The 115,343-nt window shown below is 35.1% G+C and carries 122 protein-coding genes, 2 tRNA genes, 4 pseudogenes and 1 other annotated feature (1 of these 129 only partly in view); of the genes and pseudogenes, 108 read left to right on the top strand and 20 right to left on the bottom strand.

The window, feature by feature from the left end; all coding sequences use genetic code 11:
* Window positions 1-1,309 carry the 3' portion of a glucose-6-phosphate isomerase gene (locus IGJ27_RS08315; RefSeq protein ID WP_010718407.1) on the top strand. The gene continues 38 nt to the left of window position 1, outside the view, so only the last 1,309 of its 1,347 coding nucleotides appear in the window; its start codon lies beyond the left edge, outside the window; it ends in the stop codon at window positions 1,307-1,309.
* A gap of 101 nt (window positions 1,310-1,410) precedes the next feature.
* On the opposite strand, the gene IGJ27_RS08310 is transcribed toward IGJ27_RS08315, so the two are convergent.
* The 4 genes from IGJ27_RS08310 to IGJ27_RS08295 all read right to left on the bottom strand — a co-directional run bounded on the left by IGJ27_RS08310 (window position 1,411) and on the right by IGJ27_RS08295 (window position 4,717).
* Window positions 1,411-2,634, bottom strand: a complete 1,224-nt coding sequence (locus tag IGJ27_RS08310; protein ID WP_178305833.1) for a tyrosine-type recombinase/integrase — start codon at window positions 2,632-2,634, stop codon at window positions 1,411-1,413.
* Between the two features lie 154 nt (window positions 2,635-2,788).
* A complete protein-coding gene (locus tag IGJ27_RS08305; RefSeq protein ID WP_053766638.1) occupies window positions 2,789-3,853 on the bottom strand; it encodes a type I restriction endonuclease in 1,065 nt (354 codons plus the stop codon).
* A gap of 57 nt (window positions 3,854-3,910) precedes the next feature.
* Complete coding sequence (locus IGJ27_RS08300) at window positions 3,911-4,339, bottom strand: ImmA/IrrE family metallo-endopeptidase (RefSeq protein ID WP_010718404.1); 429 nt, start codon at window positions 4,337-4,339, stop codon at window positions 3,911-3,913.
* A 6-nt stretch (window positions 4,340-4,345) separates the two neighbouring features.
* The gene (locus tag IGJ27_RS08295) at window positions 4,346-4,717 is read right to left on the bottom strand and encodes a helix-turn-helix domain-containing protein (protein WP_002320147.1); all 372 of its coding nucleotides are present in this window, start codon (window positions 4,715-4,717) and stop codon (window positions 4,346-4,348) included.
* A gap of 154 nt (window positions 4,718-4,871) precedes the next feature.
* On the opposite strand from IGJ27_RS08295, the gene IGJ27_RS08290 reads away from it, so the two are divergent.
* The 12 genes and pseudogenes from IGJ27_RS08290 to IGJ27_RS08235 form a co-directional block, all read left to right on the top strand.
* Window positions 4,872-5,096, top strand: a complete 225-nt coding sequence (locus tag IGJ27_RS08290; protein WP_164445109.1) for a helix-turn-helix transcriptional regulator — start codon at window positions 4,872-4,874, stop codon at window positions 5,094-5,096.
* A 120-nt stretch (window positions 5,097-5,216) separates the two neighbouring features.
* Window positions 5,217-5,369 carry a hypothetical protein gene (locus IGJ27_RS08285; protein ID WP_164445110.1) on the top strand — a complete coding sequence of 51 codons (153 nt, stop codon included), beginning with the start codon at window positions 5,217-5,219 and terminating at the stop codon, window positions 5,367-5,369.
* A 63-nt stretch (window positions 5,370-5,432) separates the two neighbouring features.
* Complete coding sequence (locus IGJ27_RS08280) at window positions 5,433-5,987, top strand: hypothetical protein (RefSeq protein ID WP_096710163.1); 555 nt, start codon at window positions 5,433-5,435, stop codon at window positions 5,985-5,987.
* Window positions 5,984-6,214 (top strand): DNA-binding protein, encoded by a 231-nt coding sequence (locus tag IGJ27_RS08275; RefSeq protein ID WP_010718399.1) that lies wholly within the window; start codon window positions 5,984-5,986, stop codon window positions 6,212-6,214. The genes IGJ27_RS08280 and IGJ27_RS08275 overlap by 4 nt, the downstream gene beginning before the upstream one ends.
* Window positions 6,215-6,230: 16 nt before the next feature.
* On the top strand, window positions 6,231-6,416 hold the full coding sequence (locus IGJ27_RS08270) for a hypothetical protein (protein WP_010718398.1): 186 nt from the start codon (window positions 6,231-6,233) through the stop codon (window positions 6,414-6,416).
* Between the two features lie 40 nt (window positions 6,417-6,456).
* Window positions 6,457-6,702: a hypothetical protein gene (locus IGJ27_RS08265; protein WP_096710164.1), complete on the top strand. Its 246-nt coding sequence runs from the start codon at window positions 6,457-6,459 to the stop codon at window positions 6,700-6,702.
* Between the two features lie 71 nt (window positions 6,703-6,773).
* Window positions 6,774-7,715, top strand: coding sequence for a YqaJ viral recombinase family protein (locus tag IGJ27_RS08260; RefSeq protein WP_113792905.1), 942 nt, complete (start codon window positions 6,774-6,776; stop codon window positions 7,713-7,715).
* 1 nt (window position 7,716) lies between these two features.
* On the top strand, window positions 7,717-8,652 hold the full coding sequence (locus IGJ27_RS08255) for a recombinase RecT (protein WP_094940409.1): 936 nt from the start codon (window positions 7,717-7,719) through the stop codon (window positions 8,650-8,652).
* A gap of 39 nt (window positions 8,653-8,691) precedes the next feature.
* Window positions 8,692-9,510 carry a Lin1244/Lin1753 domain-containing protein gene (locus IGJ27_RS08250; RefSeq protein WP_178305834.1) on the top strand — a complete coding sequence of 273 codons (819 nt, stop codon included), beginning with the start codon at window positions 8,692-8,694 and terminating at the stop codon, window positions 9,508-9,510.
* A gap of 14 nt (window positions 9,511-9,524) precedes the next feature.
* On the top strand, window positions 9,525-10,376 hold the full coding sequence (locus tag IGJ27_RS08245) for an ATP-binding protein (RefSeq protein ID WP_178305835.1): 852 nt from the start codon (window positions 9,525-9,527) through the stop codon (window positions 10,374-10,376).
* A complete protein-coding gene (locus IGJ27_RS08240) occupies window positions 10,373-10,732 on the top strand; it encodes a DUF1064 domain-containing protein (protein WP_178305836.1) in 360 nt (119 codons plus the stop codon). Before IGJ27_RS08245 ends, IGJ27_RS08240 begins: the two co-directional genes overlap by 4 nt.
* A gap of 151 nt (window positions 10,733-10,883) precedes the next feature.
* Window positions 10,884-11,084, top strand: a pseudogene (locus IGJ27_RS08235) (hypothetical protein); the annotation flags it as partial.
* Between the two features lie 39 nt (window positions 11,085-11,123).
* Here the strand turns inward: IGJ27_RS08235 and IGJ27_RS08230 are convergent.
* Complete coding sequence (locus tag IGJ27_RS08230) at window positions 11,124-11,339, bottom strand: DUF3955 domain-containing protein (protein ID WP_161440382.1); 216 nt, start codon at window positions 11,337-11,339, stop codon at window positions 11,124-11,126.
* A 167-nt stretch (window positions 11,340-11,506) separates the two neighbouring features.
* Here IGJ27_RS08230 and IGJ27_RS08225 point away from each other — a divergent pair, with 167 nt between their 5' ends.
* The 41 genes and pseudogenes from IGJ27_RS08225 (at window position 11,507) to IGJ27_RS08025 (ending at window position 42,271) form a co-directional block, all read left to right on the top strand.
* Window positions 11,507-11,671, top strand: a complete 165-nt coding sequence (locus IGJ27_RS08225) for a hypothetical protein (protein WP_237558387.1) — start codon at window positions 11,507-11,509, stop codon at window positions 11,669-11,671.
* Between the two features lie 70 nt (window positions 11,672-11,741).
* Window positions 11,742-11,882, top strand: a complete 141-nt coding sequence (locus tag IGJ27_RS08220; protein WP_178305837.1) for a hypothetical protein — start codon at window positions 11,742-11,744, stop codon at window positions 11,880-11,882.
* Window positions 11,851-12,546 (top strand): ORF6C domain-containing protein, encoded by a 696-nt coding sequence (locus IGJ27_RS08215; RefSeq protein ID WP_178305838.1) that lies wholly within the window; start codon window positions 11,851-11,853, stop codon window positions 12,544-12,546. The genes IGJ27_RS08220 and IGJ27_RS08215 overlap by 32 nt, the downstream gene beginning before the upstream one ends.
* 103 nt (window positions 12,547-12,649) lie before the next feature.
* The gene (locus IGJ27_RS08210) at window positions 12,650-13,063 is read left to right on the top strand and encodes an ArpU family phage packaging/lysis transcriptional regulator (protein ID WP_178305839.1); all 414 of its coding nucleotides are present in this window, start codon (window positions 12,650-12,652) and stop codon (window positions 13,061-13,063) included.
* Window positions 13,064-13,864: 801 nt separating this feature from the next.
* Complete coding sequence (locus IGJ27_RS08205; protein ID WP_178285945.1) at window positions 13,865-14,191, top strand: hypothetical protein; 327 nt, start codon at window positions 13,865-13,867, stop codon at window positions 14,189-14,191.
* The gene (locus IGJ27_RS08200) at window positions 14,181-14,585 is read left to right on the top strand and encodes an HNH endonuclease (RefSeq protein WP_370566369.1); all 405 of its coding nucleotides are present in this window, start codon (window positions 14,181-14,183) and stop codon (window positions 14,583-14,585) included. The genes IGJ27_RS08205 and IGJ27_RS08200 overlap by 11 nt, the downstream gene beginning before the upstream one ends.
* Window positions 14,586-14,694: 109 nt before the next feature.
* Complete coding sequence (locus tag IGJ27_RS08195) at window positions 14,695-15,054, top strand: P27 family phage terminase small subunit (protein ID WP_002341976.1); 360 nt, start codon at window positions 14,695-14,697, stop codon at window positions 15,052-15,054.
* Window positions 15,055-15,058: 4 nt separating this feature from the next.
* Entirely contained in the window at window positions 15,059-16,846 is a 1,788-nt protein-coding gene (locus IGJ27_RS08190) for a terminase large subunit (RefSeq protein ID WP_178285947.1), read from the top strand.
* 21 nt (window positions 16,847-16,867) lie between these two features.
* A complete protein-coding gene (locus IGJ27_RS08185; RefSeq protein WP_178285949.1) occupies window positions 16,868-18,070 on the top strand; it encodes a phage portal protein in 1,203 nt (400 codons plus the stop codon).
* The gene (locus IGJ27_RS08180; protein ID WP_178285951.1) at window positions 18,067-18,648 is read left to right on the top strand and encodes an HK97 family phage prohead protease; all 582 of its coding nucleotides are present in this window, start codon (window positions 18,067-18,069) and stop codon (window positions 18,646-18,648) included. The genes IGJ27_RS08185 and IGJ27_RS08180 overlap by 4 nt, the downstream gene beginning before the upstream one ends.
* 2 nt (window positions 18,649-18,650) lie before the next feature.
* A complete protein-coding gene (locus IGJ27_RS08175) occupies window positions 18,651-19,919 on the top strand; it encodes a phage major capsid protein (protein ID WP_178285953.1) in 1,269 nt (422 codons plus the stop codon).
* Window positions 19,920-19,921: 2 nt separating this feature from the next.
* Complete coding sequence (locus IGJ27_RS08170) at window positions 19,922-20,116, top strand: HeH/LEM domain-containing protein (RefSeq protein WP_178305840.1); 195 nt, start codon at window positions 19,922-19,924, stop codon at window positions 20,114-20,116.
* Window positions 20,061-20,327, top strand: a complete 267-nt coding sequence (locus IGJ27_RS08165) for a hypothetical protein (protein WP_178285957.1) — start codon at window positions 20,061-20,063, stop codon at window positions 20,325-20,327. Before IGJ27_RS08170 ends, IGJ27_RS08165 begins: the two co-directional genes overlap by 56 nt.
* A gap of 2 nt (window positions 20,328-20,329) precedes the next feature.
* Window positions 20,330-20,650 (top strand): phage head closure protein, encoded by a 321-nt coding sequence (locus IGJ27_RS08160; RefSeq protein WP_178285959.1) that lies wholly within the window; start codon window positions 20,330-20,332, stop codon window positions 20,648-20,650.
* Window positions 20,643-21,023, top strand: a complete 381-nt coding sequence (locus IGJ27_RS08155; protein ID WP_178285961.1) for an HK97 gp10 family phage protein — start codon at window positions 20,643-20,645, stop codon at window positions 21,021-21,023. The genes IGJ27_RS08160 and IGJ27_RS08155 overlap by 8 nt, the downstream gene beginning before the upstream one ends.
* Window positions 21,020-21,343, top strand: coding sequence for a hypothetical protein (locus IGJ27_RS08150; protein ID WP_178285963.1), 324 nt, complete (start codon window positions 21,020-21,022; stop codon window positions 21,341-21,343). The genes IGJ27_RS08155 and IGJ27_RS08150 overlap by 4 nt, the downstream gene beginning before the upstream one ends.
* 16 nt (window positions 21,344-21,359) lie before the next feature.
* Window positions 21,360-21,959, top strand: a complete 600-nt coding sequence (locus tag IGJ27_RS08145; RefSeq protein ID WP_178305841.1) for a major tail protein — start codon at window positions 21,360-21,362, stop codon at window positions 21,957-21,959.
* Window positions 21,960-21,961: 2 nt separating this feature from the next.
* A complete protein-coding gene (locus tag IGJ27_RS08140) occupies window positions 21,962-22,324 on the top strand; it encodes a hypothetical protein (protein ID WP_010720111.1) in 363 nt (120 codons plus the stop codon).
* An 8-nt stretch (window positions 22,325-22,332) separates the two neighbouring features.
* Window positions 22,333-22,536, top strand: coding sequence for a hypothetical protein (locus tag IGJ27_RS08135; RefSeq protein WP_081186458.1), 204 nt, complete (start codon window positions 22,333-22,335; stop codon window positions 22,534-22,536).
* 15 nt (window positions 22,537-22,551) lie between these two features.
* Window positions 22,552-25,074, top strand: coding sequence for a phage tail tape measure protein (locus IGJ27_RS08130; protein WP_178305842.1), 2,523 nt, complete (start codon window positions 22,552-22,554; stop codon window positions 25,072-25,074).
* Window positions 25,075-25,079: 5 nt separating this feature from the next.
* Complete coding sequence (locus IGJ27_RS08125) at window positions 25,080-25,829, top strand: phage tail protein (protein WP_228011826.1); 750 nt, start codon at window positions 25,080-25,082, stop codon at window positions 25,827-25,829.
* Window positions 25,826-28,594 carry a phage tail spike protein gene (locus IGJ27_RS08120; RefSeq protein ID WP_178305843.1) on the top strand — a complete coding sequence of 923 codons (2,769 nt, stop codon included), beginning with the start codon at window positions 25,826-25,828 and terminating at the stop codon, window positions 28,592-28,594. The genes IGJ27_RS08125 and IGJ27_RS08120 overlap by 4 nt, the downstream gene beginning before the upstream one ends.
* A gap of 12 nt (window positions 28,595-28,606) precedes the next feature.
* A pseudogene (locus IGJ27_RS08115) lies at window positions 28,607-29,503 on the top strand (phage baseplate upper protein); the annotation flags it as partial.
* Between the two features lie 15 nt (window positions 29,504-29,518).
* The gene (locus IGJ27_RS08110) at window positions 29,519-29,794 is read left to right on the top strand and encodes an immunoglobulin-like domain-containing protein (protein WP_306453878.1); all 276 of its coding nucleotides are present in this window, start codon (window positions 29,519-29,521) and stop codon (window positions 29,792-29,794) included.
* Window positions 29,781-30,266 (top strand): annotated as a pseudogene (locus IGJ27_RS08105) (hypothetical protein); the annotation flags it as partial. The gene IGJ27_RS08110 and the pseudogene IGJ27_RS08105, both read left to right, overlap by 14 nt.
* A gap of 742 nt (window positions 30,267-31,008) precedes the next feature.
* Window positions 31,009-31,368: a hypothetical protein gene (locus IGJ27_RS08100; RefSeq protein ID WP_178305844.1), complete on the top strand. Its 360-nt coding sequence runs from the start codon at window positions 31,009-31,011 to the stop codon at window positions 31,366-31,368.
* A complete protein-coding gene (locus tag IGJ27_RS08095) occupies window positions 31,368-31,892 on the top strand; it encodes a hypothetical protein (RefSeq protein WP_164907415.1) in 525 nt (174 codons plus the stop codon). The genes IGJ27_RS08100 and IGJ27_RS08095 overlap by 1 nt, the downstream gene beginning before the upstream one ends.
* Window positions 31,893-31,907: 15 nt before the next feature.
* Window positions 31,908-32,297 (top strand): hypothetical protein, encoded by a 390-nt coding sequence (locus IGJ27_RS08090; protein WP_178305845.1) that lies wholly within the window; start codon window positions 31,908-31,910, stop codon window positions 32,295-32,297.
* Window position 32,298: 1 nt separating this feature from the next.
* Window positions 32,299-32,427, top strand: a pseudogene (locus IGJ27_RS08085) (XkdX family protein).
* 46 nt (window positions 32,428-32,473) lie between these two features.
* Window positions 32,474-32,695 (top strand): hypothetical protein, encoded by a 222-nt coding sequence (locus IGJ27_RS08080; RefSeq protein WP_010718827.1) that lies wholly within the window; start codon window positions 32,474-32,476, stop codon window positions 32,693-32,695.
* Window positions 32,695-32,892, top strand: a complete 198-nt coding sequence (locus IGJ27_RS08075; RefSeq protein ID WP_086317049.1) for a phage holin — start codon at window positions 32,695-32,697, stop codon at window positions 32,890-32,892. The genes IGJ27_RS08080 and IGJ27_RS08075 overlap by 1 nt, the downstream gene beginning before the upstream one ends.
* Window positions 32,893-32,902: 10 nt before the next feature.
* A complete protein-coding gene (locus IGJ27_RS08070; protein WP_178305846.1) occupies window positions 32,903-33,922 on the top strand; it encodes a peptidoglycan recognition protein family protein in 1,020 nt (339 codons plus the stop codon).
* A 249-nt stretch (window positions 33,923-34,171) separates the two neighbouring features.
* The gene (locus IGJ27_RS08065) at window positions 34,172-35,062 is read left to right on the top strand and encodes a hypothetical protein (protein ID WP_438791700.1); all 891 of its coding nucleotides are present in this window, start codon (window positions 34,172-34,174) and stop codon (window positions 35,060-35,062) included.
* 158 nt (window positions 35,063-35,220) lie between these two features.
* Window positions 35,221-36,771, top strand: a complete 1,551-nt coding sequence (locus IGJ27_RS08060; RefSeq protein ID WP_178305847.1) for a hypothetical protein — start codon at window positions 35,221-35,223, stop codon at window positions 36,769-36,771.
* 393 nt (window positions 36,772-37,164) lie between these two features.
* Window positions 37,165-37,238, top strand: a tRNA-Ile gene (locus tag IGJ27_RS08055).
* Window positions 37,239-37,271: 33 nt separating this feature from the next.
* Entirely contained in the window at window positions 37,272-37,535 is a 264-nt protein-coding gene (locus IGJ27_RS08050) for a hypothetical protein (RefSeq protein ID WP_100970472.1), read from the top strand.
* A 576-nt stretch (window positions 37,536-38,111) separates the two neighbouring features.
* Window positions 38,112-38,261 carry a hypothetical protein gene (locus tag IGJ27_RS08045; protein WP_178305848.1) on the top strand — a complete coding sequence of 50 codons (150 nt, stop codon included), beginning with the start codon at window positions 38,112-38,114 and terminating at the stop codon, window positions 38,259-38,261.
* Window positions 38,262-38,605: 344 nt separating this feature from the next.
* The gene (locus IGJ27_RS08040; RefSeq protein WP_010718754.1) at window positions 38,606-38,803 is read left to right on the top strand and encodes a cold-shock protein; all 198 of its coding nucleotides are present in this window, start codon (window positions 38,606-38,608) and stop codon (window positions 38,801-38,803) included.
* Window positions 38,804-38,923: 120 nt separating this feature from the next.
* The gene (locus tag IGJ27_RS08035) at window positions 38,924-39,256 is read left to right on the top strand and encodes a putative quinol monooxygenase (RefSeq protein WP_178305849.1); all 333 of its coding nucleotides are present in this window, start codon (window positions 38,924-38,926) and stop codon (window positions 39,254-39,256) included.
* A 416-nt stretch (window positions 39,257-39,672) separates the two neighbouring features.
* Window positions 39,673-40,365, top strand: coding sequence for a DNA-directed RNA polymerase subunit omega (locus IGJ27_RS08030; protein ID WP_096710189.1), 693 nt, complete (start codon window positions 39,673-39,675; stop codon window positions 40,363-40,365).
* A 1,492-nt stretch (window positions 40,366-41,857) separates the two neighbouring features.
* A complete protein-coding gene (locus IGJ27_RS08025; RefSeq protein ID WP_010718761.1) occupies window positions 41,858-42,271 on the top strand; it encodes a DUF4231 domain-containing protein in 414 nt (137 codons plus the stop codon).
* A 213-nt stretch (window positions 42,272-42,484) separates the two neighbouring features.
* On the opposite strand, the gene IGJ27_RS08020 is transcribed toward IGJ27_RS08025, so the two are convergent.
* Window positions 42,485-42,757 carry a hypothetical protein gene (locus IGJ27_RS08020; RefSeq protein WP_010737819.1) on the bottom strand — a complete coding sequence of 91 codons (273 nt, stop codon included), beginning with the start codon at window positions 42,755-42,757 and terminating at the stop codon, window positions 42,485-42,487.
* Between the two features lie 650 nt (window positions 42,758-43,407).
* The gene (locus IGJ27_RS08015) at window positions 43,408-44,259 is read right to left on the bottom strand and encodes a hypothetical protein (RefSeq protein ID WP_178305850.1); all 852 of its coding nucleotides are present in this window, start codon (window positions 44,257-44,259) and stop codon (window positions 43,408-43,410) included.
* A gap of 466 nt (window positions 44,260-44,725) precedes the next feature.
* On the opposite strand from IGJ27_RS08015, the gene IGJ27_RS08010 reads away from it, so the two are divergent.
* Window positions 44,726-46,510, top strand: a complete 1,785-nt coding sequence (locus IGJ27_RS08010) for a glucosyltransferase (RefSeq protein ID WP_178305851.1) — start codon at window positions 44,726-44,728, stop codon at window positions 46,508-46,510.
* Between the two features lie 91 nt (window positions 46,511-46,601).
* On the opposite strand, the gene IGJ27_RS08005 is transcribed toward IGJ27_RS08010, so the two are convergent.
* On the bottom strand, window positions 46,602-46,751 hold the full coding sequence (locus IGJ27_RS08005) for a hypothetical protein (protein WP_010718765.1): 150 nt from the start codon (window positions 46,749-46,751) through the stop codon (window positions 46,602-46,604).
* Between the two features lie 456 nt (window positions 46,752-47,207).
* On the opposite strand from IGJ27_RS08005, the gene IGJ27_RS08000 reads away from it, so the two are divergent.
* Window positions 47,208-47,426 carry a hypothetical protein gene (locus IGJ27_RS08000; protein WP_010737815.1) on the top strand — a complete coding sequence of 73 codons (219 nt, stop codon included), beginning with the start codon at window positions 47,208-47,210 and terminating at the stop codon, window positions 47,424-47,426.
* Between the two features lie 224 nt (window positions 47,427-47,650).
* Here IGJ27_RS08000 and IGJ27_RS07995 read toward each other — a convergent pair whose 3' ends face one another.
* The 4 genes from IGJ27_RS07995 to IGJ27_RS07980 form a co-directional block, all read right to left on the bottom strand.
* Window positions 47,651-49,453 (bottom strand): glycerophosphoryl diester phosphodiesterase membrane domain-containing protein, encoded by a 1,803-nt coding sequence (locus IGJ27_RS07995; protein WP_081127321.1) that lies wholly within the window; start codon window positions 49,451-49,453, stop codon window positions 47,651-47,653.
* Window positions 49,454-49,545: 92 nt separating this feature from the next.
* Window positions 49,546-50,142, bottom strand: coding sequence for a TVP38/TMEM64 family protein (locus IGJ27_RS07990; RefSeq protein WP_178305852.1), 597 nt, complete (start codon window positions 50,140-50,142; stop codon window positions 49,546-49,548).
* 414 nt (window positions 50,143-50,556) lie between these two features.
* Window positions 50,557-50,892, bottom strand: a complete 336-nt coding sequence (locus IGJ27_RS07985; protein ID WP_025480148.1) for a hypothetical protein — start codon at window positions 50,890-50,892, stop codon at window positions 50,557-50,559.
* Entirely contained in the window at window positions 50,861-52,189 is a 1,329-nt protein-coding gene (locus tag IGJ27_RS07980) for a DUF1576 domain-containing protein (RefSeq protein WP_178305853.1), read from the bottom strand. The genes IGJ27_RS07985 and IGJ27_RS07980 overlap by 32 nt, the downstream gene beginning before the upstream one ends.
* A gap of 254 nt (window positions 52,190-52,443) precedes the next feature.
* On the opposite strand from IGJ27_RS07980, the gene IGJ27_RS07975 reads away from it, so the two are divergent.
* The 3 genes from IGJ27_RS07975 (at window position 52,444) to IGJ27_RS07965 (ending at window position 55,271) form a co-directional block, all read left to right on the top strand.
* On the top strand, window positions 52,444-53,010 hold the full coding sequence (locus tag IGJ27_RS07975) for a TetR/AcrR family transcriptional regulator (RefSeq protein ID WP_010737811.1): 567 nt from the start codon (window positions 52,444-52,446) through the stop codon (window positions 53,008-53,010).
* Between the two features lie 196 nt (window positions 53,011-53,206).
* Window positions 53,207-53,294, top strand: a tRNA-Ser gene (locus IGJ27_RS07970).
* A 612-nt stretch (window positions 53,295-53,906) separates the two neighbouring features.
* The gene (locus IGJ27_RS07965) at window positions 53,907-55,271 is read left to right on the top strand and encodes a DUF6056 family protein (RefSeq protein ID WP_178286036.1); all 1,365 of its coding nucleotides are present in this window, start codon (window positions 53,907-53,909) and stop codon (window positions 55,269-55,271) included.
* A gap of 79 nt (window positions 55,272-55,350) precedes the next feature.
* Here IGJ27_RS07965 and IGJ27_RS07960 read toward each other — a convergent pair whose 3' ends face one another.
* Window positions 55,351-56,298, bottom strand: coding sequence for a glycosyltransferase family 2 protein (locus tag IGJ27_RS07960; RefSeq protein ID WP_010718832.1), 948 nt, complete (start codon window positions 56,296-56,298; stop codon window positions 55,351-55,353).
* 589 nt (window positions 56,299-56,887) lie between these two features.
* Here IGJ27_RS07960 and asnB point away from each other — a divergent pair.
* The gene (gene asnB, locus IGJ27_RS07955; protein ID WP_178305854.1) at window positions 56,888-58,783 is read left to right on the top strand and encodes an asparagine synthase (glutamine-hydrolyzing); all 1,896 of its coding nucleotides are present in this window, start codon (window positions 56,888-56,890) and stop codon (window positions 58,781-58,783) included.
* Between the two features lie 108 nt (window positions 58,784-58,891).
* Here the strand turns inward: asnB and IGJ27_RS07950 are convergent, their stop codons facing one another.
* A complete protein-coding gene (locus IGJ27_RS07950) occupies window positions 58,892-59,338 on the bottom strand; it encodes a DUF2188 domain-containing protein (RefSeq protein WP_053766725.1) in 447 nt (148 codons plus the stop codon).
* A gap of 206 nt (window positions 59,339-59,544) precedes the next feature.
* On the opposite strand from IGJ27_RS07950, the gene rpmG reads away from it, so the two are divergent.
* Both rpmG and IGJ27_RS07940 read left to right on the top strand, forming a co-directional pair.
* Window positions 59,545-59,709, top strand: coding sequence for a 50S ribosomal protein L33 (gene rpmG, locus IGJ27_RS07945; protein WP_002320810.1), 165 nt, complete (start codon window positions 59,545-59,547; stop codon window positions 59,707-59,709).
* A gap of 168 nt (window positions 59,710-59,877) precedes the next feature.
* Window positions 59,878-60,381 (top strand): dihydrofolate reductase, encoded by a 504-nt coding sequence (locus IGJ27_RS07940; RefSeq protein WP_010737807.1) that lies wholly within the window; start codon window positions 59,878-59,880, stop codon window positions 60,379-60,381.
* A gap of 78 nt (window positions 60,382-60,459) precedes the next feature.
* Here IGJ27_RS07940 and IGJ27_RS07935 read toward each other — a convergent pair whose 3' ends face one another.
* Entirely contained in the window at window positions 60,460-61,416 is a 957-nt protein-coding gene (locus IGJ27_RS07935) for an ABC transporter substrate-binding protein (RefSeq protein ID WP_178305855.1), read from the bottom strand.
* A 142-nt stretch (window positions 61,417-61,558) separates the two neighbouring features.
* Between IGJ27_RS07935 and IGJ27_RS07930 the strand changes: the two genes are divergently transcribed.
* From IGJ27_RS07930 to IGJ27_RS07880, 11 genes are all read left to right on the top strand, one after another.
* Window positions 61,559-62,392 (top strand): ABC transporter ATP-binding protein, encoded by an 834-nt coding sequence (locus IGJ27_RS07930; RefSeq protein ID WP_178306408.1) that lies wholly within the window; start codon window positions 61,559-61,561, stop codon window positions 62,390-62,392.
* Window positions 62,389-63,378, top strand: a complete 990-nt coding sequence (locus IGJ27_RS07925) for a FecCD family ABC transporter permease (protein WP_014834567.1) — start codon at window positions 62,389-62,391, stop codon at window positions 63,376-63,378. Before IGJ27_RS07930 ends, IGJ27_RS07925 begins: the two co-directional genes overlap by 4 nt.
* Window positions 63,375-64,370 (top strand): FecCD family ABC transporter permease, encoded by a 996-nt coding sequence (locus IGJ27_RS07920; RefSeq protein ID WP_178305856.1) that lies wholly within the window; start codon window positions 63,375-63,377, stop codon window positions 64,368-64,370. The genes IGJ27_RS07925 and IGJ27_RS07920 overlap by 4 nt, the downstream gene beginning before the upstream one ends.
* A 361-nt stretch (window positions 64,371-64,731) precedes the next feature.
* Window positions 64,732-65,277: a 5-formyltetrahydrofolate cyclo-ligase gene (locus IGJ27_RS07915; RefSeq protein WP_010718840.1), complete on the top strand. Its 546-nt coding sequence runs from the start codon at window positions 64,732-64,734 to the stop codon at window positions 65,275-65,277.
* A 13-nt stretch (window positions 65,278-65,290) separates the two neighbouring features.
* Window positions 65,291-65,989: a rhomboid family intramembrane serine protease gene (locus IGJ27_RS07910; protein ID WP_063627259.1), complete on the top strand. Its 699-nt coding sequence runs from the start codon at window positions 65,291-65,293 to the stop codon at window positions 65,987-65,989.
* A 20-nt stretch (window positions 65,990-66,009) separates the two neighbouring features.
* Window positions 66,010-66,222 carry a YqgQ family protein gene (locus tag IGJ27_RS07905; RefSeq protein WP_010718842.1) on the top strand — a complete coding sequence of 71 codons (213 nt, stop codon included), beginning with the start codon at window positions 66,010-66,012 and terminating at the stop codon, window positions 66,220-66,222.
* Window positions 66,222-67,187, top strand: coding sequence for an ROK family glucokinase (locus IGJ27_RS07900; RefSeq protein ID WP_010718843.1), 966 nt, complete (start codon window positions 66,222-66,224; stop codon window positions 67,185-67,187). The genes IGJ27_RS07905 and IGJ27_RS07900 overlap by 1 nt, the downstream gene beginning before the upstream one ends.
* Before the next feature lie 14 nt (window positions 67,188-67,201).
* Window positions 67,202-67,597, top strand: coding sequence for a rhodanese-like domain-containing protein (locus IGJ27_RS07895; RefSeq protein WP_010737800.1), 396 nt, complete (start codon window positions 67,202-67,204; stop codon window positions 67,595-67,597).
* 438 nt (window positions 67,598-68,035) lie between these two features.
* Window positions 68,036-68,746 (top strand): hypothetical protein, encoded by a 711-nt coding sequence (locus IGJ27_RS07890; protein WP_178305857.1) that lies wholly within the window; start codon window positions 68,036-68,038, stop codon window positions 68,744-68,746.
* A gap of 150 nt (window positions 68,747-68,896) precedes the next feature.
* Window positions 68,897-69,262, top strand: a complete 366-nt coding sequence (locus tag IGJ27_RS07885; RefSeq protein ID WP_010737798.1) for a DUF488 domain-containing protein — start codon at window positions 68,897-68,899, stop codon at window positions 69,260-69,262.
* Window positions 69,259-71,076, top strand: coding sequence for an FAD/NAD(P)-binding protein (locus IGJ27_RS07880; protein WP_178305858.1), 1,818 nt, complete (start codon window positions 69,259-69,261; stop codon window positions 71,074-71,076). The genes IGJ27_RS07885 and IGJ27_RS07880 overlap by 4 nt, the downstream gene beginning before the upstream one ends.
* 126 nt (window positions 71,077-71,202) lie before the next feature.
* Here IGJ27_RS07880 and IGJ27_RS07875 read toward each other — a convergent pair whose 3' ends face one another.
* Window positions 71,203-71,370 (bottom strand): DUF3042 family protein, encoded by a 168-nt coding sequence (locus IGJ27_RS07875; RefSeq protein WP_010718848.1) that lies wholly within the window; start codon window positions 71,368-71,370, stop codon window positions 71,203-71,205.
* Between the two features lie 233 nt (window positions 71,371-71,603).
* Here IGJ27_RS07875 and galE point away from each other — a divergent pair, with 233 nt between their 5' ends.
* The 15 genes from galE (at window position 71,604) to IGJ27_RS07800 (ending at window position 86,391) form a co-directional block, all read left to right on the top strand.
* On the top strand, window positions 71,604-72,593 hold the full coding sequence (gene galE, locus IGJ27_RS07870; protein ID WP_010737796.1) for a UDP-glucose 4-epimerase GalE: 990 nt from the start codon (window positions 71,604-71,606) through the stop codon (window positions 72,591-72,593).
* Between the two features lie 7 nt (window positions 72,594-72,600).
* Window positions 72,601-74,085 (top strand): UDP-glucose--hexose-1-phosphate uridylyltransferase, encoded by a 1,485-nt coding sequence (gene galT, locus IGJ27_RS07865; RefSeq protein ID WP_178305859.1) that lies wholly within the window; start codon window positions 72,601-72,603, stop codon window positions 74,083-74,085.
* Window positions 74,086-74,123: 38 nt separating this feature from the next.
* Entirely contained in the window at window positions 74,124-75,104 is a 981-nt protein-coding gene (locus tag IGJ27_RS07860; RefSeq protein WP_010718851.1) for a LacI family DNA-binding transcriptional regulator, read from the top strand.
* 131 nt (window positions 75,105-75,235) lie between these two features.
* Window positions 75,236-75,958, top strand: a complete 723-nt coding sequence (tsaB, locus tag IGJ27_RS07855; RefSeq protein WP_010718852.1) for a tRNA (adenosine(37)-N6)-threonylcarbamoyltransferase complex dimerization subunit type 1 TsaB — start codon at window positions 75,236-75,238, stop codon at window positions 75,956-75,958.
* Entirely contained in the window at window positions 75,942-76,481 is a 540-nt protein-coding gene (gene rimI, locus IGJ27_RS07850; RefSeq protein ID WP_010737793.1) for a ribosomal protein S18-alanine N-acetyltransferase, read from the top strand. Before tsaB ends, rimI (IGJ27_RS07850) begins: the two co-directional genes overlap by 17 nt.
* 9 nt (window positions 76,482-76,490) lie before the next feature.
* The gene (gene rimI / locus IGJ27_RS07845; protein WP_063627253.1) at window positions 76,491-76,958 is read left to right on the top strand and encodes a ribosomal protein S18-alanine N-acetyltransferase; all 468 of its coding nucleotides are present in this window, start codon (window positions 76,491-76,493) and stop codon (window positions 76,956-76,958) included.
* Window positions 76,955-77,983, top strand: coding sequence for a tRNA (adenosine(37)-N6)-threonylcarbamoyltransferase complex transferase subunit TsaD (gene tsaD, locus IGJ27_RS07840; RefSeq protein WP_010718855.1), 1,029 nt, complete (start codon window positions 76,955-76,957; stop codon window positions 77,981-77,983). Before rimI (IGJ27_RS07845) ends, tsaD begins: the two co-directional genes overlap by 4 nt.
* A gap of 493 nt (window positions 77,984-78,476) precedes the next feature.
* The gene (locus tag IGJ27_RS07835; protein WP_010718856.1) at window positions 78,477-79,058 is read left to right on the top strand and encodes a hypothetical protein; all 582 of its coding nucleotides are present in this window, start codon (window positions 78,477-78,479) and stop codon (window positions 79,056-79,058) included.
* Window positions 79,059-79,089: 31 nt separating this feature from the next.
* Window positions 79,090-79,758 (top strand): class D sortase, encoded by a 669-nt coding sequence (locus IGJ27_RS07830; RefSeq protein WP_010718857.1) that lies wholly within the window; start codon window positions 79,090-79,092, stop codon window positions 79,756-79,758.
* Window positions 79,759-79,970: 212 nt separating this feature from the next.
* A complete protein-coding gene (locus IGJ27_RS07825) occupies window positions 79,971-80,825 on the top strand; it encodes a hypothetical protein (RefSeq protein ID WP_178305860.1) in 855 nt (284 codons plus the stop codon).
* 19 nt (window positions 80,826-80,844) lie between these two features.
* The gene (locus tag IGJ27_RS07820) at window positions 80,845-81,642 is read left to right on the top strand and encodes a YveK family protein (RefSeq protein WP_034698350.1); all 798 of its coding nucleotides are present in this window, start codon (window positions 80,845-80,847) and stop codon (window positions 81,640-81,642) included.
* 28 nt (window positions 81,643-81,670) lie between these two features.
* The gene (locus IGJ27_RS07815; RefSeq protein ID WP_025480509.1) at window positions 81,671-82,339 is read left to right on the top strand and encodes a CpsD/CapB family tyrosine-protein kinase; all 669 of its coding nucleotides are present in this window, start codon (window positions 81,671-81,673) and stop codon (window positions 82,337-82,339) included.
* A gap of 81 nt (window positions 82,340-82,420) precedes the next feature.
* Window positions 82,421-84,250, top strand: a complete 1,830-nt coding sequence (locus IGJ27_RS07810) for a polysaccharide biosynthesis protein (RefSeq protein ID WP_096710209.1) — start codon at window positions 82,421-82,423, stop codon at window positions 84,248-84,250.
* 79 nt (window positions 84,251-84,329) lie between these two features.
* On the top strand, window positions 84,330-85,610 hold the full coding sequence (locus tag IGJ27_RS07805) for an O-antigen ligase family protein (protein ID WP_178305861.1): 1,281 nt from the start codon (window positions 84,330-84,332) through the stop codon (window positions 85,608-85,610).
* The gene (locus tag IGJ27_RS07800) at window positions 85,603-86,391 is read left to right on the top strand and encodes a glycosyltransferase family 2 protein (RefSeq protein WP_178305862.1); all 789 of its coding nucleotides are present in this window, start codon (window positions 85,603-85,605) and stop codon (window positions 86,389-86,391) included. Before IGJ27_RS07805 ends, IGJ27_RS07800 begins: the two co-directional genes overlap by 8 nt.
* A 92-nt stretch (window positions 86,392-86,483) precedes the next feature.
* Here IGJ27_RS07800 and IGJ27_RS07795 read toward each other — a convergent pair whose 3' ends face one another.
* Complete coding sequence (locus IGJ27_RS07795; RefSeq protein ID WP_081202126.1) at window positions 86,484-87,185, bottom strand: Crp/Fnr family transcriptional regulator; 702 nt, start codon at window positions 87,183-87,185, stop codon at window positions 86,484-86,486.
* A 474-nt stretch (window positions 87,186-87,659) separates the two neighbouring features.
* Between IGJ27_RS07795 and arcA the strand changes: the two genes are divergently transcribed.
* The 4 genes from arcA (at window position 87,660) to argS (ending at window position 93,172) form a co-directional block, all read left to right on the top strand.
* Complete coding sequence (gene arcA, locus IGJ27_RS07790; RefSeq protein WP_010718865.1) at window positions 87,660-88,889, top strand: arginine deiminase; 1,230 nt, start codon at window positions 87,660-87,662, stop codon at window positions 88,887-88,889.
* An 88-nt stretch (window positions 88,890-88,977) separates the two neighbouring features.
* Window positions 88,978-89,997, top strand: coding sequence for an ornithine carbamoyltransferase (gene argF, locus IGJ27_RS07785; RefSeq protein WP_010718866.1), 1,020 nt, complete (start codon window positions 88,978-88,980; stop codon window positions 89,995-89,997).
* Window positions 89,998-90,113: 116 nt separating this feature from the next.
* The gene (arcC, locus tag IGJ27_RS07780; protein ID WP_010718867.1) at window positions 90,114-91,064 is read left to right on the top strand and encodes a carbamate kinase; all 951 of its coding nucleotides are present in this window, start codon (window positions 90,114-90,116) and stop codon (window positions 91,062-91,064) included.
* A 143-nt stretch (window positions 91,065-91,207) separates the two neighbouring features.
* Window positions 91,208-91,407 (top strand) — a binding site (T-box leader).
* A 73-nt stretch (window positions 91,408-91,480) separates the two neighbouring features.
* Window positions 91,481-93,172: an arginine--tRNA ligase gene (gene argS / locus IGJ27_RS07775; RefSeq protein ID WP_034698338.1), complete on the top strand. Its 1,692-nt coding sequence runs from the start codon at window positions 91,481-91,483 to the stop codon at window positions 93,170-93,172.
* Window positions 93,173-93,322: 150 nt separating this feature from the next.
* On the opposite strand, the gene IGJ27_RS07770 is transcribed toward argS, so the two are convergent.
* Window positions 93,323-93,802, bottom strand: a complete 480-nt coding sequence (locus IGJ27_RS07770) for an arginine repressor (protein WP_010718869.1) — start codon at window positions 93,800-93,802, stop codon at window positions 93,323-93,325.
* A 387-nt stretch (window positions 93,803-94,189) separates the two neighbouring features.
* Between IGJ27_RS07770 and rpsB the strand changes: the two genes are divergently transcribed.
* The 8 genes from rpsB to IGJ27_RS07730 all read left to right on the top strand — a co-directional run bounded on the left by rpsB (window position 94,190) and on the right by IGJ27_RS07730 (window position 102,717).
* Window positions 94,190-94,972 carry a 30S ribosomal protein S2 gene (gene rpsB, locus IGJ27_RS07765; RefSeq protein WP_010718870.1) on the top strand — a complete coding sequence of 261 codons (783 nt, stop codon included), beginning with the start codon at window positions 94,190-94,192 and terminating at the stop codon, window positions 94,970-94,972.
* A gap of 96 nt (window positions 94,973-95,068) precedes the next feature.
* Complete coding sequence (tsf, locus tag IGJ27_RS07760) at window positions 95,069-95,950, top strand: translation elongation factor Ts (protein ID WP_010718871.1); 882 nt, start codon at window positions 95,069-95,071, stop codon at window positions 95,948-95,950.
* A gap of 221 nt (window positions 95,951-96,171) precedes the next feature.
* The gene (pyrH, locus tag IGJ27_RS07755; RefSeq protein ID WP_010718872.1) at window positions 96,172-96,894 is read left to right on the top strand and encodes a UMP kinase; all 723 of its coding nucleotides are present in this window, start codon (window positions 96,172-96,174) and stop codon (window positions 96,892-96,894) included.
* A gap of 3 nt (window positions 96,895-96,897) precedes the next feature.
* Complete coding sequence (gene frr, locus IGJ27_RS07750) at window positions 96,898-97,455, top strand: ribosome recycling factor (protein WP_010718873.1); 558 nt, start codon at window positions 96,898-96,900, stop codon at window positions 97,453-97,455.
* Window positions 97,456-97,684: 229 nt separating this feature from the next.
* A complete protein-coding gene (locus IGJ27_RS07745; protein ID WP_178305863.1) occupies window positions 97,685-98,494 on the top strand; it encodes an isoprenyl transferase in 810 nt (269 codons plus the stop codon).
* Window positions 98,491-99,291: a phosphatidate cytidylyltransferase gene (locus IGJ27_RS07740; protein ID WP_010718875.1), complete on the top strand. Its 801-nt coding sequence runs from the start codon at window positions 98,491-98,493 to the stop codon at window positions 99,289-99,291. Before IGJ27_RS07745 ends, IGJ27_RS07740 begins: the two co-directional genes overlap by 4 nt.
* Window positions 99,292-99,675: 384 nt before the next feature.
* Window positions 99,676-100,944 (top strand): RIP metalloprotease RseP, encoded by a 1,269-nt coding sequence (rseP, locus tag IGJ27_RS07735; protein WP_010718876.1) that lies wholly within the window; start codon window positions 99,676-99,678, stop codon window positions 100,942-100,944.
* A 69-nt stretch (window positions 100,945-101,013) separates the two neighbouring features.
* Entirely contained in the window at window positions 101,014-102,717 is a 1,704-nt protein-coding gene (locus tag IGJ27_RS07730; RefSeq protein ID WP_178305864.1) for a proline--tRNA ligase, read from the top strand.
* 196 nt (window positions 102,718-102,913) lie between these two features.
* Here IGJ27_RS07730 and IGJ27_RS07725 read toward each other — a convergent pair whose 3' ends face one another.
* Complete coding sequence (locus IGJ27_RS07725; RefSeq protein ID WP_053766742.1) at window positions 102,914-103,708, bottom strand: SDR family NAD(P)-dependent oxidoreductase; 795 nt, start codon at window positions 103,706-103,708, stop codon at window positions 102,914-102,916.
* 16 nt (window positions 103,709-103,724) lie between these two features.
* Window positions 103,725-104,567 (bottom strand): aldo/keto reductase, encoded by an 843-nt coding sequence (locus IGJ27_RS07720; protein ID WP_178305865.1) that lies wholly within the window; start codon window positions 104,565-104,567, stop codon window positions 103,725-103,727.
* 131 nt (window positions 104,568-104,698) lie between these two features.
* Between IGJ27_RS07720 and IGJ27_RS07715 the strand changes: the two genes are divergently transcribed.
* The 8 genes from IGJ27_RS07715 (at window position 104,699) to rbfA (ending at window position 114,752) form a co-directional block, all read left to right on the top strand.
* Entirely contained in the window at window positions 104,699-105,064 is a 366-nt protein-coding gene (locus IGJ27_RS07715; RefSeq protein ID WP_178305866.1) for a winged helix-turn-helix transcriptional regulator, read from the top strand.
* Between the two features lie 150 nt (window positions 105,065-105,214).
* Complete coding sequence (locus IGJ27_RS07710) at window positions 105,215-109,567, top strand: PolC-type DNA polymerase III (protein WP_034698557.1); 4,353 nt, start codon at window positions 105,215-105,217, stop codon at window positions 109,565-109,567.
* Between the two features lie 143 nt (window positions 109,568-109,710).
* Window positions 109,711-110,184, top strand: coding sequence for a ribosome maturation factor RimP (gene rimP, locus IGJ27_RS07705; RefSeq protein ID WP_010718882.1), 474 nt, complete (start codon window positions 109,711-109,713; stop codon window positions 110,182-110,184).
* A 21-nt stretch (window positions 110,185-110,205) separates the two neighbouring features.
* A complete protein-coding gene (gene nusA, locus IGJ27_RS07700) occupies window positions 110,206-111,393 on the top strand; it encodes a transcription termination factor NusA (protein WP_010718883.1) in 1,188 nt (395 codons plus the stop codon).
* Window positions 111,394-111,416: 23 nt separating this feature from the next.
* Entirely contained in the window at window positions 111,417-111,710 is a 294-nt protein-coding gene (gene rnpM, locus IGJ27_RS07695; RefSeq protein WP_010718884.1) for an RNase P modulator RnpM, read from the top strand.
* The gene (locus IGJ27_RS07690; protein WP_010718885.1) at window positions 111,707-112,018 is read left to right on the top strand and encodes a YlxQ-related RNA-binding protein; all 312 of its coding nucleotides are present in this window, start codon (window positions 111,707-111,709) and stop codon (window positions 112,016-112,018) included. The genes rnpM and IGJ27_RS07690 overlap by 4 nt, the downstream gene beginning before the upstream one ends.
* A 12-nt stretch (window positions 112,019-112,030) precedes the next feature.
* Window positions 112,031-114,385 carry a translation initiation factor IF-2 gene (gene infB / locus IGJ27_RS07685; RefSeq protein WP_034698328.1) on the top strand — a complete coding sequence of 785 codons (2,355 nt, stop codon included), beginning with the start codon at window positions 112,031-112,033 and terminating at the stop codon, window positions 114,383-114,385.
* A gap of 19 nt (window positions 114,386-114,404) precedes the next feature.
* Window positions 114,405-114,752, top strand: coding sequence for a 30S ribosome-binding factor RbfA (gene rbfA, locus IGJ27_RS07680; protein WP_010718887.1), 348 nt, complete (start codon window positions 114,405-114,407; stop codon window positions 114,750-114,752).
* The last annotated feature ends 591 nt before the right edge of the window (window positions 114,753-115,343 follow it).

Genomic DNA, 115,343 nt, shown 5'->3' with positions numbered 1-115,343 from the left:
ATTTGTTAATGAACATGAGTTAGGTTACATGCAAAGCCAAGTATCAATGGCAGATAAAGTATTACGTGAAGGTACGGGCGCAGGAAGTGATTTCCGTGGTTGGATCGATCTACCTACTAATTACGACAAAGAAGAATTTGCTCGTATCAAAGAAGCAGCGAAAAAAATCCAATCTGATTCTGAAGTTTTAGTAGTTATCGGAATCGGTGGTTCTTACCTAGGCGCTCGTGCAGCAATCGATTTCTTAAACCACACTTTCTTCAATTTATTAGATGGTGAACAACGTAAAGCACCACAAATTTTCTTTGCAGGAAACTCAATCAGCTCAACTTATATCGCTGATTTGATTGAAGTAATCGGAGATCGTGACTTCTCAGTAAACGTGATTTCAAAATCAGGTACAACGACTGAACCAGCTATCGCATTCCGTGTCTTCAAAGAATTACTTGTTAAAAAATATGGTCAAGAAGAAGCGAATAAACGTATTTATGCAACAACTGATAAAGCAAAAGGTGCAGTTAAAGTAGAAGCCGACGCAGAAGGTTGGGAAACATTCGTGATTCCTGATGACATCGGTGGACGTTTCTCTGTCTTAACAGCAGTAGGATTACTACCAATCGCTGTTAGTGGAGCAGATATCGATGCGTTGATGCAAGGAGCTGCAGATGCAAGCAAAGCTTATTCAAGTGATAAACTAGAAGAAAACGAAGCTTATCAATATGCAGCAATGCGTAACATCCTTTACCGTAAAGGGAAAGTAACTGAATTATTGATCAACTATGAACCAGGAATGCAATATTTCTCTGAATGGTGGAAACAATTATACGGTGAATCAGAAGGTAAAGACCAAAAAGGAATCTACCCTTCAAGTGCGAACTTCTCAACTGACTTACATTCACTAGGTCAATATATTCAAGAAGGACGCCGTAACATCTTTGAAACGATCGTTAAAGTTGAAAAACCACGTAAATCAATTACAATTCCAGAACAAGCTGAAGACCTAGATGGTTTAGGATACTTGGAAGGAAAAGAAGTAGATTTCGTCAATACAAAAGCTTTTGAAGGAACTTTATTGGCTCATACAGATGGCGACGTACCAAACTTATTAGTTAAAATTCCAGAAATGGATGCTTACACATTAGGTTATACAATGTACTTCTTTGAAATTGCTGTAGGTATTTCAGGTTACTTAAATGGAATTAACCCATTTGACCAACCTGGTGTTGAAGCATATAAGAAAAACATGTTCGCACTTCTAGGTAAACCAGGCTTTGAAGACCTTGCCAAAGAATTGAACGAACGTTTGTAATATAAGGTTTTTAGTCAGATTTAAAAAAATAGTGATAGAAACATGTTCGCTTGAAAATAAAACTAGTGATAGTTTTAGTGATAGTGAAAGTAAAAAAGCGCTCAATTTGAGTGCTTTTTTATTTGCTCTTCTATATAGTTTTCTAATTGGTTCATTGATCTTTTTTTCACTTCGGGAGAAATATGGGCATAGACTTGTGTAGTAGAAACATCTTTATGTCCTAAAAAATCTTTGATATCTTCTAAAGGTATTCCTGCTTGTCTCGTTCTAGCTGCAAAAGTATGTCTACCATCATGCACAGTTATGTGGGGGAGATTGGCACGTTTTTCAATTCTATGAGAAGCACCGTTAACGGTTCGATCTCTTATTGGAATACCTTTATTTTTACCGTAAGTATTTATAAAAATAAATGCTTCGTGGTCATCTGTTTCAGGTAAAAAACCAAATTCTTTTATTACTTGATTTCTTAAAGTCAATAAGGCTTTCTTTAATCGTTTTGTCATAGGCAATGATCGTGTACCAGATGGGGTTTTTGTGTCATCTGTAATAATTAAACCTTTGTTAGGTCCTTTTTCAGCAGCCCCAAGTCGTTCACGATTGATATTAAGTGTATTCTGAGAAAAATCAATATCAGCCCATTGTAGCCCTAAAGCTTCTGATTTTCGCAATCCTTGATCAAATATAATAAGAAAAAAGGGATACCATATAAATGATTTCTCTTTTTTGGCAAATTCGAGAAATAGTTCAGATTGATCAAAAGTATAATATTTAACTTTCTTTTTATCAGATAGATTTCTTGGAAACTCAACAAAACTAGTAGGGTTATTCTTTATATATCCTAACTGAATAGCTTTTTTGAAAGCATTGCTAAGAGTGGCATTGATACTTTTGGCTGTTGTTACTGAGAGACCTTCCTTAGTTCTACCTAAACCCTTTTTAGTAAGTAACTGATTGATGAATCTTTGATGATCAGCTCTAGTATATTTATCTAGTTTATATTTTCCAATATAAGGATTGATGTACATTTTTATATTTGCCCTATGAACTATTCTTGTTCCTTCTTTAACATTCATTTTATAGTTATTAATCCAATCGTCCATGAATTTTTCTATAGTTAATTTCTTAGGATTATTTTGTATATATTCTTCAGAAGCTATTTGTCCTTCAATGATTTTTGCGAATTTTTCAGCTTCTTCAAAACTTTTAAATCCTTTTTTATGAATTTTTCTTTGTAACTTTGTCCCGGGATCAATCCCATTTGATACATAGACTTCATAACGGTAACCTTTTGATTTTTTTAAATAGTACTTTTTAATGGAGGCCATTAAAATCAATCCTTTCGTAATTCATGCCCAATAGTAAGATATTTCAAGTTGGGTATATTTATTAAAATGTGTATTTAGATAAGATTCGTACTAATAAAAATAAAATATGAACTTATGTTCTTTTGTATCTAAAAAGAAAAGCCCGAAGGCTTTATTATAAAAATTTATTTACAACATCAATAATTTGGTTTGAATAGTTATAGATATCTATTGGTTCTTTTAATTCATAAACTGTATGATTTTCATCATTCAGCTCAATTTTCATTCCGTTTGTATTAAATCGGACACGTAAAATCCATTTTCTTATATTATCATCTAACAAAATATTGAAATAACTTCTATTGTCACGATAGAATAATCGATCCAAAGGAATCGTATCTTTTAAGACTACTTTACAAATAGTATAAGCTTCTAATTCTTCAGGGGTCGTAACAATTTCACTATCTGTTTCATCTGTAGTATTAGATTCTGATTTAGTTTCATTGTCCTCAACAGTGACGGATGTCTTTAAAGCAGCACTCAGTTTATCATTTACTCTTTCAGCAATAAATTGGTTTAGCCCTTTTTTTATAATAGGTTTAAATTTTTCAACGGTTTGTTTAGTTTTCATACCATCATAAATTTCAGTAAGTAAATATTTTACGAAATCTTCAGTTGGATCATTGAGTTCAGAAGAAAGATAATTTTTTAATGAATTTAAATATTTAAGCTCAGCTGCAGAGCTCGTAATTTTATCTACGTCAAAATTATCTTTGTGAAATTTAGCTAATTCTGGGATTTGGCTGTCTTTAATTTTAGTAATATTAACAGTCAAAAATGGTGTAAGATCCATTTTATTTGGTTCATCTAAATCAGTAAAAAATTTATACTCTTCTCCGTTAGTTAATATTCCAAATTTCGATACTGTAGTGCCGAAATATCTGAATAATTGAGAATCATGTTTTGTTAATTGTTCATTAATTGATTTTGCTTCTATAAGTATAGTTGGTTGACCTTCAAGAACAATTGCATAATCAACTTTTTCACCTTTCTTTATTCCAACATCTGCAGTAAATTCTGGTACGAATTCGGTTGGATTAAATAAATCATAGCCTAATGCTGCGAAAAAAGGCATAATTAGAGAAGTTTTAGTAGCTTCCTCGGTTCCGATGCTATCTTTAAGCTCAACAACTCGTTTTCCTAATTGTTTTAATGTATCTTGAAATTTTTCTAACTCCATAGTTTTCCTCCGGTATTTTTTTCACTCCCACTTAGGGCAGGAAGTAGTAGCCACCAATTAAATTAAAAATCTATACACGCTTTCAGGAAGCCCATACAAATTTGTTAATTCCTCGACTTTTCTAGGGTATTTATCGTTGTCTTCTTTATAAAGAGAAACAATGAGATTAGCGGCAAAGCAATTCGCTTCGCTCTCTGATTTACTTCTGGATGTTTTGGTTGATACGTAATAGCTAGATAACCCACGATGAAATATAGCGTGACCAAGTTCGTGAGCGCAAATATAGAACCGTTCTTCAGAATACTTCAGTTCGTGATTTAGAAGAATAATTGAGCGTCCTAATAATTCTTGAAATTGCCCCTTTGGGTTATTCAAAAAGGGAACGTATCTAATTTGAATATCCATTTTTTCACAAATAGTAAAGGGATTAGCAGAATTATATTTTTGTTTTAGTCTACCGACTAGACTAATTACGTCCATCTCCATAGAAAATCACTTCTCTTTACTTTTGTCTTCTTTTCTAAATTCCCAAAATAGACCAGTTAAAACATCTTTTACCCGTTGTTTCTCTTCATCTGTTAATGTTTCACCACCATAAGCCATGTTAACGTTGGAATCGAGCATTTTATCTAACTCAATTAAATCATTTTCATCGGCCCATTTTGGCGTTTTATTTCTTCCTAATAAATAATCAGTAGTAACATCAAAAATATTAGCTAAAGATTGAAGAATAGAAAAGTCAGGCTCTCTCTTTCCACTTTCATAGGCTGTATAAGCAGGGCGAGTAATTCCTAACTTATCAGCAACTTCTTGTTGTGTCATTTTCTTTGAAAGCCTCAATTCTTTGATTTTTTCTGGAAACATTTAGACACCCACTTTCTATATAAAGGGTAACATGCTGTTACGTATAAATGAATCGAAAAACAAGTAACTTTTTGTTACTTATTTCATTGACAAGTAACCATATGTTACTTATAATGTGTTTGTAACGAAATGACACGTAAATAGGAGGTATATGATGAGGAAATGGCTAATTGAAAAAAGAGAGCAACAAAATCTAACTCAAGAAAAAGTAGCTAAAAGATCAGGAATTCAGCGTTCTTATTATAGTATGATTGAGAGTGGCAAGAGAAGTCCTAGTCCATATGTAGCTATGAAAATTGCTACTGTTTTATCCTTTGATTGGACTATTTTTTTTAACTATCAAAGTAACAAAATGACACATAACGAGGCGATCAAATAAAAAAGAACAATAAAGATTTTCTTGAAGGTAAATTTTGTACGATAGTTTTGTCAATATTACTTTCTATTATTGTTTCAATTGTTTACCAAATATTAGTTAACTAAAAAAGGAGTGCTTTTTATGTCACACCAAGAAAAAATAAACATCGTACTTGATGCAAGACCTAGACTAGTACACATCATCAAATGTGCTACAGATGTTCAACTTGATCTTTTAGTTGAAGAAGTTCAAAAAGAGCTTGAACGTGAATTAGACGAAACAGCTTTTGTTTGATTCTTTAAATTAATAGTATAAAAAAATTGCTCGTATTGATATATGGGCGAATAAGAAATTGAGGTGTTTAAACTGTTAAAACAATCAGCTGTCATTCGAGAATCATTAATCAAGGTGATAAATAAGAGTGGCAAAACGAAGAAAGAAATAGCAAAGCAAGTTAATGTATCTCAACAGTCATTGAGTGATTGGACAACGCCACATAATACTAAGCCTGTGACGTTAGAAAATGCTCAAGCTTTAACTGATCATTTTCGAGATTCAGATTTTACTCTCCATGTAATCCATAAATTTTTTGGATTATTTAAATCAATTGATGGAGATGTTTATAGAAGAGACCCCTCGTCACTAGATAAGCTTCAAATGATAGAATCCGATGAGCGAAAACAAAAGAAACAAGAAGTTGAGAAAATTCTTCTCAAAAATGAGGATTATTTAACCGCTGAGGATCGTCAGCAAATCATTTCATATGCATATGAGTTTTTAGACGAGATCATGATTGAAATGACTCTGATCAGTGTACTATGCGAAATTCTTGGAATTGATATTCGTCAACTAAGCGAGCAGCGTTTAACTTATTGGATCAGTCAAGGATACATGAAAGGAGAATTAAAATGAAGATTTCACAAATGGAAAGAGTGGTCCCTTTAGTTCAAAAAAAGCAACCAAAAGAAAGAGTTTGGAAGAAAGCTAAAGATATTGCTGAATATTTCGGTGTCTCATTAGCTACTATTTCTAAATGGACGAATTCAAAAAATGATCCGTTACCTTCTCGAAGGGTTCGAGGTGTTTTGCAGTATGACTTCGAGTTAGTGAAGGAATGGGAAGAACGCAATACTAATTAGAAAGGAATGTGAAGCAATGAGAACGGTTTTTAAAATGACTGTCAAAAGCGCTTTGCTTATGTGTCTTGTAGCAATCATACTGACAAGTATCAACCCGGCATATGCGCTGATTTATTGGGGAACTTTAGTAGTTGTTACTGCTGTAAGAGAAAGTTTCAAAATGCCAACACAAAAAAGACCGACCAGCGATGGCCGTCGCTAATCGGTAACATAAAAAAACATAACTAAGGAGATTTTACCATATGAATCCAAAAATTAAAAATTTAATTGAAGAACTAATACATGAGTGTAACGAAAGTGATGTAGCCATCACTCTTGGGGCGATTGATCCAAGTGTAGATGAAGCAACTGTTGTATTTGGTGGAACATTTGCTTTGCAAACAATTGTACTAACACTAATGAACGATAAGTTTAAAGAATGTATACGAACTAATGATTGCGATTGTCCTGCATGTAAGGCTACAAAGGAGATGATGTTTAATGAATGACTTTGCCTCATCGTTAGATCAATACCTAAATACTCCAGATTGGGGAAGACCACAAACTGAGGAGGATTAAGATGAGTAAATCAACTTTAGACATGAGCCATCAAGAATGGCTCGAAGACCGCAAAAGAGGTATTGGTGGTTCTGATGTCGCAACAGTACTTGGATTGAATAAATACAAATCCCCTTATCAATTATGGCTTGAGAAAACGGGTCAAATTGAATTAAAAGATTCAGAGAGCGAACCAGCTTATTGGGGCAATGTTTTAGAAGAAGTTGTTGCCAAAGAATTTCAAGAACGAACAGGCAAAAAGGTCCGTAGAAGAAACCAAGTGTTTGAACATCCGTTACATCCATTCTTAAGAGCAAATATCGATCGTGATGTAGTAGGAGAAAATGCCATTCTTGAATGTAAAACAGCGAATCAATTTTTTAGCAAAGAATGGGAAGGAGAAGAAGTGCCACTTAGTTATTTGTGTCAAGTGCAACATTACATGAATGTTTTGAACAAGGATTATTGTTATATCGCTGTGTTGATTGGTGGTCAAAGATTTATATGGAAACGAGTTGAACGAGATCAAGAACTGATTGACATCATCACAGAACGGTTAGTTGATTTTTGGGAAACGAACATTATCGGCGGAGAAGAGCCACTGATCGATGGAAGTAAAGCAACGTCAGATTTTCTAAAAGAGCGTTATTCAGAATTAGATTCAACTGAAATTATGCTTCATGCTGATTATGATGTTCTACTCGATCAAAAAGAAGAGTTACTCAAAAATAAGAAGGAACTAGAGAAGAGTATTCGACAAATCGACAATCAAATTATTCAGGAACTTGGAATAAAGAATGCCTCTACAGGTATCACACCTAATCGGATTATTTGTTTAAAATCAGTCGTTTCTAAACGAAAAGACTTGAAGAAAATAGCAGAGAAATATCCAGATGTGATGAAAGATGAGGAAATTTACAGTTTATCAACTTCAAATAGATTAGTGATAAAGGAGATTCAGTGATATGGCAACAAGTAAAGATTTAAAGAATCAACTAACAGAAAAAAACAATCAAGCAGTGGATGTTTCAAAATTAGGTTTTAAAACATTGATGAGTCAGCCAGCTATGAAAAAGAAATTCAATGATATTTTACACGAAAAATCAGATGCTTTTATGGGTTCTCTTTTAACGTTAGTTGGTGGCGATGATTATTTATCTAAAGCAGAGCCGATGACAATCATCGCTTCTGCTTTAAAAGCAGCAACGATGGATTTACCAATAGATAAAAATTTAGGATATGCCTATATTGTTCCATTTAATCGGAAAGAAAAGGTAGGAAAAGATTGGATTACGCATAACGAAGCCCAATTCATCCTAGGATACAAAGGCTATATTCAGTTAGCACAACGTTCTGGACAATACAAAGCACTTAATGCAATAGAAATTTATGAAGGGCAATTAATTGAATGGAATCCTCTGACAGAAGAGTTTCAGTTTGACTACAATGCGAAACAATCTGATCGAGTAATCGGTTATGTTGGATTTTTTGAATTACTAAATGGGTTTAAAAAAACTGTTTATTGGACAAAGCAAGAAGTGGAAGCTCATCGTATTAAACATGCCAAAGGGTTTGATAAAACAAAGCTAACTGGAGCGTGGAAAGAGAATTATGATGCGATGGCGATAAAAACCGTCTTACGTAACATGTTAGCTAAATGGGGGATTTTATCTGTAGAAATGCAAAATGCGGTTACTTCTGATGAAAGAGTTTTTCGATTTGATGAAAATAACGATCTTGTAGAAGAAGTGACTTTAAATGATGCAGAACCAATCGAACCAGAACGTAAAGAAGCAGAAAAAGTGGAAGACGTATCATCAGCGTTTGATGAATACGAAGAAACAGCAAATATAGACGAACAACAGGATTCATTGTTCGATGATATGAATCCGCCACTATAGCGAGGGAATTTCCCCTCGCTTATCTAAGGAGGTGATAGTGTGGCAAGACCAACAAAAGAAGGTCTTGATTATTTTCCTCTTGATGTTGATGTTTTCGAAGATGAAAAAATAGAGGCTATTGCTGGGGAATTTGGACTTAAAGGAGAAATTGCGGTAATCAAACTGCTTTGTGCGATATATAAAAAAGGATATTTCATTTTGTGGAATGATTTAACGCAAGCTACTCTTTTAAAACGCCTGCCAGGAGTAAGTAAGGAAATGCTCAATCAAATAGTGAACCGCTTAGTCAAATGGGGTTTTTTTGATAAACAACTGTTTGACTCGGTCGAGGTGCTTACGAGTGAGAATATCCAAGCCACCTACTTTGAAGCGACAAAAAGACGAAAATCACCAAAACCAACTAAATATGTAATTAATGCAAACATTAATACACAAGATGAAAGAGTTAATGATGACATTAATCCCCAAAGTAAAGGAAATAAAAGTAAAGTAAATGAAACAAGAGTATCTTCTTCTAGATCTAGTATAGATCTTAATTCAGAAAATAGCGCAGAGAGCTATTGGTTAAATCAAGTGAATCCAGCAGAAGCACCAATGGTTTTAGAATCTATTCGTTTTTGGGTAAATGATTTTCAAGGGCAAGATGAAATTGTCATCATGGCGATTGAAGAAATGCTAAAAAATGGTGCTAAAAATTATAACTATCTCGATAAAGTGCTAAAAAGTTGGGAAAACAAACATCTAGACACCGTTGAAAAAGTGAAAAAGCATTTGAAAGGTCATTACTCAAAGTTGACTAGAAATGCAGGGAAAATGCTTGAATATGAGAAATTTAGTACAGATGAGTTGCCTATTTGAGAGGAGGCGTAGGCATGGAAAACGTTGGAGAAATCATGGGAAAACTGATACAGAAAGTGCTTGTCCAACGTGGCGAATGTCCTGAATGCGGACAGCCTTTGTATGGATGGCGTACGAAGAATCCTGATGGCTCAGAACGTTGTAAACCAACTTGTATGCAATGTGGGTATAAAGCATTGCGAATTCATGAAGACTTACAAGCAGAGCAAATGTACAACGAAAGTCTGAAAGCAAGAGCCATCAATTTTTTCAAAGGTGGTTCTGTCGTGCCTAATAAAGCGTTGTTTGATTGTACATTGCAGAATTATCAAATCGTTGATCAAGAAACAAGACAAGCGGTTGAAGTAACCAAACGCTTTGTTAATTCAGTCTTGTTAGGAAATCCAAGTCACCTTGTTTTAACTGGCAAACAGGGAGCAGGTAAAAGTCACCTAGCGATGGCAGCGGCTTGGGAAGTTTTGAAACGATCAAATTATGACAAAAAAATCTTGTTTATCGGGTTACAAGAAATGCTGGATCAAATCAAGTTTTCGTACAACAATCCTGAACTCAGAAAAACGATTGAAGGGTCGTTGATTGCAGATATCAAAACAGCAGATTTAGTCGTTATTGATGATGTTGGTTCAGAGTTAGGGAAAAATGCTTCAGATAGTCGAGCATTTGGCATAAACACGTTGAATTCATTCTTGGATGCACGACAGAACTTAGCAACGATTATCACAACGAACTTGCTTGGTAAAGAACTAGAAGAAGCTTATGGCAAGAGGACGGCTTCAAGAATGTTTGTTAATTCTGCTGGATTTACGATGGTCTTTTCTCAAACAACCGATAAACGATTAAAACCAGTAAAAGGAGCGACAGCATGAACAAATACCGCAATCGAAAAACGGTTCATCGTGGGATCAAATTCGATTCTGTAGCAGAAGCAGAGTACTATGATCTGGCAGTATGGCAAGCGGAAGCAAACGGCTGGAAAGTAAAGCTTCAGGAAAAATTTGAACTATTGCCAAAATTTAAATTGGAAGGCAAGAAGTACCGTAAAATCGAGTATATTCCTGACTTCACGTTTTATAAAAACGGTAAGCTTGTGAAAGTTGTAGATGTCAAAGGAATGCAGACAAAAGATTTTAAAATCAAAGCGAAACTGTTTTGCCATCGTTATCAAGTGCCGTTGATATTAGCTAAAAAATATGGCAAGACGTTCAAGGAAGAGCGTTTTTAAAAGAAAGATTAGGAAGGTTTGAAAATGAGCAGAAAAAAGAAATTCATTCCAGAAGTTAACCAAGAAGTCGAATGCTTTTAGTGTGACTCAGAACATGAGACACCATGGATTTATCTATTTGTATGATATGTAAAGACAGTCTGCGACAGATGTTGATACGGAAGATAAAAATAAACTCGTTATTCTAGTTGAAACAGGAAAGAAACAGTACAAAAGACATCTTGTGAACATGACTAATTGGAATGTGAATGTGGTTGAATATTTAGAAGGCGTTAAAGTAAATGAATACAAATATGAAGTAAATTACATGCCAGAAAGTATTGTGCTATTTACAGTAACGGGGAAGAAGTAGGAAGATATCTCTCTAAAAAAAAAACGACCAATTGGTCGTTTAATTTGCTGATTTTTTGTAGAACTTATTTCTGGTGAAACTATATATTGCGGTAAAAACGGAGAGCATAAAAGATAAATAACCTAAAGGAACACAAAAGAATGTTGGTTCAATCAAAAAACCGTTTGAATCAACATAAGAACCGACAAATGAATGAGTTGCAAACAAAAGTAAACCGACAGTAAAAAATATAATGGGAATTGTATATGATTTCATCCACATCTCCTCCTTTGATATGCTGAATATAAACTAAAAATATTAAGAAAAAAATAAAGATGACAAAATTGTTAGTTGGATATAAATTTCAGTTTTTTCAATGTAGGAAGTAAACACACAAGGAGGTACAGCAATGAACATAAAAGAAGGAATTAGAAAGCATTAAAATGAAAAGTGAAGACATGAGAGCTGATTGTTTCAATAACGATTTAAATGCTGGTATTACGGTAATGAAAAATAAGACATCATCTGTGTGGGCGATTAATCCAGAATGTGATGATTGGTTTACTGAAGATGAATATATTGGATTAGACTTGGAGGAAAAAGAATGATTTATTCTTTTATCTTTATTGTACTTTTTGTTTCTATGCTAATAATCATCCAAGAGGGGAACAAGAAATAATGGGAAAAACGAAATCGAAAAGAAAAAAGAAAAAACGCCGTTTAGAACAAAAGGCGATTCAGAATGGAACGGCAAACGCAAAACTTTTGAAGAAGGGAGAAAGTATGGATGGAAAAAATCGAAAGAACGATCAACAGTAAAGAAGTCGCTGAAATGGTGGGTCGACGACATGATCAAGTATTAAGAGATATTACCAAAATAATTGAACACATGGACGACCACAAAAATGTGGTGGTTAACTATTTTATTGAGTCAACATACAAAGATGTTAAAGGCGAAGAAAGACCTTGTTTTGATTTAACAAAAAAAGGCTGTGAGCTTTACTCAACCAGAATGACAGGAGCCAAAGGTACACAATTTGCAGTGGCCTATATTGAACGGTTCAACCAAATGGAAAATCAATTGAAGGAAACAACACCATCGATTAGTAATACCGAATTACTATTAGAAACAGCATTAAAACATGAACGAAATTTAGTAGCAGTAAATGAACGATTAGATAAATTAGAAACGGAAACGATCATCAATTCTAGTCAACGTCGTAAAATACAGAGATTAGTTCGATCTACAGTAATAAAAATACTAGGTGGTAAGAAAAGTAATGCCTATAAGAATAAAAGCATAAATAGAGCTGCGTTCAGTAATTGTTACTATCAATTAAAAGCAGTGTTTGATGTAGCTTCTTATATGGATATTCCGAAAGCTAGATTCATAGAAGCTATAGATTTAATTCCAAAGTGGAAACCAGATTTAGAATTACAAGCTAGGATTAATCAAGCAAACGGAATTTCTAGCTTGTGGTAAAAAGAACATAAAAATAGACAGCCAATGGTCGGCTGTCACTACATAGACTGGTAATTGCTTAATATTTTCTTTCATTATAACACAAAAGGAGCGATTTTGCTTGATGAATTTATTACGAGAAGTAGATTTCAAACAAACAAAAGATAATGCCAGAAATGTTTTAAAGAATTTTAGACGTTTAGAGCGCATAGCAGGTCGCTCTTTGATAGATATTAAGTCACCAGTTATAACAGAGATGCCTAAAGTCTCTAGTCATGGAAACAAAGCAGAAGATGCCATGATCCAATTAGCAGATGCTGAAGCAGAAAGAGATGCGATTTTGAAGGCTTTGATGGCGCTTAGTCTAATTAGTCGTCAGATACTATACTACAGTTTCTGTGTGCCAGATAGTTTCTCAAACTACAGGATTAGTCGTGAAGTAGGTTATTCAGAACGAAGTATTCAACGGATGAAGTCGGAAGCTCTAATAGAGTTTGCAGAAGCATATAGGCATGGGGAAAAAATTGCTTATAAATAATTTGGCGGTTTTTTGGCGGAATGATGGCGGTTTTTAGCCATTTACCAGTGATATTATGATAGTGTCGAAAGATTAGGAAACAGGACTTCGACAGAATAAACGAAGGGAGGTAGTCTCCCTCATCGTTGTAATTATGCTTTGATAGACAGCAACCAACTAATTACAAAAATACGAAAAAGGAAGTGAAAACCTCCTTTATTTTTCTTGTTTATCTATATCAACTGGTTGCTGTCTGTTTTGATATAAAAAAATTAGCTATCCTCAAAAGATAGCTAGTAATACAATTATTTTTTATTCCAACAAGAACGACAACAGTATTTGCATCCAGAAAAATTTTTGTCTAAGTTTTTAACTCGTAAATATCGAATAGCAGATGAACAATCTGTAAAATAACCGATTTTAACGTAGTATTTTTTATTTAGTGCATACGGACAATCTGTCTCGTGAAGTATGTAGACAGTATTTTTTGTAGGTGTTGTATCAATAACATAATTAGGCATATGAAAAACCTCCTTAATTAATTATATAACGACTAAAAATAAATTCGCAATACACTTATGCCGCTGTGGCGGAAGTAGAGAGACGCGAAGGTGAAGGTAGGTTTCGTATGGCGGACTATCGGGACCTTGTACAAAACTAGAGAGAAATAGTACATGAGTGGTGCGATTCCATTCCAGCGACTTTGGTTTACGGTAAGCCCAAACCGTAAAGAGCTATAACTGCATCTCATTGCTGAGGTGTAGTTTTTACATATGTGATCACTCGTTGAGTGGTCTTTTTATTTTGAAAGGAGATAATTAAATGAATGATTTTCATGAAGCAGTGCTAAAAATCAATGTAAATGTAAATATGGCAGAAGTTTATAAGATAGCTATTGAATCTGAAAATAATCCTAATGGTTTGAGAGATCATTGGAATGGCAATTATGCCTATGTGGTTATTGGTAATAAGGTAGATCGATATTTTGACAACATTTTTTCAAAAGATACTGTTGATTTAATAATTCAATTGTTATCTCATACATTGCCAAATTTAAAAGAAACAGTTGAATGGTATGAGAAGATGGGGGCTGAAATAATTAGAACAAACTATAAAGAGAATCAAGGGAAGAGTAACAATGCCAATTGATTCGTTTTATAAAAGTAAACGATGGATCAAAAAGAAGAATGCAATATTAAGAAGATATCAATATGAATGTCAAGAAAGCAAGAGATATGGTATTCGAGTGAAAGCAGAAATGGTCCATCATATTTATCCAAGAAAAGAATATCCTGAGTTAGCTTTTGCTGATTGGAACTTATTACCATTAACACACAAAAAACATAATACGTTTCACGATCGAGAGAATGATGAGATTATTGGTGAAGGTTTATACTGGCAAAGAAAAAGGCAGAAAGAGTTTGAGCGTTGGAAAAAGGAGAGAGAATCCCCCCTCCTTTTGAAATCTAAAATTACTTTTTGGGAAACGGATATGGGAACTTTTTCCAATAGCGAGGACTTTTTGAAAAAATTTTTTCCTTGAGATGAAATACGATAATAGCAATGAATAGAGCTGTTTTTATCGTTTAAAACCGTGCAGAAAAAAGCCCTTTTTTTCGCAGTAATATATCTTGATTTGAGGAGGTGATAACTTGTCTAAAAATATCCCAAAACGTGAAAGTATAAAAAAACGCACAATTAAATATATGAAAGAATTAGGAACATATAAGCCACAATACAATCAAATTATAGAAGTTTATTCTGATATGGTTTATCAATACAATTATCTAAGTCGTGAGTTTGAAAGACAAGGTTATGAAATTATTTTGGAAACAGAAAAAAGCGGGGGGAAGAAATCGCCAATTTTAGCAAGTTTAGAAAACCTTCGAAAAGATATAGGTACTTATTCTGATCGATTGATGCTGAATGCTAGAACCTATCAAGCTGAAGTAGAAATGCCTAAAAAAGAGAAATCCGCTTTTGCTAAACTTTTAGAACAACAACAGATGTGATCAGATGGACTTATCAAATATTACATCTAAGCATTTTGAAACAGCTTTAAATTATGCAAAATCAATTGTTGATTTTAAAGTACTAGCTAATTTGGATAGAAGACTAGCATGCGAACGCTTTTTGAAAGATTTGGAACGAACAGATATTGATTTTAGGCAAGAACAATTTGATTTTGTCATTAATTTAATTGAAGGTACAATCCATCATGTTCAAGGAGAAGATAAAAATGGTGTGAGTTATAAAGGGCAACCATTATTGCTGACTGATTGGCAAAAATTTGTTTGTGTGAATTTATTTGGATTTTTTGAAAAAGGTTCAGATATTAGGCGTTTTAAAGAAGCACTTATTTTTTTACCACGAAAACAGGGGAAAACAGCATTTAGTGCTGCACTAACCGAAGCAAAAAGCATTTTAGATAGACGATCGGGTTCTAAAGCTTACATTGTTGCTAATTCAGTAAAACAAACGCTAGAATGCTTTAATTTTTTAGTTGATAACGTCAACGAATTAAAAGAAGATGTTGAAAAACTAAGAATACGTGATAACAATCAAGAACATTCCATTTCAATCAATTTCGGTGATGGTACAAGTGACATATTTGCAATTGCGAACCAAGAAGATAAACTCGATTCATTAAACTGTAATTGTTTAGTATTAGACGAACTCCATTCTTGGAAAAGAGCAGGAGCTAAAAAATATACTCTAATGAAAAATGCAATGAAAGCATATCGGAATAAATTATTAATAGGAATTTCAACCGCAGGAGATATTCCTGACGGTTTTCTAGCTAACCGTTTAAAAACATTACAAAAGGTATTGAATGGTTCAATTACTGATTCAGCATATGATTCCTATTTCATTTTCATTTGCAAAGCAGATCAAGACGAAGAAGGTAATATTCTAAATAGTAAAGGAGAAATCACTACAATTGATGATCCAGAAGTGTTAGAAATGTGTACTCCTTCTATCAATGTGACAGTCACTTTGGATGAACTATTAGATGATGCCTCACAAGCAATGAATGAACCACAATTAAAAGCAGAATTCTTAAATAAAACGTTGAATGTATTCACCAATGCAATGGATGCCTATTTCGATATTAATGAATTTAGAAGCTCTGATATGCAGTATGATTGGACATTAGAAAATCTAGCAAAATTACCAATTGTTTGGTACGGCGGTGCGGACTTATCAAAACTACATGATTTAACTGCAGGTGCTTTGTATGGTTCGTATAAAGGAGTAGATATCTGTATTACTCATGCTTTCTTCCCTAAATTAGCTGCTGTAAAGAAAGCAGAAGAAGATGGAATACCATTGTTTGGTTGGAAAGAAGATGGCTGGCTCACAATGAGTAATACTCCTACCGTTTTACATGATGATATTGTTAATTGGTTTATTTCTATGAAACAAAAAGGCTTCAAAATTAAACTTGTTGGTTTTGATAAAAAGTTTGGTCGAGAGTTCTTTTTTAAAATGAAAAAAGCAGGATTTAAAATTAAAGATCAACCACAATACTTTTATAAGAAATCAGAAGGCTTCCGTCATATCGAGGTAAAAGTCAAAAATAAACAGTTCTATTACTTACATTCCGATGCCTATGAATATTGTGTTCAGAATGTGCGAGCAATTGAAAAAACAGATGATATGATTCAGTACGATAAACTAGATGGTGACGGCGGAGTTCAGCGTGTTGATTTGTTTGATGCAAGTGTATTTAGCTGTTGCCAGATGCTAGAAGATATGGCATTTGGTAATGTTGGCACAGAATGGTTAAATCGTAAATATTAAAAGAAGAAAGAGTGATTTCCTTTGTCTAAAAAAAGAAGAAAAGCCAATAAAATACGGTCAGAACCCCAACCATCAGGATCAAGTGATCCTACGGTTGGTTTTTTTATGTCAGATATTGCAAGAGAAGTATTAGTTCCAGGTTATACTCGACTGTCTGATAATCCAGAAGTAAAAACAGCTTGTCAAAAAATTGCTGATTTAGTATCAGGAATGACGATTCACTTAATGGAAAATTCAGATAGTGGAGATATTCGTATTAAAAATGAATTATCTAGAAAAATCGATATTGAACCTTATTCTTATATGACTAGAAAGAATTGGGTCTATAACATTGTGTATTCGATGTTACTTCCAGGAGATGGAAATGCGATTGTATTTCCAGAAATGAGAGATGGATTTATTCATGAATTGAAACCACTAAAGCCTTCCAAAGTAAGCTTTATAGAACTGGATGAAGGATATCAAATTAAATATGGAGCATCAACTTATAATCCAGATGAAGTTTTACATTTTGCAATCAATCCTGATCCAGAACAACCATGGAGAGGAACGGGTTATAGGATTCAACTACGAGATGTTACTCATAATTTACGTCAAGCAAATACGACTAAAAAATCATTCATGAGTGGTCAATATATGCCCAATGTCATTGTAAAGGTTGATGCAATGAATGAAAGTATTGCAAGTGAAGCTGGGAGACAGCAAATCAAGGACAAATATTTAGGTGAATCTCGACCAGGAGAGCCATGGATTATTCCTGCAGAGCTATTGGATGTACAACAAGTAAAACCATTATCGTTAAAAGATATTGCAATCAATGAATCTGTAGAAATCGATAAGAAAACAGTCGCAGCATTGCTAGATGTACCTGCGTTTATTTTAGGAGTAGGTACTTTTGATAAAGATGAGTATAACAATTTCGTTCGTACAAGAATTAAAGCTATTGCAGATGTTTTTCAACAAACACTGACTAAAGGGCTTCTTGAAAATCCAAATTGGTATTTCAAATGTAATTCTAAGAGTTTAATGGCTTACGATATTAAAGAATTAGCAGAAATTGGGATGAATTTATATATTCGAGGAATCTATACAGGAAATGATGTTTTGAATATGATAGGTGATTCTCCTAAAAAAGGATTAGATGATCTGATTATCTTAGAAAACTTTATTCCTCAAGGAATGATTGGAGAACAAAATAAATTAAAGGGTGGTGATTCTGAGTGAGTGTAAAAGAAAATCAAACACGTTCCATGGCCACTAATTTTTCTACCAGAGAAGAAACAACAGGAGAAAAAATTATTGAAGGTTATTTTGCTGTTTTTAATCAAGAAACAGAGCTTTGGCCAGGCGCTTTTGAAGAAATTTCACCAGAAGCTTTCAACAGCTCTTTGAGCAATGATATACGAGCGTTAACAAACCATGAAACTACTCTAGTTTTAGGTAGGAACAAGTCAGGGACATTGAAATTAAGTGTTGATTCTAGAGGTTTATGGGGACAGATCACCATAAACGAAAATGATTCAGATGCTTTAAATTTATATGAACGTGTAAAACGTGGTGACGTGGATCAATGTTCATTTGGTTTTAACATTTTGAATGAAGAAACTGATTGGAGAGAAGATGGCACGGTGAAGTGGTTGTTAAAAGAAATTGATCTTCATGAAGTTTCTGTAGTAACATTTCCTGCTTATGAAGACACAGGAGTACAAGCTAGGCACAATCAACTAGAGCAATATCGTGAAAAACAGACGCAGCAGTGGCGTAAAAATTTATTGGATCAATTAAAAAATAGGGGGAAATAGTCATGGCATTAAAACAAATTATGTTACAAAGAAAAATTACTAATAAAAAAGAAATGCTTAATTCATTAAGAGAAAAAGATGCTGAATTTCAAAAGCGAGAAAAAGAGTTAGAAACCGCCATTGAAGAAGCTAAAACAGACGAAGAACAACAAGTAGTGGAAGATGAGGTCAATAAATTTAATGAAGAAAAAGAACCTCATGATCAACAAATCCAAGAACTAGAAGAAGAAATCAATTCTTTGGAAGAAGAATTAACACAGTTGAATGAAAAGAAACCTTCAAATAAAGGAGAGGAAAGAGATATGGCAGTAAAACAAAATACCAGAGCAAAAACTAATACAGATTATCATGAACGTTCAGATGTGAAAGAATTTTATAATGAACTACGCGAAAGACTTCAAATGCGTGCAAATGGTCAAGTTTTGCCAGATGGACCAAGTGGCGCAGAATTAATCATTCCAGACGTCATTGTCAACCGTATTCGTGAGCGTATTGGTGATTTTACTACGCTATATCCATTAGTTGACAAAGTGATTGCTAAAGGTCGTGTGAAATTAATTTTAGATGTAGATACTAGTGAAGCAACTTGGTTAGAAATGCGAGGAGCATTACCAGAAGAAGATGATTCTAAACTAACAGCAGTTGAGTTTGACGGTTTCAAGATTGGTCGAATTGTCTATATTGATAATTCTTTATTAGAAGACTCTGTTATTAATTTAGATGATTATTTAACGAAACGAATTGCACGATCTATTGCAAAAGGGTTGGATAAAGCCATTGTTACTGGTACAGGAAAAGATGATAAACAACCTGATGGTATTCTTCCTAAAATTCCTAGCAAAAATAAAGTAACAAAAAAACCAACTTATGAAGAACTAATTCCAGTGTTAGGATTGATTGATACTGGGGAAGATGCTACTGGTGAGATTGTAGCTGTTATGCATCGTCAAACTTACTATAATCGAATTGCTATGCTAACGCTTCATGTAAATTCTAATGGAGTCGATGTTGTTCAATTACCTAATTTAGCACAACCTAACTTCTTAGGATTAAAAGTAGTTTTCAATAATTACTTACCTCAAGATAAAATCTTATTTGGAGTGTTTGATAAATATACTTTGGTAGAACGTGAATCGGTTCGTGTAGATATGTCAGGTCATTATAAATTCAGGGAAGATCAAACAGCTGTTCGTGGTTTAGGGCGTTATGATGGAAAACCAGTAGTGCCTGAAGCGTTTGTAGAAGTAACATTAGATACAGTGGGGGAGTAACGATGCCAGAGTCAAGACTGGCAAAAAATAGTTACGAGTCTTTCACGATTCCTGATTTAAAAAATATTCTTGACGAAAAAAATATTAGTTATAAATCAAATGCGAGCAAAAAAGAGTTATTAACATTATTAGGAGACGACTATGAATACTCAAATTTTAGAGTTATTAAAAGTAAATTTAGGTATCATGACAGATAAGCGAAATGAGTATTTGTTATCAATTATTGACAGTGTGATTAGTGAATTAGAATGCGAACAAGGAATTATAATTGATAATAATGATGATCTTCATATCATGTTTATTGTTGATTATTCAGCTTGGCGATATCGATCGAGAGGTGAAGGTGTTATGCCAAGAAATTTACAATTTAGATTGCATAATTTAGTACTTTCGATGAAGAAGGGATAAATATGGATAAGACATGGGATTTAGATATTTTTCTTCTTGAAAATGATGGATTTACTAGTGATGAAATAGGAAATCAGATAGCTAAATACAAAGAAAATCCAGTAATGGCTTACGAGGATAATGTAAGTAGAGGCGAATTTTATCAGGCTGGACAAAATGGTATAGAGAACATTCATTTGTTTATTATTCATCCTTATGAGTATTCTAGAGAAAACTACCTTAAATTCGAAGGAAATAAATACAAAATTATTCGAACATATCAAAGAAATTATGAAGAGTTAGAAGTTATTTGCCGTTTGAATTTAGGTGATAGAAATGAGTAATTCAATCCACATTAGCGAATTATCAAAAGAAATTTCTAATGTAGTTAAATCATATAGTAAAGAAGTTGAATTAGAAGCAGGGGAAGCAACAGAGCTTGTGGCGAAATCAACTGTTCAGGAATTAAAGAGCAATAGTCCAAAACGTTCTGGAAAATATGCACGTAATTGGACCAAAAGAAAGAAAGGTCCTACTGGACAAATTGTTTTTCAAAAAGATCCTACTTATCGGCTAACACACTTGTTAGAAAATGGTCACGCTCTAAAACGAGGCGGACGAACCATAGGGAAAGTAAAAGGGCAACCTCATATAGCTATCGCAGAAGAAAAGGCCATTTCTTCGTTAGAAAAAGAGTTGATTAGGAGGTTGAAATGAGTATGTTGTTAACTGAATTGAAACAATTGCTGAATCAAATGAATTTACCTATTTCTTATCGTGAATGGAAACCAGGGCAAGTACCAGAATTACCCTATTTACTTTACTATGAAAATTCAAGTGATAATTTTTATGCTGATAATGAGGTATTTCTCAAAAAGACGGAAGTTATTGTTGAATTATATACAAATACCAAGAATATTCGTGAAGAAAATAAATTAGAGGAATTACTTAGTACAAACAAAATTCCTTTTGATACTTATGAAACTTATTTGTCATCCGAACAAATGTATTTAAAAGCATACGAAATCAATATTTAAAATAGAGGTGAAAGAAATGGCACAAAAAGAAAGAGCAGTAAGTGCTGAAAAGAATCGTGTAGAGTTTGGATTGGAAAATGTTTATTATGCTAAAGCGACTTTAAATCTAGAAACGGGAGAAATTACTTATGGAACGCCGGTTCGTTTTCCTGGTGCAATTGAATTATCTATTGAACCTTCTGGAGATCTGATTAAGTTTAAAGCAGATAATGTTGATTATTATACTTCTCCAAACAATCAAGGATACGACGGAACCTATACCTGCGCTCGAATTCCCGAAGATTTTGCTGTAGATATTTTGGGAGAAAAAGTAGATGATACTGATAAAGTTCAAACAGAGTATGCGAATGCTGAAACTTCTCCTTTTGCTCTAATGTTCCAATTTGAAGGAGATAAAACAGCAACTCGACATGTGTTGTATTATTGTACAGCAAACCGTCCAACGGTAGGATCGACAACTAAGGATTCAGGAGATCCAAATACGTCAGAATTAACATTTAGTGCCGGACCACGGCCTTTTGATAAAGCTGTAAAAACTAAAACAAGACCAGATACTCCGTCTGGTGTTTATGACAAATGGTTTACAAAAGTTTATGAAAAAGGAGCAGTTGCTTAATTATGGAAAAAACAATTAAGATTGGTGCTACTGAAATTCGATTAGCTTCTAATGCTGCAACACCTTTGCGGTATAAGATGCAATTTGGAAGTGATTTTTTTGCAGACCTCTTAACTTTAGCGAAAGCTTTAGACAATCAAAATGAAGATGGTAGTTTTAACTTAAATGATATTTCATATGATGATTTGAAAAGGGTAGAATTAACCCTTTTATATAATTTTGTATGGACTTATGCTAAAGCGGCAGATTCAACTATTCCTGATCCAATCACTTGGTTAGAAAGTTTGGATTCTTTACCATTAGCAGACTTTGCTGGAGAATTACAAGAGTTGATTTCCCATAGTATACAAACTAAAAAAAAGTAAACGATGAAATGGCTTCTAGTGACGAAACACTTACTACGGAGTCATTTCTTTTTATTTGCAAACAAGTAGGTTTATCAAATGAAGAAATGCAGTTAATGGAAATAGGTGACTGCTTAGATTTCGTTCAAGAATGGATAGATAATCATCAAGAAAAAACATCTACAAAATCTAAAACTAGAAAAGCGACTCAAGCAGACTTTGATGCATTTTAGAAAGGAGGGGGATGGATGGCTAAAAAGAAAATTTCAGGAATTACAATTGCACTTGATGCAGATACTAAAGGCGTAACATCTGGATTGAAAGATATTGTTAATCAATCGACAAATGTATCGAAAGAATTGAAAGATGTAGAACGTTTGTTAAAACTAAATCCTAATAACGTTGAATTACTCTCACAGAAGCAAGAATTGCTTTCTCGACAAGTTGAATTAACTACCAATAAATTGGAAGCACTGAAAGGCGCTCAAGCGGATGTAGAAAGGCAATTTAAATCAGGAGAAATTGGTGAGGAACAATATCGGAAGTTTAAGCGAGAAATTGAAGCCACTGAAGGTGCTCTAAATGGTTTTAAAGGGCAATTATCGAGTATGAGAGTAGAACAAGAAAAACTTGCTCAAAATACACAGCGATTATCCACTTTTTTTGAAGCTACAGGAACAGATATCAATGATTTTTCAGACGTTTTAGGAACACGTCTAACGGCAGCAATCAAAGAAGGAAAAGCCAATTCCTCTCAACTTGAAGATGCATTAAATAAAATTGGTAGAGCTGCATTGGGACAAACAGCAGACATCAACAAAATGAAACAAGCACTCGATTCAATTGATGATGGAAATTCTGTTCAAAAGGTTTCTTCTGATTTAAATAGTTTAAAAAGTGATGCTAATAAAGCAGATAATGCTTTAGATAAAATAGGTGACACTTTAGAAGAAATTGACGATAAAATCGACAAAGGCAATCTGTTGGATGCTGGTGAGTCTCTAAGTGAAATGTCTGATAAAGCCAAAGATATGGCTGGAAAAACTATTGAAGCTTTTACAGAAGTAGAAGATGCTCAAAAGAAATTAAACGCTTCTATGGGAGTCGCAGGAACAGAATCCTCAAAAAAATACGAACAAGCTTTAAAAGATATTTTTAGTAGTGGACTTTTCGACGACATGAATGATGCTGCAGATGCGGTAGCTTTAGTATCTAAAAACCTTGGCGATATGAGTAACCAAGATTTGAGTCAATTGGTTCAAGATGCGAAAGTTTTAGAAAATACTTTTGGAGTTGATTTAAAAGAAACTATTCGTGGAGTTGCAGCTATGCAACAAAATTACGGAATTACTGGTAAACAAGCATTGGATATGATCACAGTTGCTCTCCAAAGGAATGGCAGTACATGGGCAGATGAAGTTGGAGATAATATGGCTGAATACTCACAGTTATGGTCTCAAATGGGCTTTAGCGCCTCAGAAACTTTCCAAATTTTAGAGAATGGTACTCGTAATGGAGCATATAATTTAGACAAAGTGAATGATGTTGTTAAAGAAATAGGAATTTCTTTAACTGATGGACGTATAGAAGAAAATATTGATTCATTTTCTCAAAAATCTAAAGAGTTATTTGAATCATATAAGAGTGGTGGAGCTTCTCAAGCAGAAGTTATCCAGTCGCTCCTTACTGATTTAGGAGAGATGGAAAATAAAACCGAAGCGTTATCTCTAGCATCTACTGTTTGGAGCGCTTTAGGAGAAGATAACAGTTTAAAAGTATTAACTTCTCTAATGAGTGTTAAAGGTGGCTATGAGGATGTTCAAGGAGCAGCAGATAAATTAAATAATGATACCACTACAACTAGTCAAAAAATGCAAGGAGCATGGAATGAGCTGAAGTTAGCTTTAGCTCCATTAGGTGAAGAACTAGCAATAGCTTTAGTACCTCTGTTAGATTCATTAACAAAAATTTTAAAGATATTTCAAAATTTGCCAGGTCCAGTAAAAACCTTTATTGTAGCTTTTTTAGGAATAGGTACACTAATAGGCGTTATTACTGGGGTTGTAGTTGCTATGGGAGCTTTAGCAGGGATAGTTGGCGGTCCAGTTGTTGTAGCATTAGGAATTTTTGTAGCTGCTGTAGCAGGAGCTATAACAGTAATAAAAAATTGGGGTTCCATTACTGATTGGTTTTCTGATAAATGGAACAAACTAAAAGGATGGTGGTCAAAATTTTGGGCACAATTTTCTGGTCCTGCAGATGCAACATTTAAGATACTATCTAACTCTGTAAAAACACTTACTAGTTTTATGTTCGGATCTTTTGATGATAAATTAAACGCAATAAAAAAATTGTTTAAATTTTTAAAATTAAAAATTCCTAAAATTGAACTTCCACCAATGCCCCATTTTAGTTTGAAATGGAGTTCTAATAAAATATTTGGTAAAAAATTTTCTTATCCATCAGGGATTGACGTAAAATGGTTTGCTGATGGTGGGATTTTAACTAAACCGACAATTTTTGGCGCTTCTGGAAATAAATTGTTAGGTGGCGGTGAAGCTGGTAAAGAAGCTATTGCGCCTCTAGATAAGCTAATGGCTTATATTCAAAAAGCTGTAGATGTAGGTTTGTCTAAACAACAAGCAAAAGATGAAATCCATTTACATCTAACAGCTTATGGTAATTTACCAAAAGAAATATTAGATCAAATTGCTGAATATTTGATGTATAAGTTTGTTGATTTAAAAAATAAAAATGAATTTAGTGGGTGATAATCATGATTGATGGTTGGTTTAAACTCGGAAATCATTGGAGTAAAGAATTTAATGCATTTATTTGTGAGAGACCAGAAAAGAAAAAAGCTAAAAGGGTATTTAATTTAGAAGAAGTTTCTGGATTAAATAAGTTAGCAGTTAACGATGGTGGTTACTATACAAATGTTGAACAAACTTTAAATTGTTTTTATTTATCACCTACACTGGAACACATTCAATATTATGAAGATTTGATTACAGAAGCACTGGATACAAAAGGAGAATATGTAGATTTTGTACCTTATTGGGATCCGATATATATTTATCAAGCGATTGTAATAAATGAACCAAATTTCGAAGGAACTTTTCATACATTAAGAGGAGTTCCTTTTTCGTTTGATTTAAGTATTGCTCCTTTCAAAAAAAATGTTCTAGGAATGAACCCTGTTATCTTAGAAAAACAGGGTTCAATTTATAATCCAGAACGATATCCATCTTATCCCAAAATTAAAATATATGGATCAGGCAATGTGACAATTTCTATTAATGGAAGAGAGACAAAATGTTCCAATGTAACTTCAGATATTACAATCGATTCTGATCCAGATGTGATGGAAACTTATCGTGAGGTAGATGGTGTTTTAGTAAATGAACATAAGAAGTTGTTAAGTAACCAAGTTTATCCTTATTTAGATTCTGGTGAGAATCGGATTATTTGGAATAGCAATGTAAAAAAGATTGTTATTGAACCGAGGTGGCAAACTAAGATATGAAACCAGTATTATATAGTCCTACAGACACAGATTTTACCGCTGGAGGTATTGGCATATTATCTGATTGTAAAAAATGTCTAGTGACAGAGGAAGCAAATGGCAGTTATACTGTCGAATTAAGTTTTCCAATCAATGCTAAATTTTCAAGTCAATTAGAAGATCATAATTATCAGATCAAATGTAAACCTAACGCAACGGATGCTTTTCATATTTTTTATATTTACAATCATTATAAAGATATGGCTACAGGATTATTATATGTTTACGGAAAATCTAGAACTATGAAACTTGGAAATCGTGCGGTGAAGAAATTAGAATTTGAGCGAGCTACTTGTCAAGAAGCAATGAAGTGTTTAGAAAAATCAATGGATCAATCTAGTGATATTCGTTTGTTTAGTGATATTACTCGTGTAGGATCAATAAGTATCGAAGTATCCAATCCTTTAAAATGTATTAAGGGAATAGAGGGTTCTTTAAACCAAATATTTGGTGGCGAGATGAAACATGAGCCATTCAAATTATCTTTATTAAACCGAAGAGGTAGAGATCATGTGACAACTTTTAGATACAGAAAAAATTTAACTGGTTTGAAAGTTGAAACTAATTTTGATGGGTTACTAACTCGAATTTTTCCTTATGCAGATGTTCAAAATAATGAAGGGGAAACAGAACGTATATTTGGAAATCCAGTAGATTCACTTAATATCAATAAGTATGATGGCGAGATTTATTCAGAATATGTTCAATTTACAGAAGATCAAGGTGTTACAGATCAAAAAAGTTTAAATGAAGTATCAAAGAAATATTTTAGTTCCATTAATCCTAATTGTGATCAACCAAATATATCTATTGAATTGAACATTCGAAAAATGGAAGATACAGCTTTAGCAAAACGATTTAAAAAATTTCGTGAAGTTGGATTATTTGATACATTTGATATTTTTCATGAACGTTTTAAGATTAATATTACTGCTCAAATAACTAAAGTAATTTATGATTCTTTAAACGAGCGAGTTGAATCTTTAGAAGCCGGCGATACACAATATACCTTCTTTGAGAAACAGAAACAAGAAATATCAAATACGTTAAAAGGGTATACAGGTAAAAAATATGCAAGTGATTTTATTGATGTAGTCACCAATATTATTTCTGGTAATGATGGGGGTCATGTTATATGGTGGCCTAAGAATCGACCGACTGATTTATTCTTTTGTGATCATCCTAAATTAGAAGAAGCAAAACTTGTTTTACGAATAAACAAAAGCGGAATAGGCTTTTCATCAAAAGGGTGGCAAGGACCATTTGATACCGCATGGACTTTAGATGGTAAGTTTAATGCTAATTTTATTCAAACAGGAATTATTAAAGCCGATGTATTCCAAAATTCTTTTAATAAAACTGGTGACGTTCTACGCCTTGTTAATGGATTGTTGGAAATTAGAAATAAAAATCAAAAAATAATGCAGTTAACAAAAAAAGGTATGGAGTTCTGGTATGGTAACAGGTCTATCGGAACAATGGGAACTGAAGGTAATCAGTTTCCTGACTTAGTTGTTGGTATGGATTCTCAAGGAAATCCTGTGTATGCAGATTTTGATGGTAAAGCACTACAAATTAATTTAAATTCTGATGGTGAAGCAGTTGCTATTAGTTCGGCTAAAGGAAAAGGGATAATTATCGGTAAAAAAAACATGTTTTTAATTAATGATCGTATAGATTTGCTTGGCAGAACCTCTATAAGTGGTCGGTTAGATGTAAGCGAGCTTTATGTGAATGGTGTAAAAATTGATAAGAATGGAGGTGGAAGTGGAGGAAGTGATCCTGGAACTATCCCTCCTCAATTGACGACGGAAGCTGAAAAAAGAGCATGGAAAATTTGGACAATGTTGAAAGCTCGTGGTTATTCTGAATATGCAGCTGCAGGTATTCTAGGAAATATTCAGGGGGAGGTTGGAGCAAGTATGAACCCTGATACAGAACAACTTGGTGGTCCAGCTTATGGGATTGTTCAATGGGATGGTTCTGCTTATCCGTTAGTCGGATCACCAACTTGGAACGGACGAGAGTATGTTCAGCGTTTGATGAACACCGCAGGGATTCAAGAAGATTATCGAAGTATTGAAGCCCAAGTAAAATTATTAGATTGGTGTATGTTCAACGGTCAATGGCTCGGAAAAGTAAATCCAACCACAGTATCAGGATTTAAATCGATCAATGATGCCAAAAGTGCAGCGTATGCTTTTGAAATGAACTTCGAACGCCCAGCTTCTGCACATCCAGAACGCCAAAATTATGCCCAATCTTGGTATAACAAATTACATGGATTAACTAGTCCAGAACCTGGAGGGAATTTCATTTGTCCAATTCAAAAACCAGTGACAGTTACTTCAGAATGTGGATGGAGAACAAGTCCAATAAATGGCGGTCAAGAATTTCATAATGGAATTGATCTTGTAAATGGAAATCCTAATACACCTATTTTTGCAGCATTAGATGGGGAAGTTGTTCAGGCTGGTGCTAATTATTATGACTGGTATGGTAATTACGTGGTTATTAAACATAATAATGGGAAGTGGACAGGTTATGCTCATTTGTCTCGTATTGATGTTTCTGTTGGACAAAAAGTCCAGAAAGGCGCTCAAATTGGCTTGATGGGAACAACTGGTCCATCTACAGGAGAACATCTACATTTTCAAATTATGAAAAATTATTGGCCACAGCCAGTTGTTGATTTTGAGAATCCAAGAAATTATATCCAATTTTAAGGTGGTGATTCTATGAGTAAATGGAATGTCGTTTTAAGTACAACAGAACCATATAATTATGTGGGGATGATTCAAGTTCGACAAGGCAATAAGAATACAGAGGTTATGGAAGCGACTATAGTTGAAAATGGTCTTCCCTACGATTTATCAGAATGTAAGGTATATTTTGAATCAGTTGTAGGTGGGAAATATCCAGTCCAATTAGAAACAAAAATTGTGGATGCTAAAAAAGGGAAAATTAACTATATTTTTGATAAATATTCCATGCAGTGTTTACATCGACAAACAGCCAATTTCATTATATTTAAAGGAGAAGACTTGATTGGAACAACTCAAGACTTCTCTTATTTTGTCATTAATGCTGTTTCAAAAACAGAAGGAGAAATGGGTTCTTATTGGCAATCAATCGAAGATTTAATTGCGGATATGACGGACTTTATTAATGAAAATAAAGGCGATTTTACGGACTGGATGAATGAAAGGAAAGAAGAATTTGAACGTTGGGGACAAGAACAGGAACACAGTTTCCAAGATTGGAGAGAAGGACAAGAATCAGACTATTTGGCATGGTTTGAATCAATCAAGGATATTTTAAAGACGATTGATCCTGGTGGAACAATGCTTGCGGAATTAATGGATGCGAGAGTAGATATTCAAGGAAAACGACACAATTCAATTTCAGAACGTTTGCTTGCCGATATGAATTATTTGTATCAAAAACTACGAACAAGCTTATTTACTATCGAGTATGCTGAAATTGAAGTAGTGGATATTCTACAAGATGATTTATTTTCTAGGAATCATGAGATAGAAAAAGTAGAAAGTATTGAAAATAATATATCCGAAGGAGCGTTAATTGTAGCCACAATTGATGATAAAGAACAGCGTGTATTTACTCTGGAGGAAGTAGTAATAGATAAGATTTTGACTATTAATCCATATATTGCTGGAAAAACAGATTGGATTACTGGTACATGTAAAGTATTTGATGCAACAAAAATTGGTATTGAAATAAATGGTAAGAAAAAAGATATCGTCCCTTCCAATGAATTAAAAAATGGCACATTTAAATACTACACTGGAAAAACAATTCAATTAGGTGATCAAGTACAAGTCGTACTGTATGACAATATGACTATAGAATTAACAAGAAAATCAGTTGTTGTTCAGGAAGAAGGTGAATCAATTGGTGAAGGTTAAACGTATGATGGAAACAGACGACACAGGAGTTCAACGTCAATTTATGCCAATTACTCATGTTTCTGCAGTCTTAGGATTAGAAAACATTACCTCGGGACAGTCAAAAGTTCTTTCGGTTAACGGTAAATCTGGAGCAGTCATTCTAACGAAGGCTGATTTAGGATTAGAAAATGCGATTACCAAACTACCTTACGCAAGCGAAGATACTGATGGTATTTTAACTGCCGAAATGTTTCAAAAGATTGTAAATGGTGAAAGTGGAAGATATCTTTTACCAATTGCTACTGCTGAAAAATTAGGAGGTATAAAAGTTGGTGAACTTTTAGAAGTCACTGAAGAAGGTATTCTGTCTGCAACTAAGCAAACAGATTTTAATTTTACTAAAGAGTTGAAACAGAAGCTAGAGTCTTTGAAAATTTTGAAAGCAGGAGCCAATATTTCGATTACAGAAGATGGCACTATTAGTACAACAAACGATAATGAAATAACTTCTTGTTCTCAAATTAAGAAAGTTTATTCAAACAGCATCGACTTTGGAGACTATGATTATAGTGGAAACCCAAATCTATTAAGTACTATAACTAGTGATTATTTTACAACAAAAGATAATGTAACAATTGCCAACGAAAATAGAGGTGTAAAATTGACATTCAGAAATTCTGGTTTTGGTGCTGAAACAGGTAATGTTGTGCAAATTAAACCCAAAACAACCTATACGCTTTCTGCTAAGATAACAGTGAATGAGGATTTTGTAGGAGACTTATCAAAAATTCGACTAACTTATAGAAAATTTCCCGGGGGCAATATTCTACTGGGAACGAACTTATCTGCTATGTTAGCGGGAGAAACAAAAATTATTTCTGTTACTGGTAGCGTGGTAGAAATGAAACAAGTAGAGCGTACTTATCTACGTTTAGATAGTAATTCCCAAATAGTAGATGGATCAATCAACATAGAATATATCAAGTTAGAAGAAGCTTCAATAGCTACGCCATATCAGCCTAATTTATTTGAATCACCTTATTATCTAACAAAAGATGAGGGAGCTGGCTTAACGACAGAATATAAATATGTAGGGATAGGACTGGAAGACTTTCAAGATCCAAATAAATATATTTGGAACATGACTATTGAATATATAAATAAACAGCTCCAAGAATTAAATGAAAAAAGCTTAAACTTTACTTTTGAAAAAATAGGGGAGGTATAAACTAATGACAGATATTGTAAAAGTAAAACAGAATAATGTTCAGGTTTACCCTCAAACTCATTGGAATGCTGTAGAAGGCAAACCCACAACAATTAAAGGCGATAAAGGGGATCCCGGACAGTCCGCAACTATTGCTGTAGGTACAGTTACTAGTGGATCTACTGCTTCTGTTACAAATGTAGGAACCTCATCTGTGGCTAGATTCAATTTTGTATTACCAAAAGGAGATAAGGGAGATCCTGGAGTTAATGCAACAACGACATCTGTAGCTACGACGAACGCTAATGGGTTAATGTCCAAAGAAGATAAAGCAAAATTAGATGGAATAGCAAATATTACATTTGAGAAAGTAGGCGAAGTTTAATGTCTGATATTGTGCAATTAAAAGAAAATGGTGTGCCTAAATATTTAAAAACTCATTTTAGAGCAATTGATGGAGCTGAAGCATTAGTACAAACATCTGGTAATCAGTCTGTTGATGGTTTTAAAAACTTTTTACAAACACCAACAGTAAATGATGTACCAGTAATTTTAGATCGTTTTGTTTCAAAAACAGTAAAAACAACGAATACAACAGATTTTACCAATGAAAGTTTAGTCAGATTTGAACGATGGGGACGTCTTGTAGTAGCCAATTTTGAGATTACAAATAAATCATCAAATTTTGCTGGATGGAAAAATTTAATGGCTTTTCCAAAAGGATATACTCCGATTTCGTTAACAGGTTGGGGTGGAACTTTGGCGAATAAAACCAATCGAAATCCTGCATTATCTGTTTATGCGAATGCTTCGGGAATTACTGTAATGGTTTCTACTACAAATTTACCAGAAAATCAAACTTGTTCTGGAACCATCGTCTATTTTACAAATGATGCGTGGCCAAATTAATAGGAGGAATAACTAATGAAAACAATGTATGAATATATGTATCCAGTCGGTTGTAAGGTCTGGGAAAACATGCCAGATGATTTCCCAGAAGGAGTTCCGTATACTTCTGTACCACCAGTGCCAGATGTTCCATTAGATCGTCAATTTTGGAATCCGAGTGAACGGAAATGGGAAGAAGTTGTCACACAAGATTTTTCTAAAAAATTAGTTCTGTTAGAGAAATTATCTGAAGGATTACAAGATGATAATAAAATATTGAAACAGGCGAATGAAGAACTAACTAAAAGAGCTGATTCATTAACGCAAATCAATTCAAAAACGATGCTTACAACTATTCAAAACAGTAAAGAAATCGATTTATTGAAAGATCAACTTCAATCATCGAAAAATGAAGGGGGAGAATAATATGTATTCCTATGAAGATATCAAAATGATGTATGACTGGAATTGCTTTACTGCAGATTAAGTTCGACAATTTGTTCCGTTGTGCATTACAGAGGAAGAAGCAGATAAAATTATTAATAAAGAAAGTTAAGGCATGCTCCCTGGAGTATGCTTTTTTGTTGGAAAGTTGGTGAACTATGAGTATTGATGCGATTATTTCTGCTTTAAGTATTGCAGGAACGTTAGTTGGTACGTTTGCAGGCATTGTTTTTTCAAATAAACTGACCATTTATCGAATTGAGCAATTGGAGAAAAAAGTTGAGAAGCATAACCATATTGTTGAACGTACTTTTCTATTAGAAGGACGGATGAATGAAGCAGAACACGATATTCAGGAAATGAAAGGAGGCGAGAAGTAATGATTTTACCCGATAAATATTATCAAATTATTAAATGGACAGTACTTACGGTATTGCCCGCTTTATCTGTATTAGTAGCCACATTAGGCAAAGCATATGGATGGAATGAAACTGATATGACAGTATTAACTATCAATGCTATAGCAACATTTTTAGGTGTTATCACTGGTGTGTCTGCATATAATTTGAAAAAATAGGAGGAAACAAATGAAAAAGAAAATTACTATTACTGCGATGAGCCTATTAACGGCTTTTTTTTTATTGCCAATTAATGGGTTCGCCTATACGATCAACAATAAATTCAATTTGGGCGCAAATGAAGGCAGCTCACAAGTAGCAAATAATCAGTATATTTTACTGCATGAAACGGCTAATGAAACAGCAACAGGACGCAATGAAGCGCAGTATATGCAACGTTCATGGATTAGTGCTTACACTGCTTACATTGTGGGAGACGGCGGAATTGTTTATCAAGTCGGTCAACCTGGTTATGTACAGTACGGTGCTGGTTCGTATGCTAATGCTAACAGTCCTGTGCAGATTGAGTTACAGCACACACATGATAAAGCAACTTTTGAAAAAAACTATAAAGCATACGTTGAATTGGCTAGAGATTCAGCAATGAAATATGGTATTCCATTAACATTGGACACACCTTATAACCAATCAGGAATCAAATCACATTTATGGGTAACACAAAATATTTGGGGCGATCATACAGATCCTTACGGTTATCTTTCTGAAATGGGCGTAAGTAAAGAAAAATTAGCATATGATTTAGCTCATGGATTTACCGGTGAAAATCCGACAACTTCAGATGATAAACCAGTCATTGATCCAACTCGAGCAGGTGCTGCAAATCCTACACTGACAGATGGAACAAATTACGCCCACATTGATCAGTTTGGAGAAATCGAAAACGCAAACTTACATGTAGCTGGATGGCACATTGCTAACTATAAATACGAGTATATTTTCATTATGGACTACAATACTGGGAAAGAATTAGCTCGAGTAAGAGCTGATGGAGTTTATAGACCAGATGTAAATCAAGCTTATAATACTTCTGGAAATGTTGGCTATCATGTATCTTTTAACATGCGTAACTTCCCTAATAAAAAAGTTTACGTAATGATGCGAGCAACGAATGATCCAGAAGGGAACACTAAAGGCGGTGCGCAAGATTTCCATGACAAACGTTGGTATTTAAATATTCCTAAACGATAAAAATAGCCCCTCGTTGAGGGGCGGTACTTGGAATCATATATAACATTTTTGTTACAAATTTAATGTTATGAATATCACAAAATGTTGTTTTAATATCATAAACGTTTAACTTGAACTTATGTTCCCCGTGTGTTAAAGTGATTTTATAATCCTCAAAGATTATATCTGCTAAGAAGCCCAGAGGCTATTGTCTTTAGGGCTTTCTTTTGGTTTAATTAATTTAGCAGATATGAAATGAGGTATATACATATGGAAACTTTTTTTACTACAATGCATCATATTGATTTAATAAGCGCTAGTGTAACTTTCAAGAAAATTCAGGCTGAAGATGCACAAAAATATATATCCGATTTAACTGATGAAGTATTACTTAATCCTAATAAGAAGCATTTTTCTATCAGAAGAGATGGAACAGAAGTGGTTAGAGTTGTTCGGTCATCTTTCATAAAAAAAATACTTCCTGATGAAGAAAGAGATACAGTAGCCAAAAGATTGTTAGATATAGAAACCAAAACTCAAGAAAAAATTAGTAAATTAGGTAAAAAAATAAAAAAGGGTAGTCTAATTCAATCCTTATTTTGTGACAGTGAATTTACGTATTTTGTTATTGCTAAAATTGATTCAAATCGTTTCTTAGATGAGGATGATTTAGTTTCAAGAGAAGGACTGATTTTTGAAAATAAATCATTGAAAACTTGTGTGTTTAAATTTAATGAACAAAATGAAATTGAGGAAGTCATAGTTTCTGACAATAATAAGAAAATATCAGATTATTGGTACAATCTATTCCTTGAACTGGAACCAATGACTACAGACGAGGAAAATACGAAAGCATCATTTACTGTATTATCTAATAGTTTAAAATCGTCTTTAGAAAAAAAATATCCAGCTGATTATATCCTATGTAGAAACAATCTTTTATCTTTTTATAAAACTCAACCAACTTTTAGATTACAAGATGTAGTTGAGAGCTTATTTAATGATTATACTCCAGAATCCGAAGAATTAGATATTGATAAGGTGAAGGGGAATTTCGCTCGTAGCTATTATCGTCACTTTAAAGATACTGAGTTTAGTATTAAATCCAAAGCAATAAATAAAAAAAATGGCAAGAAACAAAAGCTGTTAATCAATTTGTAGACATCACATTGAATGGCTCTTCAGATCAAATAAAAAACAACATCTCTGCAGAAGAAGTTGATGGTGAAAAATTCATCAAAATAAAATCGACCGAAGAGAAGACCTTTGAAAGTTTTCGTTGGTAAATAGGTGATAAAATGATAGGAGGGTTGCTTCGTATGGAAAAATTTAAGGAAGAGTTATCTGTCAAAAAAGAAAATCTAAATGAAGTGATGTTTGAACCTCTTCTTGTTGACAACAAAAACTTTGAAGAAATAATATATACTTTAGAAAATTTATATCAATCGATTAATCAAGCCAGGGATACTATTACTATTACTTTTTCAGATAAATCCGGCGAAGAAAAAGAATATATAGAATTTGAAAATGAATTTTCTGAAATTCGTAAAAATTTAGAGGGCAATATTAAGGAGTTTTTGGATAGAGCAGAACTAATTGAAGAAGATTTCTTTTTATGTGAGATTTATATTTCTAAAAAGGAAAAAAAATCTCAAGGATTTATAACTATATCTATATATGATTTAAACATTTTTTTACTTTTTCTAACTTATAATGATGACCGTTCCCGAAAACTTAATGTAAATGAGATTCTTGGAAAATTAAAAAGATATTTTTATGATACTGAAGCTATATACCTGTTTGATCTTTTTAATGATGATGTACAACTCAGAACTGATCATTTTATTTTTAGTTCTAAGTTAGGACAATTAAAAAAAGAAAACTTAACAATTGAGAAAAAAAATATTGCCAATTTGACAGAGTATACCAATATTTCTCCGTTACCCTTTTTTTCCCCTAGTGACTTTTTTGTTAAGGAGTCCCAAGAAAATATAGGTTTAACTGAGGTTTTTGACAGATTATGCCTGCTATTATCTTTAAGTTCATTGGCAAATATTTCTGTCTTAGAAGATGACACTCTAAATATTAAATTTTATGGTCAAAAAACAGTTGTTGAAGAGATTAACTTTTCTACTCTAGTAACTGATAAAGATATTGTAAATAGTTTTTATGAAATATATTGCTGGGTTTTTTATAATAAAGATTCACATGAAAAAATCAGCCTTACTAGAAATATTATAACGCTTTTTTATGATGGAAATTCTGTTTTTAATAACATTCAAAATATCTTACCATCAATTAAATCTAATTATGAAATATATCTAAAAGAAAATGTAGATAGATATGTCCAAATATTGAATAATGTAGTTTTACTAATTCAAAATTTAGATACAGAAATTCAAGATAAAGCAACAGCTTTTTCTGATGATTTCAAAAAAAACTTCACCAGTTTTTTTACATTTATAATATCCACTATATTATTTAATACGTTATCTACTGGGAAAATAGAAAATATATTTACTCCTGAGATAACGATTATAACAGTTGCTATGCTAATAATATCTATTATTTACTTAATAATAAGCAATTTTGAAATAAAGAATCAAATAGATCAATTAAACGAACAATACGAAAAAAATAAAAAATATTATAGTTCTATATTAAATGAAAAAGACATTGAGCGCATTTTTGCCAATGACATGGAGTTAAGCAAAGCAATCATGGTAAAAAAACGAAAAAATATACTCTTTCTTTGGATTTCTTCTATAATAATAATATTTATCACGTTAATGATCATTGGAGATTTTTCTTTATTGATAGATGCTTATAATAATCTTTTAAGTAGCTTAGCAAAAATTAAATTAATATAATGCGACATATCTACATGATATTTTTGGATTTAACAAATTTAAACTAATTTTTAAATTGGAAACGGTGGATTTGAGGACTACAGGGTATATAAAAGACTTTAGCCGACTAGTGTTGATCGAGGTCTTTTTTACGTTCTACAATCAATTGTTCTAATTCTTCCAAATCTTCAAGCGTAGCTTGCTTCCGAATAAATGATCGATATAAAGTATTTAGATGACTGTATTGACAACTATAAAAATCATTCGATAAAATATTTATGTTATCGAAATACAAAAAATACCGATCAGCTTTGTAGTTTAATATACTCTAATTCAATTTCGATAACATGCTTGTTGCTACAAACTCTTCCTTTAAGCAAAGTAAATAAACTATTCTATTTGTGGCAACAATCTGTACCTTTAGCTCAGCTGGTCAGATCAGATGGCTTATAACTATCTGATTGTAGGTTTTAATTCTACAGGGCACATAAAAATTTAGTTACCATTAAGGAGGAACTTTTATGGATAAAAGATTTAAATTTATCAATATTCTCAGTTTATTAATAGGAATATTAGTAAGTATAGAAATTTTTACAAACTGGTTTGGTATGCTATTTTCTAGTCTCATTCCTGTTTTATTAATGGGAGTAATAGGATTTATACTTTCTATTTGGTCATTAAGTAAAAATAGTAGTCTTATTGAAAAAGTTATCTCAGTATGTGGATTGTTGTTAAATATTATCCCTGTAGGATATTTTATATTATTATTTTTTGCAATAGGTTAATATCTTATGTTTTTTTGACATGTTATATAGGGAAGTTAATCTATAATTTAAATTATTTTTCAAACATATTTGATATGCACTTTATTTCTTTATTTTAATTTATAAGTATAAAAAAATAAAAAAACAATAAATTTAATTATGTTAAAATGATAACGTCATCATATTACACAATCTTAACCCCGTTTCTATTTATGGTGACATCTATTCAGAGCTACTTGAAAGAGTAGCTCTTTCTAGTTTCTTTAGATTAATATATTTTATAAAAAATAGATTGTATTTCTATTCTGACGTTTTTGATTAAATATAATGTTTTTCTTATTAGGCGGTATTTTTTATATTAGATATAACAAAAACAAATAAAAAAACTTGATTTCATATATTATAATTATAATGTGCTATAAGATATTCCATGTTGTATTCGCATTATTCAGTTTAAACTACGTAGCACAAAATAAAATTCGTAGTAAACTACGATCAACCTCACAAAGATCTCCTGTGTTTTACTGCGATTTATTATCTATAAGACTACTCATAAGAGTAGTCTTTACATAAAAAAATAATAAAGAAGGTATCACTATGTATTATGTAGAAGTACAAACACGAGGAGTAAAAAACAGGCAATATGTCAAAAGTGTAATAAATAATTATCCACTATTAGGATCATGGAAAGAGGCTGAACCATTTTCAAGAGAATGTGCATTGCAAATAAAATCAGTTTTAGAATAAGAACTAATTTGTGGAAAAGCAATAGACAATATTGTAGAAAAGTAAAATTTATTAAAGTTTTAAGTGAACGATGTAATATTATATTAGTAGCGTTAGTCATTTATTTTCAATTTCAATTTTTTCGTCCTTTAATTAATCATTTTAAATGCTTAGTCTAAATTTTTGTAATAAAAAACGTATCAAACAATTATCTTTGTGTTACCATTACTTCCGTGTTATAGTAAACAAGTAATCTAATTTGAAACGTAATCTGAGCGATATATTCACACTATAAAAACTCCTTTTACTAATTAATATTAATTGCAACAAAACACGTATTATATACGTATTAGGAGGAAATATATATGAATAACGGTACAGTAAAATGGTTTAACTCAGATAAAGGTTTTGGATTTATCACTGGTGAAGATGGAAATGACGTATTTGCACACTTCTCAGCTATCCAAGGCGATGGATTCAAAACATTAGATGAAGGTCAAGCTGTTTCTTATGATATTGAAGAAGGACAACGTGGCCCTCAAGCAGTAAATATTGTAAAATAATGTTGAACTTTAACCACCTCAATCGAGGTGGTTTTTATATAATGGCTCATAACCGTCCGGTCGTAGGTTTGAGTCCTACAGGGTACATAAGGATAGATAAATATTCAAGGAGGTAAAGAAATGGCTATTACTGTGAACATTTATTATAGTGGTACAAATGGAAATGCGAAAAAATTTGCAAAAGAGATGGTTTCAACTGGAGTTGTAGAAGATATCCGTGCAGAAAAAGGCAATATTAAATATGAATACTTTTTTTCAATGAATGATGAGGACACAATTCTTCTAATTGATAGTTGGACAGATCAAGATTCACTAGACAAACATCATGAATCTCCGATGATGGCTCATATTACTAAACTTAGAGAAAAATATGATTTGCATATGAAAATTGAAAGATATGTAACAGATATAAAAAATATTTCCGCAAAAGACTCCGCTTTTATAAGAAAATAAAGTGCTTATTTTATTTGATAGGATAGTTTTTTCTTTAGAGTGAGAAGAACACTTGTAGTAACAGTACTCTTAAGTTAATTTATCTATAACTAAACCATTTTTTTATACACCTTCGGGTGTTTTTTTTATTTCAAAAATATAGAATATATAATCTCTTAAATTGGTAAAATAAATGTGTTAGATGTTTTGGTCTATCCGAAAGAGTAGACTTTTTTATGTGAATTTAATAACTGTATCTAATTTTAAATTAATTAATACAATGTTTTAAAAATAATGTTTGTATGCAGTTACATCTGACTTTATCCGAATTAAGAAAAAGATTTATAAAAATAAAATAAAAAAATATATATTTAAATTGACTGATTGTGAAATCATTAACTATAATTGGTTCAGTTTGTGTTAAGGAGAATGGTGATATGAATAAGAAAATTGTAGTAAGTGGATTAATTATAGGTGGATTAGTGTTAGCAGGGATCGCAGGGAAAAACTTTGCCGATGACATTTTGTTATGGGGTGGAGAAGATAATATTGAACAAATCAATCATAATTTGGAGACATTAGATAAAGCACTAGAAAATAAAGAGCAAAATATTAGTAGTTTAAATTCACGATTATCTTCAAATAATCAAGAACTTGAGCAAGTAAAGGCTAACGTTGAAGAATATAAACAAAAAGTGTTGACTTTGGAAAATGAGAAAAATCAATTAACTATAGATAAAACAAATTTAGAGAATCAATTATCAGGAAAAAATGCTGAATTGCAAGGTAAACAAAATGAAATCAATGCTAAAATTGATGAAATAAATCAAAAAATAGCTGAAATAAATCAATTAAACACTGATTGGAATAATCGTTTACAAACAGAACAAAATAAATTTAATGATGCTCAAAATACTGTTAATAGTTTAAATCAACAAATTAATCAATTGTCAAATGAAAAAAATACTATTAAAAACCAATTGCAAAGTACTCAACAAAAACTAGAAAAAGAGCAATCAGAAAACAGTAATTTGAATAATTATATTGAAAAACTGGAAAAAGCCAAAAGCGATGTAGAAGACACAGCAAACAGATCACAAGAAATCGTGACTGAACATACAGGAAAATAGATGCATTTTTTAGTTTAAATTTCTTTAACAAAATAGTATTTTGTTGCTAAATAATTTTTATTTGAATATTCTACAAAAATATCTCCTCTCAAAATGGAGGAGAAGTACATATTTATATTTTTGCTGAACGACAGGAAACGGGGAAAGGTCTTTTTTGTTTGTACTTCAAAAAGACTAAAACATATTAAAAAAGGTCTTCCACCTTTAAATAGATTTGAAATTTTACCAAATCCAAATAAAGAGATTTCTAGAATTAAATCGCCATTTCGCATGCCAGTTCTGGTGGATTGTGATCGGTTATTTGTCTTAAGTGGTATCTCTATACCATTAACGTTACTTACAAATCGGAGGTATATATGTAGAGAATACCTAGAAAAAATTTTACAAATAAGGAAAAATAATATGAGATCTGAAATTGTGCCTTTAGAGATTAAATCAATGATTTCATTAAATCCTTTGCTAAATTTAAAACCGAAAGATTCAAATCTGACTTTGAGTAGCTAAAGACCTCAACCAATCATTATTGGCTGAGTTTTTTTTTCGTTCTTATATTAATTGTCCTAACTCCGGTTTCAATATGCATATAAAAAAGTAAAAATAATAGAAAAACTAGTGATAGTTTTGGTGATAGTGATATTAAAAATCAGAAAAGATGGAAAAAGCAGGAGATAGATAAAATACTGATATTTCGGCGTTTTCTAACGGTACAAAAGAGAAAAAAAGTAATAAATGTACACATGATACAAGAAAAACATGTTCGCACTTCTAGGCAAACCAGGCTTTGAAGACCTTGCCAAAGAATTGAACGAACGTCTTTAAGATAAGGAGTTATAGGTAATTATTAAAAATAATTATCCAAAACAATTTGCCTTTAAAATGAAAAATGATACTCATTGAGGTATTTATAAAAAAGGATGGCTAATTATAGCCATCCTTTTTTGGTTTGTTGGCAGAGAAATATATTGTCCAGAAAATTTTCGTTGTTGATTATTGATATAGTCATTGGACTTATCGAAGTTCGTTCAATACTTTCATATGACACTTGATCATATAGTTGAATAATAGAGATATCTTTATGACTTATATCTTCATGCTTCATGCCAACTTTTCGGTTAGGCACTGCTTACACATATCTACCATTATGGACAGTTAGGGGAGAGATGGGCACATTTGTCAATTCTGTGGGCAATAGTATTCACAGTTTAAATTTTTTAAATCAATCAAGCTTACTTTGCTCGGTTGGTCAGAGATTGTGAGCATAAATCAAATGTAATTTTTATGTCGTCTGTAATGATTAAATCTTTGTTCAGATCTTTTCAATAGCTTTTATCCGTGCACGAATACTATCATTGACAAATATATAATTATTTTGATAAAATAATAATTGTTATTTAATAGCCATTTGTCTTGATTTGTAATTAGCTGAAACATAGGTAAATCTAATTATAATAGTTTTACGACCAAATTTTAATAAAGTGAATGGAGAAATGATATGGATCAAAAAGCGTTTATTGAATCGATTGATTCTACAATTAATAAATTAAAAAAAGATATTCAATCGTATAATAGAATCATTGGCATAGGGAATATTATAAAAATCGTATTATCTGCTGCTATTCCTATTTTAATTCACGAGGCATCTGATCATAAGTCTTTGTTATTAGTCGTTTCGATTGCTTCCGCAATCATAACGATTATTCAAAGTGGAATGTCTGCGTTTAATTATCAAAACAAAGTACAAACCGCAACACAGGTTCTAATGAAAATAGAAAACGAGAAGCTACTTTATGTAACAAAAACATCCCCATATGATAAAACGGATGAAGAAAATTTTCATTTGATTGTTTCGACACTTCAAACGGAGTTGAATGATATCATTTCTGACTTTAATCAAGTAAGCAATTAACCATATCATCCGTTTAAAGATAGAAAGGTACCAAAGAGACAGGAACAATAAGTAATCCTAGAACAGCATTTATATATAAATAAAAAATGAACTTAATTTTGCTGATTTAAAAAGGTATCCAAACCTACTCGCTGAGACAGATGGATACCTTTTTTCTTTTACAAAAAAGTTCTGATTTTTTTAGACGGGAGTTATATACTTCAAAACTAATTTTTATTTTTTACCAATAAATTCTTTCTTGATTTTTTTAAAATCAATCAGTATTTTCGTGGGACCGAGCACATGATATTCTTTGACGACCAATTGGTTTCTTTGATTATAATAGCCACTGATTACTAATTTCATTCCTTCATCTACTTCAGCAAGAAAGTTTAAACCATGACCAGCGATTAAACAGTTCGTATCATTCAAGCTAAATCTTATCAAGGGACGAGCCCCAATTTGTAGTATTTTTATTTTTGTTACTGTGCCATATTTCTTAATCATTGTGGACTCTCCCTTATGAGCGATTTCGAGGATGCCAATCCGTAAATATTCTTTAATAGCATTAAACGAACAAACGTTCTTTTTGTAAAGGAAAAACGCAAAAAAATTTATGGTATTTAAGCTAATATCCGACTATTAATATCAGGGGAATGGCTGTAAAAATTTTCTTTTTTTTTGTATGACCATGCTTAAGTAAAGTTAGGAGAGACCGGACACCGGAAATGTTCACAATAAAAAATAAATTAGGGAGACAAATCTTACATTGTGCTTTGAAAATGGATAAACGGTGTTCAAAGAGCTGACCTTCGGCGATAAGTCAAAAAATCTCAAAACATGGAGAGCTGTTTCGAGATTTTCATCCTTAACGCTCAGGTCAAAACGCTCTTTTCACAACCTCTGATTCACGGTGTTCAAGCATCAACTCTTGAAATAAGCCTAAATTTTTCAAAATATGAGAAACTATTTCAAAAAATTTTTTCTTATTGTCATCGGAGTTCCCCGATGCTTTCACAACCTCTGATTGATGGGGGTAAAGCGCCATCCACTTGAAATAAGCCGGAGAGTCCAAAATAGTAGAGACTATTTTCGGATTCTCCGGCTTAGTTATCAGAGCTAGACACTGCTGTCACAGTTCATTTTATTATTTTAGATTAACCACGCTTACACAACGTATATCCACGTGCTTGGGCCTCTTGCAGCGAGATAGCTACGACAGAATTTGCATTGTTAAGTCCCGAGCAGTTCGGATTTAAATGATATTTTGTACCATGATCTGGAGCAATATAAACCGTTTGTTCGTTGTTTTGTTGCGGTGTTTGTGCTGCTGCAACTTGATTGGCTTGTTCTTGTGCGGCCGCAGCTTGCCGTTGTCGTTCTGCTTCAGCTGCCTCATTTGCTTTGATCGTTGCATCTACTGTAGCTAGTCGAGCAGACAAGTGTTGATTGCCGTTTGGAATAGCCTGGATTAAAGTAGCTGCTGAGTTATAGTTTTCTCTAGTTGGATGAGCTTCAGCTTGTGATAGTGCTGTTGTTGCTTCATTTTCAGCTTGTTTTTGACGTTCTTCTTGTGCTTTACGCTCAGCTTCAATTTTCTGTTTTTCTTCTTCTTGTTTTTTGCGCTCAGCCTCAAGTTTCTGTTTTTCTTCTTCTTGTTTTTTGCGCTCAGCCTCAAGTTTTTGTTTTTCTTCTTCTTGTTTCTTACGCTCAGCTTCAAGTTTTTGTTTTTCTTTTTCTTTACGTTCAGCTTTTTGTTTCAGCTGTTCTTCACTAGAAGTACTTGATGTTCTTTTTGTTTCGATCTTTTTTTCAGATTGTGTGCTTGCTTTTGAACTATCGGAATGACTGGTAGGAGAGATAGACGCTCCGAAAATCATAAGAATAAATGCTGTTCCTATAATAATAAAGTTTCGTTTTTTATTCCCTTTTTTGAAAAATGATCGAATCAGTCCTACTAACCCCCAACAAATACCAATTAAACCTACTAACACTAAAAAAGTTCCCATTTTTTTCCTCCAAAAATAAAAATATTTTCCTTCCATGTAGGAATGAAAGAAATAAACCTCCTAATAAAAAAATATATCATTCTGTAATACTTCTCTAAAGATGTACAAAGTTGTTTTTTATCTAAAAATTAAATTACAAAATAAAAAATGTGAATTTTTGATCACCTATTGATAAAAATAGATATATAAAGGAAATGATTTGCACAACAGCAGATTACGATAGTTACAAAGTGGAAAAGATCAGTCATTAAGTTAGTACAGTATAAATCTTGTTTTTAACGCTTAGAACCTGCTAAAAAAGCAATCAAACAAGTTAATAAGAATCTTTTAAGGTTAATATCAATGAAATGAATTTTTGCTATACTTATTAGAGGCTTATTGAATAAGGAGTTGAGTGAATTGGTTAAAAATAAATTATCAAATATGATTAGTATCAAGAAGAAAGGCGGAGGAAAGGTTAGGGTACATGGATAGAGTAAAGGAAATGCTTCAGTATGTTAGGCAAAAACAACTTTATTTTATTTGTGGTATCGCTCTAATTCTTACACTAATACGTCTTTATCTCTATTACAAAGCGACTTACAGCATCGATATGACAGCTAGCTATGATGACCAGCTTTTTATTCATTATGCCCGTAACTTAGTGGACGGGCAGTGGTTAGGAGAGTACAATGCTAAAACTTTATCAAAAGGTATTTCTTATAGCTTATTTTTAGCTTTTGCCAATAAAATTCAGCTACCATACTCGCTATTATTAGGTGGGTTTAATATTTTAGCTAGCGTGCTGATTACACTGAGTGTAAAGCCGATCGTTAAAAAGAATAGTATCTTGTTTTTTATCTATGTCTTTTTTTTATTTTCACCAATCGGTTTTACCCATGAATATTCGACACGTATTTATCGAAACGCCATTGTAATTCCATCTGTCGTAATTATCGTTGCTTGTTTATTAGCTATTTATTATCGTAAATATCGTGCAACAAAAACTATTTTACCTTGGTTTTTCTTGTTGTCTCTAATCTTTCCATTTTACTGGTATATTCGCGAAGATTCACTCTGGTTGTTGCCGTTTGTTCTGGCAGCCTTAATCATTAGTTTTGTTCAGATTTTATTAGGAGTGGATTTTAGACCAACGAAAACTGTTGAAAAGTTTCTTTCACAAATTACCTTTGATCGAAGAAAACTGATCAAGCTCAGTTTGTTTTTTCTTCCTATGATCAGCTTTATCGTGACAAACCAAATGATTAAGCATAAAAATGAAGAAGTCTATCATCTTGCAGTAGTCAATGATCGTACGAGCGGAGAGTTTGCTCAATTGATGAAGAACTTGATTCGAATAGATGATGGAACGAACATAAACAAAGAGAACAGTAGGATTTGGGTTTCTCATGAAGCGTTAAATAAAGCATTAGCTGTGTCACCTGCTTTCGCTAAAGAAGCTGCTAGAATCAAAGAATTATATACGACACATGCTTGGACTCAGGCAGGAAAAGTAAAGGAATTAAAGGGAGACATTATTTTTTGGGCACTGCGAGATGTGTTGAATGAGTCTGGCTACTATCAAAATAACGCAAAAGAAACCAATGATTTTTGGAAACAAGTCAATCAAGAGTTAAGGGCTGCTTATCGTAAGGGAGATTTGAAGAAGAAACGTGAAGTCTACTTAATGAGTACAGGAGATGGGAAGATTGCCGAGGATATTCCAGTACTCTTAGATTTTTTTAGGACAGCTTATAGTGACAATTTATTTTACAAAGATTTTCATCAAGGAGGGAATTACAGTTTTGGAACCCATGCGGATGTAGAAGCAGCGCAAAACTTTTTGCGGGTTCCTTTATTGAATAATTGGATTAATAGTGAAGATCCACAATCGCCAATTTTAGTTTTATCAAAAACAGCGAAAATCTCTAATATTATGATTGCGATTTATCAAAAGACAAGTGGTGTTGTTCTATGTTTAGCGATTTTAGGATTTTTATTTTTGATCTTAGGTTCAATCTATGCAAAAAAAGATCGAGGTTTTTATTGTTCTGCACTGGTCATTACTAGTGGTTTGATATTGACCCAGTTTTTATTTTTATTTGGGGTTTCATGGTTTTGTTCCTACTCGCCAGAGCAAAAAGATTATTTTCTAAGTGTGTATACGGGGGCAGGAGTACCAATCATGCAAATTGCGATGGTTATAATCTTTCTGGGAATCAGCAAAATTTCATGGGGGAAAATAAAGCACAAACTCAAATTGAATAAATAATAAAAGACGTTTGCTAACTGTATTAGTTGCAAACGTCTTTATTCTTTTTTCGATCCCGAGTTGTTTTCGGTCATTAGAAATGATTCACTCCTTATTTGGATTCATTTAATGCACGGACAGCTTGTTCAATCGTGATACCAAATGCTACGTTGTTTTCATTTGTAGCATCAATTGCCATAAATTGATTGGATACAGTATCAAATGCAACTCGGTATTCAATATTTGTTTTAGTAAATGTCATGTAAGTCACCTCTTTTTTTATTAATGTAAATTGTGGTTGGAATTTTCTGTTAAATTTTCCTTCCTGTAATCAGTGTAGCACCCTTATTTTTTTTTCGCAATTAATTGCTATGTCAACAAGGGATTCTTAATTTTCTGTGAGTCCAATAAGCAATCCAATCAATAACAGGATAAATACAGTAGCTTGAATAACAATCATGAAATTCCCTCCTCACAGAATAGTTTAGATGCTTTTTCGGAGGTTTACACGAACAAAAGGCTAACAGTTTCAAACAAATCTGTCACTTATAAATTACAATTATATCTTGGTATTAGTTATGTGAGAAAAAGGGGGAACTAGATTGAAATCGTGTAATTCTAAGAAAAAATATAAAAAAATTCAATAAATCGTTTTCAAATCATCTTTTTTTTGTTATTATAAATTAAAGATTAACAAAATAAAGGAGGGAATTGAGAGATGTTAAAATTAGAAATAGGCAAGTCATACATATGCAAACCGATTGGAGTGAACTATGAAGTGATTGGTTGCGTGGAACGTACATATACTAATACAGCTGTTATTTTTGTAGAAAGCTATGATCAGAGAGATCGGTTGGCTGTTTACGATAGTAAGTTTCGTCTACTAGTTAAACTGGACGAAATTTATACAGTAGCAGAATCTGCTTTGGTTTCATAAACACTTTTTTTGAGAAATATCGTAAACTTCTCTATAATTAGAGGAGAGAGAAGGGAGCGAAAAAACATGCAAAAAAGAAAGAGTTCAGGTAAAATGGGCATTATCTTAGCAGTTATTTCTGCTATTCCGGCAATCTTAGCAGTGGTTCGTGCGGTGAAAAGCGCGAGAGAAAGATAAAGTAATTGAAAAAGAGCCCCATGGATTCAATCCATGGGGCTCTTTTTTTAACCAACACCTAAAACGAAATTCAATAATTTATCTGAATAGGTGATCTCTTCATCCATTGCTTTGATATTTTCATTTAAGATAGTCATTTGATCAGTAATGATCCCATCAACACCATAAAACATCATACGACTGATTCCATCTGAGTCGTTAACCGTCCAGACATACACTTTTTTACCATCTTGATGAGCTGAATCAATAAAATTCCGATTGATCGTACTATACTCCATCGTCAAAAAGTCAGCCGGAGTAACTGGTGGTCCAACAATATTGAATGGTAGGATGTAGCCTACATAAAAATTAGGATTGGCATTTTTCAGATCAGATACCGTCTGATACGTAAGACTTTGTAGAATATGCTGATGAGTTAAAATGTTTTCCTCATATTTTTTGACAAAGCGATCAATGATATCTTTAGAATCATTTTTTGAATTTTTGATTTCGATTAAAAGTTTTTGATTTAATTCATTGGCTCTCTTTAAATAAGTATCAAAGGAAACGACAGGTTCTTTCGCACCGTTTTCAGTTACTTTTAACTTTTCTAATTCTTTCAAGGTTAGATCTTGTGGTGCTTTATTTATCCCTGTTAATTTTTTTAAGTTAAAATCATGCATGACAACGAATTGACCATCTTTGGTTTCTTGTACATCCATCTCCACATAATCAGGATGGTAGGTACGACTTGTTTTTTCTAAAGCAGCTAAAGTATTTTGGGCACTGTTACCTCCACTGACACCACGATGAGAAATCGTTACAGGTTTCGTTTGAGAAGCAGAAGTCAAATAATCCATATTGTAGAGACAAACACCTACACCAAAAAATACAGCAAATAAAACTAAGCTTGTATTTTTAAGAACAGAAAAACGTTTGTTAGGAGATTCTAAACGAAACCAGTTAGGAGTCTCAGGAAGAAAACCTTCATCATCCATGAAATCAATAATAATGTAAAAAATTCCGACTGTTGACATAACGATGTTGAATAAAAGGATAGCTTGAAGAATCGTCATTGCAAAAACAGCGCTAATCAATGAATAATTAGGGAAAAATTGTTCTACAATTATTTGTGCGAGGAGCACAATTAAATAGCCGGCAAATGAAATGAGTAAAATACTACCACCAATAATGATGAACTGTCCAAGGATTGCAAAAAAACGTGATTTGGTTAAATACCAACTTTCTTTAACCGCTTGTTTAAATGGTCGATCACGTAGAATCATTTCTGGTAAGGCAAAAATGAGACGGATACCAATGTAAGCTAAAAAGATATAAAACAGAATGAAGCTACTAACCACGATCCAACGATTAGTAAAAATAAAATCCATGATAAAAGCTGGGATTTTAACTTTAGATAGTAAATCAGAATTAAAACTTAACCCACTAATCGGTAAAATAAGTACGAAATAAGCTAAGAAAAAAAGAAAAGTCAATGGGCGTATTTTTTTTAATTGACGAAACGTTGCTTGAAGTAACTGTTTCAACGAGATAGGTGTTTGTTTCTTAATAAAGTAAACACTCATCAATAAAAAAGTAAACTCAAAATAAACTAGGAGTAAGATAGTTAGTAAGACAGCAGTCAAAGACAATAAGACACCTGGGTGCTGTGAAAGGATCGTAGAGATATTATCACTAGATATATAATCAATGGCTCCTCGATTCAAGATGAATCTGGTCGTACTATTCAATAAGGGTAAACAAATAAATAAAATAAATAAATGCATAATCAAAACATCACGAAAATATGCTTGAGTTCCTTTAAGAAAGTCCCAAGCATTTCCTAAACTTCTTTTTAAATAAATTAACATTCAATCACCTACCATAAATATTATAACGTAAAAATAAAAATAAGTGGACAGATTGCGCAAATACTTAACGCAGTACGCCCACTTATCATAAACTATCCTAGTAATCCACTTAAGAAATGTCCACCATAAATCAAAGCCATGCTGTATAAGAAAATCGAGAGGGGTTTTGCCAATAAAATGATCCAAATATATTTTTTTACAGAAATATTTGTTAGACCAGCCATTAAACAAAGCGCATCATCAGGGGCCACTGGTAGAAAAATTGCTAAAGCAAATAACTTTTCAAAACGATTCTGGTTATCGAGCCAACCAACATACTTGTTATACGTCTTGTCACTGACCATAGATAAAATAAATGGTTTACCATACCGTCGACCAAGTAAAAAGATGATGATCGAACCGATACAAATCCCTACATAATTATAAATAAAACCAGCATAAGGTCCAAAAATTAATACACCGGCTGCTGTACTTATCCCTCCAGGAATGATTGGAATAACAACTTGCAGGATTTGGATTAAGATGAAAATGATAGGACCTAAGATAATTGAATCTCCAACTAATCCTCTTAAAGAATTTAAATCTTTAAATACACCCAAATTGATAAAATAAATCGTTAAGCCTATCGAAATTACTAATCCAATGATAGATATAAAATTGATCAATTTCCGTGATGCCGCAATGTTCAACGTCTATCAACTCCTTTGATACGTTTTCTTATATTACTAATGTACTTTATTAGTGACTCTTTGTGCCACTATTTTAAATGACAGTTATCAAACAATTTTGTAAGTTGTAATAAGTATAATTTAAAAACGATTCAAAAACATCCAACTAAAGATGTATTTGAAGTATTATTTTTGTGCCTGTAGTTTTAGGAAAAAATATCCTCTATTAAATGAAAAATCGGCGTTCAAGTATTAAATCTTTAAAATAAGCTGAGGAAACTAAAAGAAGAAGTTTTTGCTTTACCTCTTCTGCGTTTCTAGCTTACTTACGTGGATAGAATACTCTGAACGCCATAACTATATGAAAGCTAAAGGGAATATCTCAGGGGAGTGAAAATCAGTGTCTCATTTTGTCTTTTCACTAAGCCTGTTGAATCAAAGGATTCGTCTAAATACTTTTATATTTAAGATGGGAAGTTCGTACATGAGTTCCACATCATCAATCAGACTTCCAAGTAATCGGAAATCTGATTGATCCAGAAAAACATTTCCAAGCTCTTGGTAATATAGATCCATAGTAGGATTTCTTGGTTCATTGAGCATTTCCGCTAACTCATGCAAATCAGAAGGAGGAGAATAACAAGTTCCTTGAATTTCAATATATAATCCTTCGGGTGTTGATTCTAGCCCAATCCTTATTTCAGTGATCTCGTGAGAATAAAGATAGGTTAAAAATTCACTAATGATTCTTTTTGATAATTCTTTTTCCAATGCCATCCTTTTCCTTTCTGCCAACAGTCAGGCTGTCTAAGATCGGTACAAGAAAACCTGCAACGAATCCAGTTGAGAATCCACTATTATATAGGCTTAATCCGCCATGTAATGCACTGACGTTATGGACTAAGACAATATGCAAAAATCCAGCTAAAATACCAAAAATACTACCGTAAAAACCACTAATAGGAGCAAGTGCAGTACCAAATATCACTGCTACGATCATTGTTGTTTGAGAGGCATCATGGATAGTAGCCAGATATGAAGCAAGATAAATCCCTATAAGTATAGGGAAACTGTTCTTTAGATGACAACCAAAGGCACTGAATCCAACTGAAGATAGGATTGCACCAATAATCGGGCCGTTGAATTCACCACCAATAAGAAGAACATAGATGGAAAGCATCAGCCCTACTAACCCCATGTTTAGTAAGGTGGCACCGATACTTGAGATCGCCATAAAATCAGTAGTTACTTTTCCTGAAGTTTGAAAAATGTCATGTAAACCAGTGAGCTTCCATGAATTAATAAAAAAACCAAATAGCGTAGTTAAACTAAAAAAAAGAAAAATGACTAATGTAAGTTCTTGATGGTAGCCTGTTGAAACGAACGATTGAACTTCAATTGAAAAATCAAATAACCGAAGGATACCAGCCACGACCATGGCGATCAATCCAGAAGTAAAACCAATATTATACAAATTGAATCCACGATGAAAAATAAGGGTATGCGATGCCAAAGGAGGGAGTAAAAAACCAACGAGTATACCAGTCAGATTACCAAATAAAATACCTAAGCCCAATGGTAAGTTCATACCGAAAGTGATATAACTAACTACAGGTGACAAGGCACTAGCAAATAAGCCAACCATAATATACTGTGAAAATGGTTTATGTACAAAACGTGCATAGAGATAGACACCCAAAATAATGGAAAGAGAGTTATACAGATTTTTTCCAAAAAAAGAAAAGCCTGTGACGGTTAATACAGAAGCAAAGATTAGTCCATTTAGATAGACTTTATGATGATAGCAAAGAAGTACGGACAACAAAGTCAGGACACCAACATTAATAAATGCGCTTCCAAAACCACCTATTGCCAAATAATCGGTCATCAGATTACTAGGAGAAGTAAGGATATTGTTGAGTCCCTCAATAGTTTCAACCGGATGTCCAGAAACAAGTCCGATTATTAGAAAAAACAAGCCAGTAAATGTTAAATAAAAATACTTATTTTTTTGAGATGGCTTTTTTTTGATGGGGTGAATATAAATAACGTCGTTTTTATTAACCATTACATACCTTCTTTGTCGTTTTCTTTAACTATAACGTGAAAGAAATCTTTTGGTCAACTAACAGTTACAGAAAAATCAATTTTTGTAAGGGGAAACAGTATTTTTGTTTATTCTTAAATAATATTGTATCATTGTTAAAAATAAATAAGAAAAAAACTTAAAATATAACGTTTTGAGTAAATTATTTGCCAAAAACTGTGTATATCGGTTACAATAAAACAACATATACTGCAGTAAGAAGTGGGGGAGTTTTAATGAGAAGAAAAGTCTATACTAAAGATCAAATTCTAAAAGCTGCTTATGATGTTGTTGCAAAGGAAGGTTTTAAAGGGTTTACTGCGAGAAATATTGCTAAAAAAATGGGTATATCCACACAACCTATTTATTTAGAGTTCAAAAACATGGAGGATTTAAAAAATACTTTATTAGACTCAATTTTTGAACAACTCAAAGAAAATGTTTTTCCAGTTGAACGTACTGGAGATAAAATTATTGACCTAGGTTTAAACTATATCTACTTTGCAAAAAAACATCATAGTCTTTACATGGCATTATATATCGACGAACATGGCGATGGACAAAAAATGCATGATTTTTCTTATAACTATTTCCGTGAAATCGTCAAACAAGATCATCGATACAACCAGTTGTCAGATGAATACGTTGATGCATTACACACTGGAACCTGGGTTGCAGTTACCGGAATCGCATCTTTAATGTCTTCAAACATCATGCACCCAACTGAAGAACAAATTATTTCGTTCATCAAGCGAACGATTGATTCTATTCTTTCTTTAGAAAATCCTGAAACAATTAGTTAGATCTACTTATGAAGTGTGATAACACAAGGTTCATTCCAATACTCTTTCTTACTTCACATTGGGCACTATTTAAGAAGGAGCAGAAAATGATTCTTGTGTTTTTTTGTCTTCTCATAAAATAAATATGCCGGTTTTTGATTTCTATCGGGAAATAGGCTTGACTTTTTACTAAAAAAAGTTTAAAAATAATAGGTATGGAAGGTTGGCAGAGTGGTAATGCACCGGACTCGAAATCCGGCGAACCGGCTAATACCGGCGCGCAGGTTCAAATCCTGTACCTTCCTTTATACCAACGGTTAGACACGATTTAGGTCGTGTCTTTTTTGTTGTGTTTTTTAATCTGAATTATTTTTTGACTCCCCCGAAAGATTATTTTTATGGTGAGATATTAAACTCACACTTTACTCAAAAAATAAATCAATAGTGTTTAAGTAGCAGCTTCTTGGAATAAGCTTGAATTTTTCAAACATGGAAAGATGTTTAAAAAATTCTTTCTTGTTGTCATTGGAGCTACCCGAAGTTTTCATAACCTCTTTTTGTATTCCGAATTTCTGTCAGATGCCTATCGATAGTTATTGTAACTTTTGTCTCTTCATGAACGATATCATTTAGAATGGAGAATTTATGAATGTTTCAAAAATTATGCGGTGTTATTTGTTTGGAGTACTTATTTTTCTTGTAAAGTTTTATTAACAAGTAATGAATACTTTTTTAGCCGAATATGGTTGATCAAACGCTTTGGAAAACCAATGAATGAAACCTGTTAATTGTTATGTTTATTTTTGATAAAGTGACCAGTTTGTTCATTATTTAAAAATAAAAGGATAAAAAAAATATAGGAAACAGATGCCTCTGTGTTATAATTGCTGGGATAAATTATAAAAAGGAGTTTAATAATGTACTGGAATAAAAAAAGAATTAATAAAGAATTATTTTTTTTGCTTTTAGTTATTTGGCTTGGTTTTTTATTTTTCAATCTATATATGCCATCATTTAGAGCAGACGATTTAGTTTACTCAAATAGATTAGACCAACTAGGGTATTTAGGAGCTTCGATCGAACATTATAAAACTTGGAGTTCGAGAATTATCATAGAGCTGTTTATGATGTTTTTTTCTAAACATTTTCTGCTGTGGAAATTTGTCAATTCAATCATCATGTTGGGCACGGTCCTGATGATTTGTAAGTATGTTTTTGAAAAATTGGACGGTAAGAACGTGTTGCTAGTTACATCTGTCTACTGCTTAGTCCCACTTACCGTGATGGGGGAAACAGGCTGGGAGTCGACAACTTTGAATTATCAATGGTCCGTTTCATTTTGCTTATTCGCTTTTTTCCCATTCTTCCAACGCTTAAAAGGAAGAGCTATCACTCCTAGTATTTATTGGTTTAGTTTGCCTTTCCTGATATTTGCTGCTAACCAAGAACAAGTGAATGCGTGCTTTTTTACTTTAACGGCCATTATAACTGGCTATTTATTATATAAAAGAGCATATCATCGCTTATTGATTCTCCCATTGCTCATAAGTTTTATTGAGTTACTATTTTCGTTGACAACACCGGGGAATGCCATCAGGACATCTCAAGAAATTAGTAAGTGGTTTCCTCAATATGATCAATTTGGGTTTATTACTAAATTGGATTTGGGTATTTCTTCTTTTGGAAAGCCTTTTTTTCTAGATACAAATGTATTGTTCTTAATTTTGTTCTTATTTGTTTTTTTACTTTCTTATAACAAGTGCAAAAATTATTATGGCCGCTTATTATCTGCTATACCTTTTTTCTTGAATCTGATTATCTATCTAGGGAATACGATGGGTGAAAGTTTTATACACATTCGTGGCAATAGTCGTGCACAAATATGGGATAGCAGTCACTTAACAAAGCTATTTACCGATACTGGAACGAATCTGTCACTTACTCGTCCTGGATCATGGCTAGCGACTTTACTTGTTTTAGGTTTATTGGCTTGTTTGCTCCTAGGGATTTACTTAAGTTTTGAAAATAAAAAAACAGCATCTTTTCTTATGTTGTTAATGATGATGGGCGCTTGTTCAAGAATAATTATGGGATTTTCTCCTACGATCTGGGCTTCAGGAATGAGAACTTATTATATTTTATATATTGTTGTAGGAATTTTAGTGTTAATGCTGGTAAAAGAATTGTTGAAAACCTGGAATCCGCAAAAAGCAGAACTCGTACAATTTAGTTTGACTATGCTGGGGATTGGGACCATTGTTTTGACCATCATAAATAGATGAAAATAAAAAAAAGACTCAAGTTGTAGGAAATCCAACAGTTAGAACACTAACTATTGAGATCGTTACAACTTGAGTTTTTTTATTTCTCGCTTTGATAGTTTTTTGGATTAATTTTTTCAGTCTCTCTGATAATATACACTGGACGTTGTTTGGTTTCTAAAAAGATTTTTCCAATGTATTTGCCAATTATTCCAAGACACAATAATTGGATACCTCCGATAAACAAGAAAATAGAGACCATGGAAGGCCAGCCAGCTGTAGGATCACCATACAACAGGGCACGTAAAATAATAAATAAAATAGCAAGACCTGAACCAATACATGATAATGCCCCCACGAATGAAGCAATTGTTAATGGTGCATCTGAAAAGTTGACGATTCCATCAATAGAGTAATTAAATAATTTCCAAAAAGACCAAGAGGTTTCACCAGCTACTCGTTCACGGTTTTCAAAGGAAATATACTTGGTTTTAAAACCAACCCAACTGAACAAGCCTTTCGAAAAGCGGTTGTATTCAGTTAATTCCAAGATAGCATCAACCATTTGGCGAGTCATTAAACGGAAATCTCTCGCTCCGTCAACCATTTCAGTATCACTGATTTTATTGATTAGCTGATAAAATTTCTTAGCAAAAAAACTACGGATCGGTGGTTCACCGTCACGAGTCGAACGACGAGTACCGACGCAATCAATATCAGATTGCATAATTGTTTCAATCATTTCTGGTAATAGATCAGGTGGATCTTGTAGATCAACATCCATTACAGAGACAAGGTCGCCAGTAGAAGCTTGTAAACCAGCATATAAAGCAGCTTCTTTCCCAAAATTTCGAGAAAAGGAAATAAAGCGTACATATTCATGGTCATTAGCTAATGCTTTGATTGCTTGTAATGTATTATCTCTTGAACCATCATCAATAAACAAATATTCAAATTCATGTATTCCCTTAAATTTTTCGACCTCGTTAAAAAAAAGAGGAACTGTTTTTTCTTCGTTATAGCATGGAACCACAATTGATACTTTCATAACATTACCCTTTCCAATAAAGATCCTTCATAATAATAACATGAATGAATCAAAAAAAATATAGTTTTAGAGATAAGTAAACGAACAAAGTCTTCTTAGCTATGTTCGAAGAAATAGAAAAGAAAATATAAACCAGATACTAGGCGAGATGAGGTCAGATCTAGTTAGGTTTATTTGTAAGTGGAAAATATATTCTTGTTTTTAAACGAGATTGTTCCAACGGAATTTCTTTCACGACAAGAAGGTTTAAGAGTAAAATCAAACAAGTCTTATTGGAAATTGCTTGTAACTTAATTAGAGCGGATTATTTAGTAAGGACTATCTTTTGATTGGTTAAATGATAGAGATGATTAAATAATAATGAATATTTTTCAAGTCTTTGCTAAACAAAATAGCTTCCTTAGTCAAAACATGTTAAATTAATTAATAGGACTACTTTTTTTATAGTAGAACTCAAAAATATTCACTGTTATTTCATGTGACGAAACTGTAAGAGAGCTATTATTTCAAGATTTAATAGCCTCTATGATAAGATGCTTATGGACGAAACAAAGTAATAGTAATTATTATCTAGGATGTGAAAAATAAAATGTGTGGAATTGTAGGATTTATTAACGACAAAGACAATAAAAAAGCAATCGTAAACGACATGATGGATCGAATCGTTCATCGGGGACCGAATAGTTCGGGTGATTATATTGACCAGCATGTTGCTTTAGGATTTAGAAGATTAAGTATTATCGACTTAGAGGGTGGAAAACAACCTATCTATAATGAAGATCGAACAAAAGTCATCATTTTTAATGGGGAAATCTATAATTACCAACCTCTTAGAGAAGAGCTGATTGCAGCTGGACATATTTTTCAAACACATGCGGATACAGAAGTATTGTTGCATGGTTATGAAGAATGGGGAACTGATCTATTACAAAAGGTTCGGGGTATGTTTGCCTTTGCAATCTGGGACAATAAACGCAATGAATTATTTGGTGCTCGGGATCATTTTGGAATCAAACCATATTATTATGCGGAAATGAACGGCACATTTATGTTCGGATCAGAAATCAAAAGCTTTTTACCACATCCAGATTTTCATAAAGAATTGAATAAAGAAGCCTTGAAACCTTATATGACATTTCAATATTCACCATTAAATGGAGAAACCTTTTTTAAAGGGGTTCACCGTTTGCCAGAAGGTCATTATTTCACTTACAAAGATAATAAGTTAGCGATTCATCAATATTGGGATGCTAATTTTGAAGAAAAACAAAACTATTCACGGAAAGAATGGATCGATAAGATTGATGAAACAGTTGAAGCATCGATTAAAGCACATACGATCAGCGATGTAGAAGTTGGCTCATTCTTATCTAGTGGGGTAGATTCAAGCTATGTGACTTCTGTATTAAAACCAGATCATTCTTTTTCAATTGGGTTTGATGATAAAACATATAATGAAGCTATTGAAGCTAGAAAGTTAACAGAACTTTTGGACTTAGATAATACAGCAGCTGTCATCGATGGAGATATGTCATTTAAAGCTTTTCCTTTGATTCAATACCATTTAGATGAGCCAGATTCGAATCCTTCATGTGTCCCACTTTATTTCTTAGCAAACTTGGCTTCGCAAAGTGTTCGAGTTGTCCAATCAGGTGAAGGGGCAGATGAACTATTTGCGGGATACCAAACTTATGGGTTCCATACGAATTCAAAAGTTATTCGTGTCATTGCTCAAGGGTTGAAGAAACTACCAAAAGGAACACGTTATAACTTGGGACGAAAAATTGGCAAGATGAAAAACTTCCACGGTAGAATCCATTTATATGAATCTTTAGCTCCTGCGAAAGAATATTTTATTGGTCATGCCCGAGTGTTTGAAGAAAACGAAGCGTCAGATATTTTAACACAAGAATACCAAAAGGCTCCTTCCGTTCAGGAGATTATGGCAGTCCATTATGCTAAAACTGAAAAAATCAAAGATGAAGTGAACAAAATGCAATACGTTGACCTTCATCAATGGATGCCAAAAGATATTTTATTAAAAGCGGATAAATTATCAATGGCCAGCTCACTTGAAGTACGCGTACCGTTACTTGACATCGAAGTGATGAGATTGGCAGAACAGATCCCAAGTAAGTATCTGTTAAATCAAAATAATACCAAAGATATTTTCCGACAAGCAGCAAATAAACATTTGCCAGAAGAATGGTCTAACCGTGTAAAACTTGGTTTCCCAGTACCAATCAAAGCTTGGTTGAAAGAAGACCATGGCTATCAACAAGTCAAAGAATTATTTGAGGCTGATTTTGCCAAAGAATTCTTTGATCAAGAAAAAATTATGAAGTTGTTAAATGACCATCATGAAGGGCGTCATGAAGAACAACGAAAAATTTGGACGATTTTCAGCTTTTTAACTTGGTATAAAGTTTTCTTCGTTGACGAAGAAATCCCTAAGGCTGAAGCAATCGATTATGTAACAGTCTAAAAAGTAATCAGCTAGCGAAGCAAAAGAACATCCCGCTTCGAGCGGATTGATTTTATTCCTTTTTAACAGTGAACAACTCCTCCTTTATTGTGGAGGAGTTGTTTTTTATTAATAGTTTATTTCTCTTTCTTTCGTTCCGTCTTTTTTGTAGATAATTAATGATGTGTTTTTGTTTTGAGCAATTTCTTTCCCTTTTTCAATCGCTTTTTCTTTCGTATCAAAATGATTACTTGCTTTTTTAGCTCCTTCTGATTGGACAATCCACTTATCTTCTTCAAATTTTACGATCACTTTGGCTGTCAATAATTTAGAAGCTCTTGGATTTGTGTCGTGAGAATCATGCTTTGTTGGATTTTTTTCTTGAGAAAACTCTTTTTTTTCAGTAGAAGTAGCATCTTCTGACCATTCTTTGGCTTGTTTGATAGCAATCGGAATAGCACGATCATCAGGATAGCCTTCTGCAAGCAAGGCGTTACCGATATCGATTGCTTTCTTTCGTGTTAACTCTTCTAAATTTTTCATTGCAGGCGGATAATCTTTCATATTCCAAGGCATAAAATCTTCCTCCTCAAAAATTATTTATATTTCAAGTGTAAGCGCAGTAGTTGGAAAAGGAAAAGATTTTGTTTAGCAAGTAGTTATTTAGATAACTTTCGTCAAGTAGTTTTACTTAACAAATTTTGTAAAAAGGCTAGCAATCTAGTGGAAATCATGGTAAGATAATCAAGTCTGAGAGTCATCTTAGAGGATTCTAGTAAAAAATGGGAGGGAAAAACATGCGCGTAAACATTACTTTAGAGTGTACTTCTTGTAAAGAACGTAACTACCTAACAAGCAAAAACAAACGTAACAACCCTGATCGTTTGGAAAAACAAAAATATTGCCCACGCGAACGTAAAGTTACTTTACACCGTGAAACTAAATAATTAGTTCAGCGTAAGTCTAGAATCCTTTTTAGGAAGCTAGACTTTTTTTAATAGTGAAGGTTGAATGAAACCATAAACCTGACAAGCGACTCTTTTTCTTGTAACAGGGTCGTTTTTCTTGTATGATTGAAATCGTTTGTTCAAATTCAGTTTGAGAGGATGAAACACATGTTTATTTCAATGTGGGCACAAGACAAGAATGGTTTGATTGGAAAAGATGGCCTGCTTCCTTGGAGGTTACCAAACGATATGCGTTTTTTTAGGGAACATACGATGGATAAAATATTAGTGATGGGAAGAAAGACATATGAAGGCATGGGCAAATTGTCTCTTCCTTATCGGCATATCATTGTGTTAACTACTCAAAAAGATTTTAAAGTAGAAAAAAATGCGGAAGTCCTTCATTCGATTGATGAACTTTTGGCATATGCCAAGGATATACCTGAAGATATCTATGTGTCAGGAGGAAGTCGAATTTTTCAAGCTTTGTTACCAGAAACAAAAATCATCTGGCGAACATTAATTGATGCAGAGTTTGAGGGGGATACATTTATTGGAGAAATCGATTTTACAAGTTTTGAATTAGTGGAAGAACATGAAGGAATTGTCAACCAAGAAAATCAATACCCTCATCGATTTCAGAAATGGCAAAAAATGAGCAAAGTGGTTTAGCACATAGTTAAATAAAAAAAGACGTTCACTCCAATTTGTAAAGAAAGGAAGGTGAACGTCTATTCTTGTTCAGGTGATTTATTTCAAATTATTTTTGATATCATTGACCATATTTTGACTAGCTATTGGACCATTATAGAGCCAACTAGATTCTGGACCAAATTCTAAGACATGATTTTCTTTGACCGCTTTTAAATTTTGCCAAGTTGCTTCATTAAACATCGCAGCTTTTTCATCACTGTTGACTAAGATGAGATAGTCTGCATCTAACTCTGCTAATTTTTCTGCAGAGACAGCTGACCAATCTGAAGTTGCACTTTTAGAGATTTCAGTAACTAGATTTGGCACACCAAATTTTAGATCACCGTAAATGATTCTTCCACTTGAACGTGTTTCACTAACCATAAATGCTGAGTTATTCGTCACCCATAAAACAGCAGCCGTTTTGCCGTTGATTTTATCTGCGAGTTCTTGTCTAGTGGCTTTCACCTTTTTTTGGTAATCAGTAATGATTTTTTCTGCTGCTTTTTCTTTATTTAATGCTTTTCCGATATCTTTTAGTTGGGTTTCCCAAGTGACATCATTCCCATTTTTTACGACATAGGTTGGCGCAATTTTGCTGTATTGCTCGTATTTACCTCCTTCAACTGTAGCCGAAGAAGAGATCAATAAAAGATCGGGTTCATAACTTAAGACTTTTTCATACGGAAGATCATAAGAGATCGTGGGAACATCTTTTAATTCTTTTTGTAAATAATGTTGAATCGATCCACTACCAACTGTCCATTGAGCAACAGGTTTTTCACCTAAAGCGATAAGATAGTCTTCGAGGTAACTCCCGATGATTCGTTTTGGTTGATTAGGGATCTCGACTTTATGACCCAAGGCATCAGTCACTAGGTGAGTTTTTGCAGTTGTTTCATTACCTGCTGTGTCAGTTGAATTGGATGAATTATTTGAAGAAGAGCAGGCGCTAAGTAAACTAAGCAGCAACACTGTGGCCCCAATGGTAAAGATATTCTTTTTTAGTTTCATTTTTTCCTCCTGAAGGGATTTTCATTGATAATCATTCTCAATTGATATTATTCCTGACAATAGTGGTCATGTCAACTATTTTCGGGAAAGAGCCATTTAGAGTAAAACTTGACGAATTTGTGAAGGAGCTTCATAATTGAGAATGATTTTCAGGGAAAGGATGAAAAATTTGACGACGATTGAAGCTGTTGATATTACAACGGGTTACTTAAATAAACAAGTGATTGAAAAAATGTCTATCAAGATACCAGAAGGAAAAGTGACAAGTTTGATTGGTCCTAATGGCAGTGGTAAATCAACTTTATTAAAAAGTTTTACTCGACTGTTACCTGTCAAAGAAGGAAAGATTATCGTAGATGGATCTGAAATTTCTACATATAGTCCTAAGATGTTAGCGCAAAAAATTGCACTGTTAGCCCAAAGTAGTGAACACCCTTTAGGCATGACTGTCGAAGAGGTGGTCTCTTATGGTCGTTATCCTTATCAAAAATTTTTTAGTGGATTAAATGAAGAAGATCTACATGCTATCCAATGGGCGTTGGAAGCGACACAACTAACTAAGTTGAAAGAAAGGGAGCTTTCGAGTCTATCAGGTGGACAAGCGCAACGAGTTTGGATTGCGATGGCTTTAGCCCAAGAAGCGGATATTTTGATTTTAGATGAGCCAACCACTTTTTTAGATCCTGCGCATCAATTGGAAATCTTACATTTACTGAAAGAGATCAATCATATCAAACAGACAACCATTTTAATGTCGATCCATGACATCAATCACGCTTCTCGCTTTTCTGACTATTTAATTGGGATGAAAGCAGGACAAATAGTGGTTCAAGGCACACCTGATGAAGTAATCACAACGTCATGGATGAGGGAAATCTATGAAATTGAAGCGCAGATCATCGAATTGCCTGAAACGAATAAACCCGTTGTTTTGTCTTACGATTTAATCAATGATCGTAAGGAGGGTGAACAATGAAGACAAAGAGGAAACGAATGATTCTTTCCCTATTGTTGCTAGGAGTAGTTAGTATATTTTTCTTTGCGTTAGCCAATGGAGCGGCGGTTGTCGACTTTTCTAATTTGTGGCAAGCGATTTTTAAATTTGACGACTCAGTTCAATCGCAGTTGATTATCCGAACGATTCGGTTGCCTCGAGTGCTGGGGGCTTTCTTAGTCGGAAGCTGTTTTGCTCTTAGTGGCGCATTGATGCAAGGGGTGACACGGAATCCTTTAGCTGATTCAGGGTTATTAGGAATTAATGCAGGAGCATCGCTTGCAATGGCTCTTTGTTTTGCGTTTTGGCCACAAGCTTCTGCTTTTTCTGTTTTTTTACTGTCATTACTTGGTTCGTTGGTAGTTACGTTATTTGTTTTTGGTTTCTTACGTTTTTCAAAAATGGGGATGAATCCACTTCAATTGATTTTAGCAGGTGTTGCGATCAGTACTTTTTTTACAGCTATTAGTCAAGCGCTGACACAACTATTCAATTTGCAGCAAGACTTGGCGTTTTGGTTCGTGGGAGGCGCTGCGAATGTCACTTGGCATCAATTGGAAATTTTGGCTCCGATTTATCTGTTGACAGTTAGTGGCTCCTTTTTGTTAGGTCGCTCCATCTCGTTGGTCAACTTAAGTGAGTCACATGCCTTGGCATTAGGAGGCAACCCTGGACGGATCAGATTTTTTGCATTTGTATTAGTGGCGGGGTTAGCTGCAATGGCGGTGTCGTTAGTTGGACCAGTTTCATTTATTGGATTGATGGTTCCACCAATCGTCCGAGGAATCATTGGTTCCGATTATCGGTATGTTTTACCAGCCTCTTTTTTAGTAGGTGGAGGATTAGTGATGTTGGCGGATTATGTTGCACGAATGATCAATCCGCCATTTGAAACGCCATTCGGCTTAATTATTTCCTTGATCGGTGTACCGTTTTTACTACTCCAAGTAAGGAGGGAACAAGGATGAAAAGAAGTTACCAATCACTAGTTGTTTTATTTGTTTTATTAGTTGTTAGTATAGTTGCAAGTTTAATGATTGGCACACCATTTATTCCATTTGATCAATTAGCTGAGGTGTTTCAAGGGAAGGGTTCGGCAATCCAAGAGTTGATTGTTTATGAATTTCGTGCCCCTCGTCTATTAATCAGTCTTCTTGCTGGTATGTGTTTAGGTATTTCAGGCTTTATCTTGCAGGGAGTTACCAGAAATAGACTAGCTGATGCTGGCATATTGGGCATTAACGCTGGAGCAGGTTTTTTCGTTATGATTTATTTGGGCTTTTATGCCAACCAAACTTTTCCGTTTTTACTATTGATCGTGGCTTTTCTAGGCGGCTTGCTTGCAGCTTTACTTGTGTACTTGTTTGCTTATACGAGAAATAGTTTTTTAGGGATGAACCGGCTTTTACTATCAGGAATTGCAGTCAATGCTGGATTGTCGGCATTGATGCTTTTATTTACGATTAAATTGTCGAAAGAAAACTATGGTTTTGTTAATGCCTGGTTAGCAGGTTCACTTTGGGGAGCTAGTTGGCCATATGTTTTCTCATTGTTACCTTGGGCAGTCATTTTGCTTCCTTTCGTGCTGATTTACAGTCGACGAATTGGTTTATTATCTTTTGGTCAAGAAAGAGCGCAAAGTCTAGGATTAGACGTGCAGAAAAGTCAAAAAATCCTATTGATACTCGCTGTTGCTTTAGCCTGCGGAAGCGTTGCGGTAGCTGGCAGCTTATCTTTTGTCGGTTTGTTAGCTCCTCATTTGGCTAAATTTGTCGTCAGAAGAGAAAATCAACTGTCCTTGATCTTGAGTGGATTATTTGGGGCATTTTTTGTAACGATTGCAGATGTTCTTACACGAGTGATTCTACCAAGTGGTGAGATTCCTACTGGGATTTTAATTGCGGTCCTAGGAGCTCCATATTTCTTATATTTATTATTTTCCAAACAAATGATTGCTTAGAAAATAAATACGGGGAAGAAACGATTGTGTTGAGTAAGCAGTGTTTCCCAAAGTAGTTTCTCGTTATTTTGAGACTACGATTATTCTGTCTATTCAAATGAAAAGAGTGAATCAGAGGTCGTGAAGGCATCGGAAAGCTCCAATGACAATAAGAAAGAATTTTTTTTAACAGCTTCTCATGTTTTGAAAAATTCAGGCTTATTTCAAGGAGCTGATGCGTGAACACCGTTTACTCGTTTTTAGAATAAAGAGTGAGAGTGATGTCTTAAATTCTGTTTATAAAACTCTTTTTATTTAAAAAGTTAAATTGCTATTTTTACTATTTTCCGCTACCATTTTAACGAGAGGTGGGTTGATACGTTTGAGTCATATTAAAGAAAAACTTAGAAAAATTGGCATTGAAAATTTACAAAAGATTGCTAGAAGTGAACAGAAGCAGCAAAAAGAGCAAAAAATTTACCAACAACTCTTTCAAAGTAATGAATGGCAGCAAGCAAAAGTGGTTGGTTTGACGATGGCAAATGAGATAGAAGTGGCTACGACCCCAATTATTGAAAAGGCATGGGAAGAGGGTAAAACCATACTTGTTCCTAAGACATTGCCTGAACGTCAAATGTGTTTTTTTAAAATTGATCCGGATACCCGATTTGAACGCACCGCTTTTGGCGTACTGGAGCCATTATCTGATCATTCTTTTTCACCGGACGCTATCGATTTGCTGATCGTTCCAGGGGTTGTTTATCATCAAAATGGTTATCGGATTGGTTTTGGTGGAGGCTACTATGATCGCTATCTAGCCAATTATCCGAACCAGACATGTAGTCTGGTTTTTCAAGAACAAATAAACAATCAATGGGTACCAGAAAGTTTTGATAAAAAAGTGCAACACTTGTTTATCGATAAATAATAAGGAGGGTTACATGAATTATCAACAGAAATTAAAATTAAACGCTTGGCTAAGAAGACCAATTTTGACTTATTTGTTTTTAGCGATACAAACCATCGTGTTTGCAATGATGGAGTTCTTTCCATTTTTAAATATTCCAGCATATTTAGGCATGTTTGGGCCGTCTATTGTAGTTGGAAATGAATGGTGGCGGTTTATTACACCGATTTTCATTCACTTTGGACTGGTGCATTTTGTCATGAATTCTTTGATTTTATATTTTATGGGAGACCAAATTGAAACACTCTACGGTCATTGGCGTTTTTTCTTGATCTACTTGTTTAGTGGTATCCTTGGGAATGCAGCGAGTTTTGCATTCAACGATCTTGGCGTTCTATCTGGTGGAGCAAGTACTTCTTTGTTTGGTTTGTTTGGTGCGTTATTCATTCTTGGATTTCATTTCAAAAATAACTCTCAGGTTCGCCAATTGATTCGTCATTACATGTTGTTTATTGTTATCAGTTTTGTATTTGGTTTGACGGATACCTCAGTCGATATCTGGGGGCATCTCGGTGGGATTGTTGGTGGCTTGCTTATAGGAAATATCATCGGCCTACCACAGAAAGTGACCAATTACTCGATTCATCAAAAAATCCTATCTACGCTTGTTTTTGGATTTCTTTTGATAATATGTGTTTTATTGGGTTTAAAAAACTACGGATTACTTGTATAATGTGAAGGAAGTGCTTTGAGATGGAGAGCTTATATGACGTGCAACAACTGCTCAAACGATTTGGCATCTTTGTCTATGTTGGGTCACGTATCTATGATATTGAATTAATGACGATTGAATTGAAGAATCTTCATGACAGTCGTTTGATCGATCATGATACATACATGACAGCGTGGCGCATACTAAAACGAGAGCACCGAGTGGAAGAAAGCCGAAAGAAAGGAAACTTGTAATGGACAAAAAAATTATTGGGATTGATTTAGGTGGAACAACAGCAAAATTTGCAATTCTAACACCAGAAGGAGAGATTCAACAAAAATGGAGCATCGATACCAATATATTGGATGACGGTAAACATATTATTCCGGAAATTATCGAGTCAGTAAATCATCGTATCAAATTATACAATATGAATGCTGAAAATTTCATCGGAATCGGTATGGGAACACCAGGAAGTGTCGATAGTGAAGCAGGTACAGTGATCGGAGCCTACAATTTAAATTGGACTGAACTTCAATACGTAAAAAAACAAATTGAAGAAGGAACTGGAATCAAATTTGCTATTGATAACGATGCGAACGTTGCTGCTTTAGGTGAGCGCTGGAAAGGTGCAGGGGAAAATGATCCTGACGTTATTTTTGTTACCTTAGGAACGGGTGTCGGTGGCGGAATCGTTGCTGCTGGGAACTTGATCCACGGCGTTGCTGGTGCAGGTGGCGAGATTGGACACATTACAGTGGACCCAGAAGGTTTTGAATGTACATGCGGTAAAAGAGGGTGCTTAGAAACAGTTTCAAGTGCAACAGGTGTAGTTCGCTTAGCACGTTTCTTAGCAGAAGAGTATGCCGGAGATTCAAAATTAAAAGCAATGCTTGATAATGGAGAAGAAGTAACAAGTAAAGATATTTTTGAAATGGCACAAGCAGACGATCCATTTGGTCTGATGGTCGTTGATCGTGTTTGTTTCTACTTAGGATTAGCTTGCGGTAATCTAGGGAACACTATGAACCCATCAAGTATTGTTTTAGGCGGCGGAGTATCTGCTGCCGGGGAATTTTTACGTAGTCGTGTTGAAAAATATTTCAACCAATTTACGTTCCCTCAAGTACAACAATCAACAAAAATCAAATTAGCAGAATTAGGAAATGAAGCTGGCGTGATCGGTGCTGCTTCATTAGCCTTGAAATTTGCGGAATAACGTGGAGGAATGACATGGTTTTATGGGTAATTAACATCATTTTGCTATTGATTATTCTTGCTATTGTGTTTTGGGAAGTTTATCTACGAGTAATGGCAAAACGTTCTGCAAAAACACTGGAAGAAGAAGAATTTCGTGATGGGATGCGTAAGGCACAAGTCATTGATGTTCGTGAAAAAGACGTGTTTGATGCAGGACATATTTTAGGGGCAAGAAATATCCCTTATACTGTTTTAAAAGATTCATTAGGATCTATCCGAAAAGATCAACCGGTGTATATCTACGACCAAAAGAAAAGCTTAAGTATTCGTACAGCGAATAAGTTAAGAAAAGCTGGCTACCAAGATATCTATATCTTAAAAGGCGGATATGATGGCTGGTCTGGCAAGATTAAAAGTAAAAAAGTATAGAACGTCATGACGTCAAATTATCGGTCAATCCTGATGAGTCGTGTAAAGTCAAATCTGGGTCAGAATGAACCTCATTCTGTCTCAGATTTTTTGTTATTTCATTTGGAAGGAAAATGGGGCTGAAGGATCAACTTTGATTCTGTAGTAACCCCCAGAAGTTAGATTTTGGTCTTACTTTTTGGGATTGATACATTCATCAGTTCCACAAATGATAGAGCCAATTTATCAGAAGTTTTTGTATATAAAGTAACAGATACTTTTTAGAAAATTGCATGACTGATTATTCGATTAGGCAACGGGAATAAAAAGGATTCATTAGATCGCACAAGATAAAATACTAAATTTTATTCTTTCCAGAAATAAAAGTTCTATCTCCATTGCGTACGTCATGTATGATGATGATTCAATGATAAATCAAACAATGGGGGAGAAAAGGCAATGCCAGAAATATCTAATGAAACTTTCACTGAGCAACAACCTGCAGGAATAGTAAAAAAAGAAGAAATAACAGAAAAAAGAAAAAAGGAACTTGATAAACTTGTTGGAACGATTGAGGTTTCACTAGCTGGTAAATTAAAAGGAAAGACATATGAGGAGATCGTTGAATCGGTTGTGTCTAAGATTATAAATAAGAAGGTAGAGCAATCTGAACTTGGGAGAGTATTATACTCACTAGATCTTTCTGCCCAATTATATCAGCAGGTCGTAAAGGATTATAACATAAAACGCTTAATCAGCCATGATGGTCCAAGCCAAAGTAAAGTCTCTATAACCAATTCTGTGGTTATAGAAAATATAGAAAGCGCAATAGATTCTCCACAAATAATAATAGAAGATCAATCGGTCGAACAAAAAGATAGTTCAAAACCAGAAAACATTCAAGAACAAAAAACAAGTAAGTTGACAACTGAAAAGCTAACGTTCAGGAAAAGGATTAAGAAGTGGGGTCAATCGTTAAACATTTTCAGAAAGAGTAACACAGATAAACCAGAGAATATAACAAATTGCCAAGGAATTGAAATGGATAAGGGTGGGGTACCTTTAAAAAAAATATTGAGACGACAATCGAGCGAAACTAATGATGCTTGTCATAATAATAATCAATGCCAACACATTGTTCCTCTAGAAAAGGGAGATAGGAATCACTAGCAAGTATCCATAGATCGTGCAAAATTGAAATTTAGTATTTAGGGAGTACTAACAGAAATCAAGCCACGATTTTTTGCTATGACATAATCAAAGGAGAATCTAATCATTTATGCTATGATCAATGTATAAGCAATGAAAGAAGTGGAGAAAATGATCAAACTGAAAAGAGTGTACAGTGCGCGCGAAAAGGGTGATGGCTTTAGAATTTTAGTTGATCGAATATGGCCAAGAGGGATATCAAAGGAAAAAGCACAGATTGATCTATGGTTAAAGGAGATTGCACCAAGTACTGAGTTGAGAAAATTCTTTGGACATCTTCCTGAGCGTTTTCCTGTTTTTGAAGAAAAATACCTAGAAGAGTTAATGACAGATCAAGAAAAGCAATTGGCAGTCAAGCAGTTAGCTGAACTCTGTCAAAACTATCCAATCGTGACCTTAGTTTATGGTGCAAAGAATGAACAGCAAAATCAAGCCGTGGTGCTAAAAGCGTTGATGGAAAGGAAGCTGAATCGATGATTATTGGCATTGTTGGGGCAGGCCCCAGAGGACTAAGCATGGTAGAACGATTGATCCGAAACAATCGGGAAAACCAACATATCCAGATCTGTTTATTCGATCCTGATGGGCCTGGTGGTCGAGTCTGGCGGCTCGATCAACCAACAGAGTTATTGATGAACTCAGTCTCTCAGCAAGTTACGCTTTTTACAGATGAAACATTAACAAGTGGCGGAGAGATTTCACCGGGGCCTAATTTATATCAATGGAGCCAAACAGAGGCGAAAAAGTATATCGAAAAGCAACAGTTTGTGAATAAAGAATTTTTTTTGGCAGAAGCCGAGCGCTTACGTGCCAATGAACCAGCTACCAGATGTTTTTATGGCTTGTACCAGCAGTGGTTTTATGAACAATTAAAAAAATTAGCACCGCATTCATTCACTATCGTTCGATCCTTAGTGAAAGAGATTGATAAGATAAAGACAGGTTTTTACTTGAAAACAAACGAACAGCATTTAGTAGTAGATCAGTTAGTGATTACTACGGGACATTGGGAAAATAAAGTATCCAAAGACGAGAAAAGGTTTTATGACTATGCTGAAAAAGAGCAATTGTTCTACCAACTGCCAGCAAATCCAGCTGATGTTTCCGTAGAAACTATTCCGCCAAAAGCCACAGTGATTCTTAGAGGATTAGGTCTAAGTTTTTTTGATTATGTAGGTTTACTTACCGAGAATAGAGGAGGTAAGTTTGAAAAACAAGGAGAGAAATTGGTATATTTGCCGTCTGGACGTGAGCCGATCGTATACTGCGGGTCTAGAAAAGGGTTGCCCTATTTTCCTCGAGGAAAAAATGAAAAACGGGGAGGAGCAATGGCTGTTCCTAAATTGATCACCAAAGAAAATTTAGCAAAGCTTTATCAAAATCAACAATTAACTGGGAAACTGTTTTTCGACTTGCTAAAAAAAGATGTCGAACTTTTTTATTATAAGAAATTAATTGAGGAAAAACATCTAGCTATTTCACCAGTATTATTTGAACAAATCTTTTTAACACGTGATCAAAGTGATTGGCAAAAACAATTTCCTGAATTACAGCCTTATCAATGGGAGTGGGATTTTTTTGAAACGCCTATCTATCATGAGAAGCACGACTTTCAAAAAGAAAGTCGAAGGTTTATTGATTATCAAATCAATGAATCAATGAAAGGAAATTGTACTGGGGCGATTGCTTCAGCTTTTGATGCGTTAAAAGATTGGCGTGATCCTGTCCATCTGGTCATTGAATGGGGCATCTTCACTGCCAAAGAATATAGAGAAGTATTATGGGGTTGGTTTACTAAGCTCAATGCTTTTCTCACGATCGGTCCGCCAGTTGTTCGGACAAGAGAATTAGCCGCTCTGATTGATGCGGGTATTTTCACAATCGTTTCCCCACCGCTGGAAATCAAAACAGAGGCCGGTTTCTTTATCGTAGAAAACGAGGGACAACGGATTGAAAGTCGCTACTTGATTGAAGCCCGACTCCCGCAGACTGATTTGACACAAACAAAGAACCCAGCATTAAATAGCTTGAAAAAACATCAGCTGATTCGTCCTTTTACTTATCAGGACACGACTGGCGTGTATGAAACTGGTGCAATTGATATCAAACTAAGCACCAATCAAGTCTGGAACAAACAGGGAGAGCTAGAAGAAAATTTATATTGTTTAGGGATTCCGGTCGAAGGTGTGGATTGGTTGACAGCTACAGTCTCACGACCATATACCGATGCTTGGAATTTGAGGCAAATCGATAAAGTGGCACAGCTGATTCTTGGAAGGACAACCAATTGAAGCAAAAAACACAACCGACTCTAAAGGCTAGATCATTCATCTAACTTTTAAGATCGGTTGTGTTTTACTAATTAATAATGATTCTTTGGGCTATAAAAGGGATGATTTTCTTGAATCGTTTAAAGATTAGCGAGCTACACGTTTACGCATCGCTTTTTTACGATTTTCTTCAATCATTGTTTCTTTTTCATCAATGGGATCGATTACTGTTTTTTTAACTGAAGCTACCAATCCAGCAACAGCTGCCGCTGTTGCAAGACTACCGACTAAAATTCCAGATACAAATTTTTTCATTAAATCCACCTCGTTTATTAGTTGTTGCTTCTATTATGTAACAAATTGAAAAAAAAGGCTAGTCTGACGTCTATTTATTGGAAACCTTTACAAATTTTCCTTGAAAATATTTACTAAATGTTTTATTATAAATTTACTAAATAAATAGCAAAGGCAACAGAAACAAAAGGGTCATAGTTCCAAACGATTCAAAACGTACTTTTTGCTGCTTTTGTAAAAAAAGGAGTGTTTTCATGGCAATCTTGGTATTGGGTGGCGCAGGTTATATCGGTTCACATGCTGTTGATCGGTTGATCAATCAAAACTATCAAGTGGTAGTAGTGGATAATTTATTAACGGGGCATCAAGCAGCAATTCATCCTAAAGCACAATTTTACAAAGGTGACATTCGGGATAAATCTTTTTTACAGTCTGTTTTTGAAAAAGAAACGATCGAAGGAGTCCTTCATTTTGCAGCTAGTTCATTAGTGGGAGAGTCTGTTGAGAAACCATTGAAGTATTTTAATAACAATGTCTATGGTATGCAAATATTGTTAGAAGTGATGCATGAATATCATGTGAAGAATATTGTCTTTTCATCTACAGCAGCCACTTATGGTGAACCTACAGAATCACCAATTACCGAAGCAACTCCTACGAATCCAAAAAATCCGTACGGTGAAAGCAAATTGATGATGGAAAAAATGATGAAATGGTGTGACCAAGCCTATGGCATGCGATATGTAGCATTGCGTTATTTCAATGTAGCAGGTGCAAAAGCAGATGCATCGATTGGGGAAGATCACACACCAGAAACGCATTTAGTTCCTATTATTCTCCAAGTAGCTCTAGGTCAACGTGATTCTTTGGCGATTTACGGTGATGATTACGATACACCCGATGGAACATGCATCCGAGATTATGTTCAAGTGGAAGATTTGGCTGATGCCCATATCTTAGCTTTAGAATATTTAAGAGCGGGGAATGAAAGTAACTTCTTTAATCTAGGGAGCAATCAAGGCTACTCCGTCAAAGAAATGCTTGAAGCGGCTAGAGAAGTAACAAATCGAGAAATTCCAGCTAAGGTGGCACCACGTAGAGCCGGAGATCCAAGCCGGTTGGTCGCTTCTAGTGCTAAAGCTGAAGAAATCTTAGGTTGGCGACCAGCTTACACAGATGTAAAAGAAATCATTAAAACAGCCTGGGATTGGCATGTGAGTCATCCCCATGGTTATGAGGAGTAGAGAGAAGATGACAATCAGTCAAACGATTTGTGATTTTACGACACTAGCAATTGAAGCTGGTGGCTGGATGGAAATGGATCGAATTTATTTACAAAATCGAATTTTGGGAATGATCGGCGAAGAGGCTTTGGAAAACACTGAAGTGCGCCCTGTTTCTGAAGAATCGGTGGTGTTACTTGATCGGTTAGTCGAACAAGCCAAAAAAAATGAAGTGGTTACTGATTTACCAGCTGAAATCGAAATCTTTGAAGCACAATTAATGGATTTTTTAACACCACCACCATCAGTAGTCAATGCGTTTTTTGCACAACATTACGCAACAAATCCAGAAGAAGCAACAGACTACTTTTATCAATTGAGTAAAAGAAATGATTATATCAAAACCAGAGCGATTGCGAAAAATATCAGGTATACGTATCCTTCAGAATATGGCGAATTAGAGATTACGATCAACTTATCCAAACCTGAAAAAGATCCTAAGCAAATTGCTGCCGAAAAATATGCCAAAAAAGTTGATTATCCTGAGTGTATGCTTTGTATGAACAATGAAGGCTATAAAGGACGTTTAAATTATCCAGCTCGCACCAATCATCGAATCATCAGAATGAATCTTGATGGGGAAAGTTGGGGATTTCAGTATTCTCCATATGCTTATTACAATGAACATTCGATCATCTTGTCAGAAGAGCATCGTCCTATGAAGATTACGAAAGAAACATTTTCACGTTTATTAAAAATCACAGAGGTTTTACCACACTACTTTGTTGGTTCAAATGCAGATCTGCCAATTGTTGGAGGATCGATTCTGTCACATGATCATTACCAAGCAGGGCGCCATGAATTTCCAATGGCTAAAGCTCCAATCGAACGATTAATCAAATTATCGGATTATCCTCAAGTAATCGCAGGTGTTGTCAAATGGCCGATGTCTGTCATTCGTCTGCAAGCGACGGGGAAAGAAATCCTAGTGGAAGCTGCTAATAGTATTTTAGAAAAATGGCAACAATATTCAGATTCCGCGGTAGCAGTGACGGCATTTTCTAAAGATGGTACGCCTCATCATACGATTACACCAATTGCTAGAAAACGCGAAAATTATTTTGAACTCGATTTAGTGTTACGAGATAACAATGTCTCTGACGAACATCCAGAAGGGATTTTCCATCCTCACCGAGATATTCAGCATATTAAAAAAGAAAATATCGGTTTGATCGAAGTCATGGGATTAGCTGTTTTACCACCTCGTTTAAAATCAGAAATGGCAGAAGTAGAAAAGTATTTGCTTGGACAAGAAAATAAGATAGCTGAGTATCACATGGAATGGGCGAAGGGCTTGAAAGCCGACCATCCAAATGTGACAACTGAAACAGTAACAGAGATCGTTCAGCAAGCTATTGGTAAAGTTTTTGCTCGTGTGTTGGAAGATTCAGGGGTATTCAAACGCGATATAAAAGGTCAAGAAGCTTTCCAACGCTTTACTGCAACGCTTTAAGAAGAATGCCCGAGTGGAATAGATAGGAGGAGAAACAAGTGGCAACGATTAAAGATATTGCAAAGTTGGCAGGGGTTTCTCCTGCTACTGTGTCAAGAGTCTTAAATGATGATCAGGAGTTATCAGTTAGCCTAGCAACGAAAAGAAAAATTTTTGAAGCTGCTGAAGAGTTGAATTACACGAAGCACCATAGAAACACATCGTTGAATCAAAAGTCGTTGCGTTTGATCCAATGGTACAATGATCAAGAAGAATTAGAGGATCTCTATTATCTTGCTATTCGTTTGGGAATAGAGAAAAAGGCAGAGGAATCAAATGTGACTTTGCTAAAGGAAACGTGGGACGCTATCAGTGATAGACCGACAAATGGAACGATTGCTCTAGGAAAATTCGATGAGCAGCAGTTGATTGAATTGAAGCAGACACAAAGCAATCTGTTATTAGTTGATTTTGATGGAACACCCTATAACATTAATTCATTAATCGTTGATTTTCAAACAAGTATCCAAAAAGTGATTGATTATTTTTTTAACCAGGATAAAAAAGCGATTGCAATGCTTGCTGGTAGGGAATACACCAAAAAAGGACATCAACGGATTGATGACCCAAGGATTGCCGCCTACCAACAAATCATGGCTGGTAAAGGATTGACTACAACGATCATTGAAGCAGATTTTTCAGTTGAATCTGGCTATCGGAAAGTCAAAGAATACTTAGATAGTGGACAGTATTCGTTTGAGGCGCTGTTTGCAGCAAATGACACACTAGCGATCGGTGCATTGAAGGCAATTAACGAAAAAGGTCTGAAAGTACCTGAGGATATCTCATTGATCGGATTCAATGACATTAGTGTAGCAAAATATGTTTCACCAGCTCTTTCGACAGTCAAAGTTCACACGGAATGGATGGGGGAACTGGCGGTAGAGACCGTGTTACAAATGATGAATGAAAAAGCACCTGTTTCGAGAAAAATCATTGTAGAAACGGATCTTATCTTGCGTGAGTCTACAAAAAACTAAAGAACAAATCAAGAGAAAGTTGCGAATGATTGCAACTTTTTTTCTTTTTTTCTGAAATGAATTGTCTTTTTCTTAGCAAGAAGTATGCTACAATATAAAACGATAGAAGTTAGTAGAAAGGATGCATCAAAATGATTACATTAGGGATAGACACCGCTAATCAAACTTTAGCGATCGGCGTGATTGAAGATGATACTGTCTTAGGACAAATCCAAATCAATAAACAGAAAAATCATAGCGTTAGTTTGATGCCGGCTATCGATCAGTTATTCTCAGCACTCGGATTAGCACCAACCGCTATCGATCGAATTGCTGTTTCCGATGGACCAGGTTCATACACCGGTCTAAGAATCGGTGTAACTACTGCAAAAACACTTGCATATACATTGGGTAAAGAACTTGTGGGGATTTCAAGTTTACAAGCAATTGCTGCTAATTGCCGGAACGTAAATGGGTTGATCGTGCCTTTATTTGATGCAAGAAGAAAAAATGTTTATGCTGGTGTGTACCGAAGACAAAATGGAAAATTAGAAACAGTTCTTGAAGATGTACATATTTCAATTGAAGAACTGCTTAAGCAACTGTCTCAGTTCGATGAACCTATCTTATTTGTCGGAACAGATACGCAAAAATTTACGAATGAAATAAAGGAAGTATTACATGAAGCAGAAATAAATAAGGTGCTTGAATGGGATCTTCCTAATGGCTGTACGATTGCAACATTAGGGGCCAATCGTGAACCAGTAAGAGATTTAACCAATTTTGTACCACGTTATTTGAAAAAAGTAGAAGCAGAGGAAAAGTGGTTGGAAACCCACACTCCTGGAGACGAAAGATATGTTGAAAAAATTTAAAGCATATGCTAGAAGTTTATTCTATGAAAAAAAAGAATTTGCTACTAAGATAATTGAAAATCAAGGGAAAAGCTATCGAATAAAAGAGCTGATACCTCGAGATATCAAAGATTTATTATCGATTGAACGCCAGGTATACAATGGCGAATTACCATGGACAAAAAGTGCCTTCCTTTCTGAATTAAATTCACCTTTTCAAAATTTATACTTAGGAATACTAGACGGGGAACAGTTAATTGGATTTATAGGTGCGAGAATTTTTGGCTTGGATTGCCATATTACAAATATTGCGGTTATTCCTGTGTATCAACGAAGAAACATTGGTACATTGTTAATTGACGAAATTGAAAAATTTGCTATAATGAATCGCTGTGACACACTCTCTTTAGAGGTGAGAATGAGTAATCAAGATGCCCAAAGACTCTATCGGAAATTAGGATTTCAATCGAACAAAGTAAAAAAAGGGTATTATACCCAAACAAATGAAGATGGATTAGAAATGATCAAATATTTAGAAAAATGAGAGGTACAATTGATTTATACTAAGAATGACTTTGAAGATGAACAGTTAGCGTCTTGTTTATGGGCGCTTTGTGAGGAAGCATATGAACATGGTTCTCCTTGGACCAAAGACCAATTTTTAATGGATATCCAACAACCACATACGCAATATTACTTATTGGTGGAAAATTCGCTACTCCAAGGATTCATTGGCTATTCGAAAGTTATCGATGAGACGGAGATCACGAATATTGCTGTGGCAAAAAAACTGCAAAAAAAAGGGTATGCACGTCAGTTATTACGCTTTTTATTAGACCGAGAAAAACAAGCAGGAACATATAATGTTTATTTAGAAGTACGAACGTCTAACCTAGCAGCTCGTCATCTTTACCAATCAGAGAAATTTAGAGAACTAGGGAAACGAAAATCTTATTATCATGATCCAGTAGAAGATGCGATCATTATGAGTACAAAGTTAAAAACGGAGACGATGAAATGAAAGAAGAATTGATTCTGGCAATTGAATCAAGTTGCGATGAAACGAGTGTCGCAGTTGTGAAAAATGGTGATGAGATTTTAGCCAATGTCATTGCTTCACAGATTAACAGCCATAAAAGATTTGGCGGTGTTGTTCCAGAGGTAGCAAGTCGCCATCATGTAGAGCAAATCACTTTATGTATCGAAGACGCTTTGGCGGAGGCAGGCACTTCTGTTGAACAACTGAGTGCTGTAGCGGTTACTTATGGTCCTGGTTTAGTTGGTTCGTTACTGATTGGGATTTCTGCCGCCAAAGCTTTTGCTTGGGCGAACAATTTGCCTTTGATACCTGTGAACCATATGGCAGGTCATATTTACGCTGCACGCTTTCAAAAGCCTTTTGAATTTCCGCTACTAGCATTGCTTGTCAGTGGTGGACATACAGAGCTGGTCTATATGAAGGAAGACGGGAACTATCAAATCATCGGTGAAACGAGAGACGATGCCGCTGGAGAAGCTTATGACAAAGTTGGTCGTGTCTTAGGTTTGAGTTATCCAAGCGGAAAAGAAATCGATCAGTTAGCGCATCGTGGTGAAGATACCTACCATTTTCCAAGAGCCATGATCCATGAAAGTAATTATGATTTTAGCTTTAGTGGTTTAAAAAGCGCCTTTATCAATTTAGTACACAACGCCCAACAACGTGGAGAAACTCTTGATACAAATAATTTAGCTGCTAGTTTTCAAGCGAGCGTTGTGGACGTTTTAGTCAATAAAACCCTTCGTGCTTGTAACGAATACCCAGTCAAACAATTGATTGTAGCAGGTGGAGTTGCAGCCAATCAAGGATTGCGTGAAACACTCGAAGAGGCATTGAAAAAAGAACATCCAGAAATTGAACTGCTGATCCCTCCATTAAAACTTTGTGGTGATAATGCAGCAATGATTGGAGCAGCTGCGCATGTAGAGTTGAAACAAGCCAATTTCGCTGATCTTCGTTTAAATGCGAAACCTAGTGTGGTATTGAATCAAGGAGGAAATGAGTAAAATTCACCTTATTTTCGTATACATGGCAAGAGCGGTTGAGAAAAACTTACTTTGTAGTAAGTGAAATCGATTAATTAATGAAATATGAAAGTTAGAATATCATTTTTATTTTTACATCTATTAAAGAGTTTGGGACAATCTTTTATTTGTTCCAAGCTTTTTTTGACTTAAAATTTCTAAATTTGGAAATTTTTGTTCTATTGTTCAAATTGTTATATTAATAAGAGGTCTCGCGATAATATGGATTAGAGATTAAGAATACAAATGACGTAAATACTATGTTCTCAGCAAAAACACTTATTATAATAACTATTTTTAAATAGTAATTGTTATTTTGCGAGTAGTGATTTTATTACGATGGTTATTTGTTTTGAAGGCATTTATTTAATTGTCTTAAGAAATAACATATGCTAATATGGATGGTAGAAATGCTTTTATGTGTTATTTTTTAATGGTTGTTTAATTATTTTGATAGGAAAAGGAGAGTTAGAAGATGAAATATGTGTTACAGAGTATGGTTTTAATTTTATGTAGTTTCTTTTTTACGTCTTATGTTGATGCTGCCGGGGCGATTTCGCAAGATGAGCAAATGATCATCCAAGAATTGACTCAACCTATTTTAATTCAAGGCAAAGAATTTCAAATGCCTCAAACATATATTACACAAACTGAAAATTATTTAAAACAAAATGATTTATCCAAGTCACAAGTGGATACAGCAGTAAAAAATATCCAAAATGTGAAGCAAAAACTGACTAATTTAGACATTGATTTGTCATCGGTTCATACGATAAATGATTTAATAAAAATTATCCCTAGGGAAACAATTTTGGAAATTCAGCAATTGATTTCATCAACAGCGGATGCTTTAGGATTAGTCGTTTTAAGTTGGAATAAAGGGTATGTTGAGCTAGGCACACAAAACTCTGATGGCTCGATTTCAGCAGTGTTCAACTCGAAACAACCGATTAAACAAACGGGAACATTCCCTATCTCAAGCATTCTTGCAATTGGATGTTTAATGATGACTGCGACAGGTGCATTCATCGTAGGAAAGAAAGTCAAACTTGCATAAAAAAAAGAAAAAATTAAAAAGAATAGGCGGAATGATTTTTACCCCTATCTTTTTTTTGATCATGGGTTATTCGCTAATGTATATTATTGGGCGACCTGTCATTCAGTTTACGACTTCTTCCTTACGATTGTTTCTGCTTTCGGATATTCCAAAATATGAAAAAAAGACACAACCATCAGCTAAAGGTATGTCAACTAGTGAGTTAGAAGAAAAACGGAAAACAATTGAGTTGGAAGGAGAGAACATTCCCTCCAGTAAAATCGATTATCCAAGAAGCGGGTATCAATATGGACAGGTTGATGTTGCTTCTGTAAATTTGAATGTGCCCTTATATTATGGAGACTCAGATGATATTTTACGAGAGGGTGCTGGACAATACATGGGGTCTGTGTATCCAGGTGAACATGGGACTACATTGATTGGTGGGCATAATAGTAGTGAATTTGGAAAATTAAGTGCTGTCAAAATTACGGATAAGATTAACATTTCCACTAGTTATGGTGAGTATGTTTACCAAGTATACGAAACAAAGATTTTAGATAAAAATGCGAAATTGATTAGTCAACTTCTAGTTCAAAAACAGCAAGGAAAACTGATTTTGTATACTTGTTATCCAGTCGATAGTATTGGAATGACGGATCAAAGATTATTTATTCTAGGCGATCTCATTAAGGGGCCAATGATCCAACCAGATAAATAATGAATTGAAAAATTGCGCTACTCATGTGTTAAGCAAAACGCTTTGAAAAGAGGTGGATTTACCAAAAAAGAATCAAATGATCAATCGAATAATCGCTTGTTTGGCTCACTAAAAATGAAGTTAGTGGATAAAAAATTTCGAAGTGGGGCAATTTAAGCTGCAATGAGTTTGTGAAATTTTATGGTCTTTTCTTACATTTGGTAAAAATAGTTATGAAAAAAAGAAAACAATGGCGAAAAGTGCCAAAAATGATTCTTGCTTTTATCTGTTCGCTTAGTTTATTTGCAATTTTTGTCTTGGGCATTCTTAAGATTACTTTATTCAATCAAAATTTTATGATCCGTGCAGTGGAATCCTCACATTATGGGGAAACGATCACTAAAGAGATCAATCACACAATTGCTGATGTAGGAAGAGGTGCCAATATCTCCCAAAAATGGTTGAATCAGACAGTTTCAGAAAGCTTAGTAAATGATAATATCAAACAATATATTCATAGTATCTATGCTGGCTCAACCTTTCAATTAGAAGGGGAGAAGCAAATAGAAGAGACAGTCCAAAGCCAATTAGAAAGTTATGGAAAAGAAAAGAATTACCCAAGAAATGCAGAATTTGAAACCACAGTAAATAAACTAAAAAAAGTGAGTATTGAAACAGTTCGGCGTGATATCGAAATCCCTTATTTTGCGTTATACGGCAAAAAAATAATGGCTTATACATCCACCCTTAACCTGTTGCTCATTTTTGCAGTCGCTTTTTTTGGAATCTTATTTTCCGCAATCATTTCGCTTAACAAACCTTTCTTTCATTTAATTATACGTTACCTTGCTTATGTGATCGGTGGAGCTGGATTAATGGTAGGGGTTTTACCGACCTATTTGTATGTAACTCGATTGATTGAACGATTGGGTATTCATTCTGAAGCTCTATACTTATTTTTAACGACTTATTTGAAAAATTTTCTCTTTATGTTTATGAAATTTGGTCTTTTCAGTATCCTGTTGAGCTTGTTCCTATTTGGCGTAAGTGAGTTTTTCAGAAAGAAAATAGTTCGACGTGAAAAATAGAATAGAAAGGGGCGAAAAGATGGAAGCGGTTATTAATTTGAATGAGATACTAAGCTGGTTAAAAAAGCGGATACTGTTGATCATTTGTTCATTGATCGGCGGTTTCGCCGTTGCGACTGGAATAACTTATTTTGTTATTACACCAACATACAGTTCATCGGCTGAATTGATCGTTCAATCGAAAAACGAAATCGTCAACCATAATTTACAATCAGAAGTACATGCAAATGTACTCTTGATTAATACATATAAAGACATGATTTTAGGAGATATCGTACTTAATGAAGCAACCGAATACTTAGAAAATAAATTTGCTTATTACTTAACGAAAGATCAATTGAGAAAGAATATTCAGATTATTCAATCTTCAGATTCACAAATGTTCCATATCAAGGTGATGTCAGATGAAGCTGAAAAAGCTGCGAATATAGCAAATGTTCTTGCTTATACTTTTGAAGAAAAAGTAAAAGAAGTTTTAGACGTAAATAAAGTAACGATCACATCAATTGCGCAAGCAAATCAGCTACCGGTTTCACCCAATAAACGGTTGAATCTTTTTCTTGGTGCATTTTTAGGTTTACTTCTAGGGATCGGGATGGCTGTCTTGTTAGAAATATTGGATAAAACAGTAAAGGATGAGCATTTTCTCGCAACGATGGGGTATCCAGTCTTAGGGATAATTAGTGAAATGAGTAATAAGGAAATTGAAAGTGGGCAATCGATTCAACTCACAACATACTCTCGACAAGGAACTCATACACATAGACAACGAGCGCGTACACATCTAAGCAGAGAAAATCGGTTCACACGAAAATAGATGAGGAGACTAATACGTGAAAAATAATATGAAAAAAAAGGGTGTTCCTCTGATTAGTGCTAGTAAACAATCGTCCATGATCTCTGAACAGTATCGAACGGTTCGATCAAATATCCAATTTAGCTCATTTGATCAGGATATAAAGACAATCGTCGTTACTTCAGCAGGTCCAGAGGAAGGGAAGTCAACTGTTTCAGCGAATCTAGCGATTGTTTTTGCAAATAGCGGGAAGAAAACACTCCTAATTGATGCAGATTTAAGAAAGCCAAGTGTAGAAAGTACATTTCGTTCAACCTCGAACAGTGACGGACTAACTAACCTGTTAAAAAAAAGAAATGAATCAGCTTTCGTATTCATTCATGAAACAAATATTGCACATTTGTGGACAATGACCAGTGGACCAAAACCTCCCAATCCTTCTGAATTACTCGAGTCAAGCCGAATGAATGAAATCATTGATGAATTAAGCGTAAATTTTGATTTGATCATTTTTGATTTACCGCCTGTTGTGCCTGTGACGGATGCACAGATACTAGCTTCAAAAACAGATGGTACAATTATTGTCGTGAGAGAACGAAAAACGCTAAAACAAGAATTGTTCAAAGCAAAGGAACTGTTGACGATCGCTCAGGCAAATATCTTAGGGATTGTCTATAATGGAGTAAAGAAGTCGAAAGATATCAACTACTATTATTGAGGTAGTAGATGGTGTGTTAAAATGATTGAAAGAAAATGTTGATCAAGATCGTGCATATCAAGTACTAAAGAAGGTGATTTATTGATTAAACCAACTAGAAAAATCAAAGCGATTAGTTTGGTGCTACTCGATAGTTTTCTGATCATACTTGCTAATTACATCAGTTTTATATTTATGGTTCCATTTGTTATCATCAATAGAGATTATTTGGCAATAACACTCATTTCATCAGTTGTTTGTTATCTGTTCTATGGTGGGATCTTTAAAGTATTTACAAGAATCAATCGTTATACGAATCTTAATGAGTTGTTAGGGATCTTTGCGGCACTCACTTTTATGTTATTTTCAATTTTTCCTTTGTTTTACTTGTTTAACCAGGAGCTCATGTACCAGATTAGTTTGCGATTAGTTGTTTTTTCTTACATAATGGCACTTTTATTGATTGCTAGTAGTCGGTTAGGCTGGCGGGTCTGGGTTGAATTGAAAAATAAAAATGGTCGTTCGAATGAAAAAAAAGTACGAATCTTGATCATTGGTGCTGGAGAGGGTGGACAATTACTGTATCAAAGTTTTTTAGGTTCTCAAATTGTGAATAATATTGAAGTTGTGGGCTTTGTCGATGATGATTGTAACAAATGGGGAACTTATCTTTTAGGTAAAAAAGTACTGGGAAATACCCGTGAAATAAATCAATTGATCCAGACATTCCGTATCAATATGGTTACGATAGCGATTCCTTCGTTACCAAAAAAGAAGATCCAACAGCTTGTTCAATCCATTGAAAATAAGAATATCAAGGTAAATATGGTTCCCTCTTTTGAAGAAGTAGCTACCGGAAAAATCAATGTTTCGCAATTAAAAGAAGTAGATGTGATCGATCTATTAGGAAGAGAGGAAGTTTCCCTTGACCTAGAAAGTATCAGCCATCAATTAGAAGGACAAACGATTTTAGTAACTGGGGCTGGGGGCTCGATTGGTTCAGAGATTTGTCGGCAAGTTTTGGCATTTGAACCAGCAAAGTTGATTTTACTTGGACATGGAGAAAATTCGATTTATTCGATTCATCGAGAACTAACTACATTAGATCCTCAGAGGAAAGTAGAGATTCTACCAATCATTGCTGATATTCAAGATAGAGAACGCATCTTTTATTTGATGGAAAAATACCATCCCACGATTGTTTATCATGCAGCCGCACATAAGCACGTTCCGCTGATGGAATATAATCCCACAGAAGCAATTAAGAATAATATTAACGGAACAAAAAATGTGGCGGAAGCAGCTAAAAAAAATCATGTTAAGAACTTTGTGATGATTTCTTCTGATAAAGCAAATCGCCCGCCAAATGTGATGGGAGCAACAAAAAGAATCGCAGAAATGTTAATCACAAGTCTGAACCAATCTGGTGAGACCAAGTTTTCGGCTGTCCGTTTCGGGAATGTACTTGGGTCTAGAGGTAGTGTTATTCCACTGTTTAAAGAACAGATTTTAAGAGGGGGACCGATCACTGTCACCGATTTTCGGATGACCCGCTACTTCATGACGATCCCTGAAGCGAGCAGATTAGTTATTCAATCAGGTGCATTGGCTAAGGGAGGAGAAATTTTTGTTTTGGATATGGATAAGCCGATCAAGATCGTGGATCTAGCTAAGAATATGATCCATTTGAGTGGTTATACAGAAGAAGATATCGAGATTGTTGAAACAGGGATACGTCCTGGGGAAAAATTATATGAAGAATTGCTATTAGAAAAAGAAAAGAAAGAAACGCAAATTTTTGAGAAGATTTTTGTTGGGGACATTAAAGGCTTTTCTTTAAAAGAAGTCACCCAGCTAATTGAACAGTTACCAGAAGATGAAAGCGAAGCAGCCAAGAAAGTTATAGCGTTTGCAAATGCTTCTAATGAATGAAGAAAAGATAGAAATGATGATTGGAAAAATAAATCAATCAGTGAATTTTTGCTGTTAAAGGCGCACGGGGAGATAGAAAATGAAAACAATTGAAGCACATGGGTACTCATCAATTGATGAATTAACGCAAAGCAACCAAAAAATTTTAGGAAGGTTATTTTACCTATTGGGATTTACACTCTGTATTTCGCGTGTTTTTTTCGGGATCAATATGTCAATAAGTGATGTATTTATGGTGCTATTAGTTGGCTACCTTCTACTAATGAAAAAAGTGGTGTTCAGTAAACAATTAGTACTATTTTTTATTGGGGTTATTTGTTGGCGGTTATTGTCCACGATATTGTTAAGTTCATGGGTGGATACTTCTGTTTCGCTTTTTTCAGTCATCATGACGGGACAAAAATTTTTCGTCAATCTCCTTTATTTGATTCTAACGATCTCGATCCTTCATATAAATCCAGAGTTGAAAAAAGATTTTTTATCTGGGGTAAAAGTCGGAACACTTTTTTTTGGCTGTCTTAGTATGTTCATTTTTCTAGTAGCTCCAGCAAGTTTGAAATCATTTGTTTTGTTCGGTGATCTACGTTTGAAAGGATTCATGAATGATCCTAACTATTTTGCTTATCTTCAAACATGTGGCTACTGTATCTGGTACTTAAGACCATTTAAAGGTAAGTGGAAGAACCTGATTGCATTCATGGGTTATACATCCTGTATTTTGTTATCTGCTTCCAAAACAGGGGTTGTAGCGTTTTTAGTAATCAATTTGTTATTTCTAATTCAAAAATTATTTAGGAAAAATATCAACGTCAAACATCTTGTAATGACAATCATGACAGCGAGTGTATTGATTATCGGTACGCATTTTCTTTTTGCTGATTATGTAAGTAATTTAATTGCACGTTTTCTTTCCATTCCGCAATTTGTCCGATTTGAGGGAGTCTTCACTAATTTTTATGGCGCAATCGTTGCTGGAGGTTCCGGTAGAACAGAAGCTTGGAAAACAGCACAACTTTTGTTAACGCGGACTCATTTCATGGGTATCGGTTTCGTTGACTACTCTTCAGTTGCTTTATCAGTTAGTGGAAGCCCGACGATTGCTCATAATACTTTTTTACAAATAGCTGTTGAATGGGGAATAGTCCCAGCAATGATGGGAATGTTGTTGGTATTTGGTCAGTTTGTCAGAAAATTATTGCTGAAAAAATGGTTGTTGTGTCTCTTAATATTAGCGAATATTATTTTTTCTTTTAGTATTTCTTTACAAAATTCACGATTACTATGGATCTTAGTAGGTTTACTCGTTGTGAAAGAACAGGGATCTCTAGTAAATGGAAAAAAGGAGCAGTCAAATGATTAGTGTGATTATCCCCACTTTCAATGCAGAAAAATCGATTGAGCGAGCAGTCAATTCTGTATTAAGACAAAGCTATCAAGATTTTGAAATCATTATTGTCGATGATCGATCAACAGATCATACTTGGGAACTTTTAACGAAATTAAAAAAACAAGATCAACGTATCAGAATCTATCAAAACGCTAGAAATTCTAAAAGTGCTTATACTCGCAACCAGGCAATCAAACATGCACGGGGGAACTACATTATGCAACTAGATGACGATGATTATTGTCACGTGGAACGTATGGCAAAGCAAGTAGCGTTTTTAGAGGCTCATCCAGAATTTGGTTTTGTTGGCAGTAATGCCTATTTATGGGACCAAGAGGGTGTCTATGGTGAACGGGTGGCCAAAGAACGACCTGAAATAAAAGATCTCTTGAAAACGAGTCCGTTCATCAATCCATCGGCTATGTTTAGAAAACACATCTTAGAATCTGTAGCGGGTTATCGAGTTTCAAAAGATACTGTTAGAGGACAAGATTATGACCTATATATGCGGTTATATGCGAAGGGACACAAAGGTTATAATTTACAAGAAAACTTAGTTTATTACTATCAAGATAAAGAGTATTATAAAAAAATTTCCTGGAAAAATCGCCTTGGGGAAAGTCGGTTGAAATATCGTAATTTCAAAGAATTACAGGTTGCTAAAGTTCATTATCTGTATGTCTTGAAACCACTAATAGCGATAATGATTCCTAGACACCTCCTATTTTGGCATCAGCACCGCAAACAAGGATGAAAAGGTTTCTTTGTTTCCTTTACAAATAAATCAGGCTTAGACAAAAAATAAAACATACTAAGATAAGGGCAGCCTCATCTTAGTATGTTTTTTTATTCTCTTAAAGCAGGCGTCACAGCAGTTTTACAAAAAGTAAACCGTTTCTTTTGGTAATCTAATAAACCAGAATCTTTTAACTGTTTGATTACTTGTCCAGCAGTCTCTCTCGTTGTCCCACTATTAACCGCTAATTCTTTTAGTGTGATAGGGTATGGAATTTCGATATGGCCATCTGTGGTTGGTATGCCAAGCTCTTCTTTTAAAATGAATAAGTTTTGTTTCACTCGATCAAAAGCGCTAGAAGTTAAACCGATCTGTATCCGCAGTTCGTGCATCGCTACTACTTTTGAGATTTTATGGATCATATAGAGTAATTGTTTTGGATTGTTTTTCGCAATTTTTTCATAACAAGATACTGGGAAAGAGAAAGTTTCGATGTCTGTCATTGCTTGAGCAGTGTATGAATAAATTCCTTCTTCAAAAATACCAGACATTGGGAAAAGGTTATTTGGATTGACATAATCATAATAATAATAAGTAGCACTTTCATCATATCGTTCTAGACGAACCAATCCTGATGTTAAAATGTAGAGACGTTGTCGTTCATCTCCTTCATCAAATAAAATTTGTCCTTTTTTATAAGAACGAAGGATCGTATGCTCTTTAATGAGCTCAAATTCCTCGTCAGTAAAGTTTTCAAAATCAGGTTGATAGCGTAACTTTGAAAAATGATAATCAATTCTATTTATACGCATAAAACTCCCACTCCTTACTTTCAGCTACATACTATATTGTGACTGGTTTTGGCTTAAATGTAAAGTTTTAACCTAGAAGAAAAATCATGGTTAATAAAGCAATTTTATTCTTTGTGATTAGTCTTTTTTGTTATTATGAATAATTTATACGGATAGATTGCATAATTCTTTTTAATGATTGGTATTTTTGTATAAAAAACACAATTATTACATAAAGCAAGCGCTATCAACCTTGTGAAATATCGAAAAAGAAAATATTCAAAAATAATTTTTTAATGAATAAATATTTTTTTGAGAGAGTTTTCAGTATAAAAAAAGTGATAAAAGTTAATAAAAAATGTAAAAACGTGTATTTATTTAATTGTCTTCTAATAATGTGAAATTGCTCTCGTTTTAGATGAGAAGAAATTATGAAAGTGGTTACAAAAAGGCGGTATTCTATGTATGTAATCAAAACGAAGGAGGCAACACAACATGGATAAACCTATTCACGTTTTCTCTGAGATAGGGAAGTTAAAGACAGTTTTATTGAAACGACCTGGACAAGAAGTGGAAAATTTAACACCAGATATTATGGACCGTCTGTTGTTTGATGATATTCCATATCTGCCAATCGCACAAGAAGAGCATGACTATTTTGCAAAGACATTGCAAGATGAAGGCGTCGAAACTTTATATCTAGAAAAATTAGCTGCAGAAGCAATTGATGCCGGCAATGTCAAAGAACAATTTTTAAATAAAATGTTAGACGAATCCCACATTGCATCTTCTGCTGTAAGAGATGGTCTTCATGAGTTCCTTCTATCAATGGAAACCCAAGAAATGGTAGATAAAATTATGGCGGGTGTCCGTACGAAAGATATTTCAGTTCGTTCAAACAGTCTGTATGATCTTTCTTCAGATGACGACTATCCATTCTATATGGACCCAATGCCAAACCTTTACTTTACACGTGATCCTTCCGCATCAATGGGAAATGGGATGACTGTTAACATGATGACATTTGAAGCACGTCGTCGTGAATCAATGTTTACTGAATACATCTTGAAACATCACCCACGTTTTGCGAACAAAGGGGTTGAAGTATGGTTAGATCGTGAAAACCCTGATCACATCGAAGGTGGAGATGAATTAATCCTAAGTGACAAAGTCGTCGCTGTAGGTATCTCACAACGAACAAGCGCTAAAGCAATCGAAAAATTAGCACGTAATTTATTTGCTAAACATGCAGGCTTTGAAAAAGTCCTAGCAATCAAGATTCCTAACAATCGAGCAATGATGCATTTAGATACTGTGTTTACCATGGTTGATCATGATAAATTCACGATCCATCCAGCAATCCAAAGTAAAGAAGGAAAAATGGATGTCTTTACGATCGAACAAGCAGGCGATGACATCAAGATCGCTCATTCTGATGACTTACAAGCGTCATTAAAAGCTGCGTTAGGTTTAGATGATTTAGTCTTGATCCCAACTGGTAATGGCGATGCGATCGTTGCTCCTCGTGAACAATGGAATGATGGTTCTAATACTCTGGCAATCGCACCAGGTGTTGTCGTAACGTACAACCGTAACTATGTATCCAATGAATTATTACGTAGCTATGGCATCAAAGTATTGGAAATCAATTCAAGTGAGTTGTCACGCGGTCGTGGTGGTCCACGCTGCATGAGCCAACCATTAGTACGTGAAGATTTAAAATAATATGAATGCTAGTGGCAGTCTAACTGTCAGCTGCCACTAGATTTCCTCTTTAAAACAAAAACAAACAACCTAAAGGAGAATTTTAGTTATGAAAGAGTCAGTATTTCAAGGAAGAAGTTTATTAGCAGAAAAAGATTTTACAAAAGAAGAATTACAATATCTAATCGATTTTTCTGAGCACTTAAAAGATTTGAAAAAACGTGGCATTCCACATCACTACTTAGAAGGTAAAAACATTGCACTTTTATTTGAAAAAACGTCTACTCGTACACGTGCAGCTTTTACAACTGCAGCAATCGATTTAGGTGCGCATCCTGAATATCTAGGTGCCAATGATATCCAATTAGGTAAAAAAGAATCAACAGAAGATACAGCTAAAGTATTAGGTCGAATGTTTGACGGAATTGAGTTCCGCGGCTTTAGCCAAAAAATGGTGGAAGAACTAGCAGAATTTTCTGGTGTTCCAGTATGGAATGGTTTAACAGACGAATGGCATCCAACACAAATGATCGCAGATTTCTTAACAATCCAAGAAAACTTTGGAACAGTTGAAGGAATCACAGTGGCATATTGTGGTGACGGACGTAACAACATGGCGAACTCTTTACTTGTGACTGGGGCTATTTTAGGTGCAAACATGCGTATCGTAGCACCAAAAGAATTACAACCAGAAGAAGAAATCGTCAAAATGGCAGAAGAATTTGCTGCTAAATCTGGTGCACAATTAATGATCACTGATGACGTGGACAAAGGTGTTGACGGTGCTGACGTACTTTATTCAGATGTTTGGGTATCAATGGGTGAAGAAGATAAATTTGAAGAACGAATCAAATTGTTGAAACCTTACCAAATCAACATGGAAATGATCGAAAAAACGCATAATACTGACCGTTTGATTTTCTTACATTGCTTACCAGCGTTCCATGATACAAACACAATCTATGGTGAACAAATGAAAGAACGCTTCGGCATTACTGAGATGGAAGTTACTGATGAAGTCTTCCGCAGTAAATATGCACGTCAATTCGACCAAGCAGAAAACCGCATGCACTCAATCAAAGCGATCATGGCAGCAACACTTGGTAACTTGTTTATTCCTCGTGTGTAACGGTTAATCACATTCATCTCAAGAACAAAACGAGTCAGCTTTAATGGACCTCATCATGGGCTGGCTTGTTTTGTCATTGAGAAAATTCAGAACTCTCTGGAGAAAGGAAGACAAATATGGCAAATCGTAAAGTAGTTGTCGCATTAGGTGGTAATGCGATTTTATCAACAGATGCAAGTGCAAAAGCACAACAAGAGGCATTGATGGAAACAGCAAAATACTTAGTAAAATTCATTGAACAAGGGGATGAGTTGATCATTTCTCACGGGAATGGACCACAAGTAGGGAATTTGCTGATCCAACAACAAGCAGCTGACTCAGAAAAGACACCAGCGATGCCTTTAGATACTTGTGTTGCAATGACAGAAGGATCAATTGGGTATTGGTTACAAAATGCAATGGGTGAAGTATTGAAAGAAAAAGGCATCGATAAAGATGTGGTTTCACTTGTTACGCAAGTCATCGTTGATGAAAACGATCCATCATTTAAAAACCCAAGCAAACCAGTAGGACCATTCTATACCGAAGAAGAAGCCAATGAACAAATGAAAGCTGATTCAACAGTAACCTTTAAAGAAGATGCTGGTCGTGGCTGGCGTAAAGTAGTGGCTTCTCCTAAACCAATTTCAATTAAAGAAGCACGAGTGATTGAAACGCTAGTAGAACAAGGCGTGATTACAGTCTCTGTTGGTGGTGGTGGAATTCCTGTTGTGGAAACGGCAACTGGTTTAGAAGGTAGAGAAGCGGTCATCGATAAAGATTTTGCTTCTGAAAAATTAGCGGAAATTATCGATGCAGATCTATTGATCGTTTTAACTGGAGTAGATAATGTTTATGTAAATTATCAAAAACCAGATCAAAAGAAACTAGAAACTGTTTCAGTTTCAGAAATGAAGCAATACATTGATGAAAATCAATTTGCACCAGGAAGTATGCTGCCAAAAGTCGAAGCGGCAATTGCCTTTGTTGAGGCAAAACCAAAAGCTAAAGCGATTATTACTTCTTTAGAAAATATCGAGAACCTTCTCGCATCTGAAGAAGGAACGATCATCGTAGCGGATAACTAAGAATTCTTTTTCTTAGGAAATGAACTATGTTAAAAAGTGTCCAGTTGGTATTTCTTCTCCTTTAGACCTTCTGGACATTTTTTATAAGAAATCCCTAGCCAGCAGTTTTTTTTTCTGCTATAATTCAATTAATATAATAATTTCATAGTTTGTTGAACAAGAGAGTAATTGTATTTACTTGATCAAAGCGAGTTTGGGTGTGGTGAAAGCCAAACGAGAGGATACAATGAAGCGCACTTGGAGAACTCTGTCTAAGACAGACGGCTATCAACCGATATCAGATGAAGCTGGTCCTAGCAAATAGGACAACTGGAGTGGTACCGCGGGATATCTCGTCTCTAGTGATCATAGTTATCTATGATCACTAGAGATTTTTTTGTTTTCAGCAAACAAAAGTATTTATAGGAGGAATGTAAATGAATAACAAAGATATTGTATCAAAAGCGATCTATGACGTTGTCAAAGACGATCTTACAATGGAACAAGTAGAAAAACTATTAGAAAATCCAAAATCTGCAGACCATGGGGATGTAGCCTTTCCTGCCTTTTCATTAGCGAAAATCTATCGAAAAGCCCCTCAACAAATTGCAGCTGACCTAGCAGAAAAAATCGATTCAACAAACTTTGAAAAAATCGAAGTGGTTGGTCCTTACTTAAACTTCTTTATGAATAAAGCGATGATCAGTAAAGAAGTTTTGGCTTCTGTCGTGAAAGAAAAAGAACATTATGGCGACAGCTCCATCGGAAATAACGGAAACGTACCAATCGATATGTCTTCTCCTAATATTGCAAAGCCGATTTCAATGGGGCATTTGCGTTCTACAGTTATCGGGAACTCCATCGGATTTATCATGGAAAAATTAGGCTACAACCCGATTCGTATCAATCATTTAGGAGATTGGGGCACACAGTTTGGGAAACTGATTGTGGCTTATAAAAAATGGGGTTCAGAAGAAGCAGTACGTTCTGAACCAATCAATGAATTGTTGCGTCTGTATGTTCAATTCCATGAAGTGGCTGAAACAGAACCAGAATTGAATGATGAAGCACGTTCATGGTTTAAACGTTTGGAAGAAGGCGACAAAGAAGCCATTGAATTATGGCAATGGTTCCGCGACGAATCTATGAAAGAGTTCAATAAAATCTACGATCTATTAGAAGTTCGTTTTGATTCTTTAAATGGTGAAGCTTTCTATAACGATAAAATGGATGAAATCGTAGAACTTTTAGAAGAAAAACATTTATTGCAAGCAGATAAAGGTGCTGAAATCGTTGACTTATCAGCTTATGATTTGAACCCAGCGTTGATCAAGAAATCAGATGGTGCAACACTTTATATCACTCGTGATTTAGCAGCAGCTCTTTACCGCAAACGCACCTATGATTTTAAACAATCATTGTATGTTGTCGGAAACGAACAAAGTTATCACTTCAAACAATTGAAAGCTGTTCTTAAAGAATTAGGCTTTGATTGGTCAGATGATATGCATCACATCCCATTCGGATTGATTACTCAAGGTGGTAAAAAACTATCAACACGTAAAGGGAAAATTGTTTTACTTGAAGAAGTGCTAAATGAAGCCATTGACTCTGCTAAAGAACAGATCAGTGAGAAAAATCCTGATTTAGAAAATAAAGATGTGGTAGCTAAACAAGTCGGTGTTGGCGCAGTTATCTTCCATGATTTAAAAAACGATCGCCTAAATACATTTGACTTTAATTTAGAAGAAGTTGTCCGTTTCGAAGGTGAAACAGGACCTTATGTACAATATACACATGCTCGTGCTGTCAGCTTGTTAGCAAAAGCCGACTTTACGCCATCGACAGATCAAGAATACGCCTTGAATGATGAAAACAGCTGGGAAGTTGTAAAATTGATTCAAAAATACCCAGAAACTGTTTTACAAGCAGGTGAAAAATACGAACCTTCTATTATTGCGAAACATGCAATCAAGTTAGCTCAAGCATTTAATAAATATTATGCACATACTAAAATTTTAGTTGAAGATGACCAAAAAGAAGCGCGTTTAGCATTAGTTTATGCTGTAACAGTCTTGTTAAAAGAAGATTTACGTTTGCTTGGCTTACACGCACCAGATAAAATGTAAGAAAAGTAACGTACACAAATAAACCGTCCCTTACGAAAGGCTTACTTACAATAGTAGCTTTCGTGAGGGGCGGTTTATTTTATATAGAAGTGATTGGGACAGATATCATCCATTCATTGATTCATGCTGCGTTGATTAAATTTAGTTGGCTTAAAAAAGTGTTGTTTCTTTGGGAGCATGTAAGAAGGCTTCCACCAATTTTGCTTCTTCTTCATCTTTGGAAATGATAATGGTTGTATCGAACCCGGCAATCGTACTGACGATATGAGGTGGTTTGATATCGTCTAAAACGGCAGCGAAAAGATGTGCGTTGTCTGGTAAGGTATGGACGACCGTCAGAAAATGGACCCGTTCCACTTTTAACACGATGTCTTCGATCATTTGGACTAACCGTTTTTCATCATCTGTTTTTGCTTCGAGTCCTTTTTTTCCTTGAAAAAGAACAAAATGGGAAACGCCATTTTCATCTGGTACTTTTACGATTTTTAAGTCACGAATATCTCTGGAAATCGTAGCTTGTGTCGCTGTCACACCATAATCCTCCAGTTTGGCCAAGAGTTCTTCTTGTGTACGGATCGTAAATTCCCCGATCACTTGTTTAATAAGTAAATGTCGCTCAGATTTACGCATATTCTTTCTCCTTTACGAAAGATTTCACATGTATCATATCAAAAAAAAATCGAGTTGCCCAATATTATTCTGATTTATGAGATAACTCTAGGAATTATGATCATTTGTTAATGAGAGAGTAAAGCATAAAAGATGAGAATAAATGCAGAGGCAACTAGAGATTTCTCTTGATATTTACTAGCAAGTCAGGTAAAATATTGAATGTTGAGCAAGAATGTCTCTTTAGCTATTGCTATACAGGTAGGTTACTTGTATAATGTTTGAAGATGCTTTTTGTATCAATAAATCCACATTCCTGTTGGATCGTTGATAGGTGCTTGAAAAAGTTTGTCAGCGAGGTAAAAGACAGGGAGAGGAAAAATAAAAACCAAATCGGAGGAAACAAAAATGGCAGTAATTTCAATGAAACAATTACTAGAAGCCGGCGTACATTTTGGTCACCAAACTCGTCGCTGGAACCCAAAAATGAAGAAATATATCTTCACAGAAAGAAACGGAATCTACATCATCGACTTACAAAAAACTGTTAAGTTAGTAGATGCAGCTTATGACTACATGAAGAGCGTTGCAGAAGAAGGCGGCGTGGCTTTATTCGTAGGTACGAAAAAACAAGCACAAGAAGCAATCAAAGATGAAGCAACACGTGCTGGACAATACTTTGTAAACCATCGTTGGTTAGGTGGAACATTGACTAACTGGGATACAATCCAAAAACGTATCAGCCGTTTGAAACAAATCAATGCAATGGAAGAAGATGGAACTTTTGAAGTTCTACCTAAAAAAGAAGTTGCTGGTTTGAACAAACAACGTGAACGTCTTGAAAAATTCTTGGGTGGTATCGCTGATATGCCAAGAATTCCAGATGTAATGTACATCGTTGACCCACGTAAAGAGCGCATTGCTGTTCAAGAAGCGCATAAATTAAATATCCCAATCGTAGCTATGGTTGATACAAACTGCGACCCAGACGAAATCGACGTAGTTATCCCTTCAAATGACGATGCAATTCGTGCCGTTAAATTGATTACTTCAAAAATGGCTGATGCATTTATCGAAGGTAACCAAGGGGAAGACCAAGTAGTTGAAGAAGACTTTGTAGTAGAAAACAATGCTACTTCAATCGAAGAAATCGTTGACGTTGTAGAAGGCGACAACACTTCAGCAGAATAATTTTTAAATGATGGAGCTGTTTCAAAGGCTAGGCGACAAGCCTCACTCTCCTTTGAAACAGCTTTTTTTAAAAAGAAACTATAGGAGGATACAATAATGGCAGACGTAACAGCTAAAATGGTAAAAGAACTACGCGAAATGACAGGCGTAGGTATGATGGATGCGAAAAAAGCATTAGTTGAAGTAGAAGGCGATATGGAAAAAGCAGTAGATCTTTTACGTGAAAAAGGAATGGCTAAAGCAGCTAAGAAAAATGATCGTATTGCAGCTGAAGGATTAGCTTCAGTAGCAATCAAAGGAAATACTGCAGCAATCGTTGAAGTTAACTCAGAAACAGACTTTGTTTCTAAAAACGAAATGTTCCAAGATCTAGTGAAAGAAATCGCTGAACTTGTTGCAGAAAACAAACCTGCAGACATGGAAGCTGCAATGAAGATCAAAACAGAAAAAGGTACGATCGAATCTGACTTGATCGAAGCAACACAAGTAATCGGAGAAAAAATCAGCTTCCGTCGTTTTGAAGTAGTTGAAAAAGAAGATAACGCTGCTTTCGGTGGTTACTTACACATGGGCGGACGTATCGCTGTATTGACTGTTTTAGATGGAACAACTGATGAATCTGTAGCAAGAGACGTTGCTATGCACGTAGCTGCAATCAATCCTCGCTATGTAAACGAAACTCAAATTCCTGAAGCTGAATTAGAACATGAAAAAACTGTTCTTACAGAACAAGCTTTAAACGAAGGTAAGCCTGCTAATATCGTTGAAAAAATGGTAGAAGGACGCTTGAAGAAATTTAAAGCAGAAATCGCTTTGGTTGACCAACCATTCGTTAAAGATCCTGATATGACTGTTGAAAAATATGTTGCTTCTAAAGGTGCTACAGTGAAAACTTTTGTACGCTTTGAAGTTGGCGAAGGAATCGAAAAACGCGAAGACAACTTTGTTGAAGAAGTTATGAACCAAGTGAAAAAATAATTCTGAAAATTGAGTATATGTTATCTAATGTTGATTCATTTTGCGAGTCACTTTTTAAATGTTGGATCAACATTAGATAGTATGCTTATTTGGAATTAAAAAGGAGCAGCGACGTATGTCACAGCTCTTTTTTTTAGGCATAGGTACAAATAGTTAGACTTTTAGTGGCTAAATTACCTGAATATGGTAAAATAGCAATAGAAAATATTGGAGGAATGAACATGGTCACACCGAAATATCAGCGTGTTGTCTTAAAATTAAGTGGAGAAGCTTTAGCTGGGAATGAAGGCTTTGGAATTAAACCGCCTGTTATTAAAGAAATCATCCAAGAAATCAAAGAAGTACACGAATTAGGCGTTGAAATGGCTATCGTGGTAGGCGGCGGCAATATTTGGCGCGGACAAATCGGTGCTCAGATGGGAATGGAACGTGCTCAAGCTGATTACATGGGGATGCTGGCAACTGTAATGAATGCTTTAGCGTTGCAAGATACTTTGGAAAATGTTGGTGTGCCAACACGTGTCCAAACATCAATCGAAATGCGACAAATTGCTGAACCATATATTCGCAGAAAAGCAGAACGTCATTTAGAAAAAGGCCGAATCGTGATTTTTGCAGGTGGAACTGGGAATCCATACTTTTCAACAGACACCACTGCAGCATTACGCGCAGCTGAGATTGGCGCTGATGTTATTTTAATGGCTAAAAACAATGTTGATGGTGTTTATTCAGCTGATCCAAAATTAGATTCAAATGCTGTGAAATTTGAAGAATTGACTCATTTAGAAGTGATTGCAAAAGGGTTGCAGGTAATGGACTCTACCGCTAGCTCACTAAGCATGGACAATGACATCCCATTGCTTGTCTTTAATTTAAATGAACATGGAAATATCCGTCGTGCAATCTTAGGCGAAAATATCGGAACAACTGTAAGGGGGAAATAAAAAATGGCAGATGCAATTATGACAGAAGCAAAAGAAAAGATGCAAAAAGCAGCACAAAATTTACAACGTGAGCTTGGACAAATTCGTGCAGGACGTGCCAATGCAAGTTTACTTGATCGAATCACAGTTAATTATTATGGTGCACCAACACCTTTGAACCAAATGGCTTCAATCCAAATTCCGGAAGCACGTGTTTTAATGATCACTCCATTTGATAAGAGCATTTTACAAGATGTTGAAAAAGCAATTATGGCAAGTGATATTGGAATCAGTCCAACCAATGATGGGAATGTCATTCGTTTAATTATTCCTCAATTAACTGAAGAACGTCGTAAAGAATTAGCAAAAGATGTAAAAAAAGAAGCAGAAAATGCGAAAATCGCTGTTCGTAACATTCGTCGTGATGCAATTGATGAATACAAAAAACAACAAAAAAATGGCGATATCACAGAAGATGATTTACGTGGATTAGAAAAAGAAGTACAAAAACTAACCGATGAAAGCATCAAAGAAGTAGATAAAATCGCTAGTGACAAAGAACAAGAATTACTGGAAGTTTAATCATAAAGCTTGGTAGAATCAGTCTTTTATCAATGCCGTTTATGTATTTTTACACCTACTAAAAAGCCTTGGACGATTTCTTGTCCTAGGCTTTTTTTATAGCAAAAGTTAAAAAATAAGAAAAAAGTCGTAGAAATAACTAAAAAAAGTAATCCAGCATAGGAAATCACGTGATAAATTGATATAATACTAAAGATAGTGGTAACTTTTAAGTATAGGAGGAAAAAGAATGTTACGTTTTTTTCCGCAAAAAAACAAGTATATTCAAGAAAAAAGTGATTTTCATTTTGCGGCTGAAGGTCCCATTCCTCAGCATATCGCAATCATCATGGACGGAAATGGTCGTTGGGCCCAAAATCGACGTTTACCTCGAGTTGCTGGACATAAAGAAGGGATGGAGACAGTTAAAAAAGTAACCAAACAAGCTTCTCGTTTAGGTGTGAAAGTTTTAACCCTCTATGCTTTTTCAACAGAAAATTGGAAACGACCAAAAGATGAAGTCCGTTTTTTGATGCAACTTCCAGTAGATTTTTTTGATACATTTGTTCCAGAATTGGTCAAAGAAAACGTTCAGGTTCGTGTCATGGGCTATGAAGAAGTATTACCTGAACATACACAAGATGCTGTTCGTCGAGCAATTGAGCAAACAAAAGATAATACTGGAATGATCCTTAACTTTGCTTTGAATTATGGAAGCAGAGCAGAGATTGTGACAGCAGTCAAAAAAATTGCTGAAGAAGTCAAAAATGAAGAAACTGCGATTGAAGCTATTGATGAAGAACTGATTGCAGATCATCTCATGACTGGTTTTTTGCCAACCGAATGGCGGGATCCTGAATTGGTTATTCGAACAAGTGGGGAAGAAAGAATTAGTAACTTCTTGCTTTGGCAACTTGCATACAGCGAATTGTATTTCACAAAAGCTTTGTGGCCTGATTTTGATGGGGCGCATCTAGAAGAAGCAATCGCAGCATTTCAAAACAGAGACCGTCGTTTCGGTGGCGTGAAGAAAACAGAGAAAGAAGGAGATCAGTCATGAAGCAACGAGTGATCACAGCTGCTATTGCCCTGGTCCTATTTATACCAATTATATGGATCGGTGGAATCACAATCGAATTTGTAGCAGCTTTGTTAGCAGTCGTCGGTGTCTATGAGTTATTCCGTATGAAGGGCTTGACGTTGTTAAGTTTTGAAGGAATATTATCAGCGATTGGAGCAGTCATTTTAGTTCTACCAAAAGAACGTTGGTTTTTCTTTTTACCGGAGAAGACAAGCACGTTTATGCTCTTTTACTTGATCGTCATGATCTTGTTAGGGACATCAGTTATTTCAAAGAATACCTATACGATTGATGAAGCGGGGTTCCCGGTAATTACTAGTTTATATGTAGGTATTGGATTTCAAAATTTCGTCAATGCAAGAACAGAAGGTTTGGCAGTCTTGCTCTTTGGATTATTTGTCGTTTGGGCAACTGATATCGGTGCTTATATGGTTGGAAGACAATACGGAAAACATAAGTTAAGTCCAGATGTTTCACCAAATAAAACAATCGAAGGAGCATTAGGTGGTATTGCTAGTGCATTAGTCGTTGCTTTGTTGTACTTCTTGTTCTATCCAGCCAAAGAATTATTTGGACATGGGCTGTTCTTCATGCTCCTTGTAACGATGCTCTTATCGATCGTGGGACAATTTGGTGATCTCGTTGAATCTTCGATCAAACGTCACTACGATGTCAAAGATTCTGGGAATATCTTACCAGGGCATGGCGGGATACTAGATCGTTTTGATAGTTTGCTTTTTGTCTTTCCAATCATGCATTTATTTGGATTGATTTAGTGATCATCAAAGACTTGAATGAGCATTTGCCTAATCGTCTACTCATTTATAAATAACAATAGTTTAATAGTATGCCAATGAGTTGTTAACTAAATATGGGTATGGGAATGAAGCATTATCTTTTTTCAAATCAATATGCGAGCTTTATGTTCACATCTTACTCAAAAAAGAATACGTGGTGTCTTAGAAGTTGTTCGTTCAGAAAATAAGCCGAATAATCCAGAAGAAAAATAGTTTTGGATTATTCGGCTTATTTCTAAAAATTGATTATTTCCAGCGCCACCTCTTTTCTTTAAAAAAACTAGGGCTATTGGTGAATAGCTATTAATATGGTAAAATTAAGATGTTTTATTTAACCTAAAAAAAAGTAAAGGAGAATGTAAAATGAAAACAATTATTACATTTATTATTGTTTTTGGCATTTTGGTCATTGTTCATGAATTTGGACACTTCTTCTTTGCGAAACGATCAGGAATTCTCGTTCGAGAGTTTGCAATTGGTATGGGACCCAAAATTTATGGGCATCAAGCTAAGGACGGAACTACCTATACACTACGTTTATTGCCAATCGGAGGTTATGTGAGGATGGCAGGAAACGGGGACGATGAAACAGAGATGGCTCCGGGAATGCCGTTATCTCTTTTATTAAATTCTGATGGTATCGTAGAGAAAATCAATTTAAGTAAAAAAGTACAGCTTACAAATAGTATCCCGATGGAATTGATTCGTTATGATCTTGAAGAAGAATTAACGATTACTGGCTATGTCAATGGCGAGGAAGAACAAGAAGTGACTTATTCTGTCGCGCATGATGCTTCGATCATTGAAGCCGATGGCACAGAACTTCGAATCGCTCCAAAAGACGTGCAGTTCCAATCAGCCAAATTATGGCAACGGATGTTGACGAATTTCGCAGGACCAATGAATAATTTCTTGTTAGCTATTTTGTTATTTATTCTGCTTGCTTTTATGCATGGCGGAGTTCAAGTCACTAACACGAACCAAATTGGCGAAGTCTTACCTAATGGTGCAGCACAAACTGCTGGTTTAAAAGAAAATGATAAAATCTTGGAGATCAATGGTAATGCCATTCATTCTTGGGGAGATCTAACGGCTACGATCACCGAGAATCCTGGGAAAAAACTCAATGTTGAAGTCGAGCGCAATGGACAGAAACAAACCCTTTCAGTAACACCAGGCGTGGTAGAATCGAATGGAAAAAAATATGGGCAATTAGGAATCAAAGCACCAATGAAAACGGGATTTTTTGACAAAATCATTGGAGGAACACAACAAGCTTTCAGTAGTTCATTAGAAATTTTTAAAGCACTAGGCTCATTATTTACAAACTTTAGTTTAAATAAATTGGGCGGTCCTGTAATGATGTTCCAATTATCTTCAGAAGCTGCAGATCAAGGAATATTAACGGTCATTAGCTTGATGGCCATTCTTTCGATGAATTTGGGAATCGTTAACTTATTACCAATTCCAGCGCTTGACGGAGGAAAGCTTGTCTTGAACGTCGTGGAAGGGATTCGTGGAAAACCAATCAGCCAAGAAAAAGAAGGCTTTATCACATTAGCAGGCTTCGGTTTATTGATGCTTTTAATGGTATTAGTCACATGGAATGATATCCAACGATTCTTTTTCTAGAAAAAGTTTATAAATAGGGTATAATTACAAACGATAAATGATTATATGAGAAATGAAGGAGTATATAGAATGAGACAATCAAAAATGTTGATTCCAACATTACGAGAAGTTCCAAATGATGCAGAAGTACTAAGTCATCAAATTTTATTAAGAGCAGGGTATATTCGCCAAGTTTCAGCTGGTATTTATTCTTATTTGCCTCTTGCTAATCGTGTATTGGAAAAATTAAAAACGATCATGCGTGAAGAATTTGAAAAGATTGGCGCTGTCGAAATGTTGATGCCAGCTCTCTTACCTGCGGAATTGTGGGAAGAATCTGGTCGTTATGAAACTTACGGCCCAAATTTATATCGTCTCAATGATCGTAATGATCGCAAAATGATCTTAGGTCCAACTCATGAAGAAACATTTACTGAATTGATTCGCAATGAAGTCAATTCCTATAAAAAATTGCCGTTGAACCTTTACCAAATCCAGACAAAATATCGTGATGAAAAACGTCCACGGTTTGGGTTATTACGTGGCAGAGAATTTATTATGAAAGATGCTTACTCTTTCCATTCATCAGAAGAAAGTTTAGATGAAGCGTATAAAGATTATGAAAAAGCATATACTGAGATTTTCAAACGTTGTGGGTTAGATTTCCGAGCAATCATTGGTGATGGTGGTGCAATGGGTGGTAAAGATTCAAAAGAATTCATGGCGATCTCAGAAATCGGTGAAGATACGATCTGTTACTCAACAGAAAGCGATTATGCCGCTAACTTAGAAATGGCGACAAGTTATTATGTCCCTAAAAAATCACATGAAATACAACTTGAATTAGAAAAAATTGCGACACCAGATGTAAAAACGATTGAAGAAGTAGCGAACTTCTTTGAAACTGAACCACAAAAAATCATTAAATCTGTTTTATTTATGGCAGACGAAAACCCAGTATTGGTATTAGTACGTGGGGACCACGATGTCAATGATGTGAAACTGAAAAACTTTTTAGCGGTTGATTTCTTAGAAGAAGCAACAGAAGAAGATGCTCAAAAATACCTAGGAGCAGATTTCGGCTCTGTTGGTCCAATCGGTGTAGCAGAAGAAGTAAAAGTCTACGCTGATCGTCATGTCCAAGACTTAGCGAACGCTATTACTGGAGCGAATGAAACTGGGTTCCATTATGTGAATGTCAACCCAGAACGAGATTTTGAAGTGATCTCATATGAAGACCTTCGCTTTGTTCAAGAAGGAGATCCATCACCTGATAATAATGGTGTATTGGCATTTACACGTGGAATCGAAATCGGACATATCTTTAAATTAGGCACACGCTATAGTGAATCAATGGGCGCAACCGTATTAGATGAAAATGGACGTGAAAAATTTGTCATTATGGGTTGTTACGGAATTGGTGTAAGTCGTCTGCTTTCAGCAATCGTTGAACAAAATTCAGATGAAAATGGCATTAACTGGCCTAAAGGAATCGCGCCTTTTGATTTACATGTTGTTCAAATGAATCTAAAAGACGAAAACCAAACGAACTTAACCGAAGAAGTTGAACAAACGATGTTGGCTGCTGGTTATCAAGTACTCGTTGACGATCGTAATGAGCGTGCAGGTGTGAAATTTGCAGATTCTGACTTAATTGGCTGTCCAATTAGAATTACAGTAGGTAAAAAAGCGGTGGATGGTATCGTTGAAGTCAAAATTAAGAAAACTGGGGAAATGGTTGAAGTTCGCAAAGAAGAGCTAGCAAATACGTTACCCATTCTTTTAAATCAATAAAATACAGTCAAGAAAGAAAATTCTTGCTTGAAATAAAAGACAAGCCTAACGAATAGTTGGGCTTGTCTTTTTTCTAATGAGACTGAGACAAGTTTTGGCTCGGTATCCTTCGTTTTTTGTTTCTCACATTTGTTCGAATGAAAAATCATACTGGCTCTTTAGTAAGAAGAAATTGATTTGTGTTACAAAATCGTTCTTAATAAATCGTTGGCACCAATCCTCCATCAAGTCGCAAGGCAGCGCCAGAAAAAGAAGTTGCATAGGGGCTAGAAACAAAGGCAACAAAACGCCCGATTTCTTCTGGTCGGATCAAGCGTTGGATCTGTGAGAGTGGACGATGATTTTTCATAAAATCTTGTTCCCATTCAGATTCAGGTAATTGGCTGTCTGCGTACATTGTTGTTAACATTTCTTGAACGCCCTCTGTCAAGGTGGAGCCAGGCATGATCGTGTTGACGGTCACTTGAGAGCCAACAGTCAATTTGGATAAACTTTTTGCTAAAGAAAGATTCATCGTTTTGGTCATACTGTATTGAGCCATTTCACCTGAAGGCATCACTGCTTCTTCACTCGCAATAAAAAGGATACGACCAAAATCTTGCTTCAACATTTTAGGTAAATAATTTTTGGCTAATGCATTTCCAGCAAGAACATTGACTTGGAAAAAATGTTCCCAAATATCATCTGTGATAGCTAAATAATCCATCGGTTCAAAAATCCCCATATTATTGATCAAAATATCTACTGTAGGAAATTGCGTAAACAGTTCTTGCCGTGCTTCTGGATCTGCTAAATCAAATGGCGCACGCTGAGGGTTAGTTTGGGGGAATTTTTCTTTTAATTCAGTGACCACTTGATCAACAAGCGGTGCGTGACGACCGTTGATGATGACATCTGCACCTTCTTTTGCCAATTCGATCGCAATGGCCTTTCCGATGCCTTTTGTTGAGCCAGTGACTAACGCAACCTTATGAGATAAACCTAGTTCCATCTTACATCTTCCTCCTTTATTTAAAATCGAATGTATCAGGATTTGGTCCTACCCGAAAATGCTCGTTCAGTGCATTCAAAACCGTCATTTCATCTTCAGAAAGAACGAAATCAAAAATGTCAGCATTACTTTTCATTCGTTCGGGCTTAACTGACTTGACCACTAATAAGATGTCTTGCTGGACATCCCAACGTAAGATTACTTGGGCTGGAGTAATATGATGCGCTTCAGCAATCTCTACTATAGTTGGGTGATTCAATAGTTTCCCTTGCATCAAAGGGGACCACGCTTGGATCTTTATTGCATGTTTTGCGCAGAAATTGCGTAGTTCAATTTGAGATAACTTTGGATGTAGTTCCACTTGGTTGAGAACGGGAATGACATTCGCATGTGTCAATAATTTATCTAAATGAGTGATTTGAAAATTGCTAACACCAATCGCTTTGATTTTCCCCGCTTGATATAATTTTTCCAAAGCACGCCATGACTCTAAAAATGCATCTTCGCCAGGCCAATGGATTAAATAAAGATCTAGATAGTCTAGTCCTAGACGTGCTAAACTGGTTTCAAAAGCTTGGATCGTTTCGTCATAGGTTAAATGATCGTTCCAGACTTTGGAGGTTACGAATAGTTCTTCTCGAGAAATTCCAGCAGCTTTCAGCCCTTCTTTGATTCCGATTCCTGTACCAATTTCATTATCATATATTTGAGCAGTATCAATCAACCGATAGCCCTTTACAATGCCTTCTTTGACTACTTCAGCAGTTTGGGTATCAGGGATTTGAAAGACACCAAGTCCTATCCCTGGAATTTCTATTTGGTTATTTAACATGATTCGATCATTCAATGAATGGATCATCTATACTCCTCCTTTAATTTTCAATAGATATAATGTATACTAGATAGGCTCTAATAGATAGTACCTACTTTATTGTGCTATAGTGTCTAAAAAGTAACTATTGGATAGTAAAAGGATTTTAGGAGGGAAATATGATTGAAAAAACGTATAATATTGGTGTAGAAGCCACGATGGATGTTATCGGTGGGAAATGGAAACCGATTATTTTATGCAACTTGCGTCACAGTCAGCTTCGTCCCAGCGACTTAAAACGAAAAATTCCTAATCTTAGCCAAAAGATGTTGACTCAACAATTGCGTGAATTAGAAGCAGACGGTATTGTTGTACGAACCTCATATCATCAGGTTCCACCAAAAGTTGTTTATTCCTTAAGTGAATATGGTCAAACATTAAGTAGTGTGTTAGATGCGTTATGTGATTGGGGCGAACTGCATGTTACTACGTTGCAAGAGCAAGGAGTACCAATCAGCTTACGTTGTGAGGATTCATTTAGCTAAGTAATCAACGATTTAGAACGAGAAAGAAAATTCTTTGTCGTTTTTTTAATGTAAATCCATGTAAAAACGGGTATACTAAATAGTACTGAAAGAAGAAGAGGTTCAAATGAAATAGCATTGATTTGTCCTCGTCAGAAAGGGCGTATGGTTTTGTCAGAAAAACGAGAGTTATTTGAAAAATTGTTGGAACAAATCCAACTAGAAGAAGTGGAAAAAAATCATCCACTAATCTCTGCTGGCGAAATGGAGCGTGTAGTGGTTCACCGCAAATCAAGATTGTGGGAGTTTACCCTACACTTTACTCAAATTTTACCGATCATGCTTTATCGATCATTGCTCCAAAATTTGACACTGGCATTTAAAGATATTGCACAGATCAGATTAACTATCAAAGCTGATGATCAGCAGTTTGATGAAAAATTATTACAAGATTATTGGGCACAAGCTTTAGAAAGCCAACAATGCGATACGCCGTTGGCTCAACAAGTTTTAAAAACACAAGTCCCTATATTGAAGGAAAAGAAAATTGTCTTGCCAGTCGATAGTAATGGCGCGATTAATTATTTAAAGCAACAATATCTACCTTTAGTTGAAACGCTGTTTGTCAGCTACGGGTTCCCTAAATTTCGTATCGAACCTGAAATTGATGAAGAACAAGCAGAACGTGTGCTAAAACTGTTTGAAGAGCGGAAGCAAGAACAAGCAGAAGCGTTCATGAAGCAAGCTGCGGAAAGTTTGATTGTCCATGAACAAAAGAAAAAAGAAAGAAAAGAGCAACTTCCTGTACTAGATGGACCGATCCAGTTAGGTCGTAATATTCCAGCAGATGAACCGACAATACCAATGATCAATATCGTTGAAGAAGAACGTCGTGTGACCTTGGAAGGCTATGTATTTGATAAAGAAGTGCGTGAGCTACGTTCAAAACGTAAGATCCTAACGTTAAAAATCACCGATTATACTTCTTCTTTTATTGTTAAGAAATTTTCAAATAATGAAAAAGATGAACAAATCTTTGATGCAATCAGCGTAGGAAGCTGGTTAAAAGTTAGAGGAAGTATCCAAGAAGATACATTTGTGCGAGACCTGGTGATGAATGCACAAGATATCATTGAGGTGAAGCATGCACCTCGTAAAGACTATGCTCCTGACGATGAGAAACGAGTGGAATTACATGTTCATAGTAATATGAGTACGATGGATGCAACCAATAGTATCTCTGACCTTGTGGCTCAAGCTGGAAAATGGGGACACAAAGCGATTGCGATCACGGATCATGGAGGGGCACAAGCATTTCCTGAAGCGCATAGTGCCGGTAAAAAAGCAGGCGTAAAAATTCTTTATGGGGTTGAAGCCAATGTTGTAGATGATGGTGTGCCGATTGCTTACAATGATGAACATGTTTCTTTGAATGAAGGAACATATGTCGTATTTGACGTGGAAACCACTGGACTATCTGCTGTTTATGATACGATCATCGAATTAGCTGCGGTCAAGATGTATAAAGGGAATGTCATTGAAAGCTTTGATGAATTTATTGATCCCGGACACCCACTTTCCCGCACAACGATTGATCTAACTGGGATCACAGATGAAATGGTACGAGGATCTAAATCAGAAGAAGAAGTCCTACGTCTGTTTCTCGAGTTTTCAAAAGATTCGATTCTGGTCGCCCATAATGCCGCGTTTGATATGGGATTCTTGAATACAAGTTATGCAAAATATGGAATTCCAGAGGCGACGAATCCAGTCATCGATACGCTGGAATTAGCCAGATATCTGTATCCTCAATTTAAACGATTTGGTCTAGGTGTGTTATCTAAAAAATTTGGTGTCAGTCTTGAACAGCATCACCGAGCGATTTACGATGCTGAAGCGACAGGTCATTTAGCATGGATTTTCGTTAAAGAAGCAATGGAAAACCATGAGATGCTCTACCATGATCAACTCAATGCTCATGTGGGAGAAGGCGATTCGTATAAACGAGCAAGGCCATTTCATGTGACGATCTTAGCGAAAAATCAAGCTGGATTAAAAGATTTATTCAAATTAATCTCGATGTCGAATGTGGAATATTTTGAACGTGTCCCACGTATTCCTCGTTCACAACTGAAGAAATTACGTGAGAATCTTTTCATTGGCTCTGCTTGTGATAAAGGTGAGATTTTCGAAGCAATGATGCAAAAAGGAATTGAAGAAGCTAGAAATCGAGCAAAATTTTATGATTATATTGAAGTGATGCCAAAAGCGGTCTATGCACCATTGCTTGAGCAAGAACTAGTCAAAAATGAACATGATTTAGAAGAAATCATCAAAAATCTAGTTGAAATCGGAAAGTCATTGGACAAAATCGTCGTTGCTACTGGGAATGTTCATTACCTTAATGAAGAAGATGCAATCTATCGGAAGATTTTGATTAATTCAATGGGTGGGGCTAATCCGTTGAACCGACATAGTTTGCCTGATGTGCATTTTAGAACAACAGATGAGATGTTGACTGCTTTTAACTTTTTAGGAAAAGACCTAGCGAAAGAAATCGTCGTGGACAATACGAATAAGATTGCTGACCTTTGTGAAGAGGTCATTCCGGTGAAAGATGATTTGTATACGCCAAAAATTCCTGGATCTGAAGAAGAGATTTCTGATTTGAGTTATACCAGAGCTAAACAGTTGTACGGTGATCCATTACCAGAAATCATTGAAAAACGATTAGAAAAAGAATTGAATTCGATCAACGGGAATGGGTTTTCTGTGATCTATTTGATTGCGCAAAAACTGGTGCATAAAAGTAACGAAGATGGTTATTTAGTTGGTTCACGTGGATCAGTTGGTTCTAGTTTTGTTGCGACAATGACTGGGATCACTGAAGTAAATCCATTAGCCCCTCACTATTATTGTCCTGATTGCCAGTATTCAGAATTCTTTGAAGATGGTACTTACGGTTCGGGGTTTGATATGCCTGAAAAAAAATGTCCGAAATGTGGGGCACGATTAAATAAAGATGGCCATGATATTCCTTTTGAAACGTTCTTAGGGTTCCATGGAGACAAAGTACCAGATATCGATTTGAACTTTTCAGGTGATTACCAAGCAGAAGCGCACAACTATACGAAAGTTTTGTTTGGGGAAGAATATGTTTATCGAGCAGGAACAATCGGTACAGTTGCCGATAAAACAGCTTATGGCTTTGTTAAAGGTTATGAGCGAGATCATAATTTACAATTTCGCAGTGCTGAAGTTGATCGATTAGCCAAAGGTGCGACTGGCGTGAAGCGAACGACTGGACAACATCCAGGGGGGATCATCGTTATTCCCGATTACATGGACGTATATGATTTTACACCGATCCAATATCCAGCAGATGATCAAAATTCAGAATGGAAAACAACGCATTTTGATTTCCATTCTATCCATGATAATGTACTGAAGCTTGATATTCTGGGACATGATGATCCGACAGTAATCCGTATGTTGCAGGATTTATCGGGAATCGATCCACAAACGATCCCAACTGACGATCCAGAAGTAATGAGGATTTTTGCCGGTCCAGATGTCTTGAACGTTACCAGTGAACAGATTTATTCTAAAACAGGGACACTAGGTATCCCAGAGTTTGGGACACGCTTTGTTCGGGGAATGTTGGAAGAAACACATCCAACGACTTTTGCTGAACTCTTACAGATTTCTGGATTATCACATGGGACCGATGTGTGGTTAGGCAATGCAGAAGAATTGATCAAACGCGGGGATGCAACTTTGGCTGAAGTAATTGGTTGTCGGGATGATATCATGGTTTACTTGATCCATGCTGGATTAGATAGTGGGATGGCTTTTAAGATTATGGAAACCGTTCGTAAAGGGCTATGGAACAAGATCCCTGATGAATTAAGAGAAACCTATCTATCCGCCATGAAAGAAAACAATGTTCCAGATTGGTACATTGATTCTTGTTCTAAAATCAAATATATGTTCCCAAAAGCCCATGCAGCGGCTTACGTTTTGATGGCCTTACGAGTTGCTTATTTTAAAGTCTATTTCCCTATTTTATACTATTGTGCCTATTTCTCAGTTCGAGCGGATGATTTTAATCTTGTGGCTATGTGTAAAGGGAAAGATGCGGTAAAACAAGCGATGAAAGAAATCACAGATAAAGGTTTGGATGCCTCAGTCAAAGAGAAAAATCAGTTGACCGTCCTTGAATTAGCGAATGAAATGTTGGAAAGAGGCTTCCATTTTGGCATGATCGATCTATATAAATCAGATGCCGTGAACTTCGTGATCGAAGGAGACACATTGATCGCACCATTTAGAGCTGTCCCAAGTTTAGGAACAAACGTTGCAAAACAAATCGTTGAAGCACGAAAAGATGGACCATTCTTATCAAAAGAAGATCTTGCTACACGAGGAAAAGTTTCTAAAACGTTGATTGAGTATATGAACGACAACGGGGTATTGAAAGACCTTCCAGATGAAAACCAACTTTCCTTGTTTGATATGTTCTAATCAAGGGTTAGCGTGGAAGCTTGTCATTTTAAATGAAATATGGTATAGTTATTTATAGGTAATGATACTAACTGTGAGTGAGCGGAATTTTCGCTCACTCTTTTTAATGGAATTACGGAAGCAATTTTAAGGAGGCGAACTTTTTGAGTAGCGTCGTTGAAACAGTCACAGCAATGGTGACTCCGATTTTAGAGGAACAAAATTTTGAACTTGTCGAAGTAGAATTTGTGAAGGAAGGCAAAAGTTGGTTCTTACGAGTATTCATTGACAAAGATGGCGGAATCGATATCGAAGAATGTGCATGGGTTAGCGAAAAACTTAGCGAAAAACTTGATGCAGCAGATCCAGATCCTATCCCACAAGCTTATTTTCTAGAGGTATCATCTCCAGGGGCAGAACGCCCATTAAAAAAAGAGAAAGATTACGAAAAAGCGCTTGGAGAATATATTCATGTTTCTCTTTATCAACCAGTTGATGGAGAAAAACAATATGAAGGATTTCTCCAATCAGTTGATGCTGAACAGCTGATATTGAAAATACGCATAAAAACACGGGAAAAAGAATTAATTCTTGACCGAAAAAATATTGCCAAAGCTCGCTTAGCGATCCAATTTTAATCACGGAGAGGAAACAGAAAAATGAGTAAAGAAATGCTAAACGCATTAGATGCATTAGAAGCTGAAAAAGGGATTTCAAAAGAAATCGTGATCGACGCTTTAGAAGCTGCTTTAGTTTCTGCATACAAACGCCATTATGGTCAAGCTCAAAATGTTGAAGTTGAATTTGATCAAAAGAAAGGGAAAATTCACGTCTATGCTGTGAAAGAAGTTACTGAAGAAGTAATGGATTCACAATTAGAAGTATCATTAAAAGATGCGCTTTTGATTAATCCGGCATATGAGATTGGTGATACCATCCGTTTTGAAGTGACACCAAAAGACTTTGGACGAATTGCTGCACAAACAGCAAAACAAGTTATTTTACAACGTGTCAGAGAAGCAGAAAGAACCATCATTTACAATGAGTTCAGCGCTTATGAAAAAGACATTATGCAAGGTATCGTTGAACGTCAAGATAAACGATATATCTATGTAAATCTTGGAAAGATCGAAGCTGTTTTATCGAAACAAGATCAAATGCCTAATGAATTTTATCAACCGCATGATCGTATCAAAGTGTACGTTTCTCGTGTAGAAAATACGTCAAAAGGTCCACAAGTCTTCGTTAGCCGTAGCCATCCAGATCTATTACGCCGTTTATTCGAACAAGAAGTGCCAGAAGTTTACGATGGGATCGTTGAAATCGTAAGCATTGCTAGAGAAGCGGGCGATCGCTCAAAAGTAGCCGTTCGTTCAAATGATGAAAATATTGATGCAGTTGGAACTTGTGTTGGACCAAAAGGCCAGCGTGTGCAAGCGATCGTGAATGAATTAAAGGGTGAAAACATGGATATCGTTGAGTGGAACGAAGATCCAGCGGTATTTATCACGAATGCTCTGAATCCAGCGCAAGTGATCGATGTGATTTTTGATGAAGAAAATCCTAAAGCTTGTACCGTTGTCGTTCCAGATTACCAATTATCCTTAGCGATTGGTAAACGTGGACAAAATGCACGTTTGGCTGCCAAACTAACAAATCACAAAATCGATATCAAGTCAGAATCAGATATGGCTGAATATTATGAAAAACAAGCGCAAGATCAAGAAGTAGCTTCTGAAGAAGTCGCTCATGATGAAGCGATCGTTCAATCTGATTATACAGATGATGAATATGAAACGATTGCTTTCAACGATGAAACAGTTGAAAATACGGATCAAGATGCTTAACAATTAGCTTAGGAGGCGAAGAGATGAAACAAAGGAAGATTCCTTTACGCAAATCTGTGGTTTCAGGTGAAATGAAACCCAAAAAAGAGATGATTCGAATTACCCGTTCCAAAGAAGGGGAAGTATCGATTGATCCCACTGGGAAAATGCCAGGCCGTGGTGCGTATGTCTCACTTGAGCCAGCTGAAGTACAACAAGCTTGGGATAAGAAGATTCTTGATCGGGCGTTAGAAACGACTTTGACAGATGAATTCTACCAAGAGTTACTCGATTATGTAACCCATCAAAAAGCACGAAAAGAGCTATTCGGTAAATGAATGAAGGAAATCGGCAAAAAGCCATGAATCTCATTGGGTTAGCGATGCGCGCTGGTAAGTTGATTACCGGCGAGGAGTTGACCATTGCAGACATTCGTAAACAGAAAGCAAAGATCGTGTTTGTAGCAAATGATGCGAGTGAGAATACGAAGAAAAAAGTGAAAGATAAGAGTTCATATTATGAAGTTCCTTGCTTTGAACTATTTTCCGAAGCTGAAATCACGCAGATGATTGGGAAGCCTCGCAAAGTATTTGGAATCGTAGATAACGGTTTTGCGAAGAAAACCAAGGAGCTAATTGAAGGTTAGGAAGGTGATTGCATGAGCAACAAACGAATTTATGAACTAGCAAAAGAATTAAATCAGCCTAGTAAAGACGTTGTGGAAAAGGCGCAGCAACTTGGGATTAATGTGAAGAATCACATGGGAGCAATCACAACTGGTGATGAAAAGAAGTTGCAACAAGCGTTCAAAAAACCACAGACGAATGAAAAACCAGCACAGCAAGCCAGCCAAAAGCCAGCCACAAACCAGCCGAATGAACAAAAGAAACAAGAAACAAAAACGAAACAACAAAAAAATAACCGCAACTATCAAGATCGCGGTCAAGGGAGCGGTCAAGTGAATCAAGGAAAAAACCAATCAACAAACCAAAACCGAAGTAATAATGGAGGCGGAAATAACCAAAACCGTCAAGGAGCAACACAAAGTGGCAATCAAAACCGCCAAGGATCAACACAAGGCGGAAACCAAAATCGCCAAGGATCAAACCAAGGTGGTAACCAAAACCGTAACAACAATAATAATCGTGGTAAATTTAACAATAACAACCGCAATCGTTTTAACAAAAAAGGGAAAAAAGGAAAACAACAAACTTCCAATAAACCTGCTGTACCACCACGTAAATTCCGTGAGTTACCAGAAGTATTAGAGTATACTGAAGGCATGAACGTTGCGGATATTGCAAAGAAAATCCATCGTGAACCAGCAGAGATCATCAAAAAATTATTTATGCTTGGCGTAATGGTCAACCAAAACCAAGCACTAGATAAAGATACGATTGAACTCTTAGCAACAGATTATGGGATGGAACCACAAGAAAAAATCCAAGTAGATATCGCAGATATCGACAAATTCTTTGAACCAGAAGAATTAAATCCTGATACATTGGTTTCTCGTCCACCAGTTGTAACAATCATGGGACACGTCGACCACGGGAAAACAACATTACTTGATACATTACGTCATTCACGAGTAACAAGTGGCGAAGCTGGTGGGATTACACAACATATCGGTGCCTACCAAATCGATATCGATGGCAAACCAATCACATTCTTAGACACACCTGGGCATGCTGCATTTACAAGTATGCGTGCGCGAGGAGCAAGTATCACTGATATCACGATCTTAGTTGTAGCAGCAGATGACGGTGTTATGCCACAAACAGTCGAAGCAATCAACCATGCGAAAGCAGCTGGCGTACCAATTATCGTTGCTGTTAATAAGATTGATAAACCAGGGGCAAATCCTCAACACGTGATGCAAGAATTAAGTGAATATGAATTGATTCCAGAAGCTTGGGGTGGAGAAACGATTTTCGTTGAAATCTCTGCTAAATTTGGTCAAAATATTGACGAATTGCTAGAAATGATCTTGCTGGTTGCGGAAGTAGAGGATCTAAAAGCAGATCCTAAACAACGAGCAATTGGTACAGTAATTGAAGCACGTCTAGACAAAGGAAAAGGACCTGTTACAACATTACTTGTTCAACAAGGGACTTTAAACGTAGGAGACCCAATTGTAGTAGGAAATACCTATGGACGTGTGCGTGTGATGGTCAACGACTTAGGTCGTCGTGAAAAATCTGCTGGACCAGCAACACCAGTTGAGATCACTGGGTTAAACGATGTGCCACAAGCAGGTGACCGCTTTGTTGTCTTTGAAGATGAAAAAACTGCTCGTGCAGCCGGTGAAGAACGTGCCAAACGTGCGTTGTTAGAACATCGTGCGATCACTAGTCGGGTAACATTGGACAACTTGTTTGAAAGCTTAAAAGAAGGCGAATTAAAAGAAGTAAATGTTATCATTAAAGCTGATGTACAAGGTTCTGCAGAAGCATTGGCTGCTTCATTGCAAAAGATCGATGTAGAAGGCGTACGTGTGAAAATCGTCCATTCTGCAGTTGGTGCCATCAATGAAAGTGATGTAACCCTTGCAGCAGCAAGTAATGCGATCATCATTGGGTTCAATGTTCGTCCTACACCACAAGCTAAAATTCAAGCGGATAATGAAGAAGTGGACATTCGTTTACACCGAATCATTTATAAAGCAATCGAAGAAATCGAAACAGCGATGAAAGGGATGCTAGATCCAGAGTTTGAAGAAAAAATCACTGGTCAAATGATCGTTCGAGAAACATTCAAAGTATCAAAAGTTGGAACGATCGCTGGGGCTTATGTCACAGAAGGATACATTCGACGTGATAGTGGCGTTCGCGTGATCCGTGATGGTATCGTCATTTACGAAGGACAACTAGCTAGCTTGAAACGTTTCAAAGACGATGTAAAAGAAGTTAAAATGGGTTATGAATGTGGTGCAATGATCGAAAAATTCAATGACATCAAAGTCGATGACGTCATCGAAGGCTTCATTATGGAAGAAATCAAAACAAATTAATTTTAGGAGGCCGCTCAATATGGCAAACTATCGAGACCGCCGAGTCGGTCAAGAAATTTTAAAAGAAGTAAATGATATTTTACGCAAAAAAGTTCGTGATCCTCGTGTAGAAAACGTGACAATCACTGATGTCCACGTTACGGGAGATCTACAACAAGCAACCATCTATTATAGTATTTTATCTGACTTAGCTTCAGATAAGAAAAAAGCACAGGAAGGCCTAGCAAAAGCAAGTGGACTGATTCGCCGTGAATTAGGACACAACTTAAGCATCTATAAAACGCCTGAATTAACTTTTGAATTAGATGAGTCAGTGGGGTATGGTAACCACATTGATGAGTTGCTTCGTAATTTAAATAAAGATTAAAACAAAAAGAGCTATAAACCTTAAGAAGTGGGGTTATAGCTCTTTTTTAGTAGTTTTTTAGTTTTAGCTTTTTATAAAGAAGAGATACCGCAGTTACACCATCATCCAATTTTTTAGAAAAAAAGTTCAAACTACACAATGCAAGTAGTTTAAAATGACAAACGCACAGTACCATAATTTTACTGTACAGAATACATGAGAAAAAAATGAGCAATTTGTACGTGTCTCGAACAGGTTGTGAAAGAAGCGGTCAACTCCAAACGAATAAGAGAGAATCTTTTAAAATAGCTTTTCTTATTTTGAAAAATTCTCTCTTATTTTTAAGAAGTGGCTTCTTGGACACCGTTTATTAAGAGTTAGATTTATACTTCAGACTCTTTTCGAGATTCGTATATGATCCTCAGTTTTTTGTTTTGGGGAAGACTAGGATCATTTATTCCTTAAAAGCTGCGACTCGTTTTAATCAAAGGCTGCAAATGAAGGATTCAAGCTTGCCTTTGTCTAAGAGAATAACATGAATTGTATTTACAGGTTTGTGAAGTTTTATTACAAGTTTGTTGCCAAATAATAAAAACGTAGCGAAAAAAGGTA

The organism is Enterococcus sp. DIV1726a, from assembly GCF_051710985.1.
In the GTDB taxonomy this organism is placed as follows: Bacteria; Bacillota; Bacilli; order Lactobacillales; family Enterococcaceae; genus Enterococcus_B; species Enterococcus_B hirae.
Note: the sequence above shows the minus strand (reverse complement) of the source record. Positions and strands in the feature narration are given on the sequence as shown.

What these genes read in the sequence shown, in the direction of transcription:
- IGJ27_RS08310 (WP_178305833.1), bottom strand. Translation starts at nt 2,634, where the DNA reads ATGGCCTCCATTAAAAAGTACTATTTAAAAAAATCAAAAGGTTACCGT.
- IGJ27_RS08305 (WP_053766638.1), bottom strand. Translation starts at nt 3,853, where the DNA reads ATGGAGTTAGAAAAATTTCAAGATACATTAAAACAATTAGGAAAACGA.
- IGJ27_RS08300 (WP_010718404.1), bottom strand. Translation starts at nt 4,339, where the DNA reads ATGGAGATGGACGTAATTAGTCTAGTCGGTAGACTAAAACAAAAATAT.
- IGJ27_RS08295 (WP_002320147.1), bottom strand. Translation starts at nt 4,717, where the DNA reads ATGTTTCCAGAAAAAATCAAAGAATTGAGGCTTTCAAAGAAAATGACA.
- IGJ27_RS08290 (WP_164445109.1), top strand. Translation starts at nt 4,872, where the DNA reads ATGAGGAAATGGCTAATTGAAAAAAGAGAGCAACAAAATCTAACTCAA.
- IGJ27_RS08285 (WP_164445110.1), top strand. Translation starts at nt 5,217, where the DNA reads ATGTCACACCAAGAAAAAATAAACATCGTACTTGATGCAAGACCTAGA.
- IGJ27_RS08275 (WP_010718399.1), top strand. Translation starts at nt 5,984, where the DNA reads ATGAAGATTTCACAAATGGAAAGAGTGGTCCCTTTAGTTCAAAAAAAG.
- IGJ27_RS08270 (WP_010718398.1), top strand. Translation starts at nt 6,231, where the DNA reads ATGAGAACGGTTTTTAAAATGACTGTCAAAAGCGCTTTGCTTATGTGT.
- IGJ27_RS08265 (WP_096710164.1), top strand. Translation starts at nt 6,457, where the DNA reads ATGAATCCAAAAATTAAAAATTTAATTGAAGAACTAATACATGAGTGT.
- IGJ27_RS08260 (WP_113792905.1), top strand. Translation starts at nt 6,774, where the DNA reads ATGAGTAAATCAACTTTAGACATGAGCCATCAAGAATGGCTCGAAGAC.
- IGJ27_RS08255 (WP_094940409.1), top strand. Translation starts at nt 7,717, where the DNA reads ATGGCAACAAGTAAAGATTTAAAGAATCAACTAACAGAAAAAAACAAT.
- IGJ27_RS08245 (WP_178305835.1), top strand. Translation starts at nt 9,525, where the DNA reads ATGGAAAACGTTGGAGAAATCATGGGAAAACTGATACAGAAAGTGCTT.
- IGJ27_RS08240 (WP_178305836.1), top strand. Translation starts at nt 10,373, where the DNA reads ATGAACAAATACCGCAATCGAAAAACGGTTCATCGTGGGATCAAATTC.
- IGJ27_RS08230 (WP_161440382.1), bottom strand. Translation starts at nt 11,339, where the DNA reads ATGAAATCATATACAATTCCCATTATATTTTTTACTGTCGGTTTACTT.
- IGJ27_RS08225 (WP_237558387.1), top strand. Translation starts at nt 11,507, where the DNA reads ATGAAAAGTGAAGACATGAGAGCTGATTGTTTCAATAACGATTTAAAT.
- IGJ27_RS08220 (WP_178305837.1), top strand. Translation starts at nt 11,742, where the DNA reads ATGGGAAAAACGAAATCGAAAAGAAAAAAGAAAAAACGCCGTTTAGAA.
- IGJ27_RS08215 (WP_178305838.1), top strand. Translation starts at nt 11,851, where the DNA reads ATGGAAAAAATCGAAAGAACGATCAACAGTAAAGAAGTCGCTGAAATG.
- IGJ27_RS08210 (WP_178305839.1), top strand. Translation starts at nt 12,650, where the DNA reads ATGAATTTATTACGAGAAGTAGATTTCAAACAAACAAAAGATAATGCC.
- IGJ27_RS08205 (WP_178285945.1), top strand. Translation starts at nt 13,865, where the DNA reads ATGAATGATTTTCATGAAGCAGTGCTAAAAATCAATGTAAATGTAAAT.
- IGJ27_RS08200 (WP_370566369.1), top strand. Translation starts at nt 14,181, where the DNA reads ATGCCAATTGATTCGTTTTATAAAAGTAAACGATGGATCAAAAAGAAG.
- IGJ27_RS08190 (WP_178285947.1), top strand. Translation starts at nt 15,059, where the DNA reads ATGGACTTATCAAATATTACATCTAAGCATTTTGAAACAGCTTTAAAT.
- IGJ27_RS08175 (WP_178285953.1), top strand. Translation starts at nt 18,651, where the DNA reads ATGGCATTAAAACAAATTATGTTACAAAGAAAAATTACTAATAAAAAA.
- IGJ27_RS08170 (WP_178305840.1), top strand. Translation starts at nt 19,922, where the DNA reads ATGCCAGAGTCAAGACTGGCAAAAAATAGTTACGAGTCTTTCACGATT.
- IGJ27_RS08165 (WP_178285957.1), top strand. Translation starts at nt 20,061, where the DNA reads ATGAATACTCAAATTTTAGAGTTATTAAAAGTAAATTTAGGTATCATG.
- IGJ27_RS08160 (WP_178285959.1), top strand. Translation starts at nt 20,330, where the DNA reads ATGGATAAGACATGGGATTTAGATATTTTTCTTCTTGAAAATGATGGA.
- IGJ27_RS08155 (WP_178285961.1), top strand. Translation starts at nt 20,643, where the DNA reads ATGAGTAATTCAATCCACATTAGCGAATTATCAAAAGAAATTTCTAAT.
- IGJ27_RS08150 (WP_178285963.1), top strand. Translation starts at nt 21,020, where the DNA reads ATGAGTATGTTGTTAACTGAATTGAAACAATTGCTGAATCAAATGAAT.
- IGJ27_RS08145 (WP_178305841.1), top strand. Translation starts at nt 21,360, where the DNA reads ATGGCACAAAAAGAAAGAGCAGTAAGTGCTGAAAAGAATCGTGTAGAG.
- IGJ27_RS08140 (WP_010720111.1), top strand. Translation starts at nt 21,962, where the DNA reads ATGGAAAAAACAATTAAGATTGGTGCTACTGAAATTCGATTAGCTTCT.
- IGJ27_RS08135 (WP_081186458.1), top strand. Translation starts at nt 22,333, where the DNA reads ATGGCTTCTAGTGACGAAACACTTACTACGGAGTCATTTCTTTTTATT.
- IGJ27_RS08130 (WP_178305842.1), top strand. Translation starts at nt 22,552, where the DNA reads ATGGCTAAAAAGAAAATTTCAGGAATTACAATTGCACTTGATGCAGAT.
- IGJ27_RS08125 (WP_228011826.1), top strand. Translation starts at nt 25,080, where the DNA reads ATGATTGATGGTTGGTTTAAACTCGGAAATCATTGGAGTAAAGAATTT.
- IGJ27_RS08120 (WP_178305843.1), top strand. Translation starts at nt 25,826, where the DNA reads ATGAAACCAGTATTATATAGTCCTACAGACACAGATTTTACCGCTGGA.
- IGJ27_RS08100 (WP_178305844.1), top strand. Translation starts at nt 31,009, where the DNA reads ATGACAGATATTGTAAAAGTAAAACAGAATAATGTTCAGGTTTACCCT.
- IGJ27_RS08095 (WP_164907415.1), top strand. Translation starts at nt 31,368, where the DNA reads ATGTCTGATATTGTGCAATTAAAAGAAAATGGTGTGCCTAAATATTTA.
- IGJ27_RS08090 (WP_178305845.1), top strand. Translation starts at nt 31,908, where the DNA reads ATGAAAACAATGTATGAATATATGTATCCAGTCGGTTGTAAGGTCTGG.
- IGJ27_RS08080 (WP_010718827.1), top strand. Translation starts at nt 32,474, where the DNA reads ATGAGTATTGATGCGATTATTTCTGCTTTAAGTATTGCAGGAACGTTA.
- IGJ27_RS08075 (WP_086317049.1), top strand. Translation starts at nt 32,695, where the DNA reads ATGATTTTACCCGATAAATATTATCAAATTATTAAATGGACAGTACTT.
- IGJ27_RS08070 (WP_178305846.1), top strand. Translation starts at nt 32,903, where the DNA reads ATGAAAAAGAAAATTACTATTACTGCGATGAGCCTATTAACGGCTTTT.
- IGJ27_RS08065 (WP_438791700.1), top strand. Translation starts at nt 34,172, where the DNA reads ATGGAAACTTTTTTTACTACAATGCATCATATTGATTTAATAAGCGCT.
- IGJ27_RS08060 (WP_178305847.1), top strand. Translation starts at nt 35,221, where the DNA reads ATGGAAAAATTTAAGGAAGAGTTATCTGTCAAAAAAGAAAATCTAAAT.
- IGJ27_RS08050 (WP_100970472.1), top strand. Translation starts at nt 37,272, where the DNA reads ATGGATAAAAGATTTAAATTTATCAATATTCTCAGTTTATTAATAGGA.
- IGJ27_RS08045 (WP_178305848.1), top strand. Translation starts at nt 38,112, where the DNA reads ATGTATTATGTAGAAGTACAAACACGAGGAGTAAAAAACAGGCAATAT.
- IGJ27_RS08040 (WP_010718754.1), top strand. Translation starts at nt 38,606, where the DNA reads ATGAATAACGGTACAGTAAAATGGTTTAACTCAGATAAAGGTTTTGGA.
- IGJ27_RS08035 (WP_178305849.1), top strand. Translation starts at nt 38,924, where the DNA reads ATGGCTATTACTGTGAACATTTATTATAGTGGTACAAATGGAAATGCG.
- IGJ27_RS08030 (WP_096710189.1), top strand. Translation starts at nt 39,673, where the DNA reads ATGAATAAGAAAATTGTAGTAAGTGGATTAATTATAGGTGGATTAGTG.
- IGJ27_RS08025 (WP_010718761.1), top strand. Translation starts at nt 41,858, where the DNA reads ATGGATCAAAAAGCGTTTATTGAATCGATTGATTCTACAATTAATAAA.
- IGJ27_RS08020 (WP_010737819.1), bottom strand. Translation starts at nt 42,757, where the DNA reads ATGATTAAGAAATATGGCACAGTAACAAAAATAAAAATACTACAAATT.
- IGJ27_RS08015 (WP_178305850.1), bottom strand. Translation starts at nt 44,259, where the DNA reads ATGGGAACTTTTTTAGTGTTAGTAGGTTTAATTGGTATTTGTTGGGGG.
- IGJ27_RS08010 (WP_178305851.1), top strand. Translation starts at nt 44,726, where the DNA reads ATGGATAGAGTAAAGGAAATGCTTCAGTATGTTAGGCAAAAACAACTT.
- IGJ27_RS08005 (WP_010718765.1), bottom strand. Translation starts at nt 46,751, where the DNA reads ATGACATTTACTAAAACAAATATTGAATACCGAGTTGCATTTGATACT.
- IGJ27_RS08000 (WP_010737815.1), top strand. Translation starts at nt 47,208, where the DNA reads ATGTTAAAATTAGAAATAGGCAAGTCATACATATGCAAACCGATTGGA.
- IGJ27_RS07995 (WP_081127321.1), bottom strand. Translation starts at nt 49,453, where the DNA reads ATGTTAATTTATTTAAAAAGAAGTTTAGGAAATGCTTGGGACTTTCTT.
- IGJ27_RS07980 (WP_178305853.1), bottom strand. Translation starts at nt 52,189, where the DNA reads ATGGTTAATAAAAACGACGTTATTTATATTCACCCCATCAAAAAAAAG.
- IGJ27_RS07975 (WP_010737811.1), top strand. Translation starts at nt 52,444, where the DNA reads ATGAGAAGAAAAGTCTATACTAAAGATCAAATTCTAAAAGCTGCTTAT.
- IGJ27_RS07965 (WP_178286036.1), top strand. Translation starts at nt 53,907, where the DNA reads ATGTACTGGAATAAAAAAAGAATTAATAAAGAATTATTTTTTTTGCTT.
- IGJ27_RS07960 (WP_010718832.1), bottom strand. Translation starts at nt 56,298, where the DNA reads ATGAAAGTATCAATTGTGGTTCCATGCTATAACGAAGAAAAAACAGTT.
- asnB (WP_178305854.1), top strand. Translation starts at nt 56,888, where the DNA reads ATGTGTGGAATTGTAGGATTTATTAACGACAAAGACAATAAAAAAGCA.
- IGJ27_RS07950 (WP_053766725.1), bottom strand. Translation starts at nt 59,338, where the DNA reads ATGCCTTGGAATATGAAAGATTATCCGCCTGCAATGAAAAATTTAGAA.
- rpmG (WP_002320810.1), top strand. Translation starts at nt 59,545, where the DNA reads ATGGGAGGGAAAAACATGCGCGTAAACATTACTTTAGAGTGTACTTCT.
- IGJ27_RS07940 (WP_010737807.1), top strand. Translation starts at nt 59,878, where the DNA reads ATGTTTATTTCAATGTGGGCACAAGACAAGAATGGTTTGATTGGAAAA.
- IGJ27_RS07935 (WP_178305855.1), bottom strand. Translation starts at nt 61,416, where the DNA reads ATGAAACTAAAAAAGAATATCTTTACCATTGGGGCCACAGTGTTGCTG.
- IGJ27_RS07930 (WP_178306408.1), top strand. Translation starts at nt 61,559, where the DNA reads ATGATTTTCAGGGAAAGGATGAAAAATTTGACGACGATTGAAGCTGTT.
- IGJ27_RS07925 (WP_014834567.1), top strand. Translation starts at nt 62,389, where the DNA reads ATGAAGACAAAGAGGAAACGAATGATTCTTTCCCTATTGTTGCTAGGA.
- IGJ27_RS07920 (WP_178305856.1), top strand. Translation starts at nt 63,375, where the DNA reads ATGAAAAGAAGTTACCAATCACTAGTTGTTTTATTTGTTTTATTAGTT.
- IGJ27_RS07910 (WP_063627259.1), top strand. Translation starts at nt 65,291, where the DNA reads ATGAATTATCAACAGAAATTAAAATTAAACGCTTGGCTAAGAAGACCA.
- IGJ27_RS07905 (WP_010718842.1), top strand. Translation starts at nt 66,010, where the DNA reads ATGGAGAGCTTATATGACGTGCAACAACTGCTCAAACGATTTGGCATC.
- IGJ27_RS07900 (WP_010718843.1), top strand. Translation starts at nt 66,222, where the DNA reads ATGGACAAAAAAATTATTGGGATTGATTTAGGTGGAACAACAGCAAAA.
- IGJ27_RS07895 (WP_010737800.1), top strand. Translation starts at nt 67,202, where the DNA reads ATGGTTTTATGGGTAATTAACATCATTTTGCTATTGATTATTCTTGCT.
- IGJ27_RS07890 (WP_178305857.1), top strand. Translation starts at nt 68,036, where the DNA reads ATGCCAGAAATATCTAATGAAACTTTCACTGAGCAACAACCTGCAGGA.
- IGJ27_RS07885 (WP_010737798.1), top strand. Translation starts at nt 68,897, where the DNA reads ATGATCAAACTGAAAAGAGTGTACAGTGCGCGCGAAAAGGGTGATGGC.
- IGJ27_RS07880 (WP_178305858.1), top strand. Translation starts at nt 69,259, where the DNA reads ATGATTATTGGCATTGTTGGGGCAGGCCCCAGAGGACTAAGCATGGTA.
- IGJ27_RS07875 (WP_010718848.1), bottom strand. Translation starts at nt 71,370, where the DNA reads ATGAAAAAATTTGTATCTGGAATTTTAGTCGGTAGTCTTGCAACAGCG.
- galE (WP_010737796.1), top strand. Translation starts at nt 71,604, where the DNA reads ATGGCAATCTTGGTATTGGGTGGCGCAGGTTATATCGGTTCACATGCT.
- galT (WP_178305859.1), top strand. Translation starts at nt 72,601, where the DNA reads ATGACAATCAGTCAAACGATTTGTGATTTTACGACACTAGCAATTGAA.
- tsaB (WP_010718852.1), top strand. Translation starts at nt 75,236, where the DNA reads ATGATTACATTAGGGATAGACACCGCTAATCAAACTTTAGCGATCGGC.
- rimI (WP_010737793.1), top strand. Translation starts at nt 75,942, where the DNA reads ATGTTGAAAAAATTTAAAGCATATGCTAGAAGTTTATTCTATGAAAAA.
- tsaD (WP_010718855.1), top strand. Translation starts at nt 76,955, where the DNA reads ATGAAAGAAGAATTGATTCTGGCAATTGAATCAAGTTGCGATGAAACG.
- IGJ27_RS07835 (WP_010718856.1), top strand. Translation starts at nt 78,477, where the DNA reads ATGAAATATGTGTTACAGAGTATGGTTTTAATTTTATGTAGTTTCTTT.
- IGJ27_RS07830 (WP_010718857.1), top strand. Translation starts at nt 79,090, where the DNA reads ATGATTTTTACCCCTATCTTTTTTTTGATCATGGGTTATTCGCTAATG.
- IGJ27_RS07825 (WP_178305860.1), top strand. Translation starts at nt 79,971, where the DNA reads ATGAAAAAAAGAAAACAATGGCGAAAAGTGCCAAAAATGATTCTTGCT.
- IGJ27_RS07820 (WP_034698350.1), top strand. Translation starts at nt 80,845, where the DNA reads ATGGAAGCGGTTATTAATTTGAATGAGATACTAAGCTGGTTAAAAAAG.
- IGJ27_RS07815 (WP_025480509.1), top strand. Translation starts at nt 81,671, where the DNA reads ATGAAAAAAAAGGGTGTTCCTCTGATTAGTGCTAGTAAACAATCGTCC.
- IGJ27_RS07805 (WP_178305861.1), top strand. Translation starts at nt 84,330, where the DNA reads ATGAAAACAATTGAAGCACATGGGTACTCATCAATTGATGAATTAACG.
- IGJ27_RS07800 (WP_178305862.1), top strand. Translation starts at nt 85,603, where the DNA reads ATGATTAGTGTGATTATCCCCACTTTCAATGCAGAAAAATCGATTGAG.
- IGJ27_RS07795 (WP_081202126.1), bottom strand. Translation starts at nt 87,185, where the DNA reads ATGCGTATAAATAGAATTGATTATCATTTTTCAAAGTTACGCTATCAA.
- arcA (WP_010718865.1), top strand. Translation starts at nt 87,660, where the DNA reads ATGGATAAACCTATTCACGTTTTCTCTGAGATAGGGAAGTTAAAGACA.
- argF (WP_010718866.1), top strand. Translation starts at nt 88,978, where the DNA reads ATGAAAGAGTCAGTATTTCAAGGAAGAAGTTTATTAGCAGAAAAAGAT.
- arcC (WP_010718867.1), top strand. Translation starts at nt 90,114, where the DNA reads ATGGCAAATCGTAAAGTAGTTGTCGCATTAGGTGGTAATGCGATTTTA.
- argS (WP_034698338.1), top strand. Translation starts at nt 91,481, where the DNA reads ATGAATAACAAAGATATTGTATCAAAAGCGATCTATGACGTTGTCAAA.
- IGJ27_RS07770 (WP_010718869.1), bottom strand. Translation starts at nt 93,802, where the DNA reads ATGCGTAAATCTGAGCGACATTTACTTATTAAACAAGTGATCGGGGAA.
- rpsB (WP_010718870.1), top strand. Translation starts at nt 94,190, where the DNA reads ATGGCAGTAATTTCAATGAAACAATTACTAGAAGCCGGCGTACATTTT.
- tsf (WP_010718871.1), top strand. Translation starts at nt 95,069, where the DNA reads ATGGCAGACGTAACAGCTAAAATGGTAAAAGAACTACGCGAAATGACA.
- pyrH (WP_010718872.1), top strand. Translation starts at nt 96,172, where the DNA reads ATGGTCACACCGAAATATCAGCGTGTTGTCTTAAAATTAAGTGGAGAA.
- frr (WP_010718873.1), top strand. Translation starts at nt 96,898, where the DNA reads ATGGCAGATGCAATTATGACAGAAGCAAAAGAAAAGATGCAAAAAGCA.
- IGJ27_RS07745 (WP_178305863.1), top strand. Translation starts at nt 97,685, where the DNA reads ATGTTACGTTTTTTTCCGCAAAAAAACAAGTATATTCAAGAAAAAAGT.
- IGJ27_RS07740 (WP_010718875.1), top strand. Translation starts at nt 98,491, where the DNA reads ATGAAGCAACGAGTGATCACAGCTGCTATTGCCCTGGTCCTATTTATA.
- rseP (WP_010718876.1), top strand. Translation starts at nt 99,676, where the DNA reads ATGAAAACAATTATTACATTTATTATTGTTTTTGGCATTTTGGTCATT.
- IGJ27_RS07730 (WP_178305864.1), top strand. Translation starts at nt 101,014, where the DNA reads ATGAGACAATCAAAAATGTTGATTCCAACATTACGAGAAGTTCCAAAT.
- IGJ27_RS07725 (WP_053766742.1), bottom strand. Translation starts at nt 103,708, where the DNA reads ATGGAACTAGGTTTATCTCATAAGGTTGCGTTAGTCACTGGCTCAACA.
- IGJ27_RS07720 (WP_178305865.1), bottom strand. Translation starts at nt 104,567, where the DNA reads ATGATCCATTCATTGAATGATCGAATCATGTTAAATAACCAAATAGAA.
- IGJ27_RS07715 (WP_178305866.1), top strand. Translation starts at nt 104,699, where the DNA reads ATGATTGAAAAAACGTATAATATTGGTGTAGAAGCCACGATGGATGTT.
- nusA (WP_010718883.1), top strand. Translation starts at nt 110,206, where the DNA reads ATGAGTAAAGAAATGCTAAACGCATTAGATGCATTAGAAGCTGAAAAA.
- rnpM (WP_010718884.1), top strand. Translation starts at nt 111,417, where the DNA reads ATGAAACAAAGGAAGATTCCTTTACGCAAATCTGTGGTTTCAGGTGAA.
- IGJ27_RS07690 (WP_010718885.1), top strand. Translation starts at nt 111,707, where the DNA reads ATGAATGAAGGAAATCGGCAAAAAGCCATGAATCTCATTGGGTTAGCG.
- infB (WP_034698328.1), top strand. Translation starts at nt 112,031, where the DNA reads ATGAGCAACAAACGAATTTATGAACTAGCAAAAGAATTAAATCAGCCT.
- rbfA (WP_010718887.1), top strand. Translation starts at nt 114,405, where the DNA reads ATGGCAAACTATCGAGACCGCCGAGTCGGTCAAGAAATTTTAAAAGAA.